The sequence below is a fragment of the Pedobacter frigiditerrae genome (assembly GCF_004331645.1).
Classification (GTDB): domain Bacteria; phylum Bacteroidota; class Bacteroidia; order Sphingobacteriales; family Sphingobacteriaceae; genus Pedobacter; species Pedobacter frigiditerrae.
The window spans coordinates 1-115343 of record NZ_SJSK01000008.1 but is presented as its reverse complement, the minus strand read 5'-3'; the positions used below and the strand labels follow the sequence as shown (position 1 = coordinate 115343).

General features: G+C 34.2%; 99 protein-coding genes (1 of these 99 running past the window's edge). 45 read left to right on the top strand and 54 right to left on the bottom strand.

What is annotated here, in order from left to right; translation table 11 throughout:
- The 3 genes from dnaE to EZ428_RS22525 all read left to right on the top strand — a co-directional run.
- A protein-coding gene (dnaE, locus tag EZ428_RS22535) for a DNA polymerase III subunit alpha (RefSeq protein WP_131555700.1) crosses the window boundary here: on the top strand, window positions 1-50 show its 3' portion. It extends 4384 nt beyond the left edge of the window; the window shows 50 of its 4434 coding nt (coding positions 4385-4434); the start codon falls outside the window, past its left edge; its stop codon occupies window positions 48-50.
- 146 nt (window positions 51-196) lie between these two features.
- The gene (gene trxA / locus EZ428_RS22530; RefSeq protein ID WP_131555611.1) at window positions 197-514 is read left to right on the top strand and encodes a thioredoxin; all 318 of its coding nucleotides are present in this window, start codon (window positions 197-199) and stop codon (window positions 512-514) included.
- Between the two features lie 250 nt (window positions 515-764).
- Window positions 765-1973: a PQQ-dependent sugar dehydrogenase gene (locus tag EZ428_RS22525; protein WP_131555610.1), complete on the top strand. Its 1209-nt coding sequence runs from the start codon at window positions 765-767 to the stop codon at window positions 1971-1973.
- Between the two features lie 326 nt (window positions 1974-2299).
- Here EZ428_RS22525 and EZ428_RS22520 read toward each other — a convergent pair whose 3' ends face one another.
- The 4 genes from EZ428_RS22520 to EZ428_RS22505 form a co-directional block, all read right to left on the bottom strand.
- Window positions 2300-3094, bottom strand: coding sequence for a DUF3667 domain-containing protein (locus tag EZ428_RS22520; protein ID WP_131555609.1), 795 nt, complete (start codon window positions 3092-3094; stop codon window positions 2300-2302).
- Between the two features lie 150 nt (window positions 3095-3244).
- Window positions 3245-3691: a VOC family protein gene (locus EZ428_RS22515; RefSeq protein WP_131555608.1), complete on the bottom strand. Its 447-nt coding sequence runs from the start codon at window positions 3689-3691 to the stop codon at window positions 3245-3247.
- Window positions 3692-3787: 96 nt separating this feature from the next.
- Window positions 3788-4240, bottom strand: a complete 453-nt coding sequence (locus EZ428_RS22510; RefSeq protein ID WP_131555607.1) for a hypothetical protein — start codon at window positions 4238-4240, stop codon at window positions 3788-3790.
- A 171-nt stretch (window positions 4241-4411) separates the two neighbouring features.
- Window positions 4412-4870 (bottom strand): DUF4262 domain-containing protein, encoded by a 459-nt coding sequence (locus EZ428_RS22505; protein WP_131555606.1) that lies wholly within the window; start codon window positions 4868-4870, stop codon window positions 4412-4414.
- Window positions 4871-5253: 383 nt separating this feature from the next.
- Between EZ428_RS22505 and EZ428_RS22500 the strand changes: the two genes are divergently transcribed.
- On the top strand, window positions 5254-6171 hold the full coding sequence (locus EZ428_RS22500) for a DUF58 domain-containing protein (RefSeq protein ID WP_131555605.1): 918 nt from the start codon (window positions 5254-5256) through the stop codon (window positions 6169-6171).
- A gap of 445 nt (window positions 6172-6616) precedes the next feature.
- Here the strand turns inward: EZ428_RS22500 and EZ428_RS22495 are convergent, their stop codons facing one another.
- The 12 genes from EZ428_RS22495 to EZ428_RS22440 form a co-directional block, all read right to left on the bottom strand.
- A complete protein-coding gene (locus tag EZ428_RS22495) occupies window positions 6617-7936 on the bottom strand; it encodes a sensor histidine kinase (RefSeq protein WP_131555604.1) in 1320 nt (439 codons plus the stop codon).
- Window positions 7937-7983: 47 nt separating this feature from the next.
- A complete protein-coding gene (locus tag EZ428_RS22490) occupies window positions 7984-8661 on the bottom strand; it encodes a response regulator transcription factor (RefSeq protein ID WP_131555603.1) in 678 nt (225 codons plus the stop codon).
- A 73-nt stretch (window positions 8662-8734) separates the two neighbouring features.
- Complete coding sequence (locus tag EZ428_RS22485) at window positions 8735-9925, bottom strand: aspartate aminotransferase family protein (RefSeq protein ID WP_131555602.1); 1191 nt, start codon at window positions 9923-9925, stop codon at window positions 8735-8737.
- Window positions 9926-10035: 110 nt separating this feature from the next.
- A complete protein-coding gene (locus EZ428_RS22480) occupies window positions 10036-10494 on the bottom strand; it encodes a hypothetical protein (protein WP_225871127.1) in 459 nt (152 codons plus the stop codon).
- Between the two features lie 47 nt (window positions 10495-10541).
- Window positions 10542-11168: a hypothetical protein gene (locus tag EZ428_RS22475; RefSeq protein WP_131555601.1), complete on the bottom strand. Its 627-nt coding sequence runs from the start codon at window positions 11166-11168 to the stop codon at window positions 10542-10544.
- A 40-nt stretch (window positions 11169-11208) separates the two neighbouring features.
- Window positions 11209-11760, bottom strand: a complete 552-nt coding sequence (locus EZ428_RS22470) for an RNA polymerase sigma factor (RefSeq protein WP_131555600.1) — start codon at window positions 11758-11760, stop codon at window positions 11209-11211.
- A gap of 106 nt (window positions 11761-11866) precedes the next feature.
- Complete coding sequence (locus EZ428_RS22465; protein WP_131555599.1) at window positions 11867-12823, bottom strand: transketolase family protein; 957 nt, start codon at window positions 12821-12823, stop codon at window positions 11867-11869.
- 79 nt (window positions 12824-12902) lie between these two features.
- A complete protein-coding gene (locus tag EZ428_RS22460) occupies window positions 12903-13748 on the bottom strand; it encodes a transketolase (protein ID WP_131555598.1) in 846 nt (281 codons plus the stop codon).
- Between the two features lie 225 nt (window positions 13749-13973).
- The gene (bcp, locus tag EZ428_RS22455) at window positions 13974-14435 is read right to left on the bottom strand and encodes a thioredoxin-dependent thiol peroxidase (protein ID WP_131555597.1); all 462 of its coding nucleotides are present in this window, start codon (window positions 14433-14435) and stop codon (window positions 13974-13976) included.
- A gap of 83 nt (window positions 14436-14518) precedes the next feature.
- Window positions 14519-16261 carry a M23 family metallopeptidase gene (locus tag EZ428_RS22450; RefSeq protein WP_131555596.1) on the bottom strand — a complete coding sequence of 581 codons (1743 nt, stop codon included), beginning with the start codon at window positions 16259-16261 and terminating at the stop codon, window positions 14519-14521.
- Window positions 16262-16266: 5 nt separating this feature from the next.
- Entirely contained in the window at window positions 16267-16878 is a 612-nt protein-coding gene (locus EZ428_RS22445; protein WP_131555595.1) for a fumarylacetoacetate hydrolase family protein, read from the bottom strand.
- Window positions 16879-16905: 27 nt separating this feature from the next.
- On the bottom strand, window positions 16906-17370 hold the full coding sequence (locus tag EZ428_RS22440) for a T9SS type A sorting domain-containing protein (RefSeq protein ID WP_131555594.1): 465 nt from the start codon (window positions 17368-17370) through the stop codon (window positions 16906-16908).
- A 243-nt stretch (window positions 17371-17613) separates the two neighbouring features.
- On the opposite strand from EZ428_RS22440, the gene EZ428_RS22435 reads away from it, so the two are divergent.
- The gene (locus EZ428_RS22435) at window positions 17614-19575 is read left to right on the top strand and encodes a KUP/HAK/KT family potassium transporter (RefSeq protein WP_131555593.1); all 1962 of its coding nucleotides are present in this window, start codon (window positions 17614-17616) and stop codon (window positions 19573-19575) included.
- Between the two features lie 139 nt (window positions 19576-19714).
- On the opposite strand, the gene EZ428_RS22430 is transcribed toward EZ428_RS22435, so the two are convergent.
- From EZ428_RS22430 to yihA, 11 genes are all read right to left on the bottom strand, one after another.
- Window positions 19715-20761 carry an acyltransferase gene (locus EZ428_RS22430; protein ID WP_165501854.1) on the bottom strand — a complete coding sequence of 349 codons (1047 nt, stop codon included), beginning with the start codon at window positions 20759-20761 and terminating at the stop codon, window positions 19715-19717.
- A 69-nt stretch (window positions 20762-20830) separates the two neighbouring features.
- A complete protein-coding gene (locus EZ428_RS22425) occupies window positions 20831-21211 on the bottom strand; it encodes a hypothetical protein (RefSeq protein WP_131555591.1) in 381 nt (126 codons plus the stop codon).
- Window positions 21212-21323: 112 nt separating this feature from the next.
- Entirely contained in the window at window positions 21324-21995 is a 672-nt protein-coding gene (locus EZ428_RS22420) for a hypothetical protein (protein WP_131555590.1), read from the bottom strand.
- 35 nt (window positions 21996-22030) lie between these two features.
- Complete coding sequence (arr, locus tag EZ428_RS24395; protein ID WP_394343159.1) at window positions 22031-22435, bottom strand: NAD(+)--rifampin ADP-ribosyltransferase; 405 nt, start codon at window positions 22433-22435, stop codon at window positions 22031-22033.
- Between the two features lie 402 nt (window positions 22436-22837).
- Window positions 22838-23689 carry an alpha/beta hydrolase gene (locus EZ428_RS22410; protein WP_131555588.1) on the bottom strand — a complete coding sequence of 284 codons (852 nt, stop codon included), beginning with the start codon at window positions 23687-23689 and terminating at the stop codon, window positions 22838-22840.
- A gap of 144 nt (window positions 23690-23833) precedes the next feature.
- Entirely contained in the window at window positions 23834-24106 is a 273-nt protein-coding gene (locus tag EZ428_RS22405) for a hypothetical protein (RefSeq protein WP_131555587.1), read from the bottom strand.
- A 121-nt stretch (window positions 24107-24227) separates the two neighbouring features.
- Window positions 24228-24716 (bottom strand): hypothetical protein, encoded by a 489-nt coding sequence (locus EZ428_RS22400; RefSeq protein ID WP_131555586.1) that lies wholly within the window; start codon window positions 24714-24716, stop codon window positions 24228-24230.
- A gap of 188 nt (window positions 24717-24904) precedes the next feature.
- The gene (locus EZ428_RS22395) at window positions 24905-26854 is read right to left on the bottom strand and encodes an amino acid permease (RefSeq protein ID WP_131555585.1); all 1950 of its coding nucleotides are present in this window, start codon (window positions 26852-26854) and stop codon (window positions 24905-24907) included.
- 512 nt (window positions 26855-27366) lie between these two features.
- Entirely contained in the window at window positions 27367-29082 is a 1716-nt protein-coding gene (locus EZ428_RS22390) for a M3 family oligoendopeptidase (protein ID WP_131555584.1), read from the bottom strand.
- 54 nt (window positions 29083-29136) lie between these two features.
- A complete protein-coding gene (locus tag EZ428_RS22385; RefSeq protein ID WP_131555583.1) occupies window positions 29137-29994 on the bottom strand; it encodes a UbiA-like polyprenyltransferase in 858 nt (285 codons plus the stop codon).
- 72 nt (window positions 29995-30066) lie between these two features.
- The gene (gene yihA, locus EZ428_RS22380; RefSeq protein ID WP_131555582.1) at window positions 30067-30711 is read right to left on the bottom strand and encodes a ribosome biogenesis GTP-binding protein YihA/YsxC; all 645 of its coding nucleotides are present in this window, start codon (window positions 30709-30711) and stop codon (window positions 30067-30069) included.
- A 116-nt stretch (window positions 30712-30827) separates the two neighbouring features.
- Here yihA and ubiE point away from each other — a divergent pair, with 116 nt between their 5' ends.
- From ubiE to EZ428_RS22305, 15 genes are all read left to right on the top strand, one after another.
- Window positions 30828-31556 carry a bifunctional demethylmenaquinone methyltransferase/2-methoxy-6-polyprenyl-1,4-benzoquinol methylase UbiE gene (gene ubiE / locus EZ428_RS22375; RefSeq protein WP_131555581.1) on the top strand — a complete coding sequence of 243 codons (729 nt, stop codon included), beginning with the start codon at window positions 30828-30830 and terminating at the stop codon, window positions 31554-31556.
- Window positions 31553-32302: a type IX secretion/gliding motility protein PorT/SprT gene (gene porT, locus EZ428_RS22370; protein ID WP_131555580.1), complete on the top strand. Its 750-nt coding sequence runs from the start codon at window positions 31553-31555 to the stop codon at window positions 32300-32302. Before ubiE ends, porT begins: the two co-directional genes overlap by 4 nt.
- 51 nt (window positions 32303-32353) lie before the next feature.
- Window positions 32354-33112 carry an SDR family NAD(P)-dependent oxidoreductase gene (locus EZ428_RS22365; protein ID WP_131555579.1) on the top strand — a complete coding sequence of 253 codons (759 nt, stop codon included), beginning with the start codon at window positions 32354-32356 and terminating at the stop codon, window positions 33110-33112.
- A gap of 127 nt (window positions 33113-33239) precedes the next feature.
- Window positions 33240-33686 carry a GatB/YqeY domain-containing protein gene (locus EZ428_RS22360; protein ID WP_131555578.1) on the top strand — a complete coding sequence of 149 codons (447 nt, stop codon included), beginning with the start codon at window positions 33240-33242 and terminating at the stop codon, window positions 33684-33686.
- A 112-nt stretch (window positions 33687-33798) separates the two neighbouring features.
- A complete protein-coding gene (locus EZ428_RS22355) occupies window positions 33799-34563 on the top strand; it encodes an alpha/beta fold hydrolase (RefSeq protein ID WP_131555577.1) in 765 nt (254 codons plus the stop codon).
- Complete coding sequence (locus EZ428_RS22350; protein WP_131555576.1) at window positions 34564-35226, top strand: CBS domain-containing protein; 663 nt, start codon at window positions 34564-34566, stop codon at window positions 35224-35226.
- Between the two features lie 7 nt (window positions 35227-35233).
- On the top strand, window positions 35234-36115 hold the full coding sequence (locus EZ428_RS22345; protein WP_131555575.1) for an NAD kinase: 882 nt from the start codon (window positions 35234-35236) through the stop codon (window positions 36113-36115).
- Between the two features lies 1 nt (window position 36116).
- Window positions 36117-36932: a type IX secretion system protein PorG gene (gene porG, locus EZ428_RS22340; protein ID WP_131555574.1), complete on the top strand. Its 816-nt coding sequence runs from the start codon at window positions 36117-36119 to the stop codon at window positions 36930-36932.
- Window positions 36933-36950: 18 nt separating this feature from the next.
- A complete protein-coding gene (locus EZ428_RS22335) occupies window positions 36951-37691 on the top strand; it encodes an isoprenyl transferase (RefSeq protein WP_131555573.1) in 741 nt (246 codons plus the stop codon).
- 63 nt (window positions 37692-37754) lie between these two features.
- Window positions 37755-40298: a BamA/OMP85 family outer membrane protein gene (locus EZ428_RS22330; RefSeq protein ID WP_165501853.1), complete on the top strand. Its 2544-nt coding sequence runs from the start codon at window positions 37755-37757 to the stop codon at window positions 40296-40298.
- 124 nt (window positions 40299-40422) lie between these two features.
- Entirely contained in the window at window positions 40423-40953 is a 531-nt protein-coding gene (locus EZ428_RS22325) for an OmpH family outer membrane protein (protein WP_131555572.1), read from the top strand.
- 51 nt (window positions 40954-41004) lie between these two features.
- Window positions 41005-41646 carry an OmpH family outer membrane protein gene (locus EZ428_RS22320; RefSeq protein ID WP_131555571.1) on the top strand — a complete coding sequence of 214 codons (642 nt, stop codon included), beginning with the start codon at window positions 41005-41007 and terminating at the stop codon, window positions 41644-41646.
- Window positions 41647-41708: 62 nt separating this feature from the next.
- Window positions 41709-42533, top strand: coding sequence for a glutamate racemase (murI, locus tag EZ428_RS22315; RefSeq protein ID WP_131555570.1), 825 nt, complete (start codon window positions 41709-41711; stop codon window positions 42531-42533).
- Window positions 42534-42646: 113 nt separating this feature from the next.
- Window positions 42647-44548: a class II glutamine amidotransferase gene (locus EZ428_RS22310; RefSeq protein ID WP_131555569.1), complete on the top strand. Its 1902-nt coding sequence runs from the start codon at window positions 42647-42649 to the stop codon at window positions 44546-44548.
- Between the two features lie 188 nt (window positions 44549-44736).
- Complete coding sequence (locus tag EZ428_RS22305; protein WP_131555568.1) at window positions 44737-45288, top strand: hypothetical protein; 552 nt, start codon at window positions 44737-44739, stop codon at window positions 45286-45288.
- A 6-nt stretch (window positions 45289-45294) separates the two neighbouring features.
- Here EZ428_RS22305 and EZ428_RS22300 read toward each other — a convergent pair whose 3' ends face one another.
- Complete coding sequence (locus tag EZ428_RS22300) at window positions 45295-45915, bottom strand: LysE family translocator (protein WP_131555567.1); 621 nt, start codon at window positions 45913-45915, stop codon at window positions 45295-45297.
- Between the two features lie 207 nt (window positions 45916-46122).
- Here EZ428_RS22300 and EZ428_RS22295 point away from each other — a divergent pair, with 207 nt between their 5' ends.
- The 7 genes from EZ428_RS22295 (at window position 46123) to EZ428_RS22265 (ending at window position 56047) form a co-directional block, all read left to right on the top strand.
- The gene (locus EZ428_RS22295) at window positions 46123-47556 is read left to right on the top strand and encodes an MFS transporter (protein ID WP_131555566.1); all 1434 of its coding nucleotides are present in this window, start codon (window positions 46123-46125) and stop codon (window positions 47554-47556) included.
- A 141-nt stretch (window positions 47557-47697) separates the two neighbouring features.
- Window positions 47698-49041 (top strand): sugar MFS transporter, encoded by a 1344-nt coding sequence (locus tag EZ428_RS22290; RefSeq protein WP_131555565.1) that lies wholly within the window; start codon window positions 47698-47700, stop codon window positions 49039-49041.
- Between the two features lie 7 nt (window positions 49042-49048).
- Window positions 49049-49510, top strand: a complete 462-nt coding sequence (locus tag EZ428_RS22285; RefSeq protein WP_131555564.1) for a deoxycytidylate deaminase — start codon at window positions 49049-49051, stop codon at window positions 49508-49510.
- A 303-nt stretch (window positions 49511-49813) separates the two neighbouring features.
- On the top strand, window positions 49814-51340 hold the full coding sequence (gene guaA, locus EZ428_RS22280; protein ID WP_131555563.1) for a glutamine-hydrolyzing GMP synthase: 1527 nt from the start codon (window positions 49814-49816) through the stop codon (window positions 51338-51340).
- A gap of 74 nt (window positions 51341-51414) precedes the next feature.
- Entirely contained in the window at window positions 51415-52632 is a 1218-nt protein-coding gene (locus EZ428_RS22275; protein WP_131555562.1) for a type 1 periplasmic-binding domain-containing protein, read from the top strand.
- Window positions 52633-52663: 31 nt separating this feature from the next.
- Window positions 52664-53851 (top strand): RsmB/NOP family class I SAM-dependent RNA methyltransferase, encoded by a 1188-nt coding sequence (locus EZ428_RS22270; RefSeq protein WP_131555561.1) that lies wholly within the window; start codon window positions 52664-52666, stop codon window positions 53849-53851.
- Window positions 53852-53953: 102 nt separating this feature from the next.
- Complete coding sequence (locus EZ428_RS22265) at window positions 53954-56047, top strand: CehA/McbA family metallohydrolase domain-containing protein (RefSeq protein WP_131555560.1); 2094 nt, start codon at window positions 53954-53956, stop codon at window positions 56045-56047.
- Window positions 56048-56237: 190 nt separating this feature from the next.
- On the opposite strand, the gene EZ428_RS22260 is transcribed toward EZ428_RS22265, so the two are convergent.
- From EZ428_RS22260 to EZ428_RS22245, 4 genes are all read right to left on the bottom strand, one after another.
- Window positions 56238-56819 (bottom strand): MarC family protein, encoded by a 582-nt coding sequence (locus EZ428_RS22260; RefSeq protein ID WP_131555559.1) that lies wholly within the window; start codon window positions 56817-56819, stop codon window positions 56238-56240.
- Between the two features lie 70 nt (window positions 56820-56889).
- The gene (locus tag EZ428_RS22255; RefSeq protein WP_131555558.1) at window positions 56890-58209 is read right to left on the bottom strand and encodes a porin; all 1320 of its coding nucleotides are present in this window, start codon (window positions 58207-58209) and stop codon (window positions 56890-56892) included.
- Between the two features lie 119 nt (window positions 58210-58328).
- On the bottom strand, window positions 58329-59813 hold the full coding sequence (locus tag EZ428_RS22250) for an amino acid permease (protein WP_131555557.1): 1485 nt from the start codon (window positions 59811-59813) through the stop codon (window positions 58329-58331).
- 114 nt (window positions 59814-59927) lie between these two features.
- Window positions 59928-62192: a sodium-translocating pyrophosphatase gene (locus EZ428_RS22245; protein ID WP_131555556.1), complete on the bottom strand. Its 2265-nt coding sequence runs from the start codon at window positions 62190-62192 to the stop codon at window positions 59928-59930.
- 229 nt (window positions 62193-62421) lie between these two features.
- Here EZ428_RS22245 and EZ428_RS22240 point away from each other — a divergent pair, with 229 nt between their 5' ends.
- Complete coding sequence (locus tag EZ428_RS22240) at window positions 62422-63843, top strand: APC family permease (RefSeq protein WP_131555555.1); 1422 nt, start codon at window positions 62422-62424, stop codon at window positions 63841-63843.
- Window positions 63844-64153: 310 nt separating this feature from the next.
- Window positions 64154-65125, top strand: coding sequence for a TIGR01212 family radical SAM protein (locus EZ428_RS22235; protein ID WP_131555554.1), 972 nt, complete (start codon window positions 64154-64156; stop codon window positions 65123-65125).
- Between the two features lie 30 nt (window positions 65126-65155).
- Here EZ428_RS22235 and EZ428_RS22230 read toward each other — a convergent pair whose 3' ends face one another.
- A complete protein-coding gene (locus tag EZ428_RS22230; protein ID WP_131555553.1) occupies window positions 65156-65629 on the bottom strand; it encodes an SRPBCC family protein in 474 nt (157 codons plus the stop codon).
- Window positions 65630-65941: 312 nt separating this feature from the next.
- Here EZ428_RS22230 and EZ428_RS22225 point away from each other — a divergent pair, with 312 nt between their 5' ends.
- The 3 genes from EZ428_RS22225 to EZ428_RS22215 all read left to right on the top strand — a co-directional run bounded on the left by EZ428_RS22225 (window position 65942) and on the right by EZ428_RS22215 (window position 69085).
- On the top strand, window positions 65942-67309 hold the full coding sequence (locus EZ428_RS22225; protein WP_131555552.1) for an ammonium transporter: 1368 nt from the start codon (window positions 65942-65944) through the stop codon (window positions 67307-67309).
- Window positions 67310-67398: 89 nt separating this feature from the next.
- A complete protein-coding gene (locus EZ428_RS22220) occupies window positions 67399-68433 on the top strand; it encodes a porin (RefSeq protein WP_131555551.1) in 1035 nt (344 codons plus the stop codon).
- 64 nt (window positions 68434-68497) lie between these two features.
- Window positions 68498-69085 carry a hypothetical protein gene (locus tag EZ428_RS22215; protein WP_131555550.1) on the top strand — a complete coding sequence of 196 codons (588 nt, stop codon included), beginning with the start codon at window positions 68498-68500 and terminating at the stop codon, window positions 69083-69085.
- A gap of 58 nt (window positions 69086-69143) precedes the next feature.
- Here EZ428_RS22215 and EZ428_RS22210 read toward each other — a convergent pair whose 3' ends face one another.
- The gene (locus EZ428_RS22210) at window positions 69144-69617 is read right to left on the bottom strand and encodes a ribonuclease H-like YkuK family protein (protein ID WP_131555549.1); all 474 of its coding nucleotides are present in this window, start codon (window positions 69615-69617) and stop codon (window positions 69144-69146) included.
- 272 nt (window positions 69618-69889) lie between these two features.
- Between EZ428_RS22210 and EZ428_RS22205 the strand changes: the two genes are divergently transcribed.
- On the top strand, window positions 69890-71197 hold the full coding sequence (locus EZ428_RS22205; protein WP_131555548.1) for a DEAD/DEAH box helicase: 1308 nt from the start codon (window positions 69890-69892) through the stop codon (window positions 71195-71197).
- A gap of 113 nt (window positions 71198-71310) precedes the next feature.
- Window positions 71311-71526 (top strand): DUF1456 family protein, encoded by a 216-nt coding sequence (locus tag EZ428_RS22200; protein ID WP_262711801.1) that lies wholly within the window; start codon window positions 71311-71313, stop codon window positions 71524-71526.
- Between the two features lie 85 nt (window positions 71527-71611).
- Here EZ428_RS22200 and EZ428_RS22195 read toward each other — a convergent pair whose 3' ends face one another.
- Window positions 71612-72001, bottom strand: a complete 390-nt coding sequence (locus tag EZ428_RS22195; protein WP_131555546.1) for a response regulator — start codon at window positions 71999-72001, stop codon at window positions 71612-71614.
- Window positions 72002-72128: 127 nt separating this feature from the next.
- On the opposite strand from EZ428_RS22195, the gene EZ428_RS22190 reads away from it, so the two are divergent.
- The 3 genes from EZ428_RS22190 to EZ428_RS22180 are packed head-to-tail and all read left to right on the top strand — an operon-like array spanning window position 72129 to window position 73446.
- Window positions 72129-72632 carry a GbsR/MarR family transcriptional regulator gene (locus tag EZ428_RS22190; RefSeq protein WP_131555545.1) on the top strand — a complete coding sequence of 168 codons (504 nt, stop codon included), beginning with the start codon at window positions 72129-72131 and terminating at the stop codon, window positions 72630-72632.
- Between the two features lie 52 nt (window positions 72633-72684).
- Window positions 72685-73038, top strand: coding sequence for a hypothetical protein (locus EZ428_RS22185; RefSeq protein WP_131555544.1), 354 nt, complete (start codon window positions 72685-72687; stop codon window positions 73036-73038).
- 12 nt (window positions 73039-73050) lie between these two features.
- A complete protein-coding gene (locus tag EZ428_RS22180) occupies window positions 73051-73446 on the top strand; it encodes a hypothetical protein (protein ID WP_131555543.1) in 396 nt (131 codons plus the stop codon).
- 38 nt (window positions 73447-73484) lie between these two features.
- Here the strand turns inward: EZ428_RS22180 and ettA are convergent, their stop codons facing one another.
- Window positions 73485-75164 (bottom strand): energy-dependent translational throttle protein EttA, encoded by a 1680-nt coding sequence (gene ettA, locus EZ428_RS22175; protein WP_131555542.1) that lies wholly within the window; start codon window positions 75162-75164, stop codon window positions 73485-73487.
- A 298-nt stretch (window positions 75165-75462) separates the two neighbouring features.
- Here ettA and EZ428_RS22170 point away from each other — a divergent pair, with 298 nt between their 5' ends.
- Window positions 75463-76629, top strand: coding sequence for a DUF3095 family protein (locus tag EZ428_RS22170; protein ID WP_131555541.1), 1167 nt, complete (start codon window positions 75463-75465; stop codon window positions 76627-76629).
- 207 nt (window positions 76630-76836) lie between these two features.
- Here EZ428_RS22170 and EZ428_RS22165 read toward each other — a convergent pair whose 3' ends face one another.
- The 4 genes from EZ428_RS22165 to EZ428_RS22150 are packed head-to-tail and all read right to left on the bottom strand — an operon-like array spanning window position 76837 to window position 79649.
- Window positions 76837-77586 carry a hypothetical protein gene (locus tag EZ428_RS22165; protein ID WP_131555540.1) on the bottom strand — a complete coding sequence of 250 codons (750 nt, stop codon included), beginning with the start codon at window positions 77584-77586 and terminating at the stop codon, window positions 76837-76839.
- Window positions 77576-77959 (bottom strand): GntR family transcriptional regulator, encoded by a 384-nt coding sequence (locus tag EZ428_RS22160; protein WP_131555539.1) that lies wholly within the window; start codon window positions 77957-77959, stop codon window positions 77576-77578. The genes EZ428_RS22165 and EZ428_RS22160 overlap by 11 nt, the downstream gene beginning before the upstream one ends.
- A gap of 3 nt (window positions 77960-77962) precedes the next feature.
- Window positions 77963-78805 carry a hypothetical protein gene (locus tag EZ428_RS22155; protein ID WP_131555538.1) on the bottom strand — a complete coding sequence of 281 codons (843 nt, stop codon included), beginning with the start codon at window positions 78803-78805 and terminating at the stop codon, window positions 77963-77965.
- A gap of 4 nt (window positions 78806-78809) precedes the next feature.
- Window positions 78810-79649 (bottom strand): ABC transporter ATP-binding protein, encoded by an 840-nt coding sequence (locus tag EZ428_RS22150; protein WP_131555537.1) that lies wholly within the window; start codon window positions 79647-79649, stop codon window positions 78810-78812.
- Window positions 79650-80784: 1135 nt separating this feature from the next.
- On the opposite strand from EZ428_RS22150, the gene EZ428_RS22145 reads away from it, so the two are divergent.
- Entirely contained in the window at window positions 80785-83319 is a 2535-nt protein-coding gene (locus tag EZ428_RS22145; protein WP_131555536.1) for an ATP-dependent Clp protease ATP-binding subunit, read from the top strand.
- 257 nt (window positions 83320-83576) lie between these two features.
- Here the strand turns inward: EZ428_RS22145 and EZ428_RS22140 are convergent, their stop codons facing one another.
- From EZ428_RS22140 to EZ428_RS22125, 4 genes are all read right to left on the bottom strand, one after another.
- Window positions 83577-84449 carry an ATP-grasp domain-containing protein gene (locus EZ428_RS22140; RefSeq protein WP_131555535.1) on the bottom strand — a complete coding sequence of 291 codons (873 nt, stop codon included), beginning with the start codon at window positions 84447-84449 and terminating at the stop codon, window positions 83577-83579.
- A gap of 175 nt (window positions 84450-84624) precedes the next feature.
- Window positions 84625-85698, bottom strand: a complete 1074-nt coding sequence (locus tag EZ428_RS22135) for a PA0069 family radical SAM protein (protein WP_131555534.1) — start codon at window positions 85696-85698, stop codon at window positions 84625-84627.
- A 131-nt stretch (window positions 85699-85829) separates the two neighbouring features.
- Entirely contained in the window at window positions 85830-87062 is a 1233-nt protein-coding gene (locus EZ428_RS22130) for a carboxypeptidase-like regulatory domain-containing protein (protein ID WP_131555533.1), read from the bottom strand.
- 70 nt (window positions 87063-87132) lie between these two features.
- The gene (locus EZ428_RS22125; RefSeq protein ID WP_131555532.1) at window positions 87133-88359 is read right to left on the bottom strand and encodes a carboxypeptidase-like regulatory domain-containing protein; all 1227 of its coding nucleotides are present in this window, start codon (window positions 88357-88359) and stop codon (window positions 87133-87135) included.
- A gap of 120 nt (window positions 88360-88479) precedes the next feature.
- Here EZ428_RS22125 and EZ428_RS22120 point away from each other — a divergent pair, with 120 nt between their 5' ends.
- Together EZ428_RS22120 and EZ428_RS22115 are read left to right on the top strand one after the other, a co-directional pair.
- A complete protein-coding gene (locus EZ428_RS22120) occupies window positions 88480-89196 on the top strand; it encodes a LytR/AlgR family response regulator transcription factor (RefSeq protein ID WP_165501852.1) in 717 nt (238 codons plus the stop codon).
- Between the two features lie 26 nt (window positions 89197-89222).
- Window positions 89223-91355 (top strand): tetratricopeptide repeat-containing sensor histidine kinase, encoded by a 2133-nt coding sequence (locus EZ428_RS22115; RefSeq protein ID WP_131555530.1) that lies wholly within the window; start codon window positions 89223-89225, stop codon window positions 91353-91355.
- Between the two features lie 45 nt (window positions 91356-91400).
- On the opposite strand, the gene EZ428_RS22110 is transcribed toward EZ428_RS22115, so the two are convergent.
- Complete coding sequence (locus EZ428_RS22110; RefSeq protein WP_131555529.1) at window positions 91401-92219, bottom strand: helix-turn-helix domain-containing protein; 819 nt, start codon at window positions 92217-92219, stop codon at window positions 91401-91403.
- 265 nt (window positions 92220-92484) lie between these two features.
- On the opposite strand from EZ428_RS22110, the gene EZ428_RS22105 reads away from it, so the two are divergent.
- The 4 genes from EZ428_RS22105 (at window position 92485) to EZ428_RS22090 (ending at window position 104454) form a co-directional block, all read left to right on the top strand.
- Window positions 92485-94317: a collagen-like domain-containing protein gene (locus tag EZ428_RS22105; protein ID WP_131555528.1), complete on the top strand. Its 1833-nt coding sequence runs from the start codon at window positions 92485-92487 to the stop codon at window positions 94315-94317.
- Between the two features lie 69 nt (window positions 94318-94386).
- Complete coding sequence (locus EZ428_RS22100) at window positions 94387-96063, top strand: hypothetical protein (protein WP_131555527.1); 1677 nt, start codon at window positions 94387-94389, stop codon at window positions 96061-96063.
- 18 nt (window positions 96064-96081) lie between these two features.
- Window positions 96082-102918, top strand: coding sequence for a hypothetical protein (locus EZ428_RS22095; RefSeq protein ID WP_131555526.1), 6837 nt, complete (start codon window positions 96082-96084; stop codon window positions 102916-102918).
- A 15-nt stretch (window positions 102919-102933) separates the two neighbouring features.
- Window positions 102934-104454 carry a fibronectin type III domain-containing protein gene (locus EZ428_RS22090; RefSeq protein ID WP_131555525.1) on the top strand — a complete coding sequence of 507 codons (1521 nt, stop codon included), beginning with the start codon at window positions 102934-102936 and terminating at the stop codon, window positions 104452-104454.
- Here EZ428_RS22090 and EZ428_RS22085 read toward each other — a convergent pair.
- The 9 genes from EZ428_RS22085 to EZ428_RS22045 all read right to left on the bottom strand — a co-directional run bounded on the left by EZ428_RS22085 (window position 104451) and on the right by EZ428_RS22045 (window position 114156).
- Window positions 104451-105194 (bottom strand): energy transducer TonB, encoded by a 744-nt coding sequence (locus EZ428_RS22085; RefSeq protein ID WP_131555524.1) that lies wholly within the window; start codon window positions 105192-105194, stop codon window positions 104451-104453. The genes EZ428_RS22090 and EZ428_RS22085 overlap by 4 nt on opposite strands.
- Window positions 105195-105229: 35 nt before the next feature.
- Complete coding sequence (recN, locus tag EZ428_RS22080) at window positions 105230-106882, bottom strand: DNA repair protein RecN (protein ID WP_131555523.1); 1653 nt, start codon at window positions 106880-106882, stop codon at window positions 105230-105232.
- 118 nt (window positions 106883-107000) lie between these two features.
- Window positions 107001-109082 carry a M56 family metallopeptidase gene (locus EZ428_RS22075; RefSeq protein ID WP_131555522.1) on the bottom strand — a complete coding sequence of 694 codons (2082 nt, stop codon included), beginning with the start codon at window positions 109080-109082 and terminating at the stop codon, window positions 107001-107003.
- A gap of 3 nt (window positions 109083-109085) precedes the next feature.
- Window positions 109086-109463: a BlaI/MecI/CopY family transcriptional regulator gene (locus EZ428_RS22070; RefSeq protein WP_131555521.1), complete on the bottom strand. Its 378-nt coding sequence runs from the start codon at window positions 109461-109463 to the stop codon at window positions 109086-109088.
- 147 nt (window positions 109464-109610) lie between these two features.
- Window positions 109611-110732 carry a TlpA disulfide reductase family protein gene (locus EZ428_RS22065; RefSeq protein ID WP_131555520.1) on the bottom strand — a complete coding sequence of 374 codons (1122 nt, stop codon included), beginning with the start codon at window positions 110730-110732 and terminating at the stop codon, window positions 109611-109613.
- Between the two features lie 14 nt (window positions 110733-110746).
- Window positions 110747-111649 (bottom strand): type IX secretion system protein PorD, encoded by a 903-nt coding sequence (porD, locus tag EZ428_RS22060; protein WP_131555519.1) that lies wholly within the window; start codon window positions 111647-111649, stop codon window positions 110747-110749.
- On the bottom strand, window positions 111646-112845 hold the full coding sequence (gene coaBC / locus EZ428_RS22055) for a bifunctional phosphopantothenoylcysteine decarboxylase/phosphopantothenate--cysteine ligase CoaBC (protein WP_131555518.1): 1200 nt from the start codon (window positions 112843-112845) through the stop codon (window positions 111646-111648). Before coaBC ends, porD begins: the two co-directional genes overlap by 4 nt.
- Window positions 112846-112891: 46 nt before the next feature.
- Window positions 112892-113218: a DNA-directed RNA polymerase subunit omega gene (locus EZ428_RS22050; RefSeq protein WP_131555517.1), complete on the bottom strand. Its 327-nt coding sequence runs from the start codon at window positions 113216-113218 to the stop codon at window positions 112892-112894.
- Complete coding sequence (locus EZ428_RS22045; RefSeq protein ID WP_131555516.1) at window positions 113218-114156, bottom strand: outer membrane protein assembly factor BamD; 939 nt, start codon at window positions 114154-114156, stop codon at window positions 113218-113220. Before EZ428_RS22045 ends, EZ428_RS22050 begins: the two co-directional genes overlap by 1 nt.
- Between the last annotated feature and the right edge of the window lie 1187 nt (window positions 114157-115343).

Below are 115343 nucleotides of genomic sequence, written 5' to 3'. Positions count from 1 at the left end.
TTTTAGAACAATTAACAAAGTTGGATGTTGTGAATTATAAGCTAAATTAAGACGTAAGCTAAAGTATAAAGAACAAAGGGAAAGCGCTTTTATCTTTCTGCTTTCAGCTTTTAGCACGGCAATGTCAAATTGACAGCAAGCTATTGATGGCATTACAATTGATAATATATTTGTATATAAATTAAAATAAAAAGTTATGGCTTTAGAAATAACAGATGCAAACTTCGAGGAGCTTGTATTAAAATCAGATAAACCAGTATTGGTAGATTTTTGGGCAGAATGGTGTGGCCCATGTCGCATGGTAGGTCCTATTGTTGATGAGATTGGAAAAGAATACGAAGGAAAAGCGTTGGTAGGAAAAGTAAACGTTGACAATAACCCACAAATTTCAACTCAATTTGGTATCCGCAATATTCCAGCTTTATTGTTCTTTAAAAATGGTGAAGTTGTAGATAAGCAAGTTGGTGCTGTTCCAAAATCAGTATTAGCTGGTAAGTTAGATAAACAATTATAAGGTTGAAGGATGAGAGGCAGAAGGTTTAAGGTAAATCGAAGTCTATTCATCTCTAACTATAAATTATATAATCCGAATTCATTATTGAGTTCGGATTTTTTATTATCCTTATTTTTTTGTTCTTTTAATAAACAGCTTAACTTTTATAGTTATGTTGGTTCGTGGAAATAAGAACCAAAGAGTTGAGCCAAGGTTTGTGTCTTCAGGAACCTAAAACTAAAATGTCTAACCTGTTAAATAATCCCAAAATATGAAAGCTTTTAATCTTCAACTATTAAATCTACTTGCAGCAAGTTTTTTGTTGAGTTGTGTAAATGAAACAAATGTTTCTGCTCAAAATCCTGTAGAAACTGGTAAACCAACCGCAGATTACAAACCTGCCTTTCCTGGTCAAACTCGAATTAAAGGAATTAAAACCACAACTCCTTATGCATCTACAGTAATCAATCAGAAATTAGATAGGCCATGGGCTATTTCTGTAATGCCAGATGGTAGGTTCTTTATCACTCAAAAAGGTGGTACAATGGTCATTCTATCTACAAACGGAACCCTATCTAAAACTATCACCGCACTTCCAAAAGTAGATGACTCTGGACAAGGTGGATTATTAGATGTAACCCTTGCGCCAGACTTTGCAAAAAGCAGAATGGTCTATTGGGCGTATTCAGAACCACAAAGCAAAGGCATATTGTTAGCTATAGCTAAAGGAAAGTTATCAACTAATGAAACTGCCATAGAAAATCAAACAGTTATTTATCGGGCAACTCCAGCTCATACTGGCCGACTTCAATATGGTTCAAGAATAGTATTTGATAAAAATGGAAACCTATTTGTAAGTACAGGAGAACGTTCTGATAAAGAGATTAGAGTGCAAGCACAATATTTAAACTCTTCGTTGGGTAAAATTCTCCATTTAACTCCAGATGGTAAAGCTGTTGCAGGAGGGCCTTTCGCTAATAAAGCAGGCGCACAGCCAGAAATATATTCCTTAGGTCATCGCAATCCAGATGGTTTAGCAATTGATCCACAAACTGGCGAACTATGGGAAGCTGAGTTTGGTCCAAAAGGTGGAGATGAACTTAACTTAATTAAACCAGGTAAAAACTATGGCTGGCCAATCATAACTTATGGCGTAGAATATAGTGGGGCTAAAATAGGAGATGGCATTCAGCAAAAAGATGGTTACGAGCAACCTACTTATTATTGGAACCCAGTTATTTCTCCAGGTAGCATAACTTTTTATACTGGTAACCTAACCGAATGGAAAGGCAATTTATTTGTAGCCGCTTTAAGTGGTTCTCATATCATCAGATTAGTTCTAAAAGCTAATAAAGTAGTGGGAGAGGAAAGGCTACTTGCAGATGAAGGCGAGCGTTTCCGTGATTTAGTTACCGGTAAAGATGGCGCATTATATGCAGTAACAGATGGCGGTAAACTATACAGAATTGCTAAGAAATAGATTTTAAACAAGGTTGTCAGTCTGAGCTTGTCGAAGACCTATCGGTTGGTTAGTCACTAACCGATATTTTTTTGATTTGAAAAGAAGGTGCAGTGCCAATTGATTCCGAAAGCCCCGCTAAACGCTGCAATCTTTTTATATCAAACCTATAAGGTTTTAGAAACCTTATAGGTTTTCAAAAAAGTATTTCCGCTTATATCAGGTTTATTTAATAAAAGACAGTGCAAGGAACTAGAAAAGATTTACTAAGCTTTGAAAAATCCATTCTATAGATTGTAGCCCTACGATTTAAATAATTAAAGGTTTGGTTAAATGTGAGTTACAGTCTACTGCGGTTTAAAGTATTTTAAAAACTCTGGCCCCATAAACATCGCTAATACAATAGCTAAAATCGATACCAACATGATTAATGTAACATAGGCTAAAATAATTAACCCAATGATCAATAAAACTTTAACAATAATGCTCTTTAGGGATTTTTCAGGGTAAAATCCTTTGTAAAACCAAACCTGAAGAACGGGGCCTAATAAGATGAGTGAATTAGAAATGAGCATTGCTGCATTTACATTATTTCTAAGTAAATATAAAATTGGCGAAAGAATGATAATACTTAATAAAGTGTAAAAAGAGAGCAGATATGCATTCATGATAATGTGCTCGTAATAGTTCTGTCCCCATTTACGTAGTGCAATCTTAGTAAAAAGTGCAAAAATTGGAACTAGAATCAGCATCATGAAAGAATTGTAGCTTGCAATAAATGATAGCATATCATTCATGAACTTTGAGTTTAAATGCTGACTTGCATAATAGCTCTTTATTATTTTATCAAAACCAATAACTTTAAAAGATATAAAGGCAGAGATACCACTTAATAAAAATACAAGTAGAATTGGTTTGTAGTGGTTTACTCTATTTCCGTATATAAACTCTCGAGCTGTTTTGCCTGGGTTTTTAATTATCTTTTTTGCAGAATAGAGAAAGCCTTTGTTAGTATGGATGAGTGAATACTGAACCTCATCCCAAATATATTTTCTATCAATTCTTTTAAATTTCTTCTGACCGCAATTGCTACAAAAGTTTTCTTGAATTGTTAGGGTGCAATTTTGACAAATGTTTTCCATTGAGAGACTGTTTAATTTACTTTTTCATAAAGTACCGCAATTTAAATCTTTAAATAATAGATTCAAATTTTGTTCTATCGTCTCATACTCTCCATGAGAAAGCTTCGGTAGGTGGAGACATTAACCAATATAGACAAAAGAAAGATTTAACTATTTAAGTTGCTCAGCAATTCCGATTAAAATTCCTTCAGGTCCACGAATGTAACAAAGCCTATAAATATTTTGGTAGTTAACCACTTCTTCAACAAGTTGTGCGCCATGTTTGTAAAGCCTATCGAGTGTGTCATCTATATCAGTAACCGCAAACATCACACGTAAATAACCTAAAGCATTTACTGGAGCATTGCGATGGTCCGCTATCACTTTCGGATTAATAAATCTAGATAGTTCCAATCGGCTATTTCCATCTGGTGTAACCATCATGGCAATTTCCACAGATTGATTGCCAAGCCCTGTTACGCGACCAGCCCATTCGCCTTCAATCGTTGCTCTTCCTTCTAACGTTAAGCCGAGCTCAAGAAAAAAGGCAACAGTGTCGTCAAGAGATTCTACCACAATCCCGACATTGTCCATTCTAAGCAAATTATTTTTTTTCATAGTTAAAAATTTATGATTAAGTGGAGTTGTTTGTTATTATCGGTTGGTGTCTCACCGACCGAAATAGGATTACCAAACTGCTGTTATTGCCAGTTTTTATCTCCATAGTTTCCACCAAGTTTTTTTTGTCAATGGTTCGCTTTCACGTTTTAGGTCAATAGTTATAATTCCTTCTTCTTCAACTTCCCAAATCTTGACTGTCTCTACATCTATAGCATTTAAGTTTAAAAAACTGTCAATTCGTTGAGGAATAAATTCATCATCGTCTACATTCTGTATACTACCTAACCTTGGCAAAGCCAAAATAGACGAGTCGTCGTTTTCAATTCTCTTAATTCTTTCAGCTATAATCTTCGAAGTCTTTGCTGAATAAACTGTTGTAACAGCGGGAGTGATATCAAAGTTTTCGTCAAGCATAAAATAGTCTACTACGAGTATTGAGAAAAATTCATTGTCTCTTTTGTCATAATAAAATATTTCCGAAAGTCGGTCAGCAGGTTGTTGAAATCCAATGATTAGCCAGCGATGTATTTGTTCTTGCTTTGTCATTCTTGTTAAATGTCATGTGTAGAAATTGGCTTTAATGTTCTGGTACAACAGCGGGTTTGGGGCTAAATCAAGCCCATTCTTAGGGTCTGCCAAATCATTCAGATACAAAACCATTTCCCGTTAAGCCCATTACCAAATCTGTTGAAGAGCTGTTTAAGGTTATTTCTTTATTTAGACGTTAAATTCTCCAATTATTTTTTGGTCGTAATCATAGTTAGCTTCATTAGGGAAATTTCCATTTAAGTCTGGAAAAACAAGTTGCACATATTCATAGTTACGCCTTTCATAAAATTTAATTGATGTTAGAGTATATTTGGTCAAGTCTTTATTATTAACGTTTATTAAGTAAACTGGAAATCTTTCGCTTAAATCATCAAGTCTTTTATTTAAAGGAACTTTTTCGAATTTAAACTTTTCAGTATAGTTTTTAATTAGTTCACCTGATAGATTTGGTCCAAGTCCTGAAATGAATAATTCAGGTATTTTAAAGTTTTCAAATATTCCCGTTGAGTACGCAAAAGGAGTGAAGTTTTCTTCTTCCATTATTGTGGTTGTGTGGTAGCCTATATTTTTGATATTGCCATAAACACTTTTAAAATATATTTCCTTTTTATCTTCGTTTTCTTCCATTGTCTTGATTAACTGTGAAATAATCGTCAACTCATTGCTTAGCGCAACCATATTCTTTTTTAATCATTCCTAAACGAATATAAAAATTTACAATCCGATAAATAAATTTATTTGTCAAAGCTTAAATTTATGAAATCTGCAAAGAACTTCCCAACCCCAAAACCCACCAACTTTGTTAAATAAACCCCTGCCTACCGGCAGGCAGGCGATTGCAACGAATGCTGTTTTTTTACAGCAGCAGTGCAAAGCGGGGCTGCAATTGCCGATAAGAAGATACATTGTTTTTCAAATATCTGTGTTTATCCTTTTTATCTGTGGTTAATTTTGCCAAACTTTAGATATGCTCAACAATTTCTAACGCAATAATTTATTAGCTTTACGCTATGGCAAGCAATCAATACGAAAACTTACAACTCAATACCAACTTAGAACTTTTAGCCCGACAAGTGGTTGAAGGTTTTATTACGGGTTTGCATAAAAGTCCTTTTCACGGATTTTCTGTTGAATTTGCCGAACATCGTTTGTATAATACTGGCGATAGCGTAAAAAACATAGATTGGAAGTTGTTTGCCAAAACAGATAAATTATTCAGTAAACGTTACGAAGAAGAAACTAATTTACGCTGCCAATTTGTAATCGACTCTTCATCATCAATGTATTTTCCTGATGAGAAATACAACAAACTCTCTTTTGCAGTTCAAAGCACGGCTTGTTTAATGTATTTGCTAAAAAAACAACGAGATGCATTTGGTTTAAGTTTGTTCGCCGATCAAGTTAAGCTAAACACGCAGGCCAAATCTACCAATACCCATCAGAAATATTTGTTTGCACAGTTAGAGCAAGTTTTGCAATCGCCAAAAATGAATATCCAAACTAATTTGGCTTTGGCATTACATCAAATAGCAGAGCTGATTCATAAACGTTCGTTGGTTATTGTATTTAGCGATATGCTACAAACTGTTCACGATGAAACTAAAATAGCGGCGCTGTTTTCTTCTTTACAGCATTTAAAATTCAACAAACACGAAGTGGTTATTTTTAACGTGACAGACAAAAGCAAAGAGGTGGATTTTAATTTCGCCAATCGTCCTTATGAATTTATAGATATGGAAACCGGTGCAGTTTTAAAAGCACATACTTCTAAAGTGAAAGATGCCTACTTGGAACAAATGAATGCTTATCGTCAGAATTTAACACTAAAATGCGCCCAGTATAAAATTGATATGGTAGATGCTGATATTAACGAAGGTTTTGATAATGTGCTGCAAGCTTATTTAATTAAGAGACAGAAAATGGGCTAGTCTAGTTTATTGGTTCACTAGTTTCATTTGTCCTAGATAGTTTGTCATCCTGAGTTCAGTTTTTAAATGGTTCAATTGTTGCCAGAATTTTCAACCTTACAACTTTCCAATATTTCAATTCCTTAACCCTTCAAGAAAAAACCCTTATATATTTTGCAATACATAGGGGTTCAGATAAGGGTAACCGGAAAACTAAAAAACTATTTTGATGAGTTTTGTAGATAACAAAACGGAAATCGCTTCTGATGTTTTGTTATTTCAAAGATGCCTTTCTATTATGAAGATTTTATGAAGATTAATTAATAGGGGATTGGTAGGTTTAATTTATTGAAGATTTAATCGCAGGCGACCGGAGATAAAAACGATGCTGATGAACGTAGGCAGAGTCTGCCTTAATCTGCGAATGAAATCTGCTGAAATCAGCGATAAAAAATAGATTTAAATTTTAGCTAATTGGAAACTCAATACTAACCACTGTCCCGCTATTCTTTTCGGATTTAATATCAATATTTATTTGATGGAACTTGGCAATACTGTTTACAATAGCCAAACCTAAACCAAAACCTTCTTCATTCTCACTATTTTCTCTTTCAAAACGATTAAAAGCATTGACTACGTTTTCTTTTTCCATTCCAATTCCTGTATCGCTTATTAGCAAGGTATAATTAGATGAGTTTAGCTCTTCTTCGATTGTGATTGAACCATTTGCAACATTGTATTTGATAGCGTTATTAATAACGTTAACTAATAAAGTGTGGATTAAGGCTTGGTTACCCGTAAATATAAAATCGGACTTGATATGGTTTTGGTAAACAATCTTTTTATCTAAAATTCTATCCTCCAAATCTTCATAAATTTCATCTAACTCATATTTGATAGAAACATTATCTTTTTTGAGGTATTGCTCATTTTCTACCTTGGAAATTAACAACAAACTATTAATGATAACCTTTAAGCGGTTAAGTGTTTTAAGCGATGCAAAAATCTTATTCTCGTGTTCGATAGGAAGATTGTCTGCTGTTAAAATATTCTCTAGCCGACCACTTAAAATTGAAATAGGTGTTAACAATTCGTGAGAAACATTGGCGATGAATTGTTTTTCCAAAAGGAACAAATCTGATATCTTTCGCATTAATGAATTAATGCTATTGTCTAGAATCTTAAAGTCTGTAGTGTTTGTTGGGATGTTCTGATAATTGTAAGACGTAGGATTATTTACCTTATTTAATTTGTGGTCAATAATCTTATAAAAGGGACGGAGGATAAAATTGGTAAAGGCATAATCTGTAACTAAAGTAACCAGTAAAGAAATAACCAAAACAATGAGCATATAGAATCTGATGGTTGTTTTAATGGATTCCATTGCAGTCATTGTTTCTCCGATTTCCAGTTTATAACGTTTGTTATTAAATTCAAACTGGTCGTTCAAAATTCTATAGATTTCTATTTCGCCCTCAATTTCTCTTGTTTCGGAAGTAAATGTTAGGGTTGTATCTATCTTCCCCACTTTAGGTATAGCAGTTAATACAATAAACTCTTCTTTTAAAATATTGTAATCAGTAAACGATTGCCGCGATTTAATAAGACTGTCAATTTCTTTATCATCTAAGTTCTCAATAACTTTTAATCGCTTTTTTGCAAGTCGAGTATCTAAATGATGAGAGGAAATGGTTTCTAAAGAAAGCAAAATGATTGTTCCCAAAACCAAAATGATAGCTATTTTGGTAATGGCATTATACAGGGCAAATTTTGCTTGAAGATTCATTGGCGGTATATCTATCTACTTCCTGACTTTACGGACTTTCGGACTTCCTAATAGTTAATTCGATATCCTATGCTCCTTACAGTTTCAAACCAATCGGTTTTACTGCATTGCGTTAGTTTTTTACGAAGGTTTTTTACGTGCACATCAACAAAGTTTGAATCTGAATTGACTTCTAAGATATCACCCCAAACATGTTCAGTTAAGCTCATTCTAGAAACTACCCTGTTTTTATTCAATACCAAATAATTGAAAATCTCAAACTCTTTTTTAGTTAAGGGCAATCTTTCGTTATCATAAGAAACAGTGCGGTTTTGAATGTCTAAGGTAAAGTCATGTATTTTAACTTCATTCTTTTCTAACTTATGCTTGCGTCTAGTTATGGCGTGCATACGTGCCAATAACTCATTCAAGGAGAATGGTTTTGCTAAATAATCATCAGCACCACCATCTAAGCCTTTAATTCTATCATCAACTTCACTTCTGGCTGTTAAGATGATAACCGCATCTTCTCGGTCTTTTAAGTTTTTTAATTGTTTGAGCACTTCAAAGCCATCGCCATCTGGCAAACCTAAATCCAATAGAATGAAATCGTAATTGTTCACAAAAATTTTCTCCTCAGCTGAGGATTTTTTCCAGGCATGTTCTACAATATATCCCTCACGACTTAAAAATTCATCCATTTCTAAGGCAAGACTTTTTTCATCTTCAACTATAAGTACATTCATTTTTTTCCGTTCAACAGTTCATTAGTATCACTGGTTCATTATGTGCAATTATGTTATTAAATCACCCTGACTTTTAACCTAAAACTCGATTTACATTTTTCAATATAACAGCACAAGCTGCTCTAATCTCATCTTCAGTTATAATTAAAGGAGGCGCTATACGCATTGAGTTACTGCAATGTAAAAACCAATCGGTAATAATTCCATCTTCAATACAGCCATCTATTATCTTTTTAAGTATGTCATAACTCTCAAATTCAGCTGCCAACATTAATCCTTTACCACGTACTTCTTTAATTGCTGGGTGTTTCAATAACGATTTAAAAAGTTCTCCCTTTACTTCTACATCCTTTACTAAATCTTCATTAATTATGGTTTGTAAAGTAGCCAAGCCTGCTGCACAGCTTACAGGGTGACCGCCAAAGGTTGTAATATGACCAAGTATTGGATTGTCTGTAAATACCGACATTATTTGTGAAGAACTGATGAAGGCACCAATCGGCATTCCCCCTCCAATACCTTTAGCTAGCAATAAAACATCAGGAATTACATTAAAATGCTCAAAACCGAACATTTTTCCAGTTCTGCCAAAGCCACACTGTATTTCATCAAATATTAATAGTGTGCCTGTTTCGTTACATTTTTTACGCAGGGCGATTAAATAAGCTGCATCTGGGATTCTTATGCCTGCCTCACCTTGTACCGTTTCAATAAATACTGCTGCGGTTTTATGGGTAATCTTACCTAAATCTGCTAAAGAGTTAAAATCTATAAATTTAACATCGGGTAATAAAGGGCGATAGGCTTGCTTAAATTCTTCATTCCCCATTAAGGTTAACGAGCCTTGCGTACTGCCGTGGTAACTGTTTTTACAAGCTATTAATTCAGTTCTGTTGGTATATCTTTTAGCCAGTTTCATGGCGCCTTCAACCGCTTCGGTACCTGAGTTTACAAAATAAGTGCAGTCTAAATTTTGTGGTAAAATCGATGCCAATGCTTTCGCAAAGTTTACCTGTGGACTTTGAACAAACTCGCCATACACCATTAAATGCATATAAGTTTCTGCTTGTTTTTTAACTGCTTCCACAACTGTGGGATGACAATGACCTACATTACTAACACCAATACCAGCAATTAAATCCATGTATTTTTTTCCATCAACATCATACATATAAATTCCTTTAGCCTTTACAAATTCAAGTAAAAGTGGGGTAGTAGATGTTTGTGCGTTATGTTTTAGAAATAATTGGCGTTGTGTTTGCATAAGGCAAAATTACTCATTTTTAAACCTTATCCTTTTAGAAAGATAGGATGAAAATAAAAAAGTCCTGTATGGTCTAACACACAGGACTTCAAAAAAAAATTAATTATTATTTAGTTATTCTTTCCAGGGCCTCCGCCTCGGTATTGATTCAAAATTTCTTTTTTAAATGCTTCTTGAGCTCTGTAAAACTTACCTACAATTTTAATAGATAAGCTGCTTTTAAACTTGTTATAATATTTTTTCTCAATATTTAAATCTCTTTGCTTAAAATCAAAATCATTGGTAATTAAGGCTTGTATCTCAGTATCAGAAAGATCGTCTATCTCCTTAATTTTCCTAAAGCTTATCATTTTCTGGAAACGTTCCTTTCTTAAGGTAGATTGCTCCTTATTATAGTCGTTATAAATTGGCCAAAATACTTTAGCCTCATTTGGTGTAAGGTCAAGCTTTGTAGTTAACCAAGCAACTTTTTTCGCTTCCCACTTTTCATCATCCATTCTTGGTCCTTGTGCAAAAGCCAATCCTGGCAAAACGATGAACAATAGTGCAATAAATAGGTTTTTCATCATTATATAAATTGTTTTAAAATTTTCGAGCTATCACAGCTTGTTTAATCTTATAAATTATTAGATAAATCAGTTGAAGAGAAATTATCTAAAATATAGTTTTCCATTTCTGTATCTGACACAGTTGTAACAGTTGCTGCTTGGCTTTCTTGTATGTGTTCTAAAATTGTGCTTTCATCAATGTCATATAAAGCTTGCTCTTTTGCCAGTTCTAATGAAGCAGTTTGAGTAACTTTACTTTGTTGAGTAAAATATAGACCAGAACCAATTACCATAAATAAACAAGCAGCTGAAGCATATTTCATCAAATCTGATCCCCATAAACGTACAAATTTAGTTTCCTGAGTAGTGCCAGATGTTTTGCTTAAAATATCAGCTTGTAAAGTTTCAAAGTAATTAGCAGGAGTTTTAAACCCATCGGTTTTAACTAAAGATTTGATTTGCGCTGAAGCAATTCTACTTTCAATTTGATTAGCTAAATCCTCGAAATAGTTTTGGGGAACATTAAAACCTTGATTTTCCTTTTGCATTAAGCCATCAACAAAAACAGATTGATTAATGCGGTTTTGCAGTTCGTTAAAATAATTATCCGGCACACTGTATGGCGTAGTTCTAGGTAAGCTCGCTAATTGTGGTGCTTCCTTTTCCCATTCCATATTTTCATCTTGTATATTCATCACGTACTATTGATAGTTTTTATTGTAAAAGGTTTAATACTTAATCTTCATTTATTAAAATACTTTCAATTTTTTTTACTGCAATATGAAAAGATGCCTTTAAAGCACCCACCGTTGTGCCCAAAACAGCAGAAATTTCATCATACTTCATGTCATCGAAATATTTCATATTAAAAATAATTCGTTGTTTTTCAGGTAAAGTTAAAATGGCTTCTTGTAATTTCTTTTGAATTTTATCCCCATCAAAATAAGATGCAGCAGTTAAGCTTTCTGCTAATTCTCCACTAACATCATCTAAAGAAACATTGTTCTTTAATTTTTTCTTATTCAGGAAGGTGATGGATTCATTGGTGGCAATTCTATAAATCCAAGTGTAAAGTTGGGAGTCGCTACGGAAATTAGCGAGATTTTTCCAGACCTTAACAAAGGTTTCCTGAACTAAATCATCAGCATCATCATGGTCTATAACCAAACGACGAATATGCCAATAAATTTTTTGTTGATATTTATTTAAAAGCAAGTTGAAGGCTTCGTTTTGTGTTTTTTGAACACCAAACTTTTGCAATATTTCTGCGTCTTCAACTTGTTTCATGTATGTTCTTTTAACGCAAAGTAAATAAGATATCGCAAAGAACACTAAGAATTATACTTCGTGTTCTTTGCGAAAAACTTTGCGTTCTTTGCGGTTTAATTTATCATTAAACTTTTCTTTTCATTACTTTTTGCGCTGCAGCAACAATATCAGATGGGTCCAATTTGTATTTGGTCATTAACTGATCTGGTGTAGCACTTTCGCCAAAGCTATCATTTACTGCAACAAATTCTTGTGGTGCAAGATATGTTGTTGTTAATAAACGAGCAACACTTTCGCCTAGTCCGCCAAACTTATTGTGTTCTTCACAAGTAACCACACAGCCAGTTTTCTTAACAGACTTTAGAATAGCTTCTTCGTCTAAAGGTTTAATGGTGTGGATATTTATAATTTCGGCATCAATTCCTAGCTCAGCTAATTTTTCGCCAGCCTCAATTGCTCTCCAGACCATGTGGCCAGTTGCAATGATGGTAACATCTGTTCCTTCATTAACCATCCAAGCTTTACCAATCTCAAATTTTTGATCTTCTGGTGTAAACACAGGAATTACTGGACGACCAAAACGCAAATAAACTGGACCTTCATATTCCATGATAGCTAAAGTAGCCGCTTTGGTTTGGTTATAATCGCAAGGATTAATAACAACCATTCCTGGCAACATTTTCATCAAACCTATATCTTCTAAAATTTGGTGAGTTGCACCATCTTCTCCTAAAGTTAAACCAGCATGCGAAGCACAAATTTTAACATTTTTATTAGAATAAGCTATTGATTGACGAATTTGGTCATAAACACGACCAGTAGAAAAGTTTGCAAAAGTACCCGTGAATGGAATTTTTCCATTAATGGTTAAACCTGCAGCAATGCCCATCATGTTAGCTTCTGCAATACCAACTTGCACAAATCTTTCTGGAAAATCTTTAATGAAAGCATCCATTTTTAAAGAGCCAACTAAATCTGCACAAAGGGCAACAACATTTTCATTGCGTTTACCTGCTTCATGTAATCCAGCTCCAAAACCCGAACGTGTATCTTTCTTTTCTGTATATGTATATTTTTTCATTTTGAATAGTATTGAGTAAAGCGTATTGCGTATTGCGATTTAATCTCATTACGCATATCTCACTACGCTATACGTAAAATTAATAATCCCCAGCTGTTTCTTTAAGTTGACCTAATGCTGTTTCTAATTGTGCATCACTTGGTGCAGAACCATGCCATTTGTGTGTGCCCACCATAAAGTCAACACCATAGCCCATTTGTGTACTCATTAAGTTCAAGATAGGTTTCCCTTTTCCAGTTAATGATTTAGCATAATGTAATGCCTTGGTTATTTCGGCCATGTCATTACCATCAGAAGTAATTACGTGCCATCCAAAAGCTTCAAATTTAGCTTGAAGGTTTTCTAATGATAACACCTTTTCTGTCGGACCATCAATTTGTTGTCCGTTGTAATCAACACTAGCAATTAAATTATCCACTTTATGAAATGGCGCAAACATTAATGCTTCCCAGTTTTGGCCTTCTTGTAACTCGCCATCACCCATTAAGGCATACACTAATCCTTTGTCACCATCAATTTTTTTAGCTAAGGCAGCACCGATGGCAACTGATAAACCTTGACCTAATGAACCAGATGCAATACGAACACCAGGTAAACCCTCATGTGTAGTCGGGTGACCTTGTAATCTTGAATCTAATTTTCTGAAAGTAGCTAATTCACTCACTTCAAAATAACCAGATCTTGCTAAAACGCTATACCAAACTGGAGAAATGTGTCCGTTTGAAAGGAAAAATAAATCCTCTCCAACACCTTCCATAGAAAATTTAGGATTGTGGTTTAATACTTCAAAATATAAGGCTGTAAAAAAATCTGCACAGCCTAAAGATGCTCCTGGATGTCCAGATTGAACGGCGTGAACCATTCTTAAACAATCTCTTCTTACTTGTGAAGCAATATCTTCTAGTTCACTAATTGAATGTTTCATTGATTTGTTAATTGTTTTTAAGGTAATGATTTATTCAAGCAGACATTATTCGCTTGAATTGATCATTTTAGTATGGTTATTAAATTAAGGGCAAGGTAATTATAAAAATTTAAGGTATTTCTACTTTGATTGTTTTTTTATATCACAGTTGTTAATTTCTACAGGTATAATTGTTTTAATTTTCGCACAATTGCAATATTTTTTAGCCTATGGACTAAACAGAGCTTATTTAAGCAAATCTAAAACCTGTTCTGTTGGTTTTTTTGAATCTACCTTGCTTATAATGTGTGCAATGTTCCCAGCTTCATCTATTATAAAAGTTGTACGATGGGTTCCCATATATTTTTTGCCGTACATGTTTTTCTCTCCCCAAACACCATAAGCTTCAACTATTGTTTTGTCTGTATCTGCTAAAAGTGTAAAAGGCAAACTATGCTTATTGATAAATTTTTGATGAGATTTTTCATCATCTATGCTTACACCTAAAACTTCAATTCCCTTAGCTTTTAAGCCTTGGTAATTGTCGCGGAAATCACAAGCTTCAGTGGTGCAACCTGGTGTGTCATCCTTCGGATAAAAATACAATACCACTTTTTGACCTATAAATTGACTTAAGGAAACAGTTTTTCCATCTTGGTCTTTTGAAGTAAATGCTGGGGCTTTATCGCCTTGTTTAAGTGTGTCCATTTGGTTAATCGTTTAAAATGTACAATTGGTTAAAGAATAATTCGATTAACCGATTTAATCAGTTAACCAATTTAAACAATAGTTTATCTATAAAAATCTATGGCGTATCTTCTGGTGTTGTCTTTCATATCTACCACAAGTAATTCAAACGTATGTTTTCCTATTGCAGTTCGTTCATCAAAGTTATGCCAAAGACTTGCAGTTTTGGTGTCAAATTCCATTAAAATCCATTGGCCGTCAATATAGCCATTAAAACTTTTAATTCCAGATAGGTTGTCACTAATTCTAAAGCTCATTTTAGTTAATCCCGCCATATTTTTGCCATTGGAGATATTAACTGGAATGATATTCGGGGCAATGGTATCAATCGCGATGAAAAAACTACCAAAGGTACGAGGTGTGGCTTTTACATAGCCGTTTTCAAAATATCCGCCTTGTGAGGAGCGATTGGTGTTAACAATTATAGCCTTGTTTTGATATTTACTTAAAGTACTATCAGCTTTTATCCAAAGTTCAAATCCAACATGAAGTGGATTTAAATTATTATGGATTTGATGTATTGCAGAAAAAGCATTTCCTTGTGGCCTTGGTAATGTCTTGTAAACAAAGTTAAGGTCGTTGTATAAAGTGCCCTTTGGCAAGATTACTTTAACAAGCGTATTGTTAAATTCATTCATGTTGGCATATGAATAAGGAGTTCCACTAGTTGGCGATGGACTATTGATTACCGCTTTTGAATCTGCTTGTACATTAAATAATAAAATACTTTTATTACCTTTTGCATCTGTAATGATGTATTTCATTTCGTGCAATTTGCCATCGTTAAAAGCAATTCTTCCACTATTAACCAAATTACTATAAATCTGTAAAGGATTCCCAGGGTCTACAAAACTCTTCTGAATACTTCTTTTAAGATTTAGCAAAGCGGGATAATCAATGTGTGAATTGATCGCCTTGCTATTCTCGAAACTAAATCGCTCCAAAGCAGAAGTATAAACCGCCTTGCCATCTAAGAATAATTCGATAGAATAAACACCATTTAAGCCAGAATTCCCATTATGCCTATCTGTCGCAGAAATTCCAAAACCCACTTCGCCACTTAAGTTAATGGTAGTAACCTTGTTTAAATTGTATTTGCCAGAGCCACCAACAACCTGAAAATATTGTTTTGGGGTAAATTCATTAAAAGGCTTTCCATTAAGTCGATAAACATACATTGAAGAAATAACAGGAGGAATATTGTCAGGAATTTGAATGCCTAATAATTGAGGGTTTACTGTAGCTTCGGTTTTGGTGTCTCGTAATTCGAAATGTAAGTGCGGACCTCCAGAGCTACCTGTATTGCCAGAGTAAGCAATTACATCTCCTTTTCTAACTGGGATTAAATCTGAACTTGGAAACTCATCAGTTTCATAAGATTTGTTTTTGTATTGAATTGGCTTTACTTGTTGGGCAATTTTTGGACTAAAACGAGACAAGTGACCATATACAGATGTAAAACCATTTGGGTGATTGATATAAAGGGCTAACCCAAATCCGCTATTCTGAACTCTTAATCTAGAAATATAGCCATCTGCAACTGCGTAAATTGGATAACCTGTTCTTTGATTAGTCCTGAAATCTGTTCCGGAGTGAAAGTGATTTGACCTTAACTCACCGAATGACCCTGCCAAAGCTGGTGGAACAATATCCAAGGGTTGCCTAAAGTCGGTAAGTGGATAACTGTTTTTGCTAAAAATTTGTTGTGCATCAGCATTGATGGCTACAAAAAGAAATAGAGTGTAAAATGAGAGTTTTACTGTGGTAGACTTAAGAGGTAGAGACATTCTTATTATTTAATACTAAAGTTGAGTAATTGTTTATCTTCTAACCAACACTCTAACTGGTCGCCTTGTTTTACTTTGCCTACACCTTCTGGCGTTCCAGTAAAAATTAAGTCGCCCTTTTTTAAGGTAATATATTGAGAAACGAATGATATGATTTTTTCAAATGAAAACAAAAGATTAGCGGTATGTCCTTTCTGGCGTGTTTCCTTATTAATTTGCAATTCGAATTTTAAATCGTACATATCAGGATAAGCCGCCTTTGGTAAAAAAATACTCACTGCTGCAGAGTTGTCAAAAGCTTTAGCTAATTCCCAAGGCAAGCCTTTTTCTTTGTGTTCGCTTTGGATATCTCTGGCTGTAAAATCTATACCTAAACCAATCTCATCATAATAATTTGATGCAAATTTTTCTGAAATGTGTTTGCCTTCCTTGCAAATCTTTAAAACCACTTCTAATTCATAATGAATATCTGAAGAGAAATCTGGGATATAAAATGGTTTGTTGTCTTTTAAAACGGCAGTGTCAGGTTTTAAAAATATGATGGGTTTTGTAGGAACAGCATTGTTCAATTCTTTGGCGTGTGCAGCATAATTGCGGCCAATGGCGATAATCTTCATAACTCAAAAATAGTAAGAAATAGGCAATTAAAGAACAGAGATTTTCACAACCTTTTGTTCTCCACCAGCAACAATTTTAAGAAAGTAAATGCCAGCATTTAACTTATTTGGAATGGTATAGGTTTTTGTTTGCTCGCCACCTGGAGTTCTTTCATTAGCAAGTACAACAACATCATTGCTTAGCAAATCTGTAATCTTAACAGAAAGCGTGGTTTCTCTATCTAAACGCAAACTGATATTAATTTGCTCGTTCACCGGATTTGGATAAACCTTTAAAACAGTTAAGATTTTATTGCTTTTTGGGAGTGTTGTTGTGCTTGACACTGCGGTACTACTAGGGTTGTAACCACCCATATTGGTATTTGGTTTATAAGGCTGTATAGTTCCTTTTATTTGAGGAACACGACTTACAACTTTAGGTTTTGGCTTGATACTTATTTTGCCTGTGTCAATCTTTTGTGCAAAAACAGAAGAGCCTAATAAAACAAACATGCAAATTGTGCACAGTATGCTCCATGAGAACGCTATTTTTGACCTTTTATTCATCTATTCGAGCAAAAATATAAATAATTAAACAAACAAATCAAACAACCTGTTGTAGAAAACAATATTTAACAATATTTAACACCCGTTTTTTCGTTGTAATTTAAGATAATGATGACATAAATTATCATAAAAATATTAATGAGCTTATTCCTAATAATTTAATTATTTTTGCATCCAAATTTTATAGCAGTGTCAAATCATAAAAACGTTAATGCGCTAACCGCAGGTGGAGTTCTAGTCAGTTTAGGGATTGTTTTTGGAGATATTGGTACCTCACCACTCTATACCCTAAATGCTATTTTTACAATCATATTGGGCGGAAAACAAGCCATAACTAGAGATGTTGTGTTGGGTGTTTTATCTTGTATCATCTGGACTTTAACTTTACAAACAACGATAAAGTATGTAATAATAACACTAAGAGCAGATAATAAGGGTGAGGGAGGTATCTTTTCTTTATTTTCTTTAGTGCGAAAAAAAGCAAAGTGGTTAGTGATTCCTGCAACAATTGGAGGCTGTGCATTACTGGCTGATGGAATTATTACGCCAAGTATTACGGTAACTTCTGCAATTGAGGGTTTAACCAATAAATTTGACAATGTTCCTATTATTCCTATTGTAATTGGAATTCTAAGCATACTATTTCTCATTCAACAATTTGGTACAAACCTAGTTGGCAGACTTTTTGGCCCAGTCATGTTTGTGTGGTTTGCGGTTTTAGGGATTATTGGAATATCTTATGTTGTTAAGGATTTTAGTGTTTTACAAGCCTTTAATCCTTATTGGGCCATACATTTGTTGAGTACCAATAGTCTGGCATTTGTTATCTTGGGAGGTGTTTTTCTCTGTACAACTGGGGCAGAGGCCCTTTATTCTGATCTTGGTCATTGCGGAAGAAATAATATACGCATAAGTTGGATTTTTGTAAAGCTAACCTTGATACTGAATTATCTTGGCCAAGGTGTGTGGATTTTACATAATGGAACTACTTACATACCCAATGCTAAGATGAATCCATTTTTTGAAATTGTTCCAGACCAATATCAAATTGCTATGGTTTGTTTGGCAACCATGGCTGCAATAATTGCAAGTCAGGCTTTAATTAGCGGCTCATTTACATTGATTGCTGAGGCCGTTCGTTTAAATCTTTGGCCAAAAATCAGAATAGTTTACCCTACTGCTTCAAAAGGACAATTATATGTGCCTGCAATTAACTGGATGCTTTGGGTAGGCTGTGTCGGCATAGTATTGCTGTTTCAAAAGGCCGAAAAGATGGATGCAGCGTATGGACTTTCTATTACCATAGCGATGTTGATGACAACCATTTTGGTTACCTATTATTTACGTAGTAAACGTTTTCCGAAATATATAATTGGTGCATTTTTAGTTACGTATATAATTATTGAAGGTACATTTTTAGTGAGTAATTTAACTAAATTCTTACATGGTGGATGGGTGACAGTATTAATCGGGTCAGTTTTATTTTCTATCATGTGGAGTTGGTATGTGGCTAGAAAAATCAAAAACAGATTTGTTAAGTATGTAGAGATTGAGGATTATTATCAAATCATAAATGAATTAAGTAGTGATATCTCAGTTCCTAAGTATTCATCTCAATTGGTTTATTTAACAAGTGCCAATTTTAAAACAGAGATAGAATCAAAAATTATTTATTCAATTATACAGAAAGAGCCGAAACGAGCCGATGTGTACTGGTTAGTACACGTAGATGTTGTTGATGAGCCTTATACGAGAGATTATAAAGTAGAATTTTTAATTCCTGGCAAACTTATTCGTATTGATTTTAAACTTGGTTTTAGAGTAGAACAACGTGTTAATTTGCTTTACCGTAAAGTGGTTGAGGAGCTAGTTAAAAATGGAGAAGTTGATATTACCAGTCAATACACTTCACTAAACAAGCATAAGATTGCTGGTGATTTCCGCTTTGTATTATTAGAGAAACACTTGTCTAAATTTACCAATCTAAGTTTCTATGAGCGTAGTATCATGGACTATTATTTCTTGCTTAAGCATTTCAGTTTATCTGAAGTAAGTGGATTCGGATTAGATTCTAGTTATGTAGAAGTAGAAAAAGTTCCTTTGATTTTTGTTACTCCGGATGATATTGAGTTAAATAGATTAGCAGTTTAATTAGTATTGGTTGATATATTATAGCCACAGATTACCAGATTAGAATTATAAAATCTGTTAATCTGTGGCTAATTTTTAAACAAAAAGAAGGGTTGCAAATAATTTATATGCCCTATGTTTCTATGTGGTTAAATATAGCTTACCCTGCCAACTTATCACCAAATGGCAATTTCTTAAGTAAGTAAATAATCAATCCTGAGATAGCTAAACAAAGTATGGTGGTTAATGGAATGCCGAAAACCACTCCAAATACAGCGCCATTCACTCCAAACCTGCTCAAATAATATAACACTAGAATGTGGACGAAATATATCCCAAAACTATGTTTGTTAGTGAATTTTCTAATAACTTTTAATTGCGGATTAACCAAGTTTGTATGTTTAAAGAATAGAAATAATCCTATGGCAGCAATTACCACATTTGGTGAAAAATAGGTGTATAAATCGATGGTAAAACGCCCATTAGATATCGATAGAAAGTAGGTGCCAAAAATGGTAAGCAATACACCAGTTGTAAAAATGAAAAAGGATATGGTTCTGATGTGCTTTACCTTTTCAAAATTTCTAATCGATAAATAATAACCTAAAACAACATAGCCAACAAATCCTGAGAAATACTTTAGGTTAAAATCTGGAATGTGTTTCAAGAATAATGGATTAGCTATAATAATGGCAATAACCCAAAGAACTAGAAAATATATAATATCCTTTTCGGTTGCTCTTTTTACCCATTTTGATAAAATCGGAATGAATAAATAAATTCCAATAATCATGTAGATGTACCAAAAATGATAAGTTGTTTTATAAGCAATTTTAGTAGAACCAATATTTAACATCTCCAAAAACGGAAGTTTAAATCCATTTTTTAAGGTGCTTAATACATGAAGGAGGTAAATGGAAATCCAAAATATAAATGGTAAAATAATGCGGGTAACTCTTTTTTTGAGATAGTCGCTAAGTTCATAATCTTTTGGTAAAAGTAGCGCTCCGGTAATCATTACAAAAATTGGAACGCAAAACCTCACTAAGCTATCATATACGTTAGCTGTCCACCAATTAAAACCTGATATTTTATCAAATTTGTACAGAAAAGGTGCAGCAACGTGAAGAAATATTACACTGATGGTTGCTACAACCCTTAAATTATCTAGCCAAGAAGTATCTTCCTTCTGTTGAAAATCGCTCATTCTCGACAAAGGTAAGATTAAACGACATAGGTACATAGAAACCTAAGTTTTAACCAAGCTGATGTAATATTACTTTCTCTTATTTATTACAAACAACATTGTTGCAGAAATAGCGCACATAACTACAGCGGCAATGATCAGTGAATTTTCTTTTTGAGAAATTCCAATAAATAAATCACCAATAAACATGACTAAAAAGAAAATATAGGCAATTGTTAACATCGGAATTGATTTCTTAAATGTTGCAAAAGCAAATATAAAACCAAGGGCAAATTGTCTGACAGCCCACATATTAACCACATAGTCTACACCTTTTGCGTTTAAATCTACCGTTTCCATCACCGATTGTGGTGAAAGAAATAACGATATACTTACCGCTATCTCCATTATGGCGAATAGGGCTGATACGATAAGTATCCATTTTGGTAAAGATTTTTGTATTGCTGTCATGATTTAAGTTTTATCAACCATTAACGCTAAATATACTAAAATGCTTAATTATTTGTATAGTTAATTGCTCAGGTTGAAAGCACCTGTTTAGGTATTGGAGAAGGTGTAAAGATTATAAGAATTTTGCATCTCTAGTCAGTTTAGTTTTCTCAAGGCCTAATTTATCACTGAACCAATCTCTCAATACCTTTTCGATTTCCTTTTTGTTAAACGTTTCTTGTTTTCTTCTAGATTGTAAATAGTTCTCCCTTGTCATTCTTTCAACTAATTGTCCCACATTTTCTAACTCGATTTCATTTGCCGTCATATCCGCCATCCAAAATCCAAGTGTTGAAAATGCAATTCCTGACAAGGCAATTTTCCAGCTGAAAAAAAAGCAAATAAATGATAAGAGAAAGATTACTATTAATGGAAACATCACCCAATTCGGTGCAGTCAGGATTTTTAATTTAAAACCTAGTTTCTCCTCAATCTTTTTTAGATTCGATCGTCTAATTTTCTTCGGAAAGAGTTCTTCAAGCTTTCGTTTTATTGTTATTTCTTTTTGATTAACACTTAATTCCGTTGAGATTACATTTCTCAACTTATAGAATGCTTGTTGGCTGGTGCAGTCATCTATATCTTCAAGTTGAATTTTTTTGGTAATATGGTCACATAGTTCTCCGAAGTTCCTAATTCCAATAAGTTCATTCCCTACAAATTTGATGTTAAACGATTTTTCTACTTCTTCAAGTAAGTCTTCTATATCTCCATGGTCAATGTTTTCAAGTTTAAAGTCTTCCATATCTCCTTATAATTACTTTTTCTCGCGGCGCAAGGCTAATTAATGATTTCTCCTTTATTGTTCGCCAATTTCTCTCTAAATTTTTCAAGCTGCTCTGGTGTTTGTCTAGCCCATTCTGTTACTTCTCCAATAATCTTTAATGGTGCCTGTGAACGATAGGATCGAGTAGGATTCCCTGGAAATTTTTTATCCGTAAGATTTGGGTCATTCTCAAAATTCCCTGTTGGCTCAACGATATATATACGTTCAATTCCTTCACCTTTTGCTAGTGCAGCTGCTAACCCCGCTCCATTAACCAGGGCGGTGAAATAAATATGATTCATTTTTATTTCAGATTGGTAATTAGAAATCCCACCTGCTGTTAGTAGGTCGTTAACTTGTAAGTCTGCTCTTGTACCATGATAAAAAGGCCCTTTGTCTGAGGGGTTTTCCTTAAACATAGCTCCTAATTCCTGGTTCTTTTTTGCATTCTCAAAGTCTCCTAGATTTTCATAACATTTAGCAATGTTGAAATACAGAGAGGGGAATGCACTTTTAACGGAGTCATCATTTGTTTTTAATGCAAACTGCAAAGCAATTTCTAGCCATTTCAAATTGTCGGAAACATCTTTTTGACATCGGGCCACATAATGAGCTGCAAGAAACTTTTCAAAATCATTAGTTGCTTCATCCCACCCTTGTTGAAATAATTTGAGTGCTTCTTCTGGTTTTTCTTTTTCCTCCATCTCCATGCCTTGAAGACAAAGTTTAATAATATTGTTGAATGGTGAGAATTCCATTTTCTAATTCTTTTGTCTATTGAGTATTTTAAATTTATTCTTTTTTAAATCTTGCCCTTAGCGCTACTTTCCCCAATCCTTAAAAATAAATCGCAGTGCATCGAAATAAGCTACAACTGGTTCTGTCATGTGTGTTTCGGTTGAGTAATGTTTATACACGTAATCTAATCTCTTTAGCTTTTTATTAGCTATTGTCGAATCCAATTTTAATAAACCTTTATGAAAAAACGAATTATTACCACCTTCATTTCCGTTACTGTAAAAAAGCTTTTTGTTTAATACTGAGCCTTCTTTTAGTTTTTCATCGGTCAATTTTAAAAGATACTCATTGTCCCACCAAAGCGATGGGCTTACAGCAATATAAGCATTAAACATATCTGGATAGGTTAACATACAATTAAGAGCTGAAATTCCCCCAAAGGAATGCCCTGCAAAAATTTTGTAGGGTTCTGTTTTGTAATTTTTGTCAATCATTGGAATCAATTCTTTCTCAATGAATTGTAAAAAACTTTCGTTCCCACCACTAAGTTTATACGAGCTACTATCTGGTTTACCCATATAGTTAGTTATGCTACTTGTTGGTGTAAGGTCTCTTGTTCGGTTTGTATTTGCGATGCCAACAACAATCATCTTCGGCATTGCTAAAACATCTGGTCTACTAAGATAATCGACATACTGAGCAAGCAGTTCAAAATGATTGTCAGCATCCATTAAATATAATACTGGAAATCGTTTGTTTAAATCCGTAGAATCTACTTTAGGGCAATGAACATACACCTTGCGATCTTCGTTTAAAACCTTCGAGTGAATCGTCACAACCTCACTTGGTGGATATTTATAAGACTCCGTATGCTGCGACTGTGCGTGCAATGCAACAAATAAAAACAGAATTGTAAGCCATCTAAAGATATACATATTCAATTGTTGATTCTCAGTTTAGTTTTACTAGTCATTTATTTCGGGCGGTGAGACACCGACCGATAGGCGAATTCTTACTTCTCCGATTAGTGTATCTTCACCACTCTCGCTTTCTATGTACATTATTTGTGTTCTCATTATTCAAAACCAATATTTGTTCATTTTGTCTAAAAATAGTTTGTCTGTTATTGGGAATTTAGAACTCAAAACAGAGTCTATTCCACATTTTGGGCAAATTGCTGTCTCTCCAATTTTTTCTTCAATCCATTCTTCAATTTCACTGGGCAAAAATGTCTGCTCACAATAAAAGCAACCACATAAGTCAGTAGTCAAGATTTCTGTCTTATGAGAAGAGCTAGCTTTGTGTGCAAGTTCTAAATACTGGTTTCCATATTTGTTAGTTGTCTGTTCCATACACTTTACTGCTAACGCCTCGGGGATTGGCGAAGCTTGTTGGCTTGCATAAAATTAATAGAAAACTGGACGGTCAAAGAAGAACTTCCACCAAGTTTTGCCAAACCCCTGTTAGGTGCAGTTACTTGGCTTTTAGCTTGGTTATTAAAAGTGTGAATTTCTCCCATTTTTTTGCTGGAAAGTCTTGAATATTTATGGATGAATCAGTTAATAAGGCCTGATTTAATAATCCACTATGCGATGGATAATCTTCCCTGTTTAACTTATTAGCGAACAACTCATTTATGCAACTAATAATTAAGCTCTTGTCTTGTTGATTTAATTTAATCCGTTTGATTGATTTGGTAATCTTATTCTTTTTATCTGAATTACAATCTTTTGTCTCTTCCACATAATCCGCTAAAAGCTGTCCTTTGAAGCTATCTCTATAAATGGTTACAATTCTTTTGTCACCACCCCATTCTCCACATTTACTGTCAACGGTTGTTAGTTTTAGCTTATTTACATGAGTTATGTATAATAATTCATTTGTTTGATTATCGGATCTGGCCGCAGAAAACGTAAAAATAATAAGGATTGAAACTACAATATTTTTTATTTCGTTTTTCATTGCTCGAATTTACTAAAATTTTCATGGCAAGGAAAAGGGTTTTATGCCATGGTGGGTATGCACCCAGTATTGCACCTAACTCTTAAATAGACGCAATCCAATCTTTACTAATTATTACGTTAATCGATTGATATTTAGTATGTTAACTTAATTTTCGAATTGCGTTTTTTATACTGTTATAGCGTTAGTTACCCTTCAGCAATCTTCTGCCCCAACTTGCTATGCTTATAGCCATAGGCGAAATAAACCACCAAACCAATAACCAGCCAAATTCCAAAACCAATCCAGTTAGAAATACCTAGCTCACACATCATGTACAAACAGCTTAATAAGCCTAAAACAGGTATAAGCGATAGATTTTTAGTTACACAGTAATAAGAAATAACAAGACAGATAATCAAGAAAATCCACATCGGGATTTTGTGTTTAAATAACGACCAACCACCTTCAAATTTTTTGTCGGTTTCAATAGAAGACTTAGTCATGAAGTCTTCGTATTGTGCAGGTGTTAGATTTGTTAAATAAGCTTCTGCATCAATTTGTTTGCCTTGCAAAACAACCGGACTTGCACTTATTTCGCTTTTAACAGTAGCAATTTCTTGGTCTGACAAAGATTTAATAAATATTGTAGGCTCAATGATCTTTGTTTTATTAGTGATGAAATCGGTCGTTTCGGCTTTAAATTTCACCAAACAAACTACAATAACACCAATAAACACTAAAGGTATAATGAACTTAGAATTAACATAAGGAATTTTGAATTTCCCTCTTTGTACACCAGGTCTGTTTTGTAAAACCAATACGCCAGCGCAAACCAATACAAAGGCAAATAAGGTACCTATAGAACATAAATCGGTAACAATAGTTAAGTTCATGAATAAGGAAGGAACCGCAACTACGAAACCAACTACAATAGTTGCAAATGAAGGTGTTTTGTATTTAGGGTGAATTTTAGAGAATTTTTTTGGCAATAAACCATCACGGCTCATGCTCATCCAGATACGTGGTTGCCCCATTTGAAAAACCAATAGCACACTCGCCATTGCAAATACAGCACTTACGGCAATAATGCCACTCATTAGTTTTAAATCAATTTGATCAAAAACAAATGCCAATGGATCACCTACGGCTAAAGTATCAGATTTTACAATCCCTGTTAAAACTAAGGCAATGGCAACATATAAAACGGTACAAATGATAATTGCCCACATCATCCCTCTGGGTAAATCTCTTTGTGGATTTTTACATTCCTCTGCAGTAGTAGAAATGGCATCAAAACCTATGTATGCAAAGAAAACGGCAGAAACACCTTTCAAAACTCCTGATACACCATTTGGTGCAAAAGGGTTCCAGTTTTTGGTGTCAACATAGAATACGCCAACTGCAAGCACCAATAAAATAACCGCTAACTTAACCACTACCATTGCATTACTTGCATTTCTAGATTCTTTCATTCCGCGATAAACCAACCAAGTAATGAAAATAATGATACCTAATGCAGGTAAATCAGCCACTAAATGAAAACTCCCAATAGTAGGGGCAGATACCCAAGCGTTGTTTGCGATGCGAGTAGCATCATCCAAATTGGCCATGCTTTTTCCAGCATTTAACAAGGCATCCGCATGTGCGTGACCATTATAAGCGGTTAAATAATCCATTGTTGCCCAATCAGGGATATTAATGCCATCTATACCTAGTGCCGGTATTCGAATGGAGGATAGTAATCCTGTGAAGTAATCTGACCAAGAAATGGCTACTGTAATGTTTCCAATGCCATATTCCATGATTAACGACCAACCTATAATCCAAGCCACTAATTCGCCAAAAGCTACATAAGAGTAAGTATACGCACTTCCAGAAACCGGTACCATAGATGCAAATTCTGCATAGGCAAAAGCAGCAAAACTACAAGCAATAGCAGTAAAGATAAAAAGGAAAATTACTGCCGGACCGCCGTCTGCACTTGCTTTACCAATAGTGCTAAAAATACCAGCACCAATAATTGCGGCAATACCAAATGCCGTTAAATCTCTTACACCTAAAGTTTTATGAAGCGAATCGCCATGGTCGCCATAACCTTTTGCAGCATCTTCTAAAATCTTTGAAATTGATTTCTTTCTAAATAGTTTATCGAACATATAATGGTTTTTTAATGCAATTGCCCAGTGTTTAAGGAATTAATTGCACAACTTGGTTTAGTTTGTTCAAACTTAAAAAAATATCGTTTAAAAACCGCTAAAGCGACTATAAAATTATCAACGTCTACAAGGGTTTCAGCTTATTAAATAAAAGTAAGCAATAGGAAGGCCTACAGTTAATGGTGTCTCATCCTTTAGATAGATCCTAGCCCATTCATGTTCGTATCTTAGTCCTATCAAGTGCGCTTCTGGAGCACAGCTAATCCGCGGCAATACCACATTCAATGCGGACTAGACGCGGACTCGATGCGGACTTGATGCGGTCTTGCTAAGACTAGAGCACGACTAAAGATAGGATAATAACTAAGGGGATATAGGCTAAGGATTGACCTGCTATTATTAATTCCACAAAAAAGCCGTAGTGTTAGGCTACGGCTTTTTTATTTATTAGAATGAGATATTTATTAGGATTGGAACCTTATACGTTCCATCTTTTTTCCCTCAACCTTGTCTTATCCCAGTTTATTCAATTCTTCTTTAACAAAACTTGCTAATTCTTTTACATAATCGGCACTGAAATCAAATTTAATTCCTGCTGTTTCATAAATCTCATTCATTGGTTTGGTATAACCCAATGCTAGTGCGGCTAAATATTGTTCTAAAGCTTTTTCTGGATTCTCCTTATAGTTTTTCCAAACTGCAATGGCACCTAATTGAGCAATGGCATATTCGATATAGTAAAAGGGAACTTCAAATAGGTGCAATTGTTTTTGCCATAGGTTTCCAAACTGTTGTTCAAAATCTGTCCAGTCTGCAAAGCCTGCACCAAAGCGGGTATAAATTTGTTTAAATGCAATTTCTCTATCAGCAGCGTTATGGTTTGGATTGGTATAAATCCAATGCTGAAATTGGTCTATTACTGCAACCCATGGTAAGGTTTTTAAAACATCAGCCAATTGCTCTTTTTTAGCACGAATTAAATCTTCCTCATTATCGAAATAAACATCCCAATTATCCATTGAGATTAATTCCATACTCATTGATGCCAATTCTGCAACCTCAGATGGACAATGTTTAAAATCGTTTAACTCTAGGTTTGCAGTTAGAAAAGTATGTATCGCATGGCCACCCTCGTGTACCATCGTTGTTAAATCTCTTAACGAATTAGCCGAGTTCATGAAGATAAAAGGGGCACCAGTTTCTGCTAATGGATAGTTGTAACCACCTGGAGCTTTGCCCATTCTACTTTCTACATCAAATAGGCCATTAGCCTTCATAATGGTTAGTTTTTCACCCAAAGATGGGTTAATGGCAGCAAAACAACTAATGCTTTTATCTATCAGTTCTTGTCCGTTATTAAAAGGCTTTAGCATTGGTTTGCCAGTAGTGCTCACCTCCATGTCCCAAGGTCTCAGTGCTGTTAAGCCTAAAGCATTTTGTCTTTTTTCTGCCTGTTCTTTTAAAACGGGAACAACTTCTTTTTCTATCGCTACTGCGAAATCATAACAATCTTTAACATCGTAATCAAAACGACCTAAAGCTTGGAACATGTAATCGCGGTAATTTTCAAAACCTGCATTTAAAGCAACTTTAAGGCGCATGGCGATTAGTTCGTCAAACAAGATGTTTAAATCATCTTTGTCTGCTAATCGGCGTTGCTGAATGGTTTCCCAAGCATTTTGCCTAACATCGCGGTCTGTATCTTTTAAAAAGTTGGCAGCTTGTTCTAGGGTATATTCTTGGTCATTGATTTTTACACTCATTGCCCCAGTAATACCTTGATACCTTTGTTGCGCAACTTGTAAAAGCGTAAATAATTCAACGTTCTCTTCGCGATATAACTCTAAAGATTTTTTAATGGCACGCAGGTAAACAAAATATTTATCGTGGTCTAAATCGTTAATAAATGGGCTATCATTTAATTTTTTATTTAGCTCATTAGCCACAGGCGAAATTTTTGGCTCAATCTCAGTAGCGAAATATTGAAAATCCCTAACCAAGTTTTCGTTTGCAGTGTCACAACTCATTTTAATGTATCGCCAAGCAAAATCTTCTTCTAAAGCTGCTTCTAATTCACTTTTATCCTTTAACCACTGCTCCAATTCATCAACGGTGTTGATTTCTCTTTTCAATAATTCATCTAAAATAGGAGATAGGTTTTTCCATTCCATTTTTAAATCTTGAGGAATATAAGTTCTGGTTTTTTTGTTTATGATTAGATTATCCATTGTTGATTAGTTAATTTGTGAATTAGCTAATTAGCTAATTATCACATTTTCAAATTATTTATTTCTTATGTAAGCATCAATTAAAAAGCAAATGGCAAAAATAACTGATGCATAGCCATTGGTGGTTGCAAAAGCTCTATCTACTTTGCTAATGTCTGTCGGTTTTACCAACAAGTGCTGATAGATTAACATGGCACAGAAAAATGCTATTCCGATATAATATACCCAGCTAAATTCTGCAAAAAACAAAGGCATAATTACGCATAAGGCCGAAAATATATGCAGCACAACAGATAATCGCAATGCGTTTTTAATGCCTAAAGCCGCAGGAATAGAATGTAATTTTTCTGCTCTATCAAAGCTTTCATCCTGTAAAGCATAAATAATATCGAAACCACTTACCCAAAATAGAACGGCAAAAGAGTAAAATAATGGCACAATGTTAAAAGCTCCTGTTACCGCAATATATGCTCCAATTGGTGCTAATGCTAAACCTAAACCTAAAACCAAGTGACATAAGGCTGTAAAACGTTTGGTATAACTATAAAAAAGTACCACAAATAGGGCAATAGGCGATAGATATAAACACAAGGTATTGATAAAAGCTGTTGCAATTACAAACAACACACAGTTTACAATCACAAAGGTTAAAGCTTCATTGGCAGAAATTTTTCCTGCCGGGATATCACGTGTTACCGTACGTGGATTTTTGGCGTCGATATTTCTATCTAAATAACGATTAAATGCCATTGCTGCATTTCTTGCAAAAACCATACATAAAATTACCAATGCCAATAAATACCAATTAAATGGATTTGGAGTAGTGGTAACGCCTAAAAAAAAGCCAATTAAGGCAAAAGGCATGGCAAATATGGAGTGTGCAAATAATACGAGTGAAAAATATTTCTTCATTACTAGATGTGAGTATTGAGATACGAGATATGGTTAAATCACTTCTTTTGTTAACTGATAGCTGACAACTGATTACTCCGTGTTACTAGCCGAATAAAACTGAGGGTCTACTTCTGGTTTAACAAAGTCTTCATTTACTTCCTGCACAAATTGTAAAAGTTTATCTCTTCCTTGGCCTTTTTCTGCCGAAGTAACAAAAAATGGAGGTACTTCTTCAAACCAACCTAATAAGGTTTTATTAAACTTGGCTACATTTTGGTCTGTTTTTGGGGCAGATTGTTTATCGGCTTTTGTATAAACCAATGCAAAAGGAATTTGGCATTCGCCTAACCAAGAACAAAATTCTAAATCAATTTTTTGTGGTTCTAAACGGCTATCAATTAGTACAAAAACACATTGAAGGTTTTCTCTTTTTGTTAAGTAGTTTCTAATGAATTTTTCCCATTTCTCTCTACTGCTTTTAGAAACTTTGGCATATCCATATCCAGGTAAATCTACAATGTACCACTTTTCGTTTATCAGAAAGTGATTAATTAGCTGTGTTTTTCCTGGTCTTTGTGATGTTTTTGCTAAACCTTGTACATTTACCAACATGTTAATAAGTGACGATTTACCAACGTTAGAGCGCCCAATAAATGCATATTCTGGCAATTCTGGCAATGGCAAAGCAGAAACTTTAGTGTTGCTAACAACAAATGTGGCAGATTTTATAATCATACAGCAAAGGTAAGAATAAGTTTGGAGTTGAGAGTTTACAGTAAAATCATTATAAACACATATTCCATCTTACATTTCACATCTTACATTGATTATGTATCTTTACCCCCAACAATATGAATAAAGAAGTTACTCCCTACGCCGGAACAGAAACAAAAAAAGAACAGGTTGCTACCATGTTTAATAACATTTCTGGCACCTATGATTTTCTAAATCACTTTTTATCATTAGGTATCGATATCATTTGGCGTCGCAAGGCGATAAGAGAACTATCTGCCATACAACCTAGAATTATTTTAGACGTAGCGACAGGAACTGGTGATTTTGCTTTCGAATCAATTGATATCCTTCATCCTGATAAGGTAATTGGTGTAGACATTTCTGAAGGAATGCTAGAGGTAGCTAAAAAGAAAATCAAGGATCGTAACCTTGGACATGTTTTTTCTGTTCAATTGGGCGATTCTGAAGGTCTGCATTTCGAAGACAATACTTTTGATGCCATAACGGTTGCTTTTGGTGTGAGGAATTATGAAAATCTAGAAAAAGGATTAGCTGATATGCTTCGAGTATTAAAACCAGAAGGAAAGATTGTTATCCTTGAGTTTTCTAAGCCCAGACACTTTCCTGTAAAACAAGGCTATCATATTTATTTTAAATACGTAACTCCATTTTTTGGAAAACTATTTTCGAAGGATAAAAGGGCTTATACTTATTTGCCAGAGTCTGTTGCAGCATTTCCAGATGGAGAAGAGTTTGTTGCCTTAATGGAAAAAGTTGGGTATAAAAATACCAAACATAGACCTTTAACGTTTGGCATTAGTGCGATATACACAGGTATTAAATGAGAAAAAAGTTAACACTCTTACTAATTATTACCTTATTCTCCTTTTCTATAGCTAAATCTCAAAATTGGGGTGGTGGTATAGATGGAGAAAGATTTAATTGGGGTTTTAGTTTTCAATACATTTCATCTGAATTAAAAATCACTAAAAATAGTAATTGGCGCCAACCTTATTATGATCAAGATTTAGGGGCTTACGTTACCGATACCCTAAGTTCTATCAGCTCTCCAACATCTGTTGGATTTGGAATTGGATTTGTAGTTAATTCTAGCATCCATAAAAATGTTGATGTTCGTTTTACCCCCACTTTGGTTTTTAATGATCGCCTAGTTAATTACACTTATGTAGTGCCTGGGACATTTAATGCGAGCAATCCAGTGGTTCAAAAGAAAATTCAGGCAACAATGGTAGATTTTCCGGTGGGATTAAAACTAAAATCTGACCGATTGATGAATGTGAGAGCTTACATGCTGGGAGGTTTAAAATACTCTATCGATTTGGCATCAAGTAAAAAGACCAATGATGTAAATGCCGCACCAATAGATAAATTGTTAAAAAACAAAAAGAGTTTCCTTTCTTATGAGGCAGGTTTAGGATTTGATATTTATTTCGAATGGTTTAAAATGTCTCCAGAAGTAAAGGTTTCTTACTCATTTAAAGACATTTTAAAGCATGAGCCTCAGCCTTATGCTAATCCAATTGATAAGGCAAAGCTTAGACATTTTACTTTCAGTTTATTTTTCGAGTAAGCTGAACATTCAAATTTTTATACCTTTGCTAATCAAATCATAATTAAACTTATGGCTAAAATCGCATTAATTACTGGTGCAAGTTCGGGTATTGGTGAAGCTTGTGCACATCTTTTTGCTCAACAAGGTTATCATCTGATCCTATTGGGAAGAAGAGAAAACTTGCTCGAGAAAATAGCTCATCACTTAACGGCTAAATATGCAATTGAGGTAAAGAAAATTCAAGCAGATGTTAGGGATAAAGAAAACATCAACTATGTTTTAGAAACATTGCCAGCTGCTTGGAAAAATGTTGATGTATTGATCAATAATGCAGGTTTAAGCCAGGGTTTAGATCCAATAGACAAAGGAGATACAGATGATTGGGATGTAATGATCGATACAAACATTAAAGGTCTATTGTACGTTTCTAAAGTGGTTACTAATTGGATGATTGCACAAAAGAAAGGTCACATTATTAACATTGGTTCTATTGCAGGAAAAGAGGTGTATGCCAATGGAAATGTTTATTGCGCTACTAAACATGCTGTTGATGCATTAAATAAAGCAATGCGCATAGATCTTTTACCTCACGGCATAAAGGTTACAGGCATACATCCAGGTGCAGTAGAAACTGAATTTTCTATAGTGCGTTTTAAAGGTGATGAAGGTAGGGCCAAAAAAGTTTATGAGGGTTTTGAACCTTTAATTGCACAAGATATTGCAGAAGCGATTTGGTTTGTGGTAAGTAGACCAGCCCATGTAAACATAAACGATATGCTAATTATGCCAACTGCACAAGCAAATGGTAATTTATTAAAAAGAGATTAAAAAAGAGTTAAAGGTTATGGGTTACAGGTTTAAGGTCTGGATGCATAACTGAAACAAAAAAAATATAAATGTGGAAATAGTTTTGAATTCAAGCTCACAACTCATGACACGCAACCTGTAACTAGATATGATATCAACTACTATAGATCAAGAAATAAAACAAGCAATGTTAGCTAAGGATCAAGCTAAATTGAGAGGTTTAAGAGCAATTAAAGCTGCTTTTTTATTGGCAAAAACTGAAAAGGGCCATGCTGAAGAATTAACTGAAGATGGAGAAATTAAAATTCTTCAGAAATTGGTAAAACAGAGAAAAGAATCTGCTGCCATTTATAAAGAGCAGGGGCGTGAAGATTTATTTACTGTGGAGCAAGAAGAAATAGATGTAATTAGTCAGTTTTTGCCTCAACAGTTAGATAGAGCCGATATTGAAAAAATTGTTTCTAGAATAATTTCAGAAACCGGTGCTACTTCAGTAAAAGAAATGGGTAAAATAATGGGTCTTGCAAATAAAGAATTAGCAGGCAAGGCTGATGGAAAACTGATTGGAGAAATTGTGAAAACGCAATTGGGATAACCAAATTGTTGCTTGTATTTGAAATATTTCTAAAAAATATTCATATTAATTAGCATTATTTAATTTTACTCTATTAACTTAGTAGCACATACCACACAGCATAATACTATATATGAAATACGAAGTAGTTGAAGAAGAGGGGTTTAAATACATAGAGGCAGGTACAGGAGAAACGCTGGTATTACTTCATGGCCTAATGGGCGAACTGAGTAATTGGGAGCCAGCTTTAGATCATTTTAAAGAGAATTACCGTGTATTGGTTCCTATTTTACCAATTTATGATTTGCCTTTGCTTACTTTGGGCGTTAAGAGCTTATCTAAGTATGTACACCGTTTTTTGAAATTTAAGAAATTAAGTCAGGTTGTATTAATAGGTAATTCTTTGGGTGGTCATGTTGGTTTAGTTTTTACAGCAGCACATCAAGAATTTGTTAAAGCTTTGGTTTTAACTGGTAGTTCTGGCTTATATGAAAATGCTTTTGGTGGTTCGTTTCCACGTAGAGAAAGTTATGATTATGTAAGAGAGAAGGTAGAATTTACATTTTATGATCCAGCAACTGCTACAAAAGAGTTGGTAGATGAGGTTTTCAAATCTGTAAACGACCGCTCTAGGGTAATTAGGATATTGGCTTTAGCAAAATCTGCCATTCGTCATAACATGTCAAAAGAATTATCAAGGATTACTATTCCTGTTTCTTTAATCTGGGGTAAACAAGATAAAATTACACCACCAGAAGTGGCTGTTGAGTTTCACGAATTATTACCAAATTCAGAATTGAATTGGGTTGATGAGTGTGGGCACGCACCTATGATGGAAAGGCCAGCGGTTTTCAATGAATTTTTGGATAAATTTTTAAACAGGGTTTTATTAAAATAAATGATAGCTGTAGAACTCATATCAAACATAATTCCGCCACTAAAAACTTCTGACACCGTTCAGAAGGCTTTAGAGAGGATGAGTGAGTTTAAACTTTACCATTTACCTATAGTTAACGAGAGCCAGTTTTTAGGCTTGGTTTCTGAAGACGAATTGATAGAAGTACGTGACCAGGAAACACCAATTGGAACTTTATCTTTATCCATTATTAATCCTTTTGTTTTTGAAGAGTCGCATATTTATGATGTGATAAGGTTGTTTAACCAGCTTCAACTCTCATTAGTTCCTGTTTTAGATTCGAATAAAAACTACATTGGTGTTGTTTCAATCAATAATCTTTTAGCATATACAGCCAATACCTATGCGGTTAAAGAACCAGGTGGAATAGTGGTGTTATCGATTAGCAATAGAAATAATTCATTGGCTCACATGGCACAAATTGTTGAGGCAGATAATGCGCAAATACTTTCATCTTACGTGAGCACCTTTCCAGATTCTACAAGATTAGAAGTTACCTTAAAAATAAACAAAACAGAATTGTCTGGTATTATAGCTTCTTTTGAAAGATATGATTACGAAGTAAAAGCTGTTTTTAACAATACGCAAAACGATGATGGTTCTACTGATAGATTTAATTCTTTCATGAACTATTTAAACGTATAACATCTGAATGAGAATAGCAATTTACGGTAGAGATTTTAACGATAGTGTTTTACCTTTTGTACAAGAAGTATTTGATGCCTTAGCTGCTCATCAAATTGAAATTTCAGTCTACCTCAAATTTTACAACTTTATAAAAAATAAAGTTGTTCTGCCCGAAAACATCATCACATTTTCTAGCCATAAGGAACTGGTTAACCAAACTGAAGTGTTGTTAAGTTTAGGTGGCGATGGAACTTTATTAGATACGCTGTCACTTGTTAGAGATTCCCAAATTCCAGTTATTGGAATAAATTTTGGACGTTTAGGTTTCTTAGCAAGCATTAATAAAAACGAAATTAAAAATGCCATTGCTGCATTGGTAAAAGGCGAGTATTCATTAGATAAACGAAGTATTTTAAATCTCGAATCTCAAAATGATTTATTTACTGATGAGAATTTCGCATTAAATGACATCACCATACATAGAAGGGATAACTCTGCCATGATGATTATTCATGCATATATGAATGGTGAGTTTGTAAATTCTTACTGGGCAGATGGATTAATCATTGCAACACCAACAGGTTCCACTGCTTATTCATTAAGTTGCGGTGGGCCAATTATTTTACCAAGCGCCCAAAATTTTGTAATTACTCCTATTGCACCCCATAATTTAAATGTAAGACCCATCATCGTTCCTGATAATGTAGAGTTAACTTTTGAGATAGAAGCTAGAAGTACTAAATTTTTGCTCTCATGCGACTCAAGAACCGAAACAGTAGATAGGTCTGTTAAAATAACTATCAATAAAGCCAAATTTAATGTGAATCTGGTTCGTTTAAACAATGAAAGTTATTTAACTACGTTAAGGAATAAATTACTTTGGGGTATAGATACTCGTAATTATTAAGATGGGGAAAATAAAAGTTGCCTTCCTATTTCTTTTTTCTTTTTTCTCTGGTTATTCTGTTTCAGCCCAACAAGTTGAGGTTGGAATTAACGCCGGTGGAGCCTCATATTTAGGCGATTTAAATCAATACAATCCAGTTAAAATTAGTGGGATATCTGCAGGTGTGTTCGCCAAGCTAAACTTTGATCCGCATTTTGGATTAGGCTTACATTATAACTATGGTAAGATAAAGGCAACAGATTCACATGCTAGCAATGCGCAATTTAGAGATAGGAACCTAAGCTTTTATACTCCTCTAAATGAAGTGAGCTTATTGTTTGACTTTAATTTGTTTGATTTATATTCTTACGGACCAAAAAGAAGATTTACACCATACATATTTGCTGGAATTGGAGCTGTACTATTTCAACCAAAGACAGAATTTAAGGATGAGGAATATTTATTAAGGTTATACAATACAGAGGGACAAAGTAAATCTTATAAAAACTATACCATTACAATTCCTTATGGCGTAGGTGCTAGATATAAACTTAAAAATAATTGGACTATTTTTTCTCAGATAGGCTATAGGTCGCCGTTAACAGATTATATAGATGATGTTAGTGGTGTTTATCCAAAAGCTAATGCATGGACAGGTACAAGTACCGCTAATCCAACTATAAGCAAGGCCTTGTCTGACAGGTCTGGAGAGCAAACAGGAGTATATTTAGGCGATCCTGGAACTCAAAGAGGCGATTTTAGAAAAAGAGATAATTACATGTTTGTAGGTATTGGTATATCTTATACCTTTGTGAGCCAAAAATGTTTTACTTTTTAGGGCAACGAATACTTACAAATGAGTTTTAAAGAACAAATAGATATTAATAAATTACCAGAGCACATTGCTATTATCATGGATGGTAATGGACGTTGGGCAAAAAATCAAGGTAAATTTAGAATGTTTGGTCACGAGAGTGGCGTATTGTCTGTAAAGGATATTGTTGAAGGCTGCGTAGACATAGGTGTCAAATACCTAACTGTTTATGCTTTTTCTACTGAAAATTGGAACAGACCAATCGAAGAGGTAAATGCTTTAATGGAGCTTTTAATTTCTACCATTAACGAACAAGCGGAAACTTTAAACAAAAACAATGTAAGGTTAAATGCCATAGGTGATATTAAATCCTTACCTCAAAAGTGTATTGATGATTTAGCTAATGTGATGGAAGTTACTAGCAAAAACAATAGATGCACTTTAACCTTAGCATTAAGTTATAGTGCTAAATGGGAAATATTAGAAGCAGCAAAAAAACTAGCTCAACAAGTAAAAGATGAAAATATTACTGTTGATCAAATTACAGAAGAGGTTTTTGCAGCTCAATTAACTACAAAAAACATTCCTGATCCTGAGTTAATGATACGCACTAGTGGAGAGCACAGGGTGAGTAACTTCTTGCTTTGGCAGATGGCCTATACCGAATTATATTTCACCGAAACCTTATGGCCAGACTTTAGAAGAGAAGATCTTTTTGAGGCTATTGTAGATTACCAAAAACGCGAACGTCGCTTCGGAAAAATTAGTGAACAACTTAACTAATTTTACTTTTAACACTTTTTAACATGTGTTTAAATTAACTTAGCAACGTTTTTTAGATTGTAAATGAAAAGAATATACCAACTCATATTTTTGCTTTTGATTGGCTCGCCAGCAATTGCTCAGATCCGTAACCAGCCAGCACAAGCAACGCCAACTTTAAAAGTAAAAGGCCTAAACATAGATTACTTTAGTCCTAAAGAATATGTGATTGGCGGTACTACTTTAACTGGTGCGCAATACCTAGATAAAGAGGTTATCATTAAGATATCTAAATTAATCCCAGGAGAAAGAATAATCCTTCCTGGAGAAGCTACTTCAAATGCAATTAAAAACTTATGGGCACAAGGCCTGTTCGATGATGTTCAATTATTCGTTACTAAAATAAATTTAGATACTGTTTATTTTGATATTGAAGTTGTAGAACGCCCACGCTTAAGTTCCTTTGAATTTATAGGCATCAGCAAATCTCAAAAGACAGACATTGGTGAGAAACTAGCTGATAAAGCTGGTAAAACAATCATAAACGATAACCTTTACAATACTACAAGGTCTATTATCAATAAATATTTATTAGATAAGGGTTATTTCTACACTACAATTGACTTTAAATCTAAACCAGATCCAAATCAGGAAAATAGTGTGGTTTTACAGGTTATAATAGATAAAGGCAAACGTGTAAAAGTTCACGAAATTAAATTTACAGGTAATAAAGACTTTAAATCTGCCAAGCTAAGAAAGTACCTTAAGAAAACTAAACAACAAGCTTTTTATAAAGTATTTGGTAGCGGTAAGTTTAACAAAGAAAAATACGAAGAAGATAAGCTGAAGCTTGTAGCTAAAATGCAAGAGAAAGGTTATAGAGATGCAGCTATTTTAAAAGATAGTATCTATAAATACAATAATAAATCTGTTGGTATTAAATTAGCTATCTACGAAGGTCCGAAATATTATTTCGGAGACATTACATGGATTGGTAATGCAAAGTATACAACAGAATATTTAGAAAAGGTTTTCGGTATTGAAAAAGGTGAAATATTTAGTGAAGAGAAATTAGAGAAAAAATTACGTGGCAGTGCCAATGGTGATGATGTTTCTAGTGTTTACCTAAATGATGGATATTTAACCTTTAACATTGATCCGGTACAAACAAAAATACATAGCGATACCGTAGATATTGAAATGCGTATCTATGAAGGTCCACAATATACCAATAACAAAATCTCTGTTGAAGGAAATACAATCACTAACGATAGGGTAGTTTTAAGAGAGATTCGTACAAAACCCGGAGAGAAATTCTCTAAAGCAGCGTTAGTGCGTACTGTTCGTGAAATTGGTGCACTAGGTAATTTTGATGAATCTAAAACTAATCCAGTACCTAAGCCAAATGCCGATGGAACTGTAGACATTGTTTATCACGTAGAAGAAAAACCTTCAGATCAGATTGAACTTTCTGGTGGTTTTGGTGGTGGTCGTGTAATTGGTACCTTAGGTTTAACCTTTAATAACTTCTCTTTAAGGAATATATTTAATGGAGAGGCTTATAAACCACTTCCAAAAGGAGACGGACAAAAATTAAGTTTACGTGGACAAACTAATGGTAAATATTACCAATCATATAGTTTCTCCTTCTCTGAGCCTTGGTTTGGAGGTAAAAAGCCAGTTAGTTTTGGATTAAGTGCATTTACTTCATTGCAATCTAACGGTTTATCAGAAGGTGAAACCTCTTTCCAGAAAATACGATTAAACGGTGTTTCTATTAGCTTAGGTAGAAAATTAAAATGGCCAGATAACTGGTTCTCTTTGGTACACTCGGTTAACTTAAATCAGTATATCTTAAATAACTACCCTGGGTATTTATTTAGCACAGGAACATCATACAATTTAAACTTAACTCAAGAAATAGCTCGTGATTCAAGAGATGGAAGTCAGATCTTCCCAACAGGTGGATCTTATATCAAATTTACAATTCAAGCTACACCTCCTTATTCGCTATTAAATAAAGTAAATTACAAGACTGCTTCAGATAAAGAACGTTACAAATTTACTGAATACCATAAATGGAAATTTGAGGCTCAGTTTTTTGAAACTGTTGTTGGTAAATTGGTATTTAAAGGTCAAGCTCAATTTGGTTTCTTAGGTCAATATAATAGTGCTGTTGGTCAATCTGCATTTGAGCGTTTCAAATTAGGTGGTGATGGTATGCAGGGTTTCGATTTCTTGCAAGGGTCTGAGTTAATCGCTATGCGTGGTTATTCAAATAACTCTGTTGTGCCAGTTGGTGCGAATGTAAATATTGCACAAAGTTCAGGTAGCCCGATATTTAATAAATATGTAATGGAATTAAGATATCCTGTAATTGCATCTCAACAAGCTACGGCATTTTTAACAGCTTTTGCAGAAGGTGGTAACACTTGGAATAAGTTTAGCGATTTTAATCCGTTTAATATTAGACGTTCAGTTGGTATTGGCGCGAAAATATTCTTGCCAATATTTGGATTGTTGGGAATTGACTACGGTTATGGCTTTGATAAAATACCTGGTATTCCAGATGCAAATAAAGGACAATTCCACTTTAGTATAGCTCAACAACTAGGAGGGTTTAATTAAGTTTAAAACCTTTTATATATTTGGAAAAAACACACCAATGAAACCATCATGAGCAAACACTCATAAACAAAAACGAATATGCTCATGATAGCTTCATTACCGCTGAAAAACAAAATATAACCTAATGAAAAAATATATATTAGCTAGCTTTTTGCTCCTAATCGGATTAGCAGCATCAGCACAAAGATTTGCTTACGTAGATACAGAATATATACTTAAGCATTTGCCTGACTACAAATCGGCATTGAATCAATTAGATGGTTTATCTCAACAGTATCAAAAACAAGTTGATGATAGCTTTAACGAAATTGATAAGATGTACAAAGCCTATCAGGCAGATCAGGTATTGTTAACAGACGATATGCGTAAGCGTAGAGAAAACGATATCATAGAAAAAGAGAAAAAAGCAAAGGAATTACAACGTCAAAAATTTGGCCCAGAAGGAGAACTTTTCCAAACCAGAACCAAGCTTTTAAAGCCTATACAAGAAAAGGTAGCAACGGTAATTAGCGAAACTGCAAAAAACAAAACTTTAGATTTTGTTTTTGATAAAAGCAGCGAAACTACCATGATGATTTATGCTAGTAGCAATTATGACATTAGTAATGACGTTATTATAAGATTGGGCTACAAACCTGGCACAATAGTAAAATAGAAAACAAAACACACAATAGATTTAAAAACAATTATTAAGTAAAATAAAAAAATGAGAAAGTTAATTAACGTATTTTTTGTAGCAGCAGGATTATTGCTTACTGCAAACGTTGCAAGTGCCCAACAGAAACTTGGTCATATCAATTCTGAAGAAATTTATGCTACATTTCCAGAAGCGCTAACAGCACAAAACGCACTTCAAACATTTGCGAAAGGTAAACAAGCGGAGATTGATAAGATGATTGCAGAATATCAATTAAAGGCTAAAGCAGCTCAAGAAAAAGAGCAAAAAGGACAAAAATTGCAAAATGAAATGAGTGAAGCAAATAAAGAAGCGACACTTAAAGAGTTAAATGTCATATCTAAAGAATTGCAAGATGCGGGTGTTGAACTTCAAACTATACAGAAAAAAGTTGAAGATGCGCGTACAAAAGCTAGCACCGATGTTCAAACTAAACAAGTAGAATTATTTACTCCAGTTAATACAAAAGTGGCTACAGGAATGAGTGCTGTTGCTAAAGAAAAAGGTTTGGCTTATGTTTTTGACATTGCAAATGGGCAAGGTGCTAATAACCTAGTTTATTTTGATGGTGGCGAAGATATTACTGCTGCAGTTAAAACTAAATTAGGTATTGCTGCTACTGCTGCTCCAGTAACAAAAGCTCCTGCTACTACACCAGTTAAAAAGAACTAATTAAGATATAAAATTATTTATCTTAGCGGAATAAGGTTTCAATGCCTTATTCCGCTTTTTTTATGAATAAATTTCCGATAGGTATTTTCGATTCTGGTTTTGGTGGCCTAACTGTATTTAAATCAATAGCAGAAAAGCTACCTCAATATGATTATATCTATCTAGGTGATAATGCCCGATCTCCTTATGGTGATCATTCTTTTGAAACCGTATATCAATACACGTTGGAGTGTGTGGAATGGCTTTTTGCTCAGGGGTGTACTTTGGTTATTTTAGCTTGCAACACTGCGTCAGCAAAAGCATTAAGAAACATTCAGCAACTTGATCTTCCAAAAAAATACCCAAATAATAGGGTGCTTGGTGTAATTAGGCCAACAGCAGAAGTGATTGGAAATTATTCTACAACCAAAAATGTTGGAGTGCTAGGTACAAGAGGTACGGTAAATTCAAATTCCTATGCCATAGAAATTGAGCATTTCTTTCCAGACATAAAAGTTCATCAGCAAGCTTGCCCAATGTGGGTACCCATTATCGAAAATGGCGAACATTTAAGTGCTGGGGCCGATTTTTTTGTAGATGAATACATCCAACAGTTGTTGCAAAAATCTAATGAAATAGATTGTGTTTTATTAGCTTGTACACATTATCCATTACTAGTTCCTAAAATCAAGAAACACTTGCCCGGCAATGTTAAAATTGTAGCACAGGGTGATATTGTTGCAAATAGCTTAGTGGATTATTTAAAAAGACATACCGAGCTAGAAACTAAGCTTGCAAAAAATGCACAAAGAACTTTTTACACATCTGGTGATGTTAAGGTTTTTAATGAACGGGCATCTATGTTTCTTGGTGAAAAAATAGCTGCCCAAAAGATGAATAAAAGCTAATTCTGTAGCTTTTGAAAATTAACATTTAAATTACTTAAATGTGGGAAAACGATTCATTTCTTGTTAGGTTTTGAAATTTTAAAGCGGTAAATTTGCGGCTCAATCATCAATCCATGAGCGATCAGATCAAACACGAGTGCGGAATAGCTTTTATCCGTCTGTTAAAACCTCTCTCATTTTACCAAGAAAAATACGGTACTGCACTTTACGGCCTCAACAAATTATACTTGTTGATGGAAAAACAGCATAATCGTGGTCAAGACGGAGCAGGTATTGCAACCATTAAATTAGACATGAAACCAGGTAGCCGCTACATTAGTCGTTACCGTTCAATGGCACAGAATGCAGTTGCAGATATTTTTGGTTATGTACAAGGGAAATTTGTAGATATCCAGAATGAAACACCTGAGTTGATGAAAGACACAGAGTTTCTTAAACAAAATGTAAGTTTCATTGGAGAGGTTTTACTTGGCCATTTAAGATATGGTACGCATGGTAAAAATAGCATAGAAAACTGCCACCCATTCTTACGTCAAAACAACTGGATGACAAGGAACTTAGTTATTGCAGGTAATTTTAACATGACTAATGTTGATGAATTATTAGAGCAATTATATGAGTTGGGCCAACATCCAAAAGAAAAAGCAGATACAGTTACTGTGCTCGAAAAAATTGGACACTTTTTAGATGACGAAAATCAAGAGTTATTTGATGAGTACAAAAAAGAAGGCCTAAGCAATGTTGAAATCACTCACAAAATATCTGAAAAATTAAATATTGCCAATATCCTACGTCGCTCTGCGAAAGATTGGGATGGCGGTTATACTATTTCTGGTATCGTAGGTAATGGTGATGCATTTGTACTTCGTGACCCTTCGGGTATCCGCCCTGCATTTTATTATGCAGATGATGAAATTGTTGTTGCCGCATCTGAAAGACCAGCTATACAGACCGCATTTAACGTTCAGATTAAGCAGGTTAAAGAAATTGAACCCGGACACGCTTTAATTGTTAAAAAAGACGGAACAGTAACACAAGAGATGTATCGCGAACCGGCAGAAAAGAGAGCTTGCTCATTTGAGCGCATCTATTTCTCTAGGGGTAGCGATGCTGATATTTATAAAGAGCGTAAAAAATTAGGTCATTTGTTAATTCCCCAAGTTTTAGGAGCGGTTAAAAAAGATTTAAAAAATACAGTTTTCTCATTTATTCCTAATACCGCCGAAGTTTCATTTTATGGGATGGTAGAAGGTTTACATGAGCATGTTCGTGAAGTTCAAAAAGATACTTTGTTAAATCGTAAAGAACAACTTAACGATGAGCAACTTAACGAGTTGTTGTCTATGACGCCAAGAGTAGAAAAATTGGCCATCAAAGATGTGAAGCTCCGTACCTTTATTACACAAGATGCGGATAGAGGTGAGATGGTTGCCCATGTTTATGATACTACTTACGGCGTTATTAAAAACCATACCGATACTTTGGTAGCGGTTGATGATTCGATTGTTCGTGGTACTACCTTAAAACAAAGTATCATTAAAATCATTGATAGGTTACATCCTAAAAAAATTATTATTGTTTCTTCTGCGCCTCAAATCCGTTACCCAGATTGTTATGGTATAGACATGTCTAAAATGGGACAGTTTGTAGCATTTGATGCCGCTATCCAATTGTTAAAAGAAAGAGGGATGGAGCACATCATCGAAGAAGTTTATCAGAAATGTAAAGCATCTTTATTGTTGCCTAAAGAACAAATTGTTAATTACGTAAAAGATATTTACAGGCCTTTTAAACAACAAGAAATTTCTGATAAAATAGCGCAAATCATTACGCCAAAAGGTACCGTGGCAGAAGTAGAAGTGATTTATCAAACTTTAGATAATTTACATATAGCTTGCCCTAATCATACTGGCGATTGGTATTTCTCAGGAAATTATCCTACTCCAGGAGGAAATAAAGTAGTAAACAAAGCTTTTGTGAATTGGAAAGAGGGAAATAACCAAAGAGCGTATTAAAGCTGATCTGTCATTCCGAGCTTGCGAGGAATCTATTAATAAAAATAATATAAGGGTAAAAACGAAAGTTTTTGCCCTTTTTGTTATTCAACACTGTCCTAAGGGAACTCCTCTAGGGCTTTCAGCTTTCAAGCTAATCTCAAAACATTGCAATCATCTATTTGTTGTATCTATTAAATACAATGATTATGAAAAAGTTTTTTTTAGGATTAATGGTTTGCTTGGCACTTGGCTGCTCAGATGCTAAACAAGATAAAGTTGAAGATGCGATAGCTAAAACGAGTGACAGTTTAAACTCAAAATTAAATAAGCTTAATGATACCCTCAATAAGGTTAAAGATAATGTTGCTAAGAGAATTCCAAAAGTTGAGGTTAATATTAAAAGAACAATTCCAATTTCATTACAATGGATTGGCTTTCAAAATCAAGGGAAGGCAGAAGTAGTTAAACAAAGTGATGGCTCATTTACAATCAGTGGCGAACAAACAAATAGCAGTAATGAATTCTTGAAAATCAATGGTAAAATAAAAAGGGTAAGTGATACCCAAATCTCTTTTATGGGGACCATTATTACTTACGTGAAAATCAATAATAAAGGTGTTCCTTGCGAAAAAACTGGGGATCAACTATTCTTGAAAACTGGAGATAGGAAATATTATAGACTTCAGCAAATGGAAAACTGTAGTGGTGGCAAGGTTTTAGATTATGTAGATTTATATGATCTTGATGGTGTTTTATAAATATACCTAATAATACTGATGATAGGTTTTGTAAATTAACCAGCTAGCGAAAAGGATAATAATTACCCCTGCCACTTTATTAAGCTTGCTTAATGTATCTTCTTTAATCCGATGTCTTAGCTTGCTAGAATAATAGCTTTTAAAGCCATCAATAGTTAACTGAGTTGCCATTGCTATAAAAAAGCAGAATAGCTTCTCATCAAGTTTATCAAGTTTTACGGATATAATTCCACTCACAATAATCCAAAACATTAAAGTAGATGGCGTTAAAATGCACATCAAAAATCCTTTAAGCAGATATCCTCTTTTGTTTATTTTGCTAAGTGGATCTGTATCATAATTGATAGAAACTCTTGAAAGGAGATAGTAGATACCAACAGCGAATAAAAAGATACCTCCAATTATGCCCACATATTTATCAAAGCTGTCTTGATATTTTAAGAATTGGCTACCAAAAAGCACAAGTCCAATTAGCACAATATCACTAATAATTACACCAATTGCTAAAGAAAAACCAGCTTTAAATCCACGTTCAATACTGGTCTTAATCATCGCAAAAAAAACGGGACCAGTTAAGAATGAGGAAATTAGCCCGGCACCCATACCCAATAAAATAGCTTCAAACATTAGCCTCTCCTATATTTTATGCTAATATGCAATTTTTAAAGCTAAAATCTATCCATTTTTTTCAATTGTTGTAGCAATATTTTGCTCAAAATATTGCCAATACACGTTATAAAGACGTTTATTAAAAATGCATTTGTGTATTAAATACACTTTAGTAAACAATAAATTTTATTTATGTTTAGCGAACTAAAAACCAAAATTTAAAAAATGAGTTCACAAAATGCCAAAACCAATTGGGCACAATTTATCCCTTTAGCAACTGTTTTCTTCTTTTGGGGCTTCGTAGCCGCAAGTAATGATATTCTTATACCAGTTTTCAAAGAAGCTTTTAAACTTTCTCAATTTGAAAGCCAGTTAGTGTCGTTTGCCTTCTATATCGCCTATACTGTTGGTTCGCTTATTTTAATTGGTATTTCAGCAATCATGAAAACCGATTTAATTAATAAAATTGGCTATAAAAATAGCTTGGCTTTAGGCTTAGGTATTTCGGCCCTAGGAACCTTATTGTTTTATCCAGCAGCAAATAATGGGTCATTTACCCTTATGCTTTCTGGTTTATTTATAGTAGCATTAGGTTTTTCATTGCAGCAAACAGTAGCAAATCCGTTGGCAATTGCCTTGGGGCCTATAAAAACAGGTTCACAACGTTTGACCTTAGCTGGTGGTATCAATAATTTTGGTACAACCATTGGTCCGTTAATTGTGAGCTTTGCCATCTTTGGAACTGCCACCAGTGGCAATACAACACTAGATATACAAAGTGTTAAAATCCCTTATCTAATTTTAGGAGCTGCATTTTTAGTTGTAGCAATATTATTAAAATTCTCATCACTGCCAGATAAGCCAGCATTAATAGAAGCTGACCAGAAAGAGGGTGGAAAAAAAGGTTCAGCCCTAGCTTATCCTCAATTGGTATTGGGAATGATTGCCATCTTTGTTTATGTAGGTGTTGAGGTATCAACTGCTAGTAATCTACCTGAATATATGATAAAAGATTTAGGTTTCTCGACAAAAGATATTGCCCCGTACATTTCATTATATTGGGCAAGTATGATGATTGGCCGCTGGACAGGTGCGGTTGAAGCCTTTACTGATAACATTAGTTTACAAAAAGTATTAAGGTTTATTGCCCCATATTTAGCGTTTGGTGTTTTCTTATTAGTAAACGCAATAGCAAAACATGATTTAGCACCATTTTATGTTTATGCTGTAATCATTCTTGTGTTAATTATTGCAGATATGGCAAGTAAAGGTAATCCTGCTCGTATGTTGCTTATTTTCTCTGGTGTAGGTATTTTGGCTTTACTTGTAGGTATGTTTACAGAAGGGATGGTAAGTGTTTATGCCTTTACAAGTGTTGGGTTATTCTGCAGTACTTTATGGCCATGTATTTTCACGTTGGCAGTAAGTGGATTAGGTAAAAATACCAGTCAGGGTAGTAGCTTCTTAATTATGATGATCTGTGGGGGAGCTTTGATAAGTCCGTTACAAGGTTTGGTTGCGGGGTATATTGGTATACAATATAGTTATGTTGTTGGGGTTTTATGTTTTGCTTATCTGGTTTTTTATGCTTGGAAAGCAAGTAGTATACTAAAAGCACAAGGAATAGATTTCGACCAAAAAATTTCTGGAGGACATTAAACCGAAAGATATTTTATTTAGAGCCCCGATTTATATCGGTGCTCTTTTTTTTGCCTTTAATCAAACGTTTGCGCAGTTTTTAATTTTTAAATGCCTTTTATTTTTTCTTATGTTAGATAAAATTTAAACCTAAACTAAAAAATGGCCAAATCAACAACTCAATCTCAGAATAACTACAAGGCAATTGCTACCATTGGTGCATTATTCTTCATTTTTGGCTTTGTAACCTGGGCAAATAGTACATTAATACCATTCTTAAAAATAGCCTGTAACCTAAAAACAGATTTAGAAGCGTTTTTTGTGACCTTTGCTTCTTATATGGCCTATTTTGTGTTGGCTTTACCATCTTCATGGATACTTAAGAAAGTTGGTTTCAGAAATGGAATTATATTGGGTTTAGTAATTTTAGGCTTAGGTTCATTGATTTTTATACCTGCAGCAGATAGTAAGAGTTATGGTTTATTCTTAACTGGTATATTTATTCAGGGAGCAGCTTTAGCGTTGTTGCAGACAGCATCAAATCCTTATATCAGCATTATTGGTCCAATAGAAAGTGCTGCTAAACGAATTAGTATCATGGGGCTTTGCAATAAGTTTGCAGGTATAATCGTACCGATTATAATGGGTTCAATTTTTTTAAAGAACTCAGAAGCTATCACAAAAAAATTGGCAGATGTTGCAACAACTGCGTCAGAAAAAGATGCATTGTTAACTGAGGTTTTAGGGCGTGTACACACACCTTACATTACCTTGGCTATCGTATTTGTGATATTTGCCATATTTATCCGTTTTTCTAATTTACCGGAGGTTGATGTAGATAAAGAAGAGGTAATTGCAGATGATGCATCGCATACAGCAAAAACAAGTATCTTCCAATTTCCGCACTTATTCTTAGGTGCCTTTTGCATATTTGTTTATGTAGCAGCTGAGGTAATGGCTGGAGATATCATTGGTGTTTATGCCAAAGAGTTTAACCTAAACTTATTTATTACTACTATTAAAATAACCGATTCATTAAGTGTTCCATTGTATTACACTACACTTACTTTAGCCAGTATGTTGGTGGGTTATGTAATAGGAGTTTTTACAATTCCAAAATATATCAGTCAGCAGGCAGCTTTAAAAATATGTGCAATTTTAGGACTAGCATTTACCTTGGGCGCTTTTGCTACACACGGTTATACTTCGGTTATATTTGTGGCCTTATTAGGTTTAGCTAACTCATTAATGTGGCCAGCTATTTTTCCTTTGGGAATTAAGGGCTTGGGTAAATTTACTAAAACAGGTTCAGCAATCATGATTATGGGTATTGCGGGCGGTGCAATCTGGCCTCTTTTATATGGCTATTTAAAAGATGAATTACATGTTAATTTCCAATTATCGTTTTTCATTAGCATGATGCCATGTTACCTGTTTATTTTATACTTTGCTATTTCAGGACATAAAGTTGGTTTAAAAAACCTTCATATAGAGAAAAAAAATTAGAATATAGATGACTAAACCATCCTTTGCCAATATTTTCATGAATTTGGCTATAGATTTAGCTGGACGCTCGCATTGTGTGCGAGCGCACGTTGGTGCCGTTTTAACTAAGGATACACGAATCATATCTATTGGTTATAATGGTCCGCCGGCTGGTACACATAACTGCGATGAAGAATGGCCAGAAAATGGATGTGCAAGAGATAGCAAAGGGAGTTGCTCTTTAGCATTGCATGCTGAGGAAAATGCTATTTTATATGCCATTAAAAATGGGTCTAAAATAGAAGGCTCTACTCTATATACAACACTATCGCCTTGCATAGCTTGCGCAAGGCTAATTTTATCTTCAGGGATTAAGAAAGTTTATTTTAAGGATTCTTACGCTGCCTATAAAGGCTTGGCTAGTGATGAAGGAGTAGATTTTTTGGTTCGTTTCGGTGTTAAGGTGATGCAGCATGAAAGTGTTGTTTAATTAGTTAGCCACAGATTCGCAGATTTTTTAGTTAAATAATCCTTGACTGATAACCTAGACTTTTGTCAGGTTGGCATTTTTGCCTAAGTTTTTAGCACATAGTTTTGCTAAATAGCCCAGATTGCAGCGAGCACTACTGTAAGGAGTAAAGCATTTAGCTTCAAATGAGTTCCTTTGGAACCGGACAACCGACAATTTTTGACTACTATTTTGCCAAAGGGACTCCTTTGGAGCGCTTCAAAATATAGGTGAAAATCTCACATCTCATATCTCACATCTCATTTCAAATAGCTACCTTTGCACATGCTAGAAAAAATCATCATTCTCGATTTTGGTTCGCAGTTTACACAGCTTATTGCCCGTCGCGTTCGCGAACTTAATGTTTACTGCGAAATCCACCCATTTAATCACATTCCCGAATTAGACTCAACTGTTAAAGGAGTTATTTTATCAGGTAGTCCGTATTCTGTGCGCCAAGAAGATGCACCTTTTGTAGATTTAAATCTATTTAAAGCTTATCCATTATTGGCTGTTTGTTATGGAGCTCAATTTATAGCGCAACACAGTGGTGGAGATGTTCAGGCATCTAATACGAGAGAATATGGTAGGGCTAATCTGAGTTTCGTAAATAATGGAAACAAATTGTTCAAAGGCATCAATATCGATTCTCAAGTTTGGATGAGCCATGGTGATACGATTAAAAATGTGCCTGATCATTTCGAAATTATTGCTAGTACAGCTGATGTTAAAGTTGCAGGATATCAAGTAAAAGGTACCAATACTTTTGCCATACAGTTTCACCCGGAGGTTACACATACTACTGACGGAAAAATCTTATTAGAGAATTTCTTGGTAGATATTTGTGGTTGTTCACAAGATTGGACAGCAGATGCCTTTGTAGAAACTACGGTTGCCGATTTAAAAGAAAAGTTAGGGAACGATAAAGTTGTTTTGGGTTTATCTGGTGGTGTAGATTCGAGTGTTGCTGCTATTTTATTGCATAAAGCAATTGGAAAAAACCTTCATTGCATTTTTGTAGATAACGGTTTATTGCGTAAAGATGAGTTTGAAAGTGTTTTGGAGCAATACAAACACATGGGCCTAAACATTAAAGGCATTGATGCAAAAGATAGATTTTTAAGTCAGTTAGCTGGTGTGAAAGACCCAGAATTAAAGCGTAAAGCTATAGGTAGAGTTTTTATTGAAGTATTTGATGATGCTGCTCATGAAGTTCAAGATGTAGTTTGGTTAGCGCAAGGCACTATCTATCCTGATATTATTGAATCGGTTTCTATTAAAGGTCCATCGGCAACTATTAAATCTCACCATAATGTGGGTGGATTGCCAGATTTCATGAAACTTAAAATTGTTGAGCCATTAAATACTTTATTTAAGGATGAGGTAAGAAGAGTTGGTAAAAGTTTAGGAATTGAAGGATTTATTTTAGGTCGCCATCCTTTTCCTGGTCCGGGTTTAGCCATTCGGATTTTAGGTGATGTAACTGCCGAGAAAGTTGCCATTTTGCAAGAGGCAGATGCAATTTATATAAACAATTTGAAAGAAGCTGGGTTATATGATAAGGTTTGGCAAGCAGGAGCAATCTTTTTACCAGTTCAATCTGTAGGTGTAATGGGCGATGAGCGTACTTACGAAAATGTAATATGCTTACGTGCTGTTGAATCTGTTGATGGAATGACTGCTGACTGGTGTCACTTACCATATAATGTGCTGGCTAAAATTTCTAATGAGATTATCAATAAGGTTAGAGGGATTAACCGAGTTGTTTATGATATTAGCTCTAAACCGCCTGCAACTATTGAGTGGGAATGATTGAAGAAAATTTAAAGGGATTTTTATAGATTAACCCGATTGATCTGACGTTTAGAAGAATAAATAAAATACAAATGAATATAAAAAATAAACCAAGCTTTAGAATATTAATGTTTTTGAGCTTGGTTTTTTTTGGCTGTTCACCAAAAGTTATAACTACCCCAAGCAAGCCAGTTGTTAACAATACGCCAGCTACTAAAGTAGATAAACCTGTAAAGAAATTTACAGAAGCTAATATCTCGTTAATTATTCCGTTTAAGTTAAACGAACTTAACTTACAGACTGCTACAAAAGCTCAAGTAGAAAAATCTGATATGGCATTAGATTTTTACCAAGGCGTGATGCTTGGGATAGACTCTGCTGCTGCAAATGGTTTAAACTTTAAGTTAAACGTTTTTGATTCAAGGGATGAAAATAGTCAGATTGCTTCTTTACTAAAAAAAGAAACTTTAAAAAATAGCAACCTGATTATTGGCCCTGTTTTTCCTGAGGGAATGAAATACATGACTAGTTATGCTATTGCAAATGACTTGTCTATTGTTTCGCCTTTGGCTGCATCAAAACCTAGCGATTTTAATAACCCAAAGCTCATATCAATTGTAAACAACATTAACCTGCATGGTGGGAAAATAGTAGCTTACATTGCTGCACATTATAAAAGTGAAAATACAATTGTCGTATTGATAAATCCTAAAAAGTCGGCAGATGAACAATTTGCTGCGCCAATACGCGATTATTTTAAACAAAAGCATCCTTCCTTTATCGTTCAGGAATTTACATCTGCCTATGCCTTTGAAACAAGAATGATTAAAGGAAAACAGTATGCTGTAGTTATCTGCTCATCTGACGTAGATTTTGTAAAGCCAAGTATTGATAAACTTTATAAGCTTAAAAACCTTAAAACAGGAGGTTATGATATTAATTTATTTGGTCACCCGAACTGGAGTAAACAGAACTATGTTGTTGGTCAGCTGCAAGATTTAAATACCATTATTAGTTCATCCTTTGTAATTGATTATAAAAGTAGCGCAGTAATCAATTTTATTAAAAAATACCGAGGGAAATATCACTTTGAACCTTCGGAGTTTTCTTTTAAAGGTTTTGATATCGGATTTTATTTTGGAAAACTATTAGCTAAGCATGGCGAAAATTATTTGGATTTTCTTGCTAAGGAAAAATATAAAGGCCTACATAATACGTTTGAGTTTGATTTTAATCCTCAATATGGTTACTTTAACAAGCAATTAATGTTGTTGCAGTACAAAAACTTAACATTAAGTGTTATTAACTAATTTATTGTCAGCATGAAGCGGATTTAGGGGTATGAGAGTAGAGCACCAGGTTAGAGCCTTTGAACAAGTTTTAAATAATTACGATGGCGTTTTGCCACTTCATCGGTTTTTGTTTAATTACTTTAAACAAAACAAACAAATGGGCTCATCTGATAGAAGATGGGCATCAAGATACTTATACAGTTATTTCAGATTAGGGAAAGCATTAAGTAAAGTGGATAAGCTGAAAAGATTGGCGGTTGCCGATTTTCTTTGCCACGATACAACAAGCTTGGTTATTGCTCATTATTTGCCAGATTTAGAGCAGTCAGTAAACCTATTGCTTGATGATAAGATAGCATTAATCAAAAAAGTTTATCAATCATTTAAACTAGAAGAAGTTTTTACTTTTGAGGCGGAACTTTCAGAAGGAATAGATAAGGAAGAATTTTTAAGATCGTTCTTTATTCAGCCTGATTTATTTATTCGTGTACAGGAAACTCATATTCAGTCTATTATTAATCAGTTGAAAGCTAATCATATTGATTTTAAGGAAGTATCTCCTACAACTTTAGCTTTGCCTAATGGAACAAAATTAGAGCAAGTTATCAGTGATGCTAGGCTTTATCAAATACAGGATTTCTCTTCACAAAAAACGGGTGCCTATTTTGAACCTAATAAATATGATTATTGGTGGGATTGTTGTGCCGCATCTGGCGGAAAATCTATATTGTTACATAGCCTAGAGCCAAAAATTGAGCTGTTGGTTAGTGATGTACGTGAAAACAGCTTAAATAATTTACAAGAGCGTTTCCAGTTGGCTGGAATTAAAAAGTATCATTTAAAAGTGATAGACCTTTTGCAAAAGAATGACCAAATCTTACATCACTATGAATTTGATGGAGTTTTATTAGATGCACCTTGTTCTGGCGCAGGAACTTGGGGAAGAACGCCAGAAATGCTTAATTTCTTTGAAAAATACAAAATCGAGAATTACGTAAAGCTTCAAAAAGCAATTGGAGCTAGCGTGATCAAGTATCTTAAACTAGGCAAACCTCTTATTTATATGACATGTTCTGTTTTTAAAGCAGAAAATGAAGATGTTGTAGATTACCTTATCAAAAATTTTGATTTAACAGTAGAACGAATGGAACTGATTAAGGGGTATAATAACAAAGCCGACAGTATGTTTGTGGCTAGATTGGTTAAGAATAAACTCACTTTACAGGATCAAGCTTAAGGATATTATCGATATTCTACCTTAATAATTCTTTTAAATCAAATTAATTGTTAATTTTATGATTAAGGTAAATCGATTTACTAGCCAAATATATCCCTTGTCATGCAAAATCATCTTCTCAAAAACCTAATTCTTTTTATACTGCTAGGAGTAAACGCTGTTGTATTGGCACAAACTCCAATTGATTTAAAATCATATAAAAAAAACGGATCTATAGTTAGTGTTGATAACAAAAGGTTAACAATTAACTGGCCAGCAGGTAGAGCGGGAAATGGGAAAATGATTCTTGATCTTGATAAGGCTAAACCCTTGTTTAAGAGTATCCAACTGGGGAACACGAAGTCTTTTAAAGAAATTGCTTCAGACCTAGATCCTGTATTTGTTTTAAGGGTAGGAAAAAGAACTTTGAGCCCTTCTAGTGCGGGTTGGGATGTTTTTTTTGATAGGGTGCCAACTAGGCCCTACACAACAAATCTTATTAGTTTCGATAAACTAAAAACCAAGGTATTTACGTCAGGTTCACAAACTATTGTGCAGATTTCTGAAATGAGCTCAACTTCATTTAAAGGATATTTAGAGATCACGATGTATAATGGAAGTCCATTGTTTAATATTTCCGCTGTAATGACTACTAAAAATGATTCTACGGCAATATTGTATGATGCAGGTCTTGTAAATAAAAAGCAATTATGGGAGAACATTGCATGGGGTGATGTGCATGATAAGCTTCAAATAGAAAAAACTTCAGTAGATGATGTAAGTAAGAATTTAGAAGTTAAATATCGAACGGTGATAGGTGAAAATAGAGGAGGAAGTTTAGCTGTTTTTCCTGCACCCCATCAGTATTTCTATCCGTTAGATGAAGCTTTTAATCTTAAGTTTACTTGGAGAGGGAAAAATTATCTAAACCTAATTCCTGATTATGGTATGGGAATACGACAAGATCCAATAGGTGATAAACGTTATGTGCCATGGTTCAATGCTCCTCCACAAACCAAGCAAAGACTAAATTTTTTCTGTTTAATTAGTGAAAACAAAGCAGCTTTGACATTGGCTGAAGTGAAAAAATACACTAATGGAGATTCGTACGTGCCTCTTAAAGGCTATAAAACCATGGCCAGCCATTTTCATAATGAATTTATATCTGATGTGGTGTTAAGCGGTAAACCTGTTCCGGAATATCCTGAATTTGTTGATGTTTTTAAAAAAGCCGGGCTTGATATCGTGAAGCTTGCAGAGTTCCATGGGCCAGGGCATCCAAAAGGTCCAGATAGTATCCGTCTTAAAGAGTTAAAAACACTATTTGATCAATCTAAAAGACTTTCTGATTCTACTTTCCTTTTGCTTCCTGGCGAAGAAGCCAATAATTTTTATGGTGGTCATTGGTTAGCTTTTTTTCCAAAACCAATATATTGGGTAATGTCTAGGAGTAATGAAACACCGTTTGTTGCCAATCACCCACAATACGGTAAGGTTTATCATATTGGGAATAAAGAAGAAATGTTGAAATTGCTTGAAGAAGAAAAGGGCTTGGCCTGGACAGCACATGCTAGGACAAAAGCTTCTACAGGTTATCCAGATAAATATAAAAATGAAGATTTTTTTAAATCAGAAACTTTTTTAGGGGCAGCGTGGAAACCAATACCAGCTGATCTTTCCTTACCTACATTAAGCAAGCGTGTACTTAACCTAATGGATGATATGGCTAATTGGGGTCTTAAAAAACACGTAATTTCTGAAGCAGATATTTTTACAGTAACCCATCAGAATGAAATGTATGCACATTTGAATGTGAACTATTTGCAAATGGACAAATTGCCCAATTATAAAAATGGATGGCAACCTGTTTTAGATGCAATTAGTAACGGAAAATTTTTTGTTTCTACTGGAGAAGTTTTAATACCTTCTTTTAATATTAACGGAAAAGGTGCAGGTGAAACGCTGAAACTAAATAAAATTGATAAAACGACGATTAAGATTACGCTTAATTGGACTTTCCCATTAAATTTTGTTGAGATTATATCTGGTGATGGTAACAAAGTATACCGTGATCGGGTTAATTTAAATAATACTCAATCTTTTGGTAAACAATCTTTTAGTTGGCCTGTAAATCTAGTAAACAGAAAATGGGTAAGGATAGAAGCTTGGGACATAGCAGCGAATGGCGCATTTACGCAGATGGTTTGGCTAAAATAAATCCGGAATTGAGCAATTAAAAGATAAACCTAAGCAGATATTTACTAATGGTGATGCCAATGCTTAATCTTTCCTTTCAAATGCCTAATGGCTTCGAAAAGAATGGCTAATGCGCCAATTATAACCGTGAATTGCTCAAAGTTGTTCATACCTTGTTAATTATCTATATGACTAATTTAACGAAATTTTGTTACAATCCAGTATTTGACCTAAACAATTTAATTGCAATGGCTAGAAGAATTATCCCAAAAGCCTTTCTTAAGATGTTCAATCCAGTTTTTCCCAGCAACTTCTCTAGTCTATTAGTGTTCTTCAATACAAAATAAACAAAAAGCATATTCAAGATAATGCCCACAATTATGTTTTGTGTAGCATACTCCGTCTTTAGGGATAATAAAGTTGTCATTGTACCTGCACCAGCAATTAAGGGAAAAGCCAATGGAACAATAGATGTTGCTGCAGAACTATCTGCATCATGTTTAAAGATACTTAACCCTAAGACCATTTCCATCGCAATGGCAAAAATTACAAATGAACCTGCTATTGCGAATGAGGATACATCAACACCAATCACATTTAACAAGGTTTTTCCAGCAAATAGGAATATAATCATCAACCCTGTTGCTACAATTGCAGCTTTTTCAGACTGGATATGCCCCGCCTTTCTTCTTAACTCGATAATGATTGGAATAGAGCCTAATATATCAATAATGGCAAAAAGCACCATCGTGGTTGATAGTATTTCACTGAAACTAAATTGTAAATGTTCCATAATAGGGAGGGTTTACAACAAAGTTAAATTAATTAAATTGAACTTAATTTAAATGAATATTAAAATATAATTAGAAATAGAATTGAGTTCTAATCGTTAACACGTTATCTTTTATATCCTTATCAAAATTTAGCAATTTCGTTTTTTCATTTCTAATCACATCATAATAAATAACAGCCTTTAAATGGGGGTTAAAATGATGGAGAAAGCCAAAGCCAAATGTATCAAAACGAACATCGGCAGCGGAGAATTTATTTGCGGTATTGATTTGAATTCCTTTAACTTTTGTATTCGGGTCATACCAATCATATTTAAAGATCAATTGATTATCCGTACTATTTAAGGTTTGTACAAAAGTTAAATAAGCTCCATTAAAGCTTCTGGTGTAATAAGGCAATTTAGTAGTGTTTTTATCAACTGGAACTGTATTAGGTGTGCTGCTATTTGTGGACGTTCCGGTTTGTAGACCTTTAATGAACTCAGCTCTCAGTTCGGATTTCCAACTTTTCTTTTTGGTTGATAATTGAATATCTGCACCATAATATTTTCTAGGGGCAATTTTATTAATGTTTGTGATAGAAGAATCTTTTGCCATGACCCAAGTATTATTCACCTTTTGCATTTCATACTTTACAGGTAATTGATGATTCAATCCACCTAATAATGCGCTAAATCCGCCAGAAATATTTAGCGGCAATTTTTTAAAGGCATAACTTTTATGACTTAGCCTTAAAACAAAATCTTTACTATTGTCAAATTCTTGAGGGCCCGATAAACCTTGCCCATTATAAATCCCTAAATCAAATTGTATATTTTTAAGCTTTGCTGTTTTTTTACGAGGATTAAAACTAATCATGACTCCTAAATCTCTTTCTGTTTTCATCAACGTTTGAGACATTCTGCCACGTTCTGGCGCTTCTCTAGATGAAGATGATAATTGTAGCTCATTGCCAAATGGCCTACCGGCTAAACCAGCAGTAAAAGAGAATAGTTGAAAATGATGTTCATAATACCTGCCCCAAAAATCCCTAACATTTACGCCTTGTTCGGTTCCATCAAATTGAAATACAAAATAGGTTGATGGCGTGCCATCGTCATTTAATAAGCTATAATCTGCTCTTAATCTTCCTCTTCTTAACCTGAACCTATTATCTGCATTATCACCAAAGTTGCCTCCTTGAAACTCTGCTGCAGTTCCTTTAGATTGTGCATATTGAAATTGAGGTTGCATATATCCGCTGAATGATACAGAACCGTATTTTTTCGAAATAATCAAAAGGTTATTTACTGTTGTAGAATCAAGTATATCATTAATGTTTCTTTGTGCAAGTGAGATATTGCTAATTAAAAGTAGAGGTGCAATTAGTAAATAACCTTTCAAAATCTTCATTTTATTTTTTTGTGCAAAGGTAATTTTTATTTGTAAAGTAGGGGGGAGATGTTCAGGTTTTAAACAAAGAAGCCCCCCGATTAAATATCAGGAGGCTTTTTTGTTATTTATAAAGAATCTTAACGTGGTCTATTAGGATTATTTAAGTATGAGTTTCTTTTGCTATAGCCAAAGTAAATGATAAAGCCTAAAGCTAACCAACCGAATAATCTTAACCAGTTAGTCCAGCCTAAACCAAATATCATTGCTCCACATACTAAAACACCTAAAATAGGTACAAATGGTACCCAAGGAGTTTTAAATTGACGAGGCAAATCTGGGTCAGTTTTTCTTAAGATAATTACTGCAATACAAACTAACATAAAGGCAAATAAAGTACCAATACTAGTCATGTCACCTACAATATCTCCAGGAATAAAGCCAGCAAATAAGCCTACTAAAACTAATATAAATAAGTTTGCTTTGTATGGAGTTTGATATTTAGGGTGTAATTCGCTAAACATTTTAGGTAATAAACCATCTTTACTCATTGAGTAAAATACACGACTCTGACCTAAAAGCATTACCAAGATAACTGATGAGAAGCCAGCTAAAATAGCCACTGTAACTAATTTTGCTAACCAACCATAACCAGGCATGTAATCGATAATTGCTGCCACAACAGATGCTTCACCTCCTTTAGTTCTAAAGAAATCTACTGGAGCCATTCCTGTTAATACATGAGCAAATAAGATATAAAGAACAGTACAAACAGCTAACGAGCCTAAAATTCCAATTGGCATTGCCGTTTTAGGGTTTTTAGTTTCTTGTGCAGCAGTACTTACAGCATCAAAGCCAATAAAAGCAAAGAACACTGTGCCGGCGGCCCCGAGAATACCCATGATTCCGCCGTAACTATGACTTACACCAGCGTGATCTACATATGTAGTAGCCTCTGGAATGTAAGGAACGTGATTTTGAGCATTGATAAAACCCCATCCTAAAATGATGATTAATATTACAATCGCTACTTTAGTAATAACGATAATACCATTTACAAATGCTGATTCTGACGTTCCTTTAATTAATAATAAGCTTAATAAAACAACAATGAATAGCGCAGGAACATTCATAATTCCACTTACTGTACCTTCAGCATGTGTTTGAAATGGTGAGTGACACCATTCATACGGTATGGGAGATACATGTAATACTTCGACCAAGAGTTTATTTAAGTATTCGCTCCAAGCGATACCTACTGTTGCAGCACCAACTGCATATTCAAGTACTAAATCCCATCCAATTACCCAAGCCATTAACTCGCCCATGGTAGCATAAGTATAAGTGTATGCACTACCAGAAATTGGAATAGAAGAAGATAATTCTGCATAACATAAACCAGCTAAAGCACAACCTATAGCGGCAATGATAAAACCAATTGTTACAGATGGACCAGCATTTTGGGCTGCCGCTGCAGCAGTACGTACAAATAAGCCTGCTCCAATAATTGCTCCAATACCTAAAGCAACTAAAGCACCAGCACTTAAAGTCCGTTTTAAACCTTTACCCGACTCACCTGCTTCTTCAAGCAATAAGTGCATAGGTTTTTTAATAAATAAACTCATGTGTTAGTTTTTGTTTAGTTTTAAAATTCAATCCCAAACCTAAATAAAATTAATTTAAAAATAAAGGGGATTTTTATTCAAAACCCCCTTTATTTAGTAACATTTATGATTTAACTAACGATTTGTAATCGTGTCTACGTCGTTTTTAATAGTATCTATCTTTTCATTGCCTAAAGAATCAACAGTTTTGATGATTCTAACCTCTTTTATTACTTGTTCTTTAACATTTGTGTCGCTAGTGCTACTGATTGCAATGTAAGGTGCAATAACCAATGAAACAATCGACATTAGTTTGATCAAGATGTTCATTGAAGGGCCTGATGTATCTTTAAATGGATCGCCAACAGTATCTCCAGTTACAGAAGCTTTGTGTGGTTCTGATTTTTTGTAATACATCTCACCATTGATTTCTACTCCTTTTTCGAATGACTTTTTAGCATTATCCCAAGCTCCACCTGCGTTTGATTGGAAAATACCCATCAATACACCACACACAGTTACACCTGCTAATAAACCGCCTAAAACCTCTGGGCCAAAAACAAACCCAACAACAACTGGTGTAATTAAGGCAATGGCACCAGGTAACATCATTTCACGAATGGAAGCCTTGGTAGAAATAGCTACACATTTTTCGTATTCTGGTTTCGCTTTATATTCCATGATTCCAGGGATTTCGCGGAACTGGCGACGAACCTCTTGTACCATATCCATTGCTGCTTTACCAACAGCCTGAATACACAATGCAGAGAATACAAATGGAATCATCCCACCTACAAATAAACCAGCTAAAACTGGTGCTTTGTAAATATCAATTGCTGAAATACCAGCAATGCCTACAAAAGCTGCAAATAATGCCAAAGAAGTTAAAGCTGCCGAAGCAATAGCAAATCCTTTTCCAGTAGCCGCAGTTGTATTACCAACCGCATCTAAATTATCTGTACGTTCACGAACTTCTGGAGGTAACTGGCTCATTTCTGCGATACCGCCTGCGTTGTCTGCAATTGGGCCAAAAGCATCAATTGCTAATTGCATGGCAGTAGTTGCCATCATTCCAGCTGCTGCAATAGCTACACCATATAGTCCTGCAAAGTAATAAGAAGACATGATACCGCCAGCTAAAACCAAAATCGGAATAACCGTAGATTTCATACCAACTGATAAACCTGCGATGATATTAGTTGCGTGACCTGTAGAAGATTGTTGGATAATTGAATTAACTGGTGCTTTTCCCATAGCGGTATAATACTCAGTTACGATACTCATGATTGTACCTACTACTAAACCAACCATGATTGCATAAAAAACATTCATACTAGAAAACTCATAACCACGAAGGTTTAAGGTTTCGGGCAACATCCATTTAACAATAAAGAATGAGGAAATAGCAGTTATTAAAATAGATGACCAATTTCCTAGGTTTAGTGCAGTTTGAACATTAGATTTTTCATCCTTTATGGTTACAAACCAAGTTCCGATAATAGAAAAGATAATGCCTAGGCCACAAATTACCATTGGTAAAAGGATAGGAGACATACCACCAAATTTATCAGTAACGGTAATTTCTTGTCCTAATACCATAGTTGCTAAGATAGTTGCAACATACGAACCAAATAAATCGGCACCCATACCCGCAACATCACCCACGTTATCACCTACGTTATCTGCAATTGTTGCAGGGTTGCGAACGTCATCTTCAGGAATACCAGCTTCCACCTTACCTACTAAATCTGCGCCAACATCGGCAGCTTTAGTATAAATACCACCACCAACTCGGGCAAATAAAGCAATTGATTCTGCCCCAAGAGAGAATCCTGTTAAAACTTCAATTGCGGTTTTCATATTTACTACGCTCACGGCTCCATCAGTTCCGACAACATCAAAATAAGATAAGAAAACAATAAATAAACCGCCTAGGCCTAAAACGGCTAAACCAGCAACCCCAAGTCCCATTACTGTTCCACCTGTAAAACTTACTTTAAGCGCTTGTTTTAAACTAGTTCTAGCAGCTTGTGTAGTACGCACGTTAGCTTTTGTAGCTGCTTTCATTCCAATATATCCAGCAAGTGCTGAGAAAAAAGCACCAATTAAGAAAGCGATAGAAATGATCCAGCTTGAATGCATAGGAACACCGTTAATTTCAGTTATAGTACCAGAGTACGCCAAAAGCGCAGCAGTAAAAACTGCAAAAATGCTCAATACTTTCCATTCTGCTTTTAAAAAGGCCATTGCGCCATCGGCAATGTAGCCAGCAAGTTCTTGCATGTTTGCATCACCTGCGTCTTGTTTGTTTACCCATGCACTTTTCACGGCCATGACCAGAATGCCGATGATTCCCAGAAGAGGAATCGAGTAGATTAAATTGTTTTGTAGAAAATCCATAGTTTAAATTTATATTTTGGTTGTTTAGTTGCAGATTGAAAATAATACAAGGAGAACAAAAATAAGCGTGTTTAGCTAATAACCAAATTTTTAGCAAATTGATTGTTAACATTTTTTCTTTTTGAATAATATTGTTGCAAAGAGAACGTTTACGACTATTTTTTTTACTTGTAATTTAATATATCTTAGTCCAATATAAAGCTAAATAAACTAAACAAATTAACTAAATATGGAAAACCAAAAAGAAGAGGGGTCTTTTAAGAGAGAGCTTGGCCTATTTGATGGCACAATGCTAGTTGTAGGCTCGATGATAGGATCGGGAATATTTATAGTAAGTGCAGATATAACCAGGCAAGTTGGCTCTGCTGGCTGGCTAATTCTAATCTGGGTGCTTACTGCTGTAATTACCATGATTGCTGCAGTTAGTTACGGTGAGTTAAGTGCCATGTTTCCAAAAGCTGGTGGTCAGTATGTTTATTTAAAGGAAGCATACAATAAGTTAATTGCTTTTTTATATGGTTGGAGTTTCTTTGCTGTAATTCAAACGGGAACAATCGCCGCAGTTGGAGTGGCATTTGCGAAATTTGCCGCTTATTTATATCCGCCATTAAGTAATGAAAACATTTTGTATGAGGCAGGTTCTTTCCAGTTAAATGCCGCTCAATTAGTTTCTATCGTTACCATTGTGTTGTTAACTTATATTAATACAAGGGGGGTTAAGGATAGCAAAATGCTTCAAACCTTCTTAACCATTATTAAAATCCTATCGCTATTTGGCTTAATTATCTTTGGGCTAACATTAGCAGCAAAAGCTGATGTTTGGAATGCTAATTGGACTAACGCTTGGGATTCTAAAATGTTCGATGCAAGTTCTGCATCATGGGTAAGTATTGGTGGTACGGCTTTGATGTCTGGCATTGTAGCGTCTATGGTGGGTTCATTATTTAGTAGTGATGCTTGGAACGGTGTAACCTTTATTGCTGGTGAGATTAAAAACCCTCAACGTAATGTTGGTTTAAGTTTATTCTTAGGGACTTTAATTGTAAGTGTAATTTATATTTTGGCCAATGTGATGTATGTTGCGGTTATGCCTCTTAATGAAATTGCAAATGCACCATCAGATAGAGTAGCTGTTGCTGCGGCGCAATATATTTTCGGTAATATTGGAACTATCATCATTGCAGTGATGATCATGATATCAACCTTTGCTTGTAATAATGGATTGATCATGGCTGGGGCAAGGGTTTATTATACCATGTCTAAAGATGGTTTATTCTTTAAAAAAGCAAGTAACTTAAATAAGTTTAATGTTCCTGAGTGGGCATTATGGGCACAAGGTATTTGGGCGTCACTCTTATGTTTAACTGGCCAGTATGGAGCACTACTTGATTTTGTAATTATCATCGTATTGATATTCTATATATTAACTATATACGGAATTTTTATTTTGAGAAGAAAAATGCCAAATGCCGAACGTCCTTATAAAGCGTTTGGTTACCCAGTTTTACCTTTTATATATATAATTGTAGCAACTGCGGTTTCAATAGGATTATTAATTACTAAAACCAGCACTTGTGGTTGGGGTGTTTTAATCATGTTAATCGGTATTCCAGTATATTATATGACTAAACCTAAAGAGGCTCAAGATTAGAACGATTTAAGGATTAGTAGGATAAAGGATGATGAGATTAGTTTCTTGTCGTCCTTTTTTGTTTTACAAAAGTGGTTGCAGTGCAGTACTGATGGCCTTGGATAACCCCGCTCTTCACTCCAATCATTTTGTGCTTCGACCGGCTCAGCATGACAAAGAGGGTTTTGGTTGTGATCGGGTTTCGTTAACTTAAATAGCTGTGCTGTCACTTCTTTTCTAATTGTCTTGAAACTTTAATCCTATAATCATCTCATCTTCAAAATCCTATTCAAGACAATTAAGCTCCTAAAAATCCTTATCTTTGTAACCAATGGGAACTGCATTAGATTCGGGTATAAAAGGTTATAAAGGTTATGGCATTCATTTACGTGAAAAATATAACGGTCAGCGTGTATTTAAGGTAATTGTAGATGGGGGTTTTACTTGTCCAAATCGCGATGGCAGTAAAGGTTATGGCGGTTGTACCTATTGTAATGTAGATTCCTTTACGCCAGAGCCTTCACGAAAGTTGCCAACTATCAAAGAGCAATTGGAGGAAGGGATGAGAAGGGCTAAAACTTCTTATAAGGCAGATAAATACATTGTTTATTTTCAACCCAATACCAATACCTATGCGCCAACACATTATTTAAAGATGATGTACGATGAAGCATTATCTATAAATACTGAAGATGTGGTTGGTTTTTCTGTGGGCACAAGACCAGATTGTATTGACGCAGAGAAGGTAGCTTTATTAGAAAGTTATACCGATCGTTTTGATGTCGATTTAGAGATGGGAATGGAATCTATATATGATGAAACCCTTAACCAGATAAATAGGGGTTGTAGTCATGCGGAGTTTGTAGAGGCTGTTGAGCTGTTAAAGGACTCTAAACTAGACTTATGTGTGCATACAATTTTCGGCTTTCCCTGGGAAACTAGAGAGATGATGTATGGCTATATTCACGAGATTAACCGTTTCCCGCAAATCAAATTTGTGAAATTTCATCATTTACACATTGTGGAAGGCTCTATCATGGGGGCAAAGTTTAAGAAGAACCCTTTTAAGCTTTTTACATTAGAAGAATATACCGATTTGCTTTGCGAGTTAATTCCTTTGTTAAGACCAGATATTGTTATACAACGTTTATTCGGTATTTCTGATTGGGATTTATTAATTGCGCCAAATTGGGGTTTAAATAAATCTGCTATACAAACTTATATAGATAAGGAAATTGAAAGAAGGGGCGTGCAACAAGGCTCGATGTATGAAGTTGGTATGGTTAACAATTCAACAATCTAACACTTCAGCAATTTGGCAATAAGGTAATTTTTATTTCTCTTTATACAGTCCAAACAACTCAACTACCTTTTTCTCTCTAAAAATAAATATCTGCTTGATTTTATTTTTTACCGTAATGCTGTGCGCTATTCCGCCTAAAAACCCAAGAGGCAAGCCGTAAGTTAAAATATCTGTCATTTCTACACCACCATCTATTGTTTTAAAGTGATGTTGATGATGCCAAAACTTAAAAGGTCCGAAACGTTGCTCGTCAATAAAATACTTTTCGGGTTCTACTTGAGTTATTTCTGTCATCCAGTTTAAATGAACTCCAAACAAAGGTGAAACCTTATAGGTGATAATCATACCAGGGTACATTTTGCCTTCGCTACCTGCCGATGTAACAATAAACTCCATGTCGTTTGGTGTTATTTCAGCAAGATTTGCTGGGCTTGAGAAAAAATCCCAAGCAGCAGAAAGTGGAATTGGCAGATTTTGTGTGAAGATAATTTGGTGTGATTTCATAAATCAAATCTACGTAATCTGGCAATAATTGGATTGTCATAAATTAAGGTTTAAAAATGCTCTGTTTTTTGCATTTTTCGTAATTGTGAGCGTTTTCGGTCATTAATTTTGTAAAAATTAGCAATTTTTAAGAAAAAATGCTTTCATTTTATTGTGTTTTACTTAAAAATGTGTCGTTTGGTGGTAATTTTCGCTTTTGTTTTATTTTTTTAGTGTGTTTTTACATTTTTGATTAAAATTTATGGTAATATTTAAAAATTTATTACTAGTTTTAGGAAATTAATCAAAATAATAACGCAAACACTAAAAATTATGGGTAAAATTTTATTTAAACAGTACGCTCCATTTGTGATTTTAATGGTAGTTGCAATCTTCGCACTTTTCATTCCTTTACTTCCAAATTTTGATGAAGGAAAGTACAATGCTGCTGATATTGCTTTCATGCTAGTAGCTGCGGCTCTTGTATTTTTAATGACACCAGGACTTGCATTTTTTTACGGAGGAATGGTTCATCGTAAAAATGTTCTTTCAACAATGATCAAAAGTGTAGTTGCCGCAGGTGTAATTACTGTTCTTTGGGTTGTAGTTGGTTTTAGTTTGGCTTTTGGAACTTCAATTGGAGGTTTTATTGGTGATCCTAGAACATTCTTCTTTTTTCAAGGTGTAAATTCTGGACCATCTTGGAGCTTAGCTGCAACAATTCCACTTTCATTGTTTGCTGTTTTCCAATTAATGTTTGCTATTATCACACCAGGTTTAGTAGTTGGTGCTGTAGCTGAGCGTATTCGCTTTACTTCATATATTTTATTTATTGTGTTATTCGCTTTATTGGTGTATTCTCCATTAGCGCATTGGACATGGCACCCAGATGGCTTCTTATTTAAAATGGGAGTTTTGGATTTTGCTGGTGGTACAGTAGTTCACATTTCTGCTGGTATGGCTGCATTAGCTGGTGCTTTGGTTTTAAAACGTAGAAAATCTCACTTAGAGCATAAAGAAGTTCCACCTGCTAATATTCCTTATGTATTAATTGGTACAGGTTTATTATGGTTCGGTTGGTTCGGTTTCAATGCAGGTTCTGCTGTTGGAGCTGGTAGCTTAGCTGTTTCATCTTTCATTACTACTAATACTGCGGCGGGTGCTGCTGGTTTATCATGGATGTTTTTTGATGTAGCTAGAGGTAAAAAACCTTCTGTATTAGGATTTTGTATTGGTGCGGTTGTAGGTTTAGTTGCTATTACTCCGGGTGCTGGTTTTGTAAGCATTCCTTCAAGTATATTTATCGGTGCAATTGCTGCTGTGATCTCTAACCTTGTTGTTTCTTGGAAACAAAAAACTAGTTTAGATGATACTTTAGATGTGTTTCCTTGTCACGGTGTTGGTGGTATAGTTGGTATGTTATTAACTGGCGTATTTGCAACTAAAACTGTAAATACTGCAGGTGCTGATGGTTTGTTCTATGGCAATCCAACATTCTTCTTTACACAATTAAAAGGAGCTGTAATTGTAATCATATTTAGTTTTGTTGTGTCTTTCATCATCTTCAAATTAATCAACTTAGTTCAACCAATCCGCGTAACTTCTGAAGAAGAAGAAGAAGGTTTGGATGCAAGTCAACATGATGAGAAATACTCTCAAGGTACTCTAATTGTTGCAGGACAAGAAGTTCCAAATAAATAAAATTACTGCTCTAGCTTTAAATAAGGCTAGAGCTTTATTACTCCCTTTCACAGATAACCGGTTTAATTATAACGCTTCAATTTTAAAATATGAAAATCAAATCTTTACTTTCGCTTCTAGCCTTAGGTCTAGGTACAACTGCTTATGCACAAGACGCTACTCCATTACAAATCTCTGGTTCAGTAGACACTTATTATAAATACGATTTTAGCAAAACAGGTAACATTAAAACCTATTTTGCTAACGAGCAAAATTCAGTTTCTTTAGGTATGATTGATTTAGCCCTTAAGAAAACTACTGGTAAAGCATCTTTTGTAGGTGAGTTGTCTTTTGGCCCTCGCGGTCAAGCTCAGTCTATTCCGAATGCTGCTGGTGCTTATGATGAGACTGAAAACAGTTTCCATATCCAAAACTTATATGTTAACTATGCTTTTTCTGATAAATTCAGTATGGCTGCAGGTTATATGGGTACTTTTGTAGGATATGAGGTAATTTCTCCGGTTGGAAACTTCAACTACTCTACTTCTTACTTGTTTGGTTCTGGCCCTTTCCAAAATGCAGGTATTAAAGGAACTTATGCTTTTTCAGATAAAGTAAGTTTAATGTTAGGATTGTTTAATGAATGGAATCAGTACAGTGCTTCACGTGGTGTATCTAGTGTTGGTGGTCAATTAATGATTTCTCCTGTTAAAGGATGGACTGCTTATATCAATGGTTTACATGGATTGGATGCTTACGGAAACTATAGTACAATTATAGATTTAACAACCGCTTATCAAATTACTGATAAATTCAAATTAGGCTTAAACGCTGCAGATTTAAGTGCTGGCGATGATAAATTTGGTTATACAGGTGTTGCTTTATATCCTCAATATGCATTTACACCTGCTGTATCATTAGGTTTAAGAGGTGAATATTTTAATTATAAAGGAGTTTCTGGCGCAGCAGATGCAAGTGTAGCTGCAATTACCTTTTCAGGAAATATTAAAGCTGGTGGTTTAACTTTCATTCCTGAGGTTCGCTTTGATAGCGATAAAGATTTAAGTCAAGGATTTGTTAAATCAAGTTTAGCGCCTTCAAAAACAGCTTCGCAATTCTCATTGGCTGCAGTTTACGCATTTTAATAATAACAACGTAATCTTATTAAACGTCCCGATTTTTTCGGGACGTTTTTTTTATATTTATCCTATGAAGTTTGTATCAAGTTTTATTTGTTTGCTTTGTTTAGTTGGTTTGGCAAAAGCGCAGAAGCCAGCAGAAAGTATTTTACCTGTAGACGAGCATGGAAAATTTATTTACTACGAGGTAGTTAACACAAAAATACCTAAAGACTCTCTTAAAATTAGAGCTGTAGGCTACCTGAAAAAACAAAATAAGGAACTGAAATATAAATCGGCTCAGGGTGATACGGCATTTGTAGCAAGTGGTAAAATTATCATTAATAAAACCTTATTGGTAGTAGGGCATCCTTCTGGAGAAGTATTATTTGATTTTCAAGTTGAAATTAGGGATGGAAAATATCGGTTTTGGTTAACAGATTTCAATTTCATTCCTTATCAACGTGATCGTTATGGCAATTTTGTGGCAAGTACAAGTATTGGTACTCCATTAGAAAACGAACCCGGAAAATTAAACAATTCCCAATGGAAAGAATATCAAGTTCAAACTACCCAATATGCGAAGGAGTTAGCTGCCAAGTTTAAAGTTTACATGGCTAGCAAAGCGCCTGTAATTGCCCCTTCCAAAGAAAAAACAGTGGTTAAGAAAGAATGGTAATTGATTGTTAAGTTTTAAGTTAATATACTTATTACTTAATAACTTATCACATAAAACTCTAGTGTACCATCTTGTCTGCACAAGTACTGCTTGCAAATGCTTCTGGTTTTGCCTTAAAAATAAAGCCCATGCTTAAAATATAACCCATTGCTTCATTTAAAGCCTTATTAGATTTAAACATTGGGTTGGTATTAATGTCAGCGTGAACTTCTAAGTCAACATCGTAAATGTCTAATAAATCGCAAATAGAGTAGGCTGTTTCTATAGATTTTTGAACCTCAACCAACATCCTCTCTTTAATGCCCATCTTTTGAGTGGTTTTGTCTTGAGCAATGTACATAAACCCACCATGGTGTTCTCTCAATAAAACAATTACAGTTGCAAAGTCTGTTAGTGCGCCTTTAACTTGAGAATCGGTGCCAATGCAAACCTTTAATTTGTAACCATTTTCGGTTTCGCGGATAATCGCTTGTTCTACTTCTTCTAAGATTGACGAATGAATAACTTCGCCACTAAATTTCTTCCAGGTCATACGTTATTGGTGTTAAGGTTAACTCCGTAGGCGCCCCTATGGGGGGCAACCCGTAATCAGGTTTCCTAAAATTAAGAGGTTAGCATTATATAATGGTTAATTTAGTATTGTTTATTTGTCAACATTTCTTTGGTTATCAACAAGATACGATAATAAGATGGAAGAGGGAAAACGGAAGATGTCTGCCTGCCGAACAGGCAGAGAAAATGGCTCGTCAATCCTTATTCCTTGCTCTTTGTTCCTTAATCGTTTTATATAATTACCTTTGCAAAATGATACTTCAACCAATACTCGATAACCTGAAAATTACTGCCCTTAACCAAATGCAAGAGGCATCTATTTCGGCAACAAAAAAAGGAAACGATATTTTGGTTTTGGCCCCAACAGGTTCTGGGAAAACCTTGGCCTTTTTGCTTCCGGTTTTAAATAACTTAAACAAAGAGAGTAAAGGAGTTCAGTGTTTAATTTTGGTTCCATCACGTGAGTTGGCTTTGCAAATTGAGCAGGTGTTTAAACAAATGGGAACTGGCTACAAAGTGAATTGCTGTTATGGTGGTCACCCGATAAAAACTGAACGGAATAACCTAGAACAGCCACCTGCAGTTTTAATTGGAACGCCAGGTAGAATAGCCTATCACTTACGCCATAAAAATTTCGATGAATCTTTCATCACTACTTTAGTATTGGATGAATTTGATAAAGCTTTAGAGTTCGGTTTTACAGAAGATATGTCGCATATCATCGGTACTTTATACTCTTTAAAACAAAGAATACTAACCTCTGCCACTGCGATGGAAGAAATTCCAGCTTTTACAGGTTTAAAAAACCATAAGGAAATTAATTTTTTGCAGGATGTGCAAATCGCACCAGACTTAAAACTAAAAAAAGTGCAGACAACAGCAGAAGATAAGTTAGATACCTTATTCGAGCTCATTTGTAAAATTGGTAGTAAGACAACTTTGATCTTCTGTAATCACAGGGAAACTGTAGATAGGATTAGCGATTTATTAATTGATAAAGATTTAGCGCATGATATTTTTCATGGTGGAATGGAGCAAGATGAGCGGGAGAGGGCTTTGCTGAAGTTTAGAAATGGCAGTATCAAAATTTTAATCACTACCGATTTAGCTTCTAGAGGTTTAGATATCCCTGAGGTCGAGTACATTATACATTATCAATTGCCTTACACTGAAGATGCATTTTTACATAGAAATGGACGCACGGCTAGGATGAATGCCAAAGGAACAGCCTACTTAATTTTGGCTGATGATGAAAAATACCCATTCTTAAAAGAAGACATTGAAACCGAAAAGTTAAAAGGACCCTATAAATTGCCACAAGATAGTATTTGGCAAACTTTATATATTAGTGCTGGTAAAAAAGATAAGGTTAATAAAATTGATATTGTTGGCCTGCTACTTAAAAAAGGAGGACTACAGAAAGATGATGTTGGGCTGATTGAAGTTAAAGATCAAGCATCTTACGTAGCAATTAAAAGGAAATTGGTTCCTCAAGTTTTAAGAACTTTGGCTAACGAAAGAGTAAAGAATAAAAAGGTAAAGATAGAAACAGCAATGTAGAGAGAAGTCCGAAAGTCGGAAAAGACCGAAAGAATAGAGCAAATTTCTAGTCAACATAGGTCTTGATACTTGATACTAACTACTATATACTAAGAATGAGCAACAACGATATAATGAAAAAATTAAGGGTAGCATTATCCTTAAATAGCGACCAGATTATAGAAATCTGTAAATTGGTAGGTTTTACAGTTACTAAAAGTGAGTTAGGTGATATTTTTAGGAACGACGAGCACCCAAACTTTAAAAAATGTGGCGACCAGATTTTAAGGAATTTCTTAAATGGCTTGGTTATCTACAAACGCGGACCAAGAGAAGAGAAGAAAGCTTAATCAATTTTGTCTTCATTTCGAGTGAGCGCAGCGACGAGAAATCTATCGCACAGATTTCTCCTATCGTCGAAATGACGTTATTTTATTAATTAACGTCGTATCTAGGCGTAACTTTTCTATTTACCAATTTTTCAATCTTTTCTAAAAGCACATCCATTTTAAATGGCTTAGACATAAAATCGTCTGGCGCACATTCCATTTCTTGTACTTCTTTTAAATCGTACAAGCCAGACATCATCAAGATCGGGATTTTCTTTGTGTCATCATCAGATTTGATTTGGCTACAAACTATTCTGCCATCAATTTTACCCAAAACAACATCAAGTAAGATTAAGTCCGGTTTGAAGTCTTCAATGCGTTCAAAAATCAATTCTGCATCGTTTAATGGTTCAACATCATAACCTCCGATTTCTAAGATCAGTTGAATGGTTTCTAAAACATCATCATCATCATCAACAACAAGTATTTTCTTCATAATGGCAAATATATAATATTGTAATAATAAATATATAACAACACAAATCCAATACAGTTTAATTTTAGTTAATAAAATAAAGTTTCAATTATTTTTGAAAGTTTAAAAACAATTATTACTTTTGACTGTGGATTTCAAAGAAGCTAAAAATAAATTTGTTCAAACTTGGGGTGCCTTAGGCTCACAATGGGGTATAAACAAAACCATGGCTCAAATCCATGCTTTTTTAATGGTGTCTTCCACACCAATTTCTATGGAAGAAATCATGGAAGAATTGCAAATATCTCGTGGTAATGCAAGTATGAACCTAAGGGCATTGATGGATTGGGGAATTGTTTATAAAGAATTTAAGCAAGGGGAGAGAAGAGAGTTTTTTACCGCCGAAAAAGATTTAGATGAACTCGCAACTAAAATTGCTAGAGAAAGAAGTAAGAGAGAAATTAAACCAGCGCTTAAAGTTCTAAAAGAAGTTTCTTCGATAAATGATACAAGTTCAGTTGAAGCTAAACACTTCGTTGATCAAACTAAGAAATTGTACGATTTTGTTGCTAAAGCTGATACAATGATTGATAAAGTAACAGAATATAAAGATAATTGGCTAACAAAGTTGATTGTGAAAATGATGGGTTAAAAAAATTTAATATAAAATTTCAATATTTTCTGAAAGTTTAATAATTAAGAGAATGAACTACAATATAACAGCTTATAGCATTTTCATTATCATCATTGTATTTATTATTGTAGTGGTTGGCAAAATATGTTATCGTAACGGAAATATATTTGTCGCAGAACTCATTCCAGATCATTTAGAACTCTGCCAACAGATCAACAAAACACTTTTGGTTGGCTATTATTTAGTAAATATTGGTTATGCAACAATGACATTGGCAGATTGGGAAACCATCAATTCATTAAATCAATTGGTAGAAGTGATTGCAATTAAAATTTCCATTATTATTTCTATTCTCTCTGTGCTACACTATTTAAACATTATCATACTAACAACAAGTATTCAAAAATTAATTAAATCACATTAAAACAACTTTATTATGGAAACTACAAAAATTTTAATCGGCTATGCAGTATATGTTCCTGTCGCTTTATTTTTAACATTTTATGTGTCTAGAACCCTATTTAAAAATAGTAAAGTATATATGTTAGATATTTTTAAAGGAAGGGATGAGATTGCAAGTGCAACTAATAAATTGTTTGAAACTGGCTTTTACTTACTAAACCTAGGGTTTGCTTTGATGATTCTAAAAATCAACTTATATGAAGATAAGTACCAAGACTTAATTGAAGCTTTGAGCTATAAAGTAGGTGGATTTTCTATCTATTTAGGTTTGATGCTTTTCATCAACCTCTATTTCTTTTTTAGAGGAAAAAGAAAAGCCAATCAACAACCAAGATCTGCACAATTTCCTCCAACTATTGTTGGACAATAATTGAAACAATAAAGGCTCCAATATGGAGCCTTTATTTATTAAACTATTTTCTTATACTTGATTCTATGCGGCGTAACATCACCCAAGCGTTTCTTACGGTTTTCTTCGTAATCAGAATAGTTACCTTCAAAATAGTAAACTTCAGAATTACCTTCGAAAGCTAGAATGTGTGTGCAAATTCTATCTAAGAACCACCTATCGTGACTAATCACAACTGCACAACCGCCAAAGTTTTCTAAAGCTTCTTCTAAAGCACGTAAGGTATTTACGTCTATATCATTCGTAGGCTCATCCAGTAACAAAACGTTAGCACCTTTTTTTAAGGTTATGGCTAAGTGCACACGATTTCTTTCTCCACCTGATAAAATACCAACCTTTTTCTGTTGGTCGCCGCCGTTAAAATTAAATTTAGAAACATAAGCACGACCACTTACTGCTTTATTGCCTAATTGAATATTATCTAAACCATCGGTAATGTTTTCGTAAACAGTTTTATCTGCATCTAAATCATTGTGCATTTGGTCAACATAACCCAATGCAACAGTGTCACCAACTCTAAACGTTCCTTTGTCTGGTGTTTCTTGTCCGGTAATTAATCGGAACAAAGTTGTTTTACCCGCACCATTTGGGCCGATAATACCAACAATACCTGCCGGAGGTAAAGAGAAAGTCAGATTTTCGAATAAGATTTTATCACCATAAGCTTTGGTAACCCCATTAGCTTCAATTACCACATTACCCAAACGCGGACCAGCTGGAATAAATAATTCCAATTTGTCTTCACGTTCTTTTCCATCTTCAGATGCCAGTTTATCATAGTTGGCTAAACGAGCTTTAGATTTTGCGTGACGGGCTTTTGGAGCCATACGAACCCATTCGAGCTCACGTTCCAATGCTTTTTGACGTTTGCCCTCTGTTTTGTCTTCTTGCGCTAAACGTTTTGCTTTTTGCTCTAACCAGGTAGAATAATTTCCTTTCCACGGAATGCCTTCACCTCTGTCTAATTCTAAAATCCAGCCAGCAACGTTATCTAAGAAATACCTATCGTGGGTAACAGCGATAACAGTTCCTTTGTAGTTCTGTAAAAATTGCTCTAACCAGTCGATACTTTCAGCATCCAAGTGGTTGGTAGGCTCATCTAACAATAAAACATCTGGTTCCTGTAGCAATAAACGGCACATAGCCACCCTTCTGCGCTCACCTCCAGAAAGCACACCAATTAGCGTTTCAGGCTCTGGACAACGCAAAGCATCCATTGCTCTCTCTAATTTTGTATCTAATTCCCAAGCGTTAACGGCATCAATTTTATCTTGCAACTCACCTTGGCGAGCCATCAATTTATCCATTTTGTCGGCATCAGAATAATTTTCTTCTAAACCGAATGCCTCATTAACTTCTTCGTATTCTTTTAATATTGCAGTAACTTCTGCAACACCTTCTTCAACTACTTCTCTTACTGTTTTGGTTTCATCTAAAATTGGCTCTTGTGCTAAATAACCAACGCTATAACCTGCGTTAAAAACTACCTCGCCCTGAAAAGATTTATCTAGCCCTGCAATAATTTTTAATAATGATGATTTACCAGAACCGTTTAAACCAACAACACCGATTTTTGCTCCGTAAAAGAATGATAAGTAAATATTTTTTAAAACTTGTTTCTGTGGTGGATAGATTTTACTCACTCCAGCCATTGAAAAAATTATTTTTTCGTCTGACATATTAATTAGTATTTGTGCAAAGATAGTTGTTAAAATGGAAGATGGAAGAGGTAAGATGGAAGATGTGAAAGAGCTTCAATTGATAAATGAAAGTTTTGCTTTTTTTGGCGCTCGAGCAGGCTCTCCAATGTCCCGATGAAAAATGGGAGATGCAGCTTTCTGGGTAGCTATCGGGACTCTAGCGTAATATTAGAAGCGTATAAGATGATGTGTTTATGCTTTTAATCTTTTACAGCCTCAAATTCGTACATTTATAGGAGTATAAAATTCTAAAAATCTTAATTCTAGTAATCTAATAATGGCAAACGCAAATCACAATTTTTATGGTAATATGCACATTAACCGTAAATCATTGAGTGGTTTATTGCTTAAAGAAAGTGCTTTTTTAAATGTTCCAGAAGATTGGCACGTTATCATTACAGATATTAAAGGCTCAACTGCGGCCGTACTGGGTGGTTCTAGTGAAACTGTTAATTATATAGCAACTGGAAGCATTGTGACCTTACTAAATTTAGCTTTCAAAGCTAAAATAGCTATTCCTTTTTTCTTTGGTGGCGATGGGGCAACGTTTATCGTGCCCTCTATTTTGGTCGAGTTGGCCATGAAAAAACTAATGACTTATCAAGATAATGTTTTGCAAAATTTTGGGCTAGACTTACGTGTAGGGAGTGTGCCTGTTCAAACCATATATGGACAAGGGCACGAAATTAAACTAAGTAAATTTGGCTTGACAGAGTTTTTTTCAATTCCAGTTGTGTTGGGCGATGGACTTAGTTATGCTGAACAAATTATTAAGGGCGAAACTTACAAGCTTGAACAAGAAATTGATTTATCGGAAGAATTGGATTTAGAAGGTATGCAATGTAGGTGGGATAAAATCGGCTCTCCAGGAGAACTCAGCGAGATTTTAACTTTATTAGTTATTTCACCAAATGTTGAAACTCAAGCTACAGTATTCAGTAAAGTGCTAAAATCAATCGATGAAATTTATGGCATTGTTGAAAAAAGACAACCTATAACTATAGAAAAACTAAAGTTAAATTCCACTTTCAATCGTGTTAAAACAGAAATGCAAAATAGGATTGGAAAAATCAAAATATTTGAATTATTGCAAACTTGGTTAGCTACATCTATTGGCAAACTTTATTTTTTAACTTCCTATGGAAAAAGATATCTAAAGCGATTGGTAGAAATGTCTGATACCTTGGTTATGGATGGTAAAATAAACACTGTAATTAGTGGCGATGATGCGCAACGTGTAAAATTGTTTAAGGTTTTAGATGAACTAGAAAATTTAGGAGAAGTTGTATATGGTTTTCATATCAGCAATGCATCAATTATGTCTTGTTATGTAAGAGATATGAAAAACGATCATATTCATTTTGTAGATGGGGCAGAAGGTGGCTATACTAAAGCTGCTGCGATATTGAAAGGGAAGATAAAAGATGTAAAATGGAAAAGGTAAGATGTACATTCCTTCCTGTCGTCATTCCGTGTAAATGGGAATGCTAAAGAATTATATTATATTCTATTATGATTAAATTGTAGTTGTTATTGCTTCTTTTTTATAGCCTTAATTATCTTAGGTATTATTTTATTGTTTGCAATTGCCAACTTTCTAAATAAGCTCCTCGCAATTTGTAATCACGAAGAGCTTATTAATTGCTTGTTATTATTTAGATACGATTGAAAAGGACAGGTTATAATTTTCGCTAATGTTTTTTGATGGATTTAAGCAGTTAACCTTACCTAATAGCTCTTTATTAGAAACACTAATTGAAGATCCCTTAGCAAGGTAATAACTTAAGCTTTTTATTTTATACTTAATATCATGGCTCCCAAGGTTAACAAAACTGTTTGCTCTTACTTTAAGTGTTAAAGAATCAGTTATAATGTTGGTCAATGTTATTCCTGACTTTTCAGCAATAACAGCAAAAGGTTTACTATTTTGTGAGATTTCAGCATAACAGTTTAAATTTTTTGTGCTTAAAGATTGTAAATTATTAGTTTGCAGTATCATTATACTATAGTTTAACCGTCTAAAATTTTTCTCATTAATATTGTTCTTTTCAAAAGAAATATACAAAGTATCATTACTAACGTGTTGTTTTAATAGCGATTTAAGATTGGCTGCTATGCCTAATATGTTAGGCAGGTTACCATAGCTATTAATCTGTAAATTTGGATTAAATATTACCTCCCTTCTATTTTTAGTGATAAGTGAACCATTTATCACCAAATGTTTAAAGTTTTTTAGAGGTACTTTTTCTAAGTTATTCATTTCGAAAATATCATCTGTAGAGGCTTTTAATATATCGAAATCTCCATTTTTGTATTTTGCCTTTAAGGATATGTTAGAAACTATTAAGCTTGTAAGAATAATGCTAACAAAAGCTATTAAAATTTTATAACTAGTTTTCATGGTCAGGTTTGTTTTTGTTTTTAAATTTTTCGAATTCAGTCACTAGCTCATCTATTTCAAATCCAATAATGTTCATTTTATGGAAAAGACTAGGCAGCTCTTCTTTTAAGAATTGTTCTTTTTTACTAGAATTAAGTAGGCTAAGGGCATTTTGTTCTACAAAATAGCCCATGCCTCTTTTTGTGTAGATAATATTTTTGTTTTGTAGGTGCTCAAAAGTCCGTAACACTGTATTATGTGTTACCTCAAGTTCTATGGCTAATTCCCTTATTGATGGTATTTTCTCATCTGGTAACCAAAGCTGTAGCATAATTTTGTCGCACACATAATCTGCTATTTGCAAATAAATGGGTAAATTAATGTTAAAGTCCATGATTTATAATTCGATTTCTTTAAGCCTATAAAAGCAGGCAAGCAGCATGGTTGGCATAAAAAGAAGCACTAATATAAAAGACAGTAATCCTATGTTTTTATCCTGGCTAATTCGAAAAGCATTAGGAGTACCATTACTAAATTCTAAAGTAGAGAATGGGCCTGAACTTGTTAATTCTAATTTTGTTTTTTCAATAGTTATCTCACTCGATCCCATGCTCTTTTTAAATTCCTTTGAATACTGGCTTGGCTGGCTATTGCCAAATGTTAAATTTGTTATTACGCTATTTAAGGCTATCAATAAAAAAATTAGACATACAAAAGTTAACGATGCTTTTATAAAGATAAATTTTCTGTAAAAAAGAGAACAAAGTAATACAAAGGATAGTATAGAAGTGGTTCCAAATATAAATTCCAAAAAATTCTTGTATGTATAAGTCGCTGTTAAATATAAATTCCCAAAAATTTCAAAATCTATATAGTTCACTAGTAAAATTACGGGAGATACTATAACTAGATAAACTATTGGGAAAATTATTAATCCATAAACAATCGCAACCAATAGTTTTTCAAGGTTTGTAGTTGGTAATATAAGAGAACGAATGGCTCTAGGTTTAGGTGCGTAATCACCTAACAAGGTGCTGCAAAAAATTCCACCTATAATAAGTAGTCCAAAAACCAAGACAGTATTTTGATTGTTTTCTGAAAAATCAGTAGAATATGCCATGATTAATGAGATAACGCCAATTAATATAGGGAGTGCAATTAGCCCCAATAAATAAGCTTTCTTGTTTTCTTTCCATTGTTTGATAAACAAATGATTAAAACGTGTGAATGAGAATTGCATAATTTTAAAGTTTATTAAATAATGAAAGAATTAGATTTTTTTGAACAGTTATGGCATTAAAGAAAAGTTCCATATCGAGTTTGGTGTTTTCTTGATTTAAGTTTTCCGCAACAACAACATGGCCTTTTAAACCACCTTCACTATAAATAACGTTGGCTGCTTGCGATAAATCTAACACCTGTTTAAATAGAAGTTTTTCAGTGATGTCATCAACATTTTCTTGAAGGATGATTTTTTTATCATCTAGGATTAAAATACAATCGATTAATTGATCTAAGTCTCTAACTTGGTGTGTGCTGATGATGATGATTTTGTCGTCTTGAAATGCACTTGCTATTATTTTCCTGAATTGCTTCTTAGAAGGAATGTCAAGTCCATTTGTTGGCTCATCCAAAAATAAGTACTTGGTCTGTGTTGCAATACCAAAGGCAATCATTACTTTTTTCTTTTGCCCATAACTAATCTCGTGAAGATTACTTTTTTTAGGTATTTCAAAATCTGTTAATAATTGATCGAACAATGAAAAATCAAAATTCTCATAAAAAGGGGAATAGATTTCTGCATAGGCTGTGATTGAAATGTTCGGAGTGTCAACCTCTTCAGGCAAGATGTAAATGGATTTTAAAAAATCAAGTTCACGCTGGGCAGGTTCATGGTTGTCGACTTGAATTTTACCTGATTGAGGGAAGATAATGCCACAGATCTGATGCAATAAACTGCTCTTTCCAGTGCCATTTGCGCCTAATAGACCATAAATTTTTCCCTGTTCTAATTTTAGATTTAGATTATCTAATACCAGTTTGTTTTTTTGATAACCAAAAGTGAGGTTCTGAATATTAATCATTGTTAAGTGTATTGGTTAAGTAGTACACTGCAATTATAAAACAATATTTGATCAATTACAAAATATTTTTTACTAAATATTTATATATCTGATAATCAGTGTTTTGATTTGGTGGTTTTTATGATTTATTTTATTCTCTTAGTAATTTGATATCATTAAGCCGTATCTAAGGATTTTTAGTCCTTAATAGAAACGGTATTACAGATTACAAATCCTATGATATGAATCCAGATTGCAAGTCTGGAATTGAATCGATAACAATCTATTTTTAGTAATTATATGTCGCAACAATCAAATGTCTAACTATTTGTTTGGCTAATAAATACGCTATTTGCTTATGTAACTTCTTCGTACCAGCATCGTAAGAACACAATAAAAGGTTAACTGTTAGGACGGACTTTAGTCGGGGTTAGTTCGGACCTTGTTCGGACTTGTGACAATTGGATCCGAGCAAACTGCGTCTTAAGTGTGAATGAAGTATGAGTTGATAGTTAACGTGGTATAATCCTGTTATTATTCTTTCCTTATTCTACTATAATTAAATTATAGTTGTTGTAACTGCTTTTTTTAATCTTGAAGATACTTAGTTTGTTCCTTGCAATTCGCAACCAGTCTAAACCCGATCGCAGCGAAAATCCTTTTTGTTCTCCTGAGCGAAGTCGAAGGGCAAACAAAAAGATTAAGTGTAGAGCGGGACTGACTTTCATAGTAGCAATCACTTGCTTTTCAAATAATGAAGATGTAAAATGTAAGAGGGAAGCTGTGCACTTCCTTTCCATCGCATTACGATTCCCAGTCGAGCTGGGAATGACGTTACTCGGCCTGTCAAAACTGCTACTTCTTGCCTAAAGTGCTAACAATTTGTCAGTAATAAAACCTTACAAAAAACCGACAAAATATAGTGTAGGATGCGTAAATTAGATTTATTGAAAGCTAAAAACCTATTTTCTATTCGATTACGTAAATTAAGAATAGGCTAAGCGCTTTTTTGGTAATGTTAATTTTTGTTAATTAGTATAAGAAACAACAACCTTATCCACCGAAATGGCGTAATTGTTGATAAATTATAAAAATCTGGGTGCCTTATTTATAAAACAAATTTATAGTTTAGAGGCATCCGGTTTATACACATATTATGGAAGCTAAATTTTCTCCACAAGTAAAAGACGTGATTTCTTTTAGCAGGGAAGAAGCCCTGAGATTAGGACACGATTATATAGGCGCAGAGCATTTGCTGTTGGGTCTTATTCGCGAAGGTGATGGTATGGCCATTAAGATTTTAAAATCACTAGGGGTTGATACGTCAAAACTTCGCCGTTCTATTGAAGAGGCCGTTCGCGGTACTTCGAGTGTAACCGTTAATTTGGGTAATATTCCTTTGACCAAACAGGCCGAAAAGGTATTAAAGATCACTTATTTAGAAGCAAAAATATTTAAAAGCGATTTAATTGGAACTGAGCATTTATTGTTATCTATTTTAAGAGATGATGATAACATTGCGTCGCAAATTTTATTGCAATACAGCGTTACTTACGAAATCTTTAAACAAGAGGTTGAAGTAAATAAAAATGGTTTTAGAGATGAAGCGCAAGGTGGCGGTGGTACTGCTGGTGGCGATGATGATTACCAAGAAGAGGAAAGTTTTACAACACCTAAAAAGGTGTCAGACATTAAATCTAAAACGCCTGTATTAGATAATTTCGGTCGTGATTTGACTCGTGCTGCCGAAGAAGGCAAATTAGATCCAATTGTTGGTCGAGAGAAAGAGATTGAACGTGTTTCGCAAATCTTATCACGTAGAAAGAAAAACAACCCGATTTTAATTGGTGAACCTGGTGTTGGTAAATCTGCCATTGCCGAAGGTTTGGCTTTAAGGATTGTACAACGTAAAGTTTCGAGGGTGTTATTTAACAAACGTGTTGTTACGTTAGATTTAGCTTCTTTAGTTGCTGGCACAAAATATCGTGGTCAGTTTGAAGAGCGTATGAAAGCGGTAATGAACGAGTTAGAAAAATCTACAGATGTAATTCTGTTTATCGATGAAATTCATACCATTGTTGGTGCGGGTGGTGCTTCTGGTTCATTAGATGCATCTAATATGTTTAAACCTGCATTAGCTAGGGGCGAAATACAATGTATTGGCGCTACAACTTTAGATGAATATCGTCAGTACATTGAGAAAGATGGCGCTTTAGACCGTCGTTTCCAAAAGGTAATGATAGAGCCTGCTACACCTGATGAAACTATCGAGATTTTAAATCGTATTAAAGAAAAATACGAAGAACATCATGGTGTTACTTATACAGATGAAGCGATTAAAGCTTGCGTTGCCTTAACTGCTAGATATATTACAGACCGTTTTTTGCCAGATAAAGCGATTGATGCTTTAGATGAAGCTGGTTCTAGGGTACACTTAACAAATATTCACGTTCCTGATACCATTATCGCTATTGAAAGTAAAATAGAAGACATCAAGATCGAAAAAAATAAGGTTGTTAAAAGTCAGAAATATGAAGAGGCTGCTAAATTGCGTGACACAGAGAAAAATCTTTTAGAAGAATTGGAACGTGCTAAAGCAGAATGGGAAGCTGAAACAAAAACTAAACGTTACGAGGTTTCTGAAGATAATGTAGCCGAGGTTGTTTCTATGATGACTGGTATTCCTTTGCAACGTGTTGGACAAGCAGATAGCACTAAGCTATTGAATATGTACGATAAAGTTGCTGAGAAAATTATTGGTCAAGATGATGCGATTAAAAAATTAACAAAAGCAATTCAACGTACCAGAGCTGGATTAAAAGACCCTAAAAAACCAATAGGTTCGTTTATTTTCTTAGGCCCAACAGGCGTTGGTAAAACTGAATTGGCGAAAGAATTAGCTCGTTTTATGTTTGATAGTGATGATTCGCTAATTCAAATTGATATGAGTGAGTACATGGAGAAATTTGCTGTTTCACGTTTAGTTGGAGCGCCTCCAGGATATGTTGGTTATGAAGAAGGTGGACAGTTAACTGAAAAAGTTAGAAGAAAGCCTTATGCTGTAATCTTATTAGATGAGATTGAAAAAGCTCACCCTGATGTATTTAATATCTTATTGCAAGTATTAGATGAAGGTCAATTGACTGATAGTTTGGGTAGAAAAGTAGATTTTAGAAATACAATTATCATCATGACATCTAATATTGGTGCACGCCAATTGAAAGATTTTGGTCAAGGTGTTGGTTTCTCCACTACTGCAAAAACTAGTCAGACTGATGCAAATAGTCGTGGGGTAATTGAAAACGCTTTAAAACGTGCCTTTGCTCCAGAGTTTTTAAACAGGGTTGATGATGTGGTTGTATTTAACAGCTTAGGTAAAGATGAGATCTTTAAAATCATTGACATTGAGTTAAAATCATTATTTGGTCGTGTTCATAACCTAGGTTATGAAGTTAAACTAACTGATGGTGCTAAAGAATTCATCGCTGATAAAGGTTTTGATAGTGCTTTTGGTGCTCGTCCATTAAAACGTGCCATACAAAAATACCTTGAAGATCCAATTGCTGAGGAAATCTTAAAAGGAGAAATCCACGATGGAGATACTTTAGAGATTGACTACGATAAAGAAAAGGAAGAAATTACCGTTGTGAACAAAAGCAGTAAGAAAAAGAAAAAAGAAGAGGGAGCTTAATCCCTAATCCCCTAAAGGGGACTTGTAAAATAATCCAAAAGCCTGAAGTAGTTTACTTCGGGCTTTTTTTTGATGTTTCGTAGCTCAAGTCGAATATATTTTCGTTATTTCGACCTTGGGAGAAATCTGCTGAAGAAGGATATTGAACCAAATTTATTGCTATAAAACAGATTTTTCGTCGCTGCGCTCACTCGTAATGACTGGACGACTAGAAACGGCAAGAAAACTTTATGCTCTTTGTGCCTTTGTGGTTAATTTTATAACAAAGTTAACAATGCTTCATGATAATTCTCCAACGCCTTTTCTTCAGTATCTAAAAATAGAAACGGCTCTATTAGTTCCAATTCCATTAATATGAACTCACTATTTACAATTGCGCCATCAACCCTAGCATACAGGCAATCCTTAGCAAATTGATTGACATATTCTTGTGCCGTGTTTAATAATGTTTGATCGGGTTGTTGAGGATGAACGGATCCACCAAAGGTAGCCTGTACCCTAAAATCTCCTGCTTTTGCCTTTTTTATTAATGCGTGACTGAATTTTCCTCCAAAGAAGATGAATGACCATTCTCCATTTTCTTCGATCTCGGTTAAAAAAGGCTGAACTATAAAGTCTTCAATTTCGATAAGTGAATTAAGTTTTTCATTTATCTCATCTACATTCGCTGCCGTAACTTTAAACGTATTTTTTGAACCACCACTGACTGCAGGTTTTACAATAAATTTTTCTGTTTTAAGCTGAGTGAAATAATCTTGAAGTTTAACATCATCACCTATGGTTAAGAAGATACTTGGTGTTACTTTTAAACCTGCTTTTTCTATATCATGTAAATAATGCTTGTCTGCATTCCATTTTACAATATCAATTGGGTTTAAAAGCTTTACTTTTTTACGGTCTATTTTCGCTAACCAAGTATAAAAGTCTTCAATTAGGTTAAAATAATCCCAAGGAGATTTGATAATGGCTAAATCATAACTTTCCCAGTTTACCTGTTCATCATTCCAAATTTCTTTTGTAATGTTTAAGCCGTTTGATTTTAAGAAATTAATCAGGATATCATCTTCGTTTTGTACGTTAATAGCGTGATAAGCGCCTTTATCTTGGTAGGTTACTAATGCAATGTTCATTATAGAAGTTTGAGATTTCGAAGTTAAGAAATTTATAAATGCCGTCATATCGAACGAATTTTTCCCGCGGAGAAATCTCTTTGTTTCTTCAGGAAGATGACGTTTAGGCAGTGCTTTTTTGGGTGAGATTTCTCGTCGCTACGCTCTGTCGAAATGACGACTTATAGTAGGAAACTTAAAACAAACTCGTTTGTGCTGTTGGGACTTTAAAAAGTGTTTGGTCTAGTTCAGTACGTTCTATATTTAATCCGTTTAACCTGCAATGGAGTTTAAAAGTATTCCTAATCATTAGCGCGAAATTTCCTTCTCCGTGCATACGGGTTCCAAATCGGCTATCGTTTACATTTCCATTATGGCAGTTTTGTATCTGGTGCCATACTTTATCAAATCTATCTGGAAAGTTTTTCCTTAACCAATCTTCAAATATTTGGTTGATGACCCCATTTAAGCGAACAACAGTATAACCTGCACTTTTGCAACCATTATCTGCACAAGCTTTTAAAATGGCAGGCATTTCGTGATCATTTAACCCTGGAATCATCGGCGCTGCCATAACACCAGTTGGCAAACCAACCTTGCTTAGTTCCTCAATAATTTTTAGGCGTTGTTTTGCAGTTGTAGTTCTTGGCTCTAATTTTAACCGAAGCTTTTCATCTAAACTAGTTATAGATACATAAACTGCCGATAATTTCAGCTTTGCTAAATCTTGTAGAATATCTAAATCTCTCAAAATCAAAGCATTTTTAGTAATCATGGTAATGGGTTGTTTGTATTGCAAGGCAATCTCCAAAAGCTGCCTAGTTAATCTGAACTTCCGCTCTGCAGGCTGGTAACAATCAGTATTGCCCGATAAAGAAATAGGAGTGGCATCCCATCCTTTTTTCTCTAGAAATTTTTTAAATAATTCTGGCGCATCTTTTTTTACAATGATTTTCCTTTCAAAATCCAGTCCTGCACTAAAACCCCAATATTCATGAGAATTACGAGCATAACAATAAATGCAACCATGTTCACATCCTTGGTAGGGGTTTAAGGAATAAGCCATACCTACATCAGGACTATCAACTTTGTTTACTACTGTTTTAGATTTACCAATGATGAATGTGGTTTTTGAATTTGGTTCTTCCCAATCATCAATACCTTCTGGATGTTCTTTTGCCAAAGAGTTTTTTAGGAATTTATTGGAGGTATTGAACTGCGCCCCACGTCCATTCAAGTAATTATCGTCATTTTCCTCCGCCAAATTCATAGATTGAAATTACTAATATTTTTAGTAATTTCAATCTATGAATTTTCAACAAAAGGTTGATAAATAGGGGAAATAGAAAATGGGGAATAGGGAATAGACTTGTCTCAATTCGCAAATCTCAGTACTCAATACTATTTCTTAGTAACTGGGACATAATCCATCGGTACCATATCTGCTACTTTTTCGTAAGCCCAAAAACCTTCATACAATAATGAACGACCATCCAGGATGCCCCCATTTTCATAAAAACGAACTGGCCCATCGGTAAGTTTTACCACAGAAAGTTGATAATCTGGAATATATAGTGGTCTAAAAACCCAAAACCCAGAATTGGAATACTCGGTTGATTCTCTTTCCTTGGTGTACATTACACACAGTGCATTAGTATAATTTAGGTACCTCAAATCTTTATTATAAAACTTCACCAGGGTATCCGGAATAACTTCGGCATTATTAAACTTGTCGATGGTTTTAGGCAGTTCTTGCTGCTTAATCCAGTAAGCCATTAATGAAGTATCTATTTTTCCTGCATTTTTTTTAATTCCAGATTTGCCAGGTGGGTTTTTTAGTACTAATAAATTTTTATTAATGATACTGTCTGGTGCACGATTTGGATTTGGTATTTGAATAATTTTATTGATTACAAAACCTTCTTCTTTACTTTTTCCTTTAAACAGAGACTTAAGGAAATGTTGAGACGAACCATAATAAGCGGTTTCTCTAAGTTCTATATATTTCTTCTTTTTAGCATTTGATGCTTTTAATTCCTCAAAAAATGGCTTACCAGAATAATAAATAATGTGTGTGCGATTATTGTATTCGAAATAATCTAACATATACTTTATTCTATAACCAAGCGCTTTGTTTTCCACTATTAAAAATTCGTCGGTTTTAACCGTTAAGGTACTTTTAGTAATGTCATAATCTACCCTCAAAACTTGTGGATTTATTATTTTACACAATTTCGCATTTGGGGTCTTTCCAATAAAATATTCCTTAAACTGATTAATATATTTTTGTCTATTTGGATCTACCCTGATGACTACCTCTTTTAAGGTTACTGTGTTATCTTTAAGTATAAAATTTACATCTACAGATTTATCTGATATGATGATGTTTTTTGAGAATGGCAAATAACCAATCATCTGTACCAAAATATCATAACTGCCTGGTTTTAGATTAGGCAGTCTAAATTTCCCATCAGAGTCAGTAGCTGTGGCAATTTTATACCCACTAATGTAAACTCCAGCACCAGGCAATGGGCCTACATTATCTCTAACAATACCAGTTATCGAATAAGTTTGAGCGTTAGCTTGAGCACCAAAAAAGAATAGAAAACAAAAAAGCAAGAGCGCTCTAAACATGGCTACTAATGTAGTAAATAGCTAATCTATTATTAAATAATGCACAAGAATTTAACTTTTTTAACATTTGCTATTGCTTAGGACTTAAGATATAATCCATTGGTACTATATCAGCTATTTTTTCATAAGCCCAGTAGCCTTTATATATCAGGCTTCGGGTCTCTAAAACGCCACCATTAGCATAAAACCTAACTGGAGGCTCTACCAGATTAACAACAGATATTTGATAATTATTTAATTCTGGTGGTCTGTTTTGCCTGTGCGCAGAAAAATTGAAGGAAGGAATTTCTTTTTCATCCTTATAAATAACATATAGCCCATCTTTAAAATTCATCATCTTTAAATCGCTATTAAAGGGTTTTACTAGGGTATCAATATCTACATCTTTTCTATTTAATGCGCTTAATGTTTTAGGTTGACTCCTTTGTTTTAACCAGTATGACAAAGAATCGGTACCATTAAAAGTGATTAGGTTACTTAAACCAGCCTGTCCTGTGGTTAATCTTTTAATGTTTGCATTAATTACACTATCGGGCTTTCTACTGGTATTTGGGATATCTGCAATTTTATTGATTACAAATCCTTCAGCCGCCAATGTGTTATTATAAAGAGATTTAAAGAAGTGCTGAATTGACCCATTGTATGCAATGGCTCGTTTCTTTAACCAGTTTTTTTGTTTTGATTTACTACCTTTTAAGTCTTCAAAAGATGGGAGGCCTGCAAAATAGATAATTTTAGTTTTATAATTATACTCAAAATCCTGAAGTAAATACTTGATTCTATAACCAAGGGCCTTGTTTTCAATAATGAGGAAATCATTAGCCTTTGCAGTTAGTATACGTGCATCTTTATCATCATCAAATACCAATACATCGGTATTTAAAATGGTGCATTCTGCTGCGTTGGGGGTTTTACCAATAAAATAATCTTTAAATAGAGCAATATAAAATGCCCTATTTGGGTCGGGTTTAATAATTACCTCTTTTAACATGGTTGTATTTTCTTGCAGAGCGATTGAGACATTTACCGATTTATCTGATATGAGGACGTTTTTAGTGTAAGGCAAAAATCCAATCATTTGAACTAGGATGTCATAATTTCCTGGGGCGAGCCTAGGCAGTACAAATTTACCATCATTGTCTGTAACGGTTGCAATTTTATAACCACTTAAATAAACTGCTGCACCGGGAAGCAGCCCAACTTTATCACTAACAGTTCCTGTGATAGAAAAAGATTGAGCCAAAGCATTTACACAGCAAAAAAATAAAATGAACAAGAATGCAAATCTTTTAGTCATGATGTAAATTTAACTAAATAATTAGGTGTTTAAAATAAAATTGAAAGCAATACCATTTTAAGGGTATTCAAGAAAATTAATTTTTTTATGTATGTTTATATACCTATTTATCTGTACTTTATGAAAGACACGCTCACTTGCATCATTGTTGATGACGACGATTTGGATAGGATGGTTGTTGAAGCTGAATTATCTGCCTATGCGAAAATGAAGATTTTAGGAAGTTATCATAATCCAATTGAAGCTTTAAGTATTATCAATTCTCATCAGCCAGATGTTTTATTTTTAGATATTGATATGCCTGAAATTAATGGGATTGACTTTGTAAAATCTATATCGAATTTAAATGCCATTAATGTTTTTATAACCTCACACCCAGAGTATGCTCTACAAGGGTTTCAATTAAAAGTATTTGATTTTATATTAAAGCCATTAGAAACAGATAGGTTTGAAAGCTGTATCAATAGAATTTTTGACTTTGTTAAACTAAAAGACAAAGCAGAAGCTTATGATGTGCTTTTTGAAAATGAGAAAATTATTTTTAAAGAAGGAAATCATGTGGTTAACTTAAATGCCAATGAGGTAATTTATTTAGAAGCTTATGGAGACTATACCAAAATTGTAACCGAAAAGAAAGCTCATCTTACACTGGCTACACTTTCTAATTTTTTAGAATCATTACCACTCAGTAAATTTATACGTATTCATCGTAGTTATGTTATTGCTATTAATAAGGTAAAAAGTTTAGGGCCAAAAACAATAGATATGGGAATTAATGACATCCCTATTGGAAAAACATATTTAAAAGAAGCTAAACAAATTTTAAAAGTAAACTGACACAAGAGCATGTTAATTTATATAGTATGAAACTATTATACGTTTTCTTGTTGATTACGCTTTTCTCAATTTCTGTAGGTGTTGCTCAAGAATTTCCAGATTTATCAAAATACCAGACCAATAGGGAGAAAATGGGTATGCTGTATAATTATTGTAATTCTTTGCTAACAAAAGGATTAAATGACAGGCAAGATTGTAGTAATATGGTTATTGCTAGTAAGATGGGCATACAGCTATGTAAAAATGGAGATGAATACGTAAGTAATTTGTTTACAATATTTGTAGGTTATGGTTACGAATTTGAGCGTGTACATTTAGATAGTGCTATATATTACTATGAGAAAGGTTTGGATCAGTCTAGAAGATTAAAATTTGATTTTAATATTGATAGAATAACGGAGCGTTTAAACGGACTGTATTTTGATACACGAAGATTAAAACAGAGAGAAGAGCTAATTGCCGTGATGAGGAATATTCTAGATACTACGACCAATATGACAAGAAAGGTAGTGTTAAGTGGTAGCGTTAGTGAATATTATCTAAGTGTAGCAAAATATGAAGAAGCCATAAAATTCAATCTAAAAAATATAGAGTATCAAAAATTAAATTTTGCCAAAAATAAGACTGCCTTATTAGATAATATCGGATCAAAATATGTTCAGATTGGTAGTATTTTTAATACAATGGGACAATATAATAAAGCCATAGAGTATTATGATTTAGCTGGCCCGTATTTTAAAGTTTATAGAATAGGAAAGATTACTTTATTCATGAACTATGTTTTGGTTCATCTTAAACTAGATGAAGTAGAGAAAGCGAAAATTTACTATAAAAAAATGTATAGCTTAATGAAGCCAACTGATAGTGCTTTTCACGAATTAAGTAGTGCTAATCAATATCTTGCAGATTATTATAACAATAAAAACAATACATCTGAAGCGTTCAAATTTGCAAATGAAGCTTTAAGAATGGCTAAGAAATCGGGTAATGAACAAAGTATTGTTAATGCAAACAAGACATATGGGTCTGTCCTATACAAAAGGGGAAGTACTAAAGAATCTGTTAATTATTTACAAAAAGCAGCCTTAAATGCCTATGGTTTTAGCAAAGAAGATTATGCAAGTATCCAAATTCGATTGGCAGTAAGTTATGCAGATTTGGCTAATTGGGAACTTGCATACAAACATGCAAAAAATTATGCGGAACTAAAAGATACTTTATATCAAGAAGCATCAAAGAAGACCTTGGCAGAATTAGAAGCTCGATTTCAAAATAATGCAAAGAAGCAAGAGATAAAATTACTAAACATAGAAAGTAGTAATAAAAGCATTCAGTTAAAAGAAGAGAAGAAAACGAGATGGTTACTTATGTCTGTTGCTTTATTCGCTTTTTTGTCTGCCTGTTTAATATATTGGAACTATAGGAATAAGCAAAAGATAAATATCATATTAGATAAGAAGAACCAAGAGCTTGATCTGGTAAACCTACAGCTTAATAATGCTAATCAAACCAAGACAAAGTTGTTTAGCATAATTTCTCATGACTTAAGAAGTCCTGTTAGCCAATTGTTTACTTTTTTAAGGATACAGCAAATCAATCCAACTCAAATTTCTGAAGAGAATAAACTTTCTCATCAAAAGAAGTTGATGGAATCTGCAACTAAGTTGCTGGAAACAATGGAAGATTTATTGCTTTGGTCTAAGAGTCAGATGGACCATTTTGAATTAGATATTGAAGAGGTGGATATTCATCAACTTTTTGAAGAGGCCATTGCCTTAATGCAAAATCAGGCTGATGCCAAAAATGTTAAGATTGAAATTGGGAATTTAGCTTTAAATAATTTGCAAAGTGATCAAAACCTACTAATTATTGTCTTGCGAAACTTATTGCAAAATGCCATCAACCATTCATATAATGGTACATCAATTTTTTTAAACGCTGGAATTTATGAAGATAAAAAGCAGTTTATTTCTGTAATAAATAAATCCGATGTTATATCAAAAGAGAAAATAGATGAACTTTTAAGCAGTCATAATGTGAAGAGTAAATCATCAGGTTATGGGTTAGTTATTGTAAAAGAAATGCTTCAAAAATTAAACGGAGATTTAAAGATAGAAAGCTCATCAGAAGCTACGGTAATTGGTATTGTTTTCTCCTAGGCCTGTAAGCGCAGGATTTAAAAAACCTTCTTAAGAATTTATAGATTAATTGAAAGACCTATCGTAAGGAAATGACCTAAAATGAAGTTCTTCTTCTGTAATAGTTGGAGTAGTTCCTGAAAACTGTTTAAAATCTCTAATGAGATGCATATGGTCAAAATAACCAGAGTGGAAAGCTATCTTGTTCCAACACATATTTGGATTTTGCTCTTTTAATTTATAGCTATTAGAAAATCTAATGAGTTTTCCAAACATTCTTGGTGATACTCCAATTTTATAATTACAAATTCTTTCAAACTGGCGCAAACTTAAACAGGCAAGGGAAGCTGTTTTTTCTATAGTAAGTTTACCACCTGACTGTATAAATGAAGAGATTGCTCTATCAAAAGGGGATAGTGCGGTCATTTTATTTAACCGTTCTTTTAAAAAGGATTGAATAATCTGGTTTTGTATACCGGCTGTAGGTGATTCTGATAATTGTTCGGTTAATATACTGACCGTATTGCCTAAAAAAAACTTGGCATCATAACAGTTATTAATCAATTCATTTTGAGGTATATTATTCATTAGACTATTCCAACCTATGGGTTTAAATTGCACACATACTGCTCGATGCTTATTTCCTAAATTCATCACAGTTGAAAATAAGTGAAAGCCTGCAAAAATCACATTCTCTCTTTCAATTAAACAGCCTTGTTCAAAGGCACTAATTTTATCTTCTAGTATAAAGCATAAGCAAGGCCTGTAATCAGGGACAATGGTTATTTCTTTTACAAAATCCTCATTCAAGTTAAGATTTACAACAATAATGTTCTCTACGTACTGTTGCAAGCAAGGTTCTGGTAAAAAATAGGTAAAGCCCATATCATAAATATATAAAACCTTAAGGTGTTTATTACCATTAGCTTAAATATTTCTTGATAGTAAGTTTCTTTCTAAAATAGATGTATTGGCGAAAAGGTTGTCGTGTTTATACTATGTGACAGCTTACTTTCTAGGCTAAATTTGAGTTTTAAGAGTTCAAATTCAAATGTTATTGCCCTTTGCCGATTATTCCTATCCGTTCATCGATAATATCACAAGGTGCACTCTAATCAGGATTAACTTCATTCTATTAAAATTAAACCCTATGAAAAACTATCTTTTTTTAACCATTTTTTTGATTGGTATTGTTTTAAGTTCTTGTTCAGAAACTGGATTAGAAGGACCTGAAGGCCCAGTTGGTCCACAAGGCAAAACTGGTGATGCTGGGGCAATAGGCCCTGCAGGTAAAGATGGCAGTACAATGTACAGTGGAAATGGGGTGCCTGCAAATACGATAGGCATAAATGGCGATTACTACCTAGATAAAAATACTGGGAACTTATATGGGCCAAAAGCTGCGGGAGCTTGGGGAACACCAACAGTGTTAAGAGGAGCAGACGGTACAAACGGTACAAACGGAACGAATGGCACAAATGGTACAAATGGAACTAACGGTGCAGCAGGTACAAACGGTACAAATGGAACCAATGGCACTAATGGTAGTACAACCTTAAGCGGAAATGGTACCCCGTCTGCAGCTACAGGTATTGCTGGCGATTACTTTTTAGACAAAACAAATTATTTATTATACGGACCAAAAACTGCAGGAGGTTGGGGCATTCCAATTTTATTACGCGGGGCGGATGGAGCTCAAGGTCCAACTGGAGCCGCCGGAAAAGATGGCAGTATTATTTATAGTGGTTCAGGAATACCAGTTGCAACCATTGGTGTAAATGGAGATTATTATTTAGATAAAAATACTGGTAATTTATATGGTCCAAAAACAGCTGGTGTATGGGGAACTCCTTTAATTTTAAGAGGTACAAATGGCATTGATGGAGCCAACGGTACTAATGGAACCAACGGCACAAATGGTACAAATGGAGCCAATGGTACAAATGGCACCAATGGAAGTGTAACATATTCTGGTTTAGGTGCTCCAGCTCTATCAACAGGTACAATTGGTGATTATTATTTAGATAAAACTAATTATTTGCTATATGGCCCAAAAGATAATACGGGTTGGGGAGTTGGGATTTTATTAAGAGGAGCAGCTGGTGCACAAGGTCCAACAGGGCCCGCAGGTGCAGATGGAACGGTTATTTATAGTGGAGAAACTGCTCCAGACCCAGCTTTAGGTAAAATTGGAGATTTCTACATTTCTCAACTTCCAATTGCATTTTATGGCCCAAAATCTAATTTAGGATGGGGTATGGGTACAAATTTAAAAGGTGCTGACGGAACCAATGGCACTAATGGTACAAACGGAAGTAATGGTACAAACGGTGCAAATGGCAATACAATTTTAAATGGGGTAGGTTTGCCAGCAAATTCTTTAGGAAATGATGGCGATTTTTATCTTGATATTTCTTCGTATGTTATGTACGGGCCAAAAAGCTCAGGTGCTTGGCCGGCTTATGGAACAACTTTAAGGGGTGCTAATGGAGCAGATGGCAATTCTAATGTTATTGCCTTAGAAACTACTGATGCCTCAACATTTACTTGGAATTATGAGAGTTCAGATGTCAGAAATCTAATGCTGCACAGAGATGGGAACTATAATGATTCTACTTCAGTTTATAATATTCCACCAGCCAACGTTGCTGCTGCAAAAACAGGAACTGTATTAGTGTATTTACGTACAAATAGCGGTGTAGGTGTTTCTAGCTGGAAACAGTTGAACTTTACAGATTATAATATGGGTACTACTTACTTTTATAATTATAACCTAAGGCTTGACGCTACTACCGCTAAGGTTAGGATAATTTCTAAGTATAATACTACCTCACCGTCGTTAATGAATATTGATAAAGTTAGGATAGTTATTGTACCACCAAGTTCAACTGGAGTTTTAAGTAATATCAATCAGAATACCCCAATGCTGCAAACTATGCAAGAGCTCAATCTTAAGGACAGAGATTTTAAAAAATTGAATTAAGCAGTCTTTAGGTGATGTACGATTAGTACATCACCAATCAAAATCATTTTATACTCAATTAATATGCTCATGAAAAGGCTCTTAATTTTATCTTTCTGCTTTTCATTTTCCTTAGGCATTGCTGATGCACAAGATGTTGAGCAAATGATCAAGCAGAAACCCTTTGCCATAAACGGTACTTTAGGTTTAGGTTTAGGTACTTATAATTCAAGTGGAATTCCAGCTCGCCAAAGGGCATTTTCTTATTTGTTTAATGGCGCCCCAACAGTTTCTATTTATGGAGTTTCTTTTCCTTTTAGTGTTGTAGTTAGCGACCAACAAAGGGGATTTACTCAGCCTTTTAACCAATATGGAATTAGCCCAACATATAAATGGATTACTGTTCATGCTGGTTGGCAAAGCATTCAATGGTCGCCCTATACCTTAGCAGGATATAATTTTTTAGGGGGAGGAGTTGAGTTAAATCCTGGTAAGTTAAGATTTGGATTTATTTACGGAAGGTTTAACAAAGCTATTGAAGAAGATCCAGCGCTAATAACCGCGTTTTCACAAACACCAGCTTATAAAAGAACAGGTTTTAGTACTAAATTAGGGTGGGGAACAGAGCGTAATCATTTCGATTTTATCATGCTAAAAGCAAAAGATGAGGTAAGCTCATTAAAGAACAAACCGAATTCCCTTAACCTAACTCCTTCAGAAAATTTAGTATTAGGCATTTCTAGCAAGTTCACTTTCTTTAAACATTTCATATTTGATATCGATGCTTCGGGCAGCTTATATACCCGTAATTTATTGGCAGATACAGTTAAAAATCTAAAACTAGATAAAGTAGATTTTATTAAAGACCTAGTCACATTAAATGCTTCAACACAGTTGCTAACTGCGGGGCACACAAGTTTAGGCTATCAAGGTCAGAATTATAATGTAATGGTAAAATATAAAAGAATAGACCCAGATTTTAAATCGATGGGTGCTTATTATTTTGAGAATGACGTACAAAACTACACAGTGGAAGGCGGAGTGAAACTGTTAAAAGGGCAAATGCAGTTGAATGGTTCATTTGGTGTGCAAAATGATAATCTTTTAAATGATAAAGCTTACCAATCTAATCGTAAAATAGGTTCTATAAATGCAGCCTTTAACAAAACAAATTACGGTATAGATGTTCGTTATTCTGATTATGGTATTACTCAAGATAGAGGCTTAAATCCAATAGTTGATACATTACGGGTTGCGAAAACTAATCATAATTTGAATACAATGTTAAGATATAGCATCGCTGATAGCTTAATTTCACATAGCATTATTTTAGTTGGAAACATCCAATCTTTGGTCGATTTAAATCCATTTACCTCTGCTCAAAGTTTATCCAATAGTAAAACTGCAAATCTATCTTATCAATTAGGTTTTCTAACAACAGGCTTAAATTTTAATACCAGTTTTAATTATACGGTAGCCGATATCTATTTGGGCCATACGGTTTTCTTCGGGCCTTCAATCGGAATTGGAAAAGATTTTTTTGAAGGCAAGTTGGGCTTAAATGCCGCAATGAGCTTTCAACAGCAAAAGAATAATAAAATCAATGCGGGTAATATTCTTAATGGAAGTTTAAATGGCTCATTCCGTTTCACAAAGAAGAATGCAGCCAATTTATCCATCAATTATTTAAAGAGTAACTCTAAAGATATCACACTGCCATCTTTCAATGAAATTTATAGCAATCTTACTTTATCACATTCTTTTTAATTCTAAATCATCCACATTATGCAAAACATTTTACCATTGATTAAAGATTTTAAAAGGATAATCCTATTGTTATTCTTAATTATGGTCTTTGGCTATAATGCACTCGGACAATCTGCACCCGCCCAAGTTAGCATTACCGTAAATATACTGCCACCATATTCGCCATATTATTCAGATTACTCTGGCGCAAATGCAGGTAAGGTGTTGTTAATTGTTAGAAATTTAACAACAACACAAAAAAGAATTAAACTTACTGGAGAATTAAAAGGCGATAATGGAATTAGAATTTCTACCAAATCAACCTATGTCCCTCTGCAACCAATTATTTTACAACCTAACGAAACCAAACAATTAAATGGAACTTCCCTTAAAGATATTTTCGATTTAAACTCTTTAAATGTTTATGGCATTGATAAAGTAAAATTGGTACAAACTTCTCGAATCCCAGAGGGGAATTACTCTTTCTGTATTCAAGCGGTAGATATGAATACTAATCAGGTGATTACAAATACTGCACCACAAGGTTGTACCAATATCAATATAAATTATCCTGAGGCGCCAATACTAATTAATCCAGCAGCCAATGCTGCTGTTTTTTTAAAAAACCCTCAAAGTGTTGTTTTTAATTGGATAAACGCAGGTTTTGTGCCAGTTGGTATGCAGTATGTGTTACAAGTTGCAGAAATGCCTTTAAATGCAGTAAACCCAAATCAAGTTTTAAATAGTGCTTCATTTCCTTTGGTTAACAGAACATTAAGTGGAACTTCTTATGTTTTATCTCCATCAGATCCGCCTTTGGCAATAGGTAAACGATATGCATGGAGAGTAAAGTTAGTTGACCCAAGTGGAAAAGTTGTCTTTAAAAATGGGGGAGTAAGCCAAGCTAATATATTTACTTATTCAAGCCCAATCAACCTTACCGCTGCCCCAATATTGGTAAATCCACAGCAAAATGAACTTGTTACCGCTATTGATAAAGGGGCATTTTTTAAGTGGTCAGACAATGCAGTTGGAAAGACCACATACCTATTGCAAGTAGCAGAAATGCCAGGCTCGGGGGGAAATGCCGAACAAATATTTAGCCTAAACAAATTTGTTATCAATCAAACTATTAATGATTTAAGTTACGCACTACCTTCAAATACTCCATTAATTATTGGTAAAAGGTACGCATGGAGAGTGAGTAAAGTAGATCCTTTATCTAAAGCTCCATTAAAAGGTGGAGGGGTAAGTCAAATTCGAGTATTTGCATTTAATATTAAAGACATTGTTGAAGCGCCGGTTTTGATAAGCCCTATTGCTAATGCAAAAATTACTTTAACCTCTCCTCAAAATGTAACTTTTAATTGGGACTTTAAAACTAAAGGATATTTTAGGTATAATTTTCAGCTTGTAGAACTTGCCACACCTACCTCAAATCCATCACAAGCATTTGATAAGGGCAATTTTTTAATTAGTAAAGATATTCTCTATGCTAACACGTTAACAATAACAAACACCGACCCATTACTAAAAGCGGGGAAAACTTATGCTTGGAGAATAAGAGCTAACGATTTGGGGGTATCTACCTCAATTAAAAATGACGGTTATAGTGCTGTAAATGTTTTTGATTATACAATTTTAAAAAATGAAGAAAAATTACCACTAGCTCCCGTACTCACTAGTCCAAAAGTCGCGGAAGTTGTTGCTCAACAAAATGATTTCACACAACCTAAGATTAATATTACTTGGGATAAATCTAACACGTTAAGTCCAGCAACCTATGAAGTTAGGATTGTAAAGATAATACCAGGATTTGATGCGATAAGTGCCTTAGACAATAACGTTCAAGTTGTGCTTTCTTACAAACAAATGCTTAACAGCTTTACGCTATCACCTCCTGCTGTTAATGAAGATTTAACTTATGCAAGAAATCATGGTAGGGCAAAACTTGAAGAAGATAATACCTATGCTGTCCAGATAATCGCTAGTGGTAATGCCCCAGATGGTAAATTGCTGCGGATAGAAAATTTGGGCAAGAGTAACATAGTCGAATTTAAATATAAAGGAGCTCCAAAGCCAGTATCACCAGCGCCACCAACACCAATTTTGAGTACTATTGCAGGTAAGTTATTTTATAGGTTCAAACGCGATAATGAGTTACCCGTAAAGAGAGCCCTTAATTTCCCAGCTGTTACAACTATGAAACAGGTTGATCCTAATGGTGGTAAAAATCCAAATGGTAGTTATAAAATGATAGATGTAGATCATTTTGATAACAACAATCTCCCAGGTTACTTTGAAAACAATACATTTCCAATGGATATGAACATTCATCCTTTAAAAAATGTAAAACTGAATTTTGTATATGTAGTCATGCGAAGCCAAACTAAAAATCCAAAAAACATTAGTGAACTAACACCATATAAAGGCTACGCCACTGATATGTATCCATTAATACTAAATGGGGAAAAAATATCAGGTACTACTAGTATTGGAACAGCTACTTTAAAAGAAGATGGAAGTTTTAGCTATACGTTTGTAAACAAATATAAAATTGGATACATAGGTACTGGTAAAGTTGCGGGTATTGGAAGTGATTATAGTTATTTTGGATTTATCAGAATGTTTGTGGGTAAATATCATGCCGTTGGAGATAACAGCGAATATGGTGATGAACGCTATTTTACAAGCCCTGACTTATATCTAGCGCCACAAGTAGGCAAAACAGTTACTATTCCAGACGAAGTTGTTTTTGTTAACAGCTACAATTATACTGTTAAAGTTGTAAGTGATAAAACAAAAGATCAAGCAGTTACTGGTGGGTTGCCTTTAGCAAATTATCCTGTTCAAATGCTCGATAGCCACAATTCTACATCTTTTTCTGGGCCATTGGAAAATCAAGGAAAGGTTGTCTTCAAAGATACTTCTGATCCTAAAGATAATAAAGCAACCATGCCATGGGAGGCAGATGCCGAAAGTTATGCTAATCAAACCTTCATAGCCCAAGACGATGAATTAAAAGATGTTGATTTGCCACTTATAGCTATCGTAAAAACAGACGCATTGGGTTTCGCAAAATTTAAAAATTTATTAAACATACATAGCCATCTTCCATATGTTCCTCTTAATCCATTAGAAGGTAATTTCAATTACCAACCTCAAAAAGGAGAATTGATAAAAGGAGGTTCTGCAAATTGGGGAAATTTTAATAGCGATTTTATTCCTGAAACTATAATCGCAAAACAACCAATTGTTGTAAAACCCAAATTACCTGAGATATACTTAAGAGCCATTACTGTGCAAAATGGTTTTAGTCAACCAGTACCTTATGCCACTGTGCATATATTAGGTTATACTAACGATAATTTTAAGAAGCCTGTTGAAGATGAGTATTTTAAAACAGATGTAAATGGCTATCTACAAGTAAAGAATTTAATTGCAAATCGATTGCGTACCATAGTAATTTCTAAATTAGGTTTTGCAGAAAAGACTGTAGCGGTTAATCAAAATATATCCTTAGGCCAACGTTTTCCCGAATCAGTAGAGCAAGTTATGGTTGGAGCTGGATCCGTATACGGAACGGTTGTTAATGAAAAAGGCCAACCCATAATGGCGAATGTTAAAGTTGGAAATGGCCCTTATGTAAAAACATATAACAATGGGGTTTTTTATATAGAAAACACGCAAAGCGGTTATCCAGGTATTACAATTGCACCACTAGTAGATAATTATTATGGAGAAACATCCTATCCTAACATCAAGGTGAATGAAGCAACAATAATTACGAATAATCTAGGTAAAGCTAATAATACCATAGTTTTAAAAGAAAAACTCCATCGTGTTGTATTTAAAGTTGTAAATGCTGATGATGGCAAGGGGATGAGCAGTTATGTTGGAGTTGGTAATAATACCCTAGAATACTTTTCAAGTGATCCTTATACTGGATTAACAAAAGAATTTGCCATTGCAAGTCCCGGAGACGAATTTAAAGTTCGAGTGGTTCAAAATGGTTTTGTTACCTATGAAGATTATGTAAAAATACCAATTAAAATGGAAGCAGGAGCTCCTATTCTTATACCAATGAAAAAAGCTCAAGTGATAAGCGGTATGGTTAAAGATGCTATTACAGGTGCTCCAGTTGCTGGGGCTAGAGTTTATACAATAAGTGGCACAAACGTAGATGGTGAAGTTCAAAATTCTACTTTATCTGGCGCAGATGGAAAGTATACCTTATATGGGGCAATTAACCCGAAGGCTTGGTTTGAATATGGTCAATATTATTTTGATCTACCTATTAAGGTTTATGCTGTAAAAAGCGGTACTCCTGGTTATGTAAGATCAACCATTGATGCCTCTTCTGGTAGTACTAGCGCAAATTTTTCATTGGAACCTTTAACTGCAAAGGCAGAGATTTGGGGTTTGCCTATAGAAATCCATTCATTGGTTAAACAAAGCTATAGTACATCAATCATCACAGGGGCATTTATTAATATTCCTCGAAACAATAGTTTCAAAACAGAATTTATTGAGGCGAAATTACCATTTAAACAACTGGCAGTGCAAGCGAATAAAAATGGATATCAACCTTCCGCCACGGTAATTGAAGTAGAATCTACTTCATTAAAAGTGATGGCTTACGAAAAATATGCTAGCGAGCTCATCGCATCTGATCAGCAGAATGTTCTTAATAAACTCTCTATCAAAAGAGTAGATGGCTATGGTAGTTTAACAGGCTATTTAGTTTCAGAACTGTCAAACTTTAATTTCAGTTATAAATACACAGGTAAGTTTTTAATTGGTAAAACCATCCGAAAACCCTATAGTGCGTTTTTCGAAAATATACCAATGCAAGTGTTTTCGGCCATGCCAAATTATACAACAAATAGCAGTTATGATTTGCAAGCTTTATATGGCAAGAGTGATTTTATGGTTCATAATTTTAAAGCAAACCTTATCTCAGGCTCTACATTAAGTGCAAATGGATTTGATATGAAAGCCGAAGTTTCCTTAAATGTTCCACTTTTAGGTGCAACAACTTTACCAGCCGGAAGTTTTATCGTAACTCAAAACAATATAGAATGGAAACAGTATAATGGAAATATTAATATCCCTTTAGAAAAATGGGCTATTTTAGGAACAGGCCTATCTTATGATATCAATCAAGGAGGCTTTAGAGTAGTAAATGGTACTTTAAAAACAAGCTTGCCACAAGTTTCACTCAAAGATTTGATAATTATGCCAACTACTGTTGATTTGGGAATATCTAAACTTACAGGAAACGAAGCCTTAACCTTAGCGAATGTTACTCCGTTAAAACTAGCTTCGGATGCAAAAATGACATTAAATTTTGATCCAGCAGCACCATTTGATCAAAAGCCTCATTATCGCTTAAATCTTACTAGTAGTAATGAAACGGTAGCATATATAAATGATTTGCCAGGGATGGGGAACTCACGAGTAAATATTAATATGTTAAGCGATTATAGCGATGGAAAGCATAAATCCATCATTGTAGCACCTACAAAAATTAACTATTACAATGTGTTATCACAAGATGTTACTGGTATTGAGGTTGCCGATGATTTCTTTACGCTAATGGGAAATACCAATTTGGAAATACCTGGAGCACCTGCAAACGTTACGGGTAGATTTAAATATCTAAAAAATCCTTCCAGTCAATATGCTGATAAAAATGGTAATGTTTTAATGATAGAAAAATTGCAAACGGATGTTGAAATGGAAGGGAAAGTTAAATTTGAAGGTAATTCTTTTCAACTTTCTGATAATAACCTTTCAATTGAAGGAAATGTTCTAATCTATAAAAATGGCCCTGCTGATGCCATTAAAGGGATTAAAGGTGTGCTCACTAAAACGCCAGGCTCTATTGATATGAAATTCTTGCCTAAGCAAATAATTCCAATGGGAGAAAAAAATATTGAAATTGTAAGTGGGGGAAACTCTGTGTCGAATAAAAAGTGGAGTTTGGTAAACTTTGTAGGGCAACCGAAAAACTTCGTTAATACAAATGGAAAAAATTTATTTGCAGAAGGCGGTGATCTAATAAATTTCCAAGTAAATGGGGCTATTAAAAATACGGAAGGAGGAAAAGGGTTACAACTTGATGGAATTAGCACACCATTTGGAAACCTTGATATCACTTTTGATTTTGACAAGGCATCTTTCAGTGGTACATTAAATTTGGTAGATGCTAATTTGCCGATTGGTCCAGTAACAATTAATGACGCGAATATTAATTTACAAATCGATAAAAATGGTTTCCTTGTAGTTGGTATTGTAACTGATGCATCAGTTACTGCACTGCCAAGTTGTATAGCTGGAGGTTTTAAAAGTGGTATTGCACTAGGCTATTATTCGGCACCATTCCCAAGTTATCTGTCTCAAAAACTACTAGGTGTTACACTTAACAGCCAATTGCCATCTGCGCTTAACAATGGTTTAAAAGGTTTTTATGTTAACGTAATGAAATCATTAGACAAAAATGCATTGCCTAAATTGCCTGGCCCAAGTTTGAATGATATTCCTTTAATAGGTTCATTTGTACCTGTGTTTGATTTTTCTGCAGGAGTTGATGTTGGTTTTATATTAGATTTAGATGGGTCAAAAACTGTAAGTATTAGTGGTATGGCTTTTGCCAATGCGTCATGCTTATATGATTTAGAATTATGTACCATTGGTTTATCTGGTGGTGCAACTGGAAACATTTTATTAACATATGATGCAAGCGGGTTAGGAGGTACTTTATCGTTCGGTATTGAAGCCAATATACATTTCTGCCTAGGTCAAGTAGGTGTAAAGCCTAAGTTAGTCCTTAAAAAAGATGGTAGTGGATTTAGCTTTAAACCATCACTTTAATTTAAAATTATGATTATGAAATATTTAATAATAAGTTGCTTTCTGCTTTTTTCAACATCAATTTTTGCTCAACAAGCTGCGATTGTAAGTAATCAAAAATTGACTGCAACTTATGAAGGTGGAGATATTATTGTGAGTTACAATCCAATAAAGATTGTTGGTTTAGACAGTTTAATTATTAATGTTTACAGAAAAGGAAATGATGGGGAGAAATTAATTAGGGCGAATAAAAAAATAGCAGCTAATAAAATATTCAAGTTTGCTGATACTACTTTAAGAACCCAACCTGGAGTGTATCAATACATATTAAAAGTTAAAAGAGATACAATAACGGTAGAAACTGAAAGTACATGGGCATATGCTTTTGCTCCCGATGTAAGACCCATTGCTACAGTTTTTAAAGCAGTAAATGCAAAAAACACAAATAACATTATTCTATCTTGGAAAATTACAGATAGCTATTGGATGAAAAATATTACGCTCTTACGCAGCCGTTCAATGGATGGTAAGTATGAGTTAATTTCAGATATCAACCCTCAAGATACTTTATATATTGATAAAGTTAATGATGCAAATGAACCATTCTTTTACCGATTGGATATGAAAGGGTTTAACGGCGATGTAGTTTATTCCTCTGCATCAATTGTTGTTATTCCTCAATTTCCCATTGTACCCTATAAAGTCGGACCTATAAAAGCTGAGCAAAAAAATAAATCTATTGTTGTGAGTTGGAATAATGACAACCCATCTGCCAGAGGTTTTTATGTGAAGAAACGGATAGGAAATGCTGGGGAATTTGAAATTTCATCCCCTTTAATTTTCAAAAATAAGACTGGCCAATATCTTTGGAAGGATACCTTAAGTTCTCTAAAACCTAGAGAAATGTATCAATATGTAGTGATAGCAGAAAGTAATTCATTTGATGTAAGCAAACATTCTGATACATCAACGATTACTTATAATTATGGCAATCTTGCCATTTCACCACCTACAGACCTACGCATCATAACCGCAAATGATACAACCTACAATTTAGTTTGGAGTATTGATAGTTTGCGTCAACAAGAAATCTCTGGATATCAGGTTTACCTGAAAAGAAAAGGGGAAACCATATTTAAACCCTTGAAAAACGGCAATACTAATAATAGCATTAACTATGTAATGGTCGAAAATTTAAAAGATGGAGATTCATTTCAAGTCAAATCTATCGGAATAAATAAAGAAAGTATTCCGAGTATGACCTTCACTTACACAAATCCATTTGAACTTAATTTTGGTCCCAGATATTTAAAAGCTGCGGTATATGATAATTTGTTAAATATCAAATGGCTAAAAAGTGAAAACCAAAAAGTAAGAGCATATAAATTATACAAATGGAATGGGAAGACGTTTGTCTTAGTAGAAACCATAACACCAGATAAAGATAACGTAGCAACTCGAAGCTATTTAGCTGGGCAATTAAATATCTATAAATTAAGAACGGTGAATATGAATGGTGTAGAAAGTTCTGGTAGTGAAGTGTTACAAGTTAATTAATCAACAAGTTTAAAAACAACATCGGTTTGATAGCTCATTACTATTGGTCTTCCATTTTTCATTCCAGGAATCCATTTTCTACTATGCTTTAAAATTTCTAGAACTGCTTCATCACAACCGAAACCAAGGCCATTTATAATTTTGGGAAATAGAAGCGTGCCATCTTTTGCGATGGTAAATTCTACCGTGACAGTTCCTTCTATATTATTATTGATGGCATTTAAAGGATATTTTAAATTTTGATAAATGTATTCCTTGAATTTCCTTTCACCACCAGGATATTCCGAATTCGCTGAAATATTGCAACAACCAATATTATCTAAATAAGTTAACTTAAATTTAATTGTTTCTTTCTTTGAAGTTCTATTAGCAGAAACAGTAATGGCATCTTTATTATAATTCAGCATACTTGGCCAAACCGTAATATTTAAAAATCTAGTTCCATGATTCACAAAAATATGATCATTGTTCAATGCGAAGAAGGTTAGGGTGTCTGTAGGTTTAATTCCAACTAATTTAAAGTTTCCAAGGCTATCGGTCGTAGCTCCTACTTTCAGTTGTAAATATTGGTTGTGCTGAGATTTTGTCTCAATGTAAACGTTGGCGAGATTGCTGCCATCGCCAGCTATTAATCTTCCGCTAACATTTATGGTATCTAATTTAAGTCTAACTATTTTTTGCTGTGCAGATACGTGGAGCGAAATCACCAAATTCAGCAGTAGAAGTAAAATTATTTTCATAAAATGATGATGGGAAATAGCAACATATTCCACAATTACCCCAACAGTTCTTTTGCATTTTGCAAAGCAGATGCACCTGGATTTTTACCACTTAACATTTCTGCAATGGCACTAATTCTTCCTTCTTTGTCTAGCTTTTTAATGCCTGTTGTCGTTTTGTTATTCCCTTCGTTTTTGTAAACGAAATAATGCGAATTGCCTTTAGCTGCTATTTGCGGTAAATGAGTAATTGATAAAACCTGCATGTCATTCCCCAAGCTAGCAATTACTTCACCAACTTTTAAAGCGGTTTCTCCAGAAATTCCGGTGTCTATTTCATCAAATATTAAAGTTGGTAACGAAGTATGTTTAGCTAATAAAGATTTGATAGCTAACATTAACCTTGATAATTCACCGCCAGATGCAACTTTGTTTACTGGAGCAGGAACTTGTCCAGCATTTGCTGAAAACAATAATTGAATCTCATCCAAGCCATCGTTGTTCAATTCTGCTAAAGGTTGATGAGCAAAAACCAATTTGGCATTTGGCATTCCAACTTGTTGTAAAGTCTTGCTTGTAGCAACTTCAACCACTTTAATTGCTTTTTTGCGATTTGAACTTAATTCTTGAGCTTGTTTTGCCAATTCATTCTTAAGCAATTCGATTTCTTTCTTTAAGATTTCAATTTGTTCGTCAGATGAAAGTAACTGGCTCAAGCTGTCTTCTAGTTTTTGTTGAACGGCTAATAACTCGGCATTATTGGCAACCCTATGTTTTTGCTGAAGTGTGTACAAAACATCTAGCCGTTGCTGAATAATTGATAACCTTTCCGCACTGTGCAAAGTCTTACTTTCAAGTACTGAAGTTTCATCTGCAATGTCTTTAATTTCTATAATACTAGAACGTAAACGCTCATACAACACATTAATTTCCGGGCCGAACTTTTCAATGTTTTGTAATTGAATAGCAGCTTCTTTTAAAATAGTGGAAGCTGAAATTTCATTTTCAGTAAGTAGGGCAGTAGCAGTTAATAAACTTCTCTTGATGCTTTCTGCGTGAGTTAGTTTTTCTAATTCTTGCTCTAATTCTTCCTGCTCGCCTTCTTTTAATCCAGCTTGTTCTAATTCATTGAACAAAAATTGCTCATAATCTTGTTTGCTGCGGGCTTCATCAGCTTTGTTAATTAATTCCTTTAATTGCTGACTATCTTGTTTGAGTTTTTTAAAGCCAGTTCTGTATTTTGCTAAGAGGTCTGAATGATTTGCTAAAGAATCAGTAATTAATAGTTGAAAATCACTATCATTAATTTCTTGCGTTGCATGTTGAGAATGGATATCAATTAGTTTTTCGCCTACTTGTTTTAGTATGGTTAAGTTTACTGGGGTGTCGTTGATAAAAGCCCTTGACTTCCCATCCATCGAAATTTCTCGGCGTAAAATACTTTCCTTAAAAAAGTCTAGATCATTAATTTCAAATACGTATTTTAGCTTTTCATCCGCTAGAAAAAAAACGCCTTCAATAACACATTTTTTATCTTGGTTAAAAAAGTATTTACTTTCTGCTCTTTGACCTAAAATCAGTGACAATGCACCTAAAATAATAGATTTTCCAGCCCCGGTTTCACCAGTAAGAATGTTTAATCCCTTGTCAAATTCAATGTCAAGGCTGTCAATTAAAGCGTAGTTGCGTATAGAAAGTTTTTGTAGCATATTGTACTGCTAAATTAAGATAAAAGCAAATAGCTTTCAACAACCACAACATTTAAATAAATAAAAAAGGGCAAGAAATTAATCTCGCCCTTATCATTGTATCATTTGTTTGGTGTTGTTAATTCTGTGATGGAACAGCTTTGAATTCAATAGCTTTATCAAGTTTTAAAGTTTTTAGAGGAATTGCGTCAAAATTTAGGTTTTTGGTTGTTTCAAATTTCAAACTTGGAGTAGCTAATAATAAATCTGTAGAATTAAACTTTAGGTTAGTAACTGTAGCAAGGTTAGCAGTTAAAGGTAAAAATGCTTTTTGTACATCTAAGTTACTATCAAATAATAAGAAGGCTTTATCGCTTTTAATTCCTTTTGATTTTTTTAACTCTTCTACCTCATTATCATACTTTTTTCTTAATTCTTTATATTCTGGCGAATCATAAAGCTTTTTCATATCCTCCATTTTCTGTTTCCATTCTGGTGAATTGAATTTTTTATTCATTTCTTCAGCATTCTTTTGGATATCAGCCATTTTAGATTTCCATTCGGGAGAGTTGAATTTCTTTTGAATTTCCTCAGCATTCTTTTGAACTTTAGCCATATTCTCTTTCCATTCTTGAGATTCGAATTTTTTGGACATCGCTAAACTTTGCTCTTGAATTTTCGCCATCTTGTCTTTCCACTCGGGAGAATTGAATTTTTTTTCTAGCTCCTTCGAATTAAGCTCTAATTTGGCAATATGGTCTTTCCATTCTTTAGATTCAAACTTTTTGGCTATTTCTTCAGCATTTTTTTGAACTTTAGCCATTTGCTCTTTCCACTCTGGAGAGTTAAATTTTTTCTCCATTTCTTTTGAGTTGAATTCAATTTTAGCCATCTTCTCTTTCCATTCTGGAGAGTTGAATCTCTTTTCTATCTCTTTAGCATTAAATTCAATTTTCGCCATCTTTTCTTTCCACTCTGGAGAATTGAATTTTTTCTCAAGCGCTGCTAATTTCTTTTTTACACTATCAGGCAATTCATCCATAGATGTATACACTACTTCTTTACCATCATCTCCTTTAATTACGGCTCTAAATTGTTTTTTTGATTTTTTAACAGTGTCTGTATCTGCCTTAGCAAATGATTGCTCGATTATGGCTTTTGTTTCTGCTGCCAAAGGTTTAATTAATGTGAGTGTGGCCGTTTTTTTGGCTTTAACTTCAGCTTCTTTTGCTGGGTTAATCCACGCTAGCGAAGCAACTGTAGCAATGGTTAAGGTTAAGATAAAAAACTGCTGTTTAGCATTGATATAGTTCGTTTTCATGTCTGTGATTCTTTTAATACGTTGGTACAAATGTTGATTAGTTCCTGTTGCTGCCAATGACAGAGCAGGTGTTTGTTTGTCTTTTAATAATTCTAATTTTAAAAGGGCGTGCGCATAAGTTAACGGTGTTCCTGTGAAATTAACCACCAAGTCATCACAGGCGTGCTCTCTTTCTATATGTATAAACTTGGTGGTAAGCCATACAAATGGATTGAAAAACAATAACGTTTCTATACAGGTTTTAACAAGGTTGATTAAATAATCGTTTCTACGAATGTGTGATAATTCGTGTATTAAAATTGCTTCAACTTGTTTGGCGTCCAATTGTGTAGCTAATACAATGGGAAATAATACAACAGGTTTAAAATAGCCAACTACTAAAGGCACGTTAACTTTAGCAGAAAGATAAAATTTAACCGATTTATTAATTTTTAATTGAGAGAGTGTTAATTCGAAAATAGCTTTCCATTCAGCAGGTACTGCTAAGGTACTTGCTTGTTTAAGCTGTTTAAGCTTTTGGTAGCCTGATAATAGTACTACTAATTGAAAGCAAATCCCAATAAGGTAAACAAATACAACTACAGGGAAATAAGCTTCAGTTTTGAAATTAAAACTTCCACTCAATTTGGTTAAATCCTGATAAGCACTATGGTTAATGGCTATGTTTTTAATAGTTGCACCATTAGTTGGTAATTCGAATAACGAAATAAACGTTACGCAAAAACTAATTAACATTAAAACTAAGGAACCAAAAGCAATGTTGTGTTTTACTCTTGCATTGGTTTTAGGCCAAGCCATCAAGGCGATGAATAGAATGGCATAAATAATTGCTCCTTGCCATAGCGAATGTAGAATGCTCCATCCAATAGCCTTAACTAAATTGTTTACAATAGCTTCCATTGATTACTTATTTTCAAGTTTATCTAAATATTCCTTAATCAAATCTATCTCTTCTTTGCTCGCTGTTTTATTTCCTAAAGCTTGCATGACTAATCTTGCAGCAGAACCATTAAAAACGTTATCTATCATTTTATTAACCAATTGTTGTTGTGTTTTTTCTTGGTTAATTAAGGCTCTATAAATATGTGTTTTTGAACTTGTATCTCTATCTACTAGTCCTTTCTCATGCATAATTTGCATCAGTTTAAGGCTAGTGGTATAACCTGCATCTTTTTTGTTTAAAGCTTCATGCACTTCACGAACTGTACAGTTTCCTTTTTTCCAAAGTACCTGTAGAATTTCCATTTCGCCCTCTGTTGGTTTGATGTTTGTATTGCTCATTTTGTTACACTACGAATTTTTTCGTATTCAAATGTACGAATGTATTCGTACAATCCAAACTATTTAACAAATTTTTAACAAATAAATTTAAAATGTGATTTAATTTATTAATTATTAAGGTGATAGTAACGTAATTAACTTTGGTAATTAATTAGCTGATAAAGTTTTTGATAAAAAATCTATCAATTCCTTACCTTTTAAATCCTTAGCAATTACTTTTCCAGTAGGGTCGATCATTACATTCGATGGAATGGTGGTAACGCCATAAATTTTTGCTGCAGTGTTTTCCTTTTTCAGATCAGAAACTTGTGTCCACGGCAACTGATCATCTTTAATTGCTTGTAGCCATTTTGCTTTATCAGCCAACACATCTATAGAAATACTAAGGACTGTAAAATTCATGTTTTTGAAAGTATTGTAAGCTGCAATAACATTCGGATTTTCCTCTCTACATGGCAAACACCATGATGCCCAAAAATCGATAAGCAAATATTTTCCTTTATAAGCAGAGAGTTTGATCATATTACCGGTTGGAGTTGGTTGTTCAAAATCTATCGACTGCATACCAATCTGTATTTTTTTGCTTTCAACAATTCTTCTTTTAATTTCTATGCCTTCTGGTAATTCTCTAAGTGTCCCATTCAATTTACTAAAGGCAGTTTCTACTTTAGAAAGTAAGTTTCTGGATTTAGAAATACGTAAAAGATTGTATAAACTTACGTAAGAATTTGGGTGTTGATTAATGAAGTCGAGTTCAATTAATGCAGATTCTTTGGATAAAGCCAGCGATTTAGCTTTAGTTTTATTTACCAAACTTGTGTCTTTAAGTTCTTCAGTAGAGAATTGATCTATATCTTTTAAACTTCTTTTCTGTATTTCGATTGGCTTTAGCTTCTTTATTAAAATCGCATTATCATTATTTAAAATTGTACCAGAAATTATTGAATTATTCAAGGTGTCAGCAGATTTTAAAATAGCTATACCTGGTTCTACATAAACTTCAAACCTATCTCTTAAAAATTCAGCATATTTAGGATTGTCATTTCTGCAGATATAACCTCTTGCAAAACCTTTCATTGAACCTTTAAATTCGAAATAACCTTTGCTTACTACTGTAGAATCATCTATAAAACCACTAGGTAATTTATAAGATAAAAAGATTTTTTCGCCATCTTTTAGTCTTTTTCCATAGCCTCTGATAACGAAGGAAGATTGAGCTATGGCAACAATAGGAATTAAAAAACCAATCAATAGCAATACGCTTCTCATAATGATAGTTTAGATTATCTAGCCTTTTTCAAACCTTCGTATTTGTTGATATTTGCAGGGTCTATGTCGCTCAAGAAATTATAAGCTTTGATTCTATCCTGGGGATTAACCATATTAGAAAGCACATTCGTAATTTCCTCAGCCTTTGTGGCAAAATATACATTCGGGAATATGGAACCTAGTTTTTGTCTATCCAATTGTTGTAATGATGGTAAAAGAGCAAGTATATTGCTGGCTCCTGTGCTTACATTATCCTGTAATTTATCTAGTCCATTGAAATGATAATCGTAAATAAAAATTCTTAGATCCTTAAAGGTATTGTCTAATAAGTTCTGATTTAACCAGTAACGATTGCGCAATCCATCAAATGCTTTCCACCCTTTATTGCCTCCAGTTTGTGCAATATTCAATACGTTTTGAGCCTTATTATAAAATGATGAACCCCCTAGTTTGCTAAAGCTATCCTTATCTATTCCAATAATTGTATAGGCGTAATAGGCTAGCAGTGAACTTAAATTCCCAATAAAGTTCTGGTCTGAAAAATCTAATGATTGACCATCACTATAACCAAAGTCAAAATCCTTATCGCTAATATTTAATAATGTACTGTTATAAGAACTATTATAAACGGGTCTGTTTGATTGTATTTGAGCTTCCGCGGTATAGCCAGAACTCCCATCCCAACTGGTAATGGTAATAACAAAATTGCAGGTAATTCTCTCTTGTGGTGTGTAACTTTCGCTAGTCCACTTGTTATTGTTCAAAAAATCCCTGATGGTATTTTGAAGTAGTTCCAGATTTTTCTTGTTAATGTTGGAGATGTTTGGAGCAAGTATTTGAATACGACTGCTTAATTCCTGGCTATTTACAAACCCGGAAATTAACAATAGAACAATAAAAACTAATACTCTTCTCATTTATTAATCAACTTTAGTATTTCATTACAGATATCTTTTGCTACTTCAACCTTAGATTTTGTTTCAAAACTAACTTTGTCTAAAGCTTTATTAAATATAGTTATTTTATTGGTTTCTGTTTTAAAACCAGCACCCTTATCATTTAATGAATTTAGAACAATCAGGTCTAGGTTCTTTTTTGCGAGTTTTTCTTGGGCATAAAACTCTTCATTTTCGGTTTCTAAGGCAAAGCCGATTAAGAATTGTTTCTCTTTTTTTTGTTGTCCAAGCGTAGCTAAAATGTCTGTTGTCTTTTTAAGATTGATACTAAACCCAGCATCCTTCTTTTTGATTTTCTGGTTTGCAACATGAATTGGGGCATAGTCTGCTACTGCTGCGCTCATGATTATAATATCACTTTGCTCAAAGTACGATGTGCAAGCCATGAGCATATCATTAGCACTAATAACATCAAGTCGTTTTAAATCTGTATTGGTTTTTTCAGCTGTTGGACCGGTTATTAATGTTACCTCGGCTCCTAAAGCCACCATTTCATTAGCTAAGGCAAATCCCATTTTACCAGACGAATGATTCCCTATAAAACGTACCGGGTCTATTGCTTCATAAGTGGGGCCAGCTGTTACCAAAACTTTTTTCCCTAGTAGGGGCAGGCCTTTTTTAATGTCAGCATTTAAAAAAGCTACAATCTCATCAGGCTCGGCCATTCTGCCTTCACCATATAAACCACTTGCCAATTCTCCACTATTTGGAGAAATAACCGTATTGCCAAAAGATTTTAAACGTTCAATGTTCTCTTGTGTGCTTTCATGTTTCCACATATCCAAGTCCATTGCTGGGGCGAAGTATACAGGACATTTAGCAGATAAATAAACAGCAGTTAATAGATTGTCGCACAATCCATTTGCCATTTTACCAATTGTATTGGCACTTGCAGGGGCAATAATCATATGATCAGCCCAAAGGCCTAGTTCAACATGGTTACTCCAAACACCAGTTTCAGGCTCGAAATAGTGTGTATAAACAGGATTTTTAGAGAGGGTAGCCAGTGTTAGAGGAGTAATGAAATTACAAGCATCTGGCGTAAGAATAACCTTAACGTTTGCGCCAGCCTTGATAAGTGCTCTTACCAATAAGGCCGATTTATATGCCGCAATACTGCCGCAAACGCCAAGAAGAATATTTTTATTGCTAATCATTTTACCTTTGTGCAATTACAAGGTGCAATTTAAGCAAAGGCTTCAACTATTTTTGCTCTTTCGAAGGATTTCTGTGATAAATTTTATCATTCAAAAATTCATCAATTGCAATTAAGCTAGGCTTAGGCATACGCTCGTAATGCTTGCTAATTTCAATTTGTTCCCTGTTCTCAAAAATCTCTTCCAAATTATCATTAGATGATGCAAACTCGGCTAATTTACCGTGCAACTCTTCCTTCATGTTATTAGATATCTGATTAGCCCTTTTAGAAATTATCACTAATGACTCATAAATGTTGTCAGTAGTTCTATCTAAATCATGTACATTTCTCGTTACCGTAGTATTTGGTATAGCGGGTTTTGGTGTATTCATTATTTTATTGGGGTTTTAATCTCTACTTTCTTGTTTGTACTATCTTTTTGTTTTTTACCTTGGTTTTCTAAGGCAGTATATTTTGCAATTAAAGCAGCTTCCTCAGCTAATACGTTTTTTGCATTTGCAATTCCAGCTTCACTATCTTCCTTTAATTGTTTGGCCTCCTTTGCAAGTTTGCTATTAGGATAACCTTCTATAAATTCGTTATAATAACCAATTGCTTCATTAAAACGTTCTTCTTGTCTATTAGCATAGCTATTTTTAGCATACATGTATTGTGCTTTCACGATCAATAAGTTCATCTCTTCAGCAAACTTAATATCTGGAAATTCAGTTTGAGCAGTTTTCAAAGCAATAACAGCGGCTTTATAATTCGAAATGTCATAAGCACCCATGGTGTAATATAACTTAGCATTATCAAAAGCCTTAGTTTCTAGCTTATTTCTTAAGTCAGAAATGTATTGTGCAGCCTGTGTAGCTCTATCACTTTTTGGATATAAGTTGATAAATAACTGTAAGGCATCAATAGCTTTGTAAGTATTCTCTTGGTCTAAAGACGATTTTGGAGAATCTAAATAATAGCAATAAGCGCCCATATATCTACATTCCTCAGCATTTTTACTTGCCGGATAAGTGTCTGCAAATTCTTTAAACTTGTAACGTGCTGTAGTATAGTCTTTTAATCGGTATAATGTAAAAGCGTAATAGTAGTTTAAATCTTCCGCCTCTGCAGTTCCCCTATATTTTTGTGCTAAGCCTTCAAATAAAATTAAAGCCTTAGAATAGTCTTTCTTGTTATATAATCTAATACCTTCCTGGTATTTTTTGGCAACATCATTACTTAGGCGCAATTTCTCAAACTTGCTTTTACAGCCAGCTGTGCCCAATAAAATGATGGTAAAACTTAAAATAAGTAAGTGTTTAATTTTAAACATTGTGCAAAGATAAGGTAATAATACGATAACGTCAATTAAAAATAATTACCGCTAAGCTAAATAAAGGCTTTCAAGCTGTCAAACACTTAACAAATTTTAACATACGGGTATTTTAAATCAGAAATAAACGGTTTTTGAGGCAATGTTGTACAAGTTAATCCAGCGCATATGAAATGTGATTCCGGTTTTTGCGCCTCGATGCACCTAGCTTAAATTTTGAGACTTTATCCATATCATTAAAAAGCAGTTGGTAATGTGATTGGTAATTTATTATTGAATACAATTATTTGAAGACACAAATTAAATTTAAAGGCTTATGACGAACCTAAATATTATACAGCTTTTATTTCAAGCCCAATCAGCCAAAGAAAATTTAATTGTTAAGTAATCTATAAGTAAGCATCAAGTAGGTATCATATAGGTTTAGTATATACTTGATACCTATGTAATACCTATGTATTGCCTACCTGATAGCTACCTAGAATATCTATGTGTCTGGAATTATAATTAATCTATGGTTTATTATGCTTACATATATATATATATATACTATGATTTGAAGTCAGGGTATAATTAATGTGAATTATTGGTAAAGCAAGGGTAGTATATATATAATAGAGTGCAGGCCCGTTCTTTGCTCCATGTCCTTTGTTCGCCCCTCCCTCCGGGGGCTTTCGCATGGGCCGGGTTTGTATAGCGTCTCGCAGTGCTATCCACTAAATAGATAAGCCTTCAAGCGCATCAAATATACTTGGTTAAATTTTTTATTGTTGTAACACATGCACTTAGCTTATTTACATCAAATAAAAGCATTCTTGTATTTGCATTTCTAGGATTGTTTGCTACCTTTGCATCCCGCTTCGGAGGAGGTGTTGGGGTTACAGAAAGTGTGTTGGGATGATTGAAATGGGGGAATTTATTTTAGGAAGTTAATTTACAGCGACTTAAAACAAACTTAAAAAAACTTTAAAAAAAAGTTTTGGAAAGCAAAAAAGATTTCTACCTTTGCAACCCGCTACGGAGGTAACGACGGAAGGAAAGGATAAAGGGTGATTGGTTGGGTTAGGTTGAAATAAGGGAATACATTTGCGCGAACAACCGGGGCTAAAAAAAGTTTCGGATTATTTCAAATAAAGTTTGCGGGAATGAAAAAGTTTCCTACCTTTGCAGTCCCAAAGAAAACGGGA

Bases quoted from the DNA above. Each gene is read 5' to 3' on its own strand.
- EZ428_RS22310 (WP_131555569.1), top strand. From the start codon at position 42,647: ATGAGCGATCAGATCAAACACGAGTGCGGAATAGCTTTTATCCGTCTG.
- ettA (WP_131555542.1), bottom strand. From the start codon at position 75,164: ATGTCAGACGAAAAAATAATTTTTTCAATGGCTGGAGTGAGTAAAATC.
- EZ428_RS22360 (WP_131555578.1), top strand. From the start codon at position 33,240: ATGATATCAACTACTATAGATCAAGAAATAAAACAAGCAATGTTAGCT.
- EZ428_RS22195 (WP_131555546.1), bottom strand. From the start codon at position 72,001: ATGAAGAAAATACTTGTTGTTGATGATGATGATGATGTTTTAGAAACC.
- arr (WP_394343159.1), bottom strand. From the start codon at position 22,435: ATGTTTAAGGAAAACCCCTCAGACAAAGGGCCTTTTTATCATGGTACA.
- bcp (WP_131555597.1), bottom strand. From the start codon at position 14,435: ATGGACACACTTAAACAAGGCGATAAAGCCCCAGCATTTACTTCAAAA.
- EZ428_RS22100 (WP_131555527.1), top strand. From the start codon at position 94,387: ATGAAAAGGCTCTTAATTTTATCTTTCTGCTTTTCATTTTCCTTAGGC.
- EZ428_RS22440 (WP_131555594.1), bottom strand. From the start codon at position 17,370: ATGTTTGTTTTATTAGGCTCTTCTGTTTTTGCACAAAAGATTGACACA.
- EZ428_RS22090 (WP_131555525.1), top strand. From the start codon at position 102,934: ATGAAATATTTAATAATAAGTTGCTTTCTGCTTTTTTCAACATCAATT.
- EZ428_RS22355 (WP_131555577.1), top strand. From the start codon at position 33,799: ATGAAATACGAAGTAGTTGAAGAAGAGGGGTTTAAATACATAGAGGCA.
- ubiE (WP_131555581.1), top strand. From the start codon at position 30,828: ATGAATAAAGAAGTTACTCCCTACGCCGGAACAGAAACAAAAAAAGAA.
- yihA (WP_131555582.1), bottom strand. From the start codon at position 30,711: ATGATTATAAAATCTGCCACATTTGTTGTTAGCAACACTAAAGTTTCT.
- EZ428_RS22410 (WP_131555588.1), bottom strand. From the start codon at position 23,689: ATGTATATCTTTAGATGGCTTACAATTCTGTTTTTATTTGTTGCATTG.
- EZ428_RS22510 (WP_131555607.1), bottom strand. From the start codon at position 4,240: ATGACAAAGCAAGAACAAATACATCGCTGGCTAATCATTGGATTTCAA.
- EZ428_RS22330 (WP_165501853.1), top strand. From the start codon at position 37,755: ATGAAAAGAATATACCAACTCATATTTTTGCTTTTGATTGGCTCGCCA.
- EZ428_RS22495 (WP_131555604.1), bottom strand. From the start codon at position 7,936: ATGAATCTTCAAGCAAAATTTGCCCTGTATAATGCCATTACCAAAATA.
- EZ428_RS22235 (WP_131555554.1), top strand. From the start codon at position 64,154: ATGGGAACTGCATTAGATTCGGGTATAAAAGGTTATAAAGGTTATGGC.
- EZ428_RS22285 (WP_131555564.1), top strand. From the start codon at position 49,049: ATGACTAAACCATCCTTTGCCAATATTTTCATGAATTTGGCTATAGAT.
- trxA (WP_131555611.1), top strand. From the start codon at position 197: ATGGCTTTAGAAATAACAGATGCAAACTTCGAGGAGCTTGTATTAAAA.
- EZ428_RS22465 (WP_131555599.1), bottom strand. From the start codon at position 12,823: ATGAAAAAATATACATATACAGAAAAGAAAGATACACGTTCGGGTTTT.
- EZ428_RS22185 (WP_131555544.1), top strand. From the start codon at position 72,685: ATGAACTACAATATAACAGCTTATAGCATTTTCATTATCATCATTGTA.
- EZ428_RS22485 (WP_131555602.1), bottom strand. From the start codon at position 9,925: ATGCAAACACAACGCCAATTATTTCTAAAACATAACGCACAAACATCT.
- EZ428_RS22095 (WP_131555526.1), top strand. From the start codon at position 96,082: ATGCAAAACATTTTACCATTGATTAAAGATTTTAAAAGGATAATCCTA.
- EZ428_RS22275 (WP_131555562.1), top strand. From the start codon at position 51,415: ATGAATATAAAAAATAAACCAAGCTTTAGAATATTAATGTTTTTGAGC.
- EZ428_RS22120 (WP_165501852.1), top strand. From the start codon at position 88,480: ATGAAAGACACGCTCACTTGCATCATTGTTGATGACGACGATTTGGAT.
- EZ428_RS22105 (WP_131555528.1), top strand. From the start codon at position 92,485: ATGAAAAACTATCTTTTTTTAACCATTTTTTTGATTGGTATTGTTTTA.
- EZ428_RS22265 (WP_131555560.1), top strand. From the start codon at position 53,954: ATGCAAAATCATCTTCTCAAAAACCTAATTCTTTTTATACTGCTAGGA.
- porD (WP_131555519.1), bottom strand. From the start codon at position 111,649: ATGAGAAGAGTATTAGTTTTTATTGTTCTATTGTTAATTTCCGGGTTT.
- EZ428_RS22505 (WP_131555606.1), bottom strand. From the start codon at position 4,870: ATGGAAGAAAACGAAGATAAAAAGGAAATATATTTTAAAAGTGTTTAT.
- EZ428_RS22135 (WP_131555534.1), bottom strand. From the start codon at position 85,698: ATGAATTTGGCGGAGGAAAATGACGATAATTACTTGAATGGACGTGGG.
- EZ428_RS22445 (WP_131555595.1), bottom strand. From the start codon at position 16,878: ATGAAGATTATCGCCATTGGCCGCAATTATGCTGCACACGCCAAAGAA.
- EZ428_RS22480 (WP_225871127.1), bottom strand. From the start codon at position 10,494: ATGATGAAAAACCTATTTATTGCACTATTGTTCATCGTTTTGCCAGGA.
- EZ428_RS22335 (WP_131555573.1), top strand. From the start codon at position 36,951: ATGAGTTTTAAAGAACAAATAGATATTAATAAATTACCAGAGCACATT.
- EZ428_RS22230 (WP_131555553.1), bottom strand. From the start codon at position 65,629: ATGAAATCACACCAAATTATCTTCACACAAAATCTGCCAATTCCACTT.
- EZ428_RS22065 (WP_131555520.1), bottom strand. From the start codon at position 110,732: ATGAGAAGCGTATTGCTATTGATTGGTTTTTTAATTCCTATTGTTGCC.
- EZ428_RS22155 (WP_131555538.1), bottom strand. From the start codon at position 78,805: ATGCAATTCTCATTCACACGTTTTAATCATTTGTTTATCAAACAATGG.
- EZ428_RS22520 (WP_131555609.1), bottom strand. From the start codon at position 3,094: ATGGAAAACATTTGTCAAAATTGCACCCTAACAATTCAAGAAAACTTT.
- guaA (WP_131555563.1), top strand. From the start codon at position 49,814: ATGCTAGAAAAAATCATCATTCTCGATTTTGGTTCGCAGTTTACACAG.
- EZ428_RS22345 (WP_131555575.1), top strand. From the start codon at position 35,234: ATGAGAATAGCAATTTACGGTAGAGATTTTAACGATAGTGTTTTACCT.
- EZ428_RS22205 (WP_131555548.1), top strand. From the start codon at position 69,890: ATGATACTTCAACCAATACTCGATAACCTGAAAATTACTGCCCTTAAC.
- EZ428_RS22110 (WP_131555529.1), bottom strand. From the start codon at position 92,219: ATGGGCTTTACCTATTTTTTACCAGAACCTTGCTTGCAACAGTACGTA.
- EZ428_RS22450 (WP_131555596.1), bottom strand. From the start codon at position 16,261: ATGTCTCTACCTCTTAAGTCTACCACAGTAAAACTCTCATTTTACACT.
- EZ428_RS22295 (WP_131555566.1), top strand. From the start codon at position 46,123: ATGAGTTCACAAAATGCCAAAACCAATTGGGCACAATTTATCCCTTTA.
- porG (WP_131555574.1), top strand. From the start codon at position 36,117: ATGGGGAAAATAAAAGTTGCCTTCCTATTTCTTTTTTCTTTTTTCTCT.
- EZ428_RS22170 (WP_131555541.1), top strand. From the start codon at position 75,463: ATGGCAAACGCAAATCACAATTTTTATGGTAATATGCACATTAACCGT.
- EZ428_RS22200 (WP_262711801.1), top strand. From the start codon at position 71,311: ATGAAAAAATTAAGGGTAGCATTATCCTTAAATAGCGACCAGATTATA.
- EZ428_RS22085 (WP_131555524.1), bottom strand. From the start codon at position 105,194: ATGAAAATAATTTTACTTCTACTGCTGAATTTGGTGATTTCGCTCCAC.
- EZ428_RS22165 (WP_131555540.1), bottom strand. From the start codon at position 77,586: ATGAAAACTAGTTATAAAATTTTAATAGCTTTTGTTAGCATTATTCTT.
- EZ428_RS22365 (WP_131555579.1), top strand. From the start codon at position 32,354: ATGGCTAAAATCGCATTAATTACTGGTGCAAGTTCGGGTATTGGTGAA.
- EZ428_RS22430 (WP_165501854.1), bottom strand. From the start codon at position 20,761: ATGAGCGATTTTCAACAGAAGGAAGATACTTCTTGGCTAGATAATTTA.
- EZ428_RS22070 (WP_131555521.1), bottom strand. From the start codon at position 109,463: ATGAGCAATACAAACATCAAACCAACAGAGGGCGAAATGGAAATTCTA.
- EZ428_RS22350 (WP_131555576.1), top strand. From the start codon at position 34,564: ATGATAGCTGTAGAACTCATATCAAACATAATTCCGCCACTAAAAACT.
- EZ428_RS22325 (WP_131555572.1), top strand. From the start codon at position 40,423: ATGAAAAAATATATATTAGCTAGCTTTTTGCTCCTAATCGGATTAGCA.
- coaBC (WP_131555518.1), bottom strand. From the start codon at position 112,845: ATGATTAGCAATAAAAATATTCTTCTTGGCGTTTGCGGCAGTATTGCG.
- EZ428_RS22300 (WP_131555567.1), bottom strand. From the start codon at position 45,915: ATGTTTGAAGCTATTTTATTGGGTATGGGTGCCGGGCTAATTTCCTCA.
- murI (WP_131555570.1), top strand. From the start codon at position 41,709: ATGAATAAATTTCCGATAGGTATTTTCGATTCTGGTTTTGGTGGCCTA.
- EZ428_RS22490 (WP_131555603.1), bottom strand. From the start codon at position 8,661: ATGAATGTACTTATAGTTGAAGATGAAAAAAGTCTTGCCTTAGAAATG.
- EZ428_RS22500 (WP_131555605.1), top strand. From the start codon at position 5,254: ATGGCAAGCAATCAATACGAAAACTTACAACTCAATACCAACTTAGAA.
- EZ428_RS22215 (WP_131555550.1), top strand. From the start codon at position 68,498: ATGAAGTTTGTATCAAGTTTTATTTGTTTGCTTTGTTTAGTTGGTTTG.
- EZ428_RS22515 (WP_131555608.1), bottom strand. From the start codon at position 3,691: ATGAAAAAAAATAATTTGCTTAGAATGGACAATGTCGGGATTGTGGTA.
- EZ428_RS22385 (WP_131555583.1), bottom strand. From the start codon at position 29,994: ATGAAGAAATATTTTTCACTCGTATTATTTGCACACTCCATATTTGCC.
- EZ428_RS22160 (WP_131555539.1), bottom strand. From the start codon at position 77,959: ATGGACTTTAACATTAATTTACCCATTTATTTGCAAATAGCAGATTAT.
- EZ428_RS22400 (WP_131555586.1), bottom strand. From the start codon at position 24,716: ATGAAAAACGAAATAAAAAATATTGTAGTTTCAATCCTTATTATTTTT.
- EZ428_RS22240 (WP_131555555.1), top strand. From the start codon at position 62,422: ATGGAAAACCAAAAAGAAGAGGGGTCTTTTAAGAGAGAGCTTGGCCTA.
- EZ428_RS22305 (WP_131555568.1), top strand. From the start codon at position 44,737: ATGAAAAAGTTTTTTTTAGGATTAATGGTTTGCTTGGCACTTGGCTGC.
- EZ428_RS22405 (WP_131555587.1), bottom strand. From the start codon at position 24,106: ATGGAACAGACAACTAACAAATATGGAAACCAGTATTTAGAACTTGCA.
- EZ428_RS22145 (WP_131555536.1), top strand. From the start codon at position 80,785: ATGGAAGCTAAATTTTCTCCACAAGTAAAAGACGTGATTTCTTTTAGC.
- EZ428_RS22245 (WP_131555556.1), bottom strand. From the start codon at position 62,192: ATGGATTTTCTACAAAACAATTTAATCTACTCGATTCCTCTTCTGGGA.
- recN (WP_131555523.1), bottom strand. From the start codon at position 106,882: ATGCTACAAAAACTTTCTATACGCAACTACGCTTTAATTGACAGCCTT.
- EZ428_RS22475 (WP_131555601.1), bottom strand. From the start codon at position 11,168: ATGAATATACAAGATGAAAATATGGAATGGGAAAAGGAAGCACCACAA.
- EZ428_RS22115 (WP_131555530.1), top strand. From the start codon at position 89,223: ATGAAACTATTATACGTTTTCTTGTTGATTACGCTTTTCTCAATTTCT.
- EZ428_RS22045 (WP_131555516.1), bottom strand. From the start codon at position 114,156: ATGTTTAAAATTAAACACTTACTTATTTTAAGTTTTACCATCATTTTA.
- EZ428_RS22180 (WP_131555543.1), top strand. From the start codon at position 73,051: ATGGAAACTACAAAAATTTTAATCGGCTATGCAGTATATGTTCCTGTC.
- EZ428_RS22270 (WP_131555561.1), top strand. From the start codon at position 52,664: ATGAGAGTAGAGCACCAGGTTAGAGCCTTTGAACAAGTTTTAAATAAT.
- EZ428_RS22225 (WP_131555552.1), top strand. From the start codon at position 65,942: ATGGGTAAAATTTTATTTAAACAGTACGCTCCATTTGTGATTTTAATG.
- EZ428_RS22525 (WP_131555610.1), top strand. From the start codon at position 765: ATGAAAGCTTTTAATCTTCAACTATTAAATCTACTTGCAGCAAGTTTT.
- EZ428_RS22470 (WP_131555600.1), bottom strand. From the start codon at position 11,760: ATGAAACAAGTTGAAGACGCAGAAATATTGCAAAAGTTTGGTGTTCAA.
- EZ428_RS22220 (WP_131555551.1), top strand. From the start codon at position 67,399: ATGAAAATCAAATCTTTACTTTCGCTTCTAGCCTTAGGTCTAGGTACA.
- EZ428_RS22255 (WP_131555558.1), bottom strand. From the start codon at position 58,209: ATGAAGATTTTGAAAGGTTATTTACTAATTGCACCTCTACTTTTAATT.
- EZ428_RS22125 (WP_131555532.1), bottom strand. From the start codon at position 88,359: ATGACTAAAAGATTTGCATTCTTGTTCATTTTATTTTTTTGCTGTGTA.
- EZ428_RS22390 (WP_131555584.1), bottom strand. From the start codon at position 29,082: ATGGATAATCTAATCATAAACAAAAAAACCAGAACTTATATTCCTCAA.
- EZ428_RS22210 (WP_131555549.1), bottom strand. From the start codon at position 69,617: ATGACCTGGAAGAAATTTAGTGGCGAAGTTATTCATTCGTCAATCTTA.
- EZ428_RS22320 (WP_131555571.1), top strand. From the start codon at position 41,005: ATGAGAAAGTTAATTAACGTATTTTTTGTAGCAGCAGGATTATTGCTT.
- EZ428_RS22290 (WP_131555565.1), top strand. From the start codon at position 47,698: ATGGCCAAATCAACAACTCAATCTCAGAATAACTACAAGGCAATTGCT.
- EZ428_RS22150 (WP_131555537.1), bottom strand. From the start codon at position 79,649: ATGATTAATATTCAGAACCTCACTTTTGGTTATCAAAAAAACAAACTG.
- EZ428_RS22075 (WP_131555522.1), bottom strand. From the start codon at position 109,082: ATGGAAGCTATTGTAAACAATTTAGTTAAGGCTATTGGATGGAGCATT.
- EZ428_RS22140 (WP_131555535.1), bottom strand. From the start codon at position 84,449: ATGAACATTGCATTAGTAACCTACCAAGATAAAGGCGCTTATCACGCT.
- EZ428_RS22420 (WP_131555590.1), bottom strand. From the start codon at position 21,995: ATGGAAGACTTTAAACTTGAAAACATTGACCATGGAGATATAGAAGAC.
- EZ428_RS22425 (WP_131555591.1), bottom strand. From the start codon at position 21,211: ATGACAGCAATACAAAAATCTTTACCAAAATGGATACTTATCGTATCA.
- porT (WP_131555580.1), top strand. From the start codon at position 31,553: ATGAGAAAAAAGTTAACACTCTTACTAATTATTACCTTATTCTCCTTT.
- EZ428_RS22050 (WP_131555517.1), bottom strand. From the start codon at position 113,218: ATGAATACACCAAAACCCGCTATACCAAATACTACGGTAACGAGAAAT.
- EZ428_RS22250 (WP_131555557.1), bottom strand. From the start codon at position 59,813: ATGAGTTTATTTATTAAAAAACCTATGCACTTATTGCTTGAAGAAGCA.
- EZ428_RS22395 (WP_131555585.1), bottom strand. From the start codon at position 26,854: ATGTTCGATAAACTATTTAGAAAGAAATCAATTTCAAAGATTTTAGAA.
- EZ428_RS22460 (WP_131555598.1), bottom strand. From the start codon at position 13,748: ATGAAACATTCAATTAGTGAACTAGAAGATATTGCTTCACAAGTAAGA.
- EZ428_RS22130 (WP_131555533.1), bottom strand. From the start codon at position 87,062: ATGTTTAGAGCGCTCTTGCTTTTTTGTTTTCTATTCTTTTTTGGTGCT.
- EZ428_RS22260 (WP_131555559.1), bottom strand. From the start codon at position 56,819: ATGGAACATTTACAATTTAGTTTCAGTGAAATACTATCAACCACGATG.